Consider the following 111,211-nt stretch of genomic DNA (forward strand, 5'->3'; position numbering starts at 1 on the left):
GGTCCATCATCGCGACCGGTGTGCCCACCAGCAGGTTCTTGGTCGCCGACTCCACCCCGGGATGCGGGTGGGTCGGAGCCATCGCCTCGGCCGCCTTCACCCCCACCGCCATGGCCCGGCGCTCGGCGGCGTTGGTCTCGGCGCGCAGCCGGGTGAACTCGTACCGCTCCTCGCTGCGGGCGTGGGCCGTCACCGCCGCCCGTAGCACCGCCAGGTTCTCCGCGAACCGCGGATCGTCGGTGCCGGCCTTGTCCATCTCCATGAGCAGTTGCTTGGCCTCGTTCTCCTCGGCCAGCCGGTCGTCCACCACCGCGTCACCGTCCTCGATCTTGTGGCGCGCGTACGGGTGGACGATCTCCTCCTCGGCGGTCTCGTGCACCGCCAGCAGCCGCACCAGGCGCTGGAACGCCTCCGGCCGCTCGCTCGGCGAGGCCTTCTTCACCTCGTCGAACAGGTCGCGGATCAACGCGTGCTGGGCCAGCAGCAGATCCACCACATCGTTCTCGCCCATCAGCTCGGGCATCGTCTGATGATCACCCATGTTCTCTCTCCCCTCGTGTCCGGCCTGCCCTACCCTTTTGGCGCGACAAATCCATCCGAGGGGCGTGGGAGAGCGGAAGGCGAACCAATAATTTCCCTACGGATGGTCCTGGCTCGCCCGGGGCGTCACCTCCGCCATCCGCGACCAGCCCTCGCCGGGCACCTCGACATTGATGATCTCCGGCGTCGCCGCCACCACATCGGGCATCCAGTTCATGGCGGTCTTGAAGTGCTCCGATCCCACGTGCGCCGCACCGGCGGCGGACGAGGCGAACGCCTCCAGGAGAACGAACTGGTCGGGTGTGTCGACGCTCCTGGACCATTCGAAGAAGATGTTTCCCGGCTCGTCGCGGGTGGCCCGGGTGAAGTCGTCGACGAGTGCGAGCCACTCGTCGGCTCGCTCGGGACGGACGGTGAACTTGACGGCGATGAAGATCACGAATTGGCCCCTTCGGCTCTGTTTGGGAATCTGTTTCGTTGGAAGTCTGGCCTTGTTTACGTCGAGACGGATGTCGCCGGGGACGACACCCGGCGTCATGGCCAAGATAAGTGGCGGACACCCTCGCCCGGGCACCGCCACCACCAGAGAAGGAGCGGATCATGCAGGCTCCGCCGTCCCCTCACCTGTCCCACCCGGTCATGTACCACCGCTGGTCCGAGATGACCTTCATGCACTGGCGGTACCCACCCGCCGTGATCCAGCGGCTGCTGCCTCCCGGACTCACGGCCGAGACCTTCGACGGCACGGCCTGGGTCGGCCTCACCACCTTTCTGATGGAGGACGTACGGGCACCGGGCGTGCCCGCCCTGCCGTGGCTGTCGCGGTTTCCCGAGACGAACGTGCGCACCTACGTACGGGACGAGCAGGGTCGCGACGGCATCTGGTTCCTCTCGCTGGACGCCGGGCGCCTGCTCGCGGTGCTCGGCGCGCGGGTCGGGTACGGATTGCCGTACTTCTGGTCCCGGATGGCGGTGAGTGCCGTCGGCGAGCGGCGCGGCTACCGCTGCCGGAGACGCCTGCCGGGGCCGGTGGGCGCGCGGTGCGACGCGATCGTGGAGCACGGCCCGCCGTTCACCGAGCCCGAGCGTGACGAACTGGCGCACTTCCTGACCGCCCGCTATCGGCTTTTCACCACGATCGCCGGTAAAACGGTTACCGCCCAGGTCGAGCACCCCGACTGGCCGCTGCGCCACGCCCGGCTGGTCCATCTGGACCAGGACCTGCTCCAGGCGGGCGGTCTCGACGCACCCGATCACGCTCCCGTACTGCACGCCTCTCCCGGGGTGCCGGTACGGATCGGGATGTGGACCCGGTGACGCGCGGGCTCTCCCCTCGGCGGACCCGGTGACGCGGGCCCTCCCGCCCGGACCCGGGGGCGTGGCGTGACCCGGGCCGCGGTGACCTCTGTCTGAGGTGACCTTTGCCTGAGGTGACCCCTGCTTGAGGTGACCCCTGCTTGAGGTGACCCCTGCTTGAGGTGACCTCTGCCGGAGAGGGACGACCGTACCGTCCGTCATCCCTGCCTGACGAGGAGGTGGCGCGGGCCGCGCAGGACCGCGCTCTGCCGGTACGGGGGCGGATCGGCGACGAGCCGGGGGTTCTCCAGGTTGCGTACGAGTTCGGTCAGCGCGATCTGCGTCTCCAGCCGGGCCAGTGGAGCGCCGAAGCACAGGTGGACGCCCCCGCCGAAGCCGAGGTGCTGATTGTCCCGCCGGTCGGGATCGAACCGGTCGGGGTCGCGGAAGCAGGAGGGGTCGCGGTTGCCGGAGGCGAGCACGAGCGTGATCTGCGAGCCCTTCGGGATGACGGTGTCCGCGACGGTGAGGTCGCTGTAGGCGGCCCGCCAGGGGATGAGATGCACCGGAGGCTCGTAGCGCAGCAGTTCCTCAACCGTACGAATGATCATTTCGGGCTCGCGGCGCAGGCGTTCCAGCACGTCGGGGTGGCGCAGCAGCGTCAGCACACCGTTGGTGATCAGGTTGACGGTCGTCTCGTGGCCCGCGATGAGCAGCAGGTTGGCGGTGCTGACGATCTCCTCGTCCGTCATGCGCCCGTCGGGCCCCTCGTCGTTGGCCAGCCGGGAGAGCAGGTCGTCGCCCGGCGGCCGGCCACGACGGCTCTCCAGGAGTTCGGCGAGGTAGGCCCTGAGGTCCTTGCGGGCCTGGATGCCCTCCCGTACGCGTTCCTCGGGGTCCGTCGCGGGGTTGAAGTCGAGCACCGCGACGATCGCCTCGACCCACCCGTGGAACCGCGGCTCGTCCTCGCGGGGTACGCCGAGCAGGTGGCAGATCACGGTGACAGGGAAGGGGTAGGCGAAGTCGTCGACGATGTCGATCTCGTCCTTGCTCACCAGGTTGTCGATCAGGTTCGTGACGACGGCCTTCAGGTCGGGGCGCATGTCGTCCACCAGCCTGGGCGAGTGCGGGGGGCCGAAGTACCGCATCGCGATGCGGCGCAGCCGGTCGTGACGCGGCGGGTCGAGGCCGATGAACGCCGGTGGGTCCTCGCGGCCGCCGGCGGCGGGGCCGGGGTTGTCGAGATTGTCGGTGTCGGAGCTGAGATGCGGGTTGTGAAGCAGCGCGGTGATCTCCCGGTAGGTGCTGACGATGTAGCCACCGTCCTCCTGCCGGGCCACCGGGGTCCTGCGCAACTCGGCGTAGAGCGGGTACGGATCGGCCCGGCTGGAGTGGTCGAGGATGCGCTGGAAGACGCTGGACGAATGGGTGACTGTCATGGCCGCTTCTCCTAGGGTGTCGCCGGTTCCCGCCGCCCCGGCCGGATCGGTTCGAACGGGTCGGTCATCCGGCCGGGCGAGTCGACAGGGGCGGCCTTCCGACCGGGCGGGTCGGCCGGTTCGAACGGGTGAGCCGTCTGACAGGACAGGTCGACGGCCCGGTTCAACGGATCAACCGCCCGGCCGCGCGAACGCCACGCGCCGCTCACTCGGCTCGTAACCGGTGACCACCACCGTCGCCCCGTGGGTGATGATCTCCCGGTCGGGGAAGTGGGCGGGAACGGGCTTCATGTCGACGGGTTGGTCGGGGGTGAGACAGGAGGGCGGGAAGGGGGCCGCGGTCTCGATCAGATGCCGGTAGTGGTCGAGCCACTTGGCGTTGTCGAAGCTGACCGCCGCAGTGACCCGGCCGCGGTAACCGTACGTGGCGATGAAACGGTGCTCCTCCACCGATCCCTGCGTCACGACGACCTCGTCCGACAGGACAGGGACGCCGACGGACTTGATGTTGACGCCGAACTGCGTCGACCAGAACGCCGGCATGGACAGGTGCGGCCAGCGGTCGGTCGGTGAACTCACCATGTTGTGGGCCGCGACCTGGGCCTGTTCCACCGCGTTGGCCCAGTGTTCCAGCGACAGGAAGCGATACTCGTAGACCGGGTGCGGGCAGCGTGCCACGTCCCCGGCGACGAAGACGTCGTCGGTGACGAGGCCGTTGACATCGAACGCACGGCAGCCCGAGTCGCAGGCCACACCCCAGACACCGGCGGCCAGCCCGGAGTCCCGCAGCCACTCGGTGTTGCGCACGCCGCCGAGGGCGACCACCACCACGTCGGCGTCGACCGTGTCGCCGTCGGAGAAGTGGGCGCGGCGCACCCGTCCCCGCTCGTCCCCCTCCAGTCGAGTGACCTTGACGCCGCAGCGCAGGTCGACGCCGTGGGCACGCTGGAGGTTCGCGGCGATCGATCCGACCATGCCTCCCAGGGCTCCCACCAGCGGGGCCTCGGCGCTCTCGGCGACGGTCACCGGTATGTCGAGCCCACGGCACACCGAGGCGATCTCGGAACCGGCGAAACCGGCCCCGACGACGAGCACCCGGCCGGGCCCGGCGGCGAGCCGCTCCCACAGGCGGCCCGAGTTCTCGCGCGTGCGTACCACGAACACGCCGTCCAGGGCGGCCTCGGACTCATCGGCCCAGGGCCTGGCGCGCACACCGGTGGCGATCAGCAACCTGTCGAAGGGGACCTCACGCCCGTCCGCGAGGTCCACCCGCTTGCCCGCGAGATCCAGCCCGGAGGCGGGCACGCCGAGCAGCCAGTGCGCGTCGATCTCACGGCGCCGCGGTAGCGCGGTGCCGTCTGCGGGCACCCAGCCGGTCAGGACCTGCTTGGACAGCGGAGGCCGGTCGTAGGGTTCGCACACCTCGTCCCCGACGAGGGTGAGCGAGCCGGTGAAGCCCTCGTCGCGGAGCGCTTCGGCGGCCCGCAGTCCCGCGAGGGAGGCGCCGACGATGACGATGCGGCCGTCGTGCGGGAACGTCTCCCCGCTCCGCCCGCCGGTCACACCGTTCTCGTTCCGCTCGTCGCGGCCGTCGCCGCGGTCACGGGCGGGATCGCGACGGTGTCCAGCAGGTCGACGAGGATCGCCTGGACCGGGCAGGCGGCCGCCGCGCGCAGGACCGCTTCCCGCTGCGCCTCGTCCGGGCTGGAGTGGAACATGAGCGCCTCCTCGCCCTGCATCCGGAACGTGTCCGGGGCCAGGAAGGCACACTGCGCGTATCCCTGGCACCGCGCCAGATCGACGACAACCCTCATATTGACCATCCCTTCCGAACCTGCGTACGGCTGAGTGAGACGGAGAGAACCGGGAGAACGGGGGTCGACTTCTGAGGTGGGCGGTCTCGGCATCGTTCCGGCGGGGGTTGACCGGGTCGGGTGGGTTTCGCGCGCCGCCGGAGACGCGGTGAACTCCGGAAGGCCGCTCCGGAAGGCCCAGGGGGCCCGGGACGCCGTGGGAGTGGTGTCGGTTTCCTGGTTTCGCTTTCCAGGGGGAGGCCGGTGTTCCGGAAAAGCCCTGCGGGCATCGCGGATGTTTTCTCCGCGAGGTCACCTATTAAGGCGCTGACCTGGCCGGATAATCATATCGCGGGCATTTGTCCGGTACGTCGATCTCCCGCCAGATGACGGTCAAGGATTGCGTACGGAGAAGGGGCGGACCGGGGGCGGCGCGACAGGTGATCCCTTCGCCGCGGCCGCCGGACCGCGAAGACCGTCCCTGAACGGCGTTTCGGAAATTCTCCGGGTTCTTTTGGAACGAGACCGAACTCTTGGAACGAGACCCGGAGCCCCTAGAGCGAGACCTGGAGTTCGTCCTGGCCTGGATCGTCCCGTGCGGGATCGTCCTATGCGGGATCGGAGACACCCCGGCTGGGATCGGCGGCGCTGGAGATGGGGCCGGTCCGTACGTGGTCCATGGTGCTGGGGGTGGAAGTGAACCGCGCGGAGTCGGTGGCGCCGGAGATGGGAGTGGACCGCCCGGAGTCGGTGGCACCGGAGGTGAGGGTGGACCGCGCGGAGTCGGCCGGATCACCGGCCCCGTTGCCCTCCGCCGGAGGGACGAGGCGCATGCGCAGGCGGACGCGTGACCCCTGCTCCGTCTGGTCGATGGCGAACTCGTCGCACAGCTGGTTCATCAGCCACAGGCCGAACCCGCGGACCGTCCCCGTGGGACGTTCGCTGGGAACGAACCGGGTGGTCAGGAGCCCCAGGGTGTCGGTGACGTCGACGGTCAGGTGGGTCTCGTTCTGCCAGATGGCCAGCGTGCCCTTGCCGCCGCCGTGCTCCAGGATGTTGATGACCGCCTCGTTGGTGACGAGGAGGAGGTCGTCCAACCGTTCGCCCCGCATGCCTGCCTGAACGGCGTGATATTGGAGACGCTCCCGCAGACCGCTGAGGTCCTCGTCGATCGGCCAGTGCTGGCCGTGGTCGCCGGTCACGGCACCCCCTTGAGATCGCCTTATCTGGCAGTCACCGGGGGGCGCGCCGACTTGCTCCAGAATCAGGGCGTTGCTGACGAGTTACACGATGCTAGACACCTGCCCGCTCATTGCCAACTTACGACCGCCGGGACCAACAGATGTTCACTCGGTCGTGCTCTCGGTGAGCGGTGGCCGGGCGGGGCCGGGATCGGTTACGACGGCTGACTCGGTCGCAGTGCCTTGAGCGCGTCGGCCACGGTGGGCTGGATGCCGAAGGCCTGGGCGAGGCCGGTCAGGTGGAAGAGCCTCTCCAGGCGGGGATGCAGGTTGGTCAGGACGATGTTGCCGCCGCGGTCCTGGACGGTCTGGCGGGTCTTCAGGAAGCTCTGGATGCCCGTGGAGTCGCAGAAGGTCAGCTCGGTCAGGTCGATGACGAGGTCGCCCCTGCTCTCACCGATGGCGTCCTGCAGGTCGTGGTGGAAGCGCTCGGCGTTGCTGTAGTCCAGTTCGCCGGCCAGCGCGAGGAGAAGTGTCTCCTGCGCGGCGGGGTCGGACACGTCGGTCACGCGGACGGTAGCGCTCACGGATATACCTCTGCAGACGGTCGATGGGAGGAGAGAACGGCCGAGAGACGGCAGCCGGGCGTGATGCCCGTATCGGAATGGGAGAGCATGATCGCCCCGGGAGCCGGGGTAGGGGCCGATCCGGTCACTCTCAGCGTACGATCCTCCGAATTCCTCTAGAGAACCCTTACGGTACAACTGAGGAGCAACCAGGCGTTATCCCACTGTGGTTACGGTGCCAGGACCCGCGGTCGGCACCGCCGTCCGGTCGCACGGTTCGACGACCCGGAGCGCGTGCGACAGAGACCGCCACCGACGAACCCCCGCTCGCGAGATCAATGATCTGCCGTGTCCGTTCGGCTGCTTTCCGCGACGGATCTCCCTTATGGGGAAATTCGGCCTTTCAAGGCGAATGTCCGGTTCTGTTGAGGGTAAGCCGGGGCCGGGAATGAACGCCACGCGGGAACGGCTGACCAAGAGACCGTCGTACGACCGTATGGCGGCCCGGCGAAGGAGGACCCCATGCAGGCGGACGTCAAGCTCTCTCCCGGCGGTGATTCCTTCGTGGCCGAGGTGGACGGCAGGCCGGCCGGACGGCTGGACCTCATCCGGCGCGATGGTGTCATCGTCTATCCCCACACCAAGGTCCAGCCGGAGTACGAGGGCCAGGGGATCGGCGCCGCGCTCGTCCGTACCGCACTGGACGCGGCCCGTGCGGAGAACGCGAAGGTCGTCCCCCTCTGCTGGTTCGTGCGGGAGTGGATCGACCGCCACCCCGACTACGCCGATCTCGTCGAAAACACCTGAACCTCCCCGGGCGTCTCGTCGCCTGTAGCGCCCCATACCGAGCGGGTTTGTGTCATTCGCGCTCCGGGTAATCGGGTCGGAGCGGGTGAACGCGCTGGTCGTGCCCGTGGCGGGCGCCACCATTCCCGGGCGGCCGAGGGCCGGAACCTCCGGGCGGGTAAAGTGGCCGCTTCACCGGGGTTATCGTGAGAACCAGGATGGTTTCGCGACAAGACTCACGGTAGATCGTGATCGTCGGAACGCGTTCCGTACGGCATGATGCTGAAAATCACCCGGTTGGTGTAGATCGGCCCTGAGCCTGTCGTACGGACCGGATCACCGCCCGATCCCTTGCTAGGCTGCAGGGAACCGTTCGAACCGGGCGTTGTCTCACCCCGGCAGGTGAGACTTCTCAAGAAGTGGGGTCACACCGTGAAGAAGTTGCTCGTTCTGGCGCTCGTCGCCCTCGGGGGGCTGCTGGTCTGGCGCAAGGTGCAGGCCGACCGCGCCGAGCTCGACCTGTGGACCGAAGCCACCGGCAGCGAAAACTGACATACGCGGCTACCGATTCGGGTGCTTTCATGGTCCTTGCCCAAGATGGAATAACACCCATCAGGCTTGTCTGCCTGGATCTGGCAGGCACCACGATCGGTGATGTCGCCATGGTCGAGCGGGCGTTCGCCGAGGCGATCGCCACTCAGGGCATCGTGCCCGGGACCGGTGCGTACGCTCGTGCCATGGTGCACGTGCACCGGTCCCGGGGATGTCCCACGATCGATGTCTTCCGAGGCATCTTCCCGGACAACGAAGCCCAGGCCCAGGCGGCCAACCTGACCTTCGAGCGCTCCTACGAGGGCGCCATCGCACGCGCGGGCCTGGCCCCGCTCCCCGGGATCGTCGGGGCACTCGACAGGCTCCGCGGCGCCGACGTCAAGATCTGCCTCACCACCGGCTTCAGCCGCGTCACCCTCAGCCGCGTGCTGAGCGTCCTGAGCTGGTCCGACCGGCTCGACCTCGCCCTGTGCCCGGAAGACGCCGGACGAGGACGCCCCATGCCCGACATGATCCTCAACGCGGTCATGCGCCTCGGCATCGAGGACGTACGCCAGGTCGCCGTCGTCGGCGACTCCGAGAGCGAGATGCTCAGCGGCCGCCGGGCCGGCGCGACGATGGTCGTCGGCATCATGACCGGAGTCCACAGCAGGGAACGCCTCCTCAACGGCGGGGCCACCCACATCCTCGACTCCATCACGTGCCTGCCCGGCCTCCTAGGCGGCGTTCCCGCCGAAGCGCCCTTGGCCGCCGCGTCCCGCTGACGGGAAAGTAGTCCGGCTCGACGGCTGAGAAAACAGGGCCGAACAGAGATCAGCCTTTGACCGCTCCTCCCACGGGCGAATGTGCATCTCCGTGCACTGGCCGTCGCAGTTCATGGCCCAAGGGTGATGCCGAACCGCAGGCTCTTCGTCGTGCTGTTCAGTGTGCTGGGGATTTGGCGAAAAAACTATACGTACAGCAGTTGCTTTGCTGCACAGTGTGACTGCATGATGCTTCTGTGGTCCGGGGCGGAGAGTGATGGCTTGGTGACAAAATCGAACAAATGGCTGCTTGTGTCTATGCGCCGGAGACCTCAATCTTCGGCTGGCTCCCAATCGTCGGGAGATCGCGCAAACGTTCCCAAACCTCGGACGGCGTAGACGACGCCTTCCCCGCGAAGGCGCACCAGCACCTTGCGAGCCGTCGGCCGGGATACGCCGAACTCCTGGACGATCAGGTGTTCGCTGGCGACGGGTTCGTCGACTACGTAAGTGCCGTTACGAATGCGATCCTTGATCACATTGGCGATCTGTACCCATTTCGGCTGGTTTGCGCGCCACACTATCGTCACTTGATCACCGTAGACATCTCTTATTGCCCCGAGATACCCACCGTGAGTAGCTGTAAAGAACTGACGACAATAGATGTTCATACTTCATAGTTGTTAAGGGTAGTGAAGTAAGATCAAAAACGAGCCCGTCCAGCGCTGCAACGACTGAACGGGCCCTTGATCAGGAAGGTAGTCCTGACCCGATGCCTAACCCTAGTGCCCCGGTTCTCGACCGGGCCATGATGAGTGGCTGCGGCTGTTTCGCCGAGGTGCCGCCTATGCCGATGGGGTGTGCGACCTGCGGGCATGCCCCTTACGCGCACGGCTGTCCCGATCGGCCCGCCGATCACGAGTACGTCCAGCCTTCCGGCGACCTGATGGACATCCGGCTGCGGGTTCGTCGTACCGGAGACCGCTCCCTGCCGTGCTTCGAGCCCGCCCTCGTAGCCCCGGCCGGTGCGGTTCCCGCTCAGCGATCCGCCGAGGGGATTTCGCCGATCTCCGAACAGCGCCGTCCTGAGCGGAGTGTGGCCGCCGAACCGCCCGTACCGGCACCGCTTCGGCGGAGGCTCTGTCGCTCGCGTCCGGCGTCGCCGTCAGTGACCGCTCCTACCAGGCTGCCCCGACTCGGGGGTGGACGCCACCTGGTGTCCCGCTTCGGGCGAAGAACCACCTGCGCACCGGACCGCTCAGCGGTCACTCCGTCTTCGTGCCGGTCACCTGGCCGGTACGGCGAACCCCTCCATTTCATGAGGCAGGCCCGCCCCACGCTGCGAACGACCGGGCGGGCCTTTGATCGGATCGAGGTCCAATCAGTGACAGATGGTAGTTCCACCCACCCAGAGCCCACCAGCCCCACGACGACGATTCCCGGCTGGCGGCTGATCCTCAGCGACGCTGGACGGCTGTGGGCCAGCCGCGAACGGCCCTTTTCCGAGGTGGCCACCCACGCCGGGGCCGAGCGAACCGTCGACGCCGACGACCTGGAGGCGTTGCGGGCCGAGACCGACCGGCAGGAGACCTTCGCCCGCGAGGTGGAGGAGGCAGCACACGAACAGGTGGCACGGGAGATACCGGAGCGGGAGCAGGCCGGGCAGGTGATCTCATGATCCGCCACTGTCTGTCCGCCGCCCGAGGCCGCCACCGCGACGGCCAGGCCCTCATCGCGGTCCCGCACTACACCTGGGACCATGAAGCCCGCGCCCAGGCCGCGATGCTGCAGGCCACCCGCCCAGGCTGGTCGGTGCTCTACGGCACCGGCAGCCGTCTGTTCCACGCCATCGCCACCTGGCCCACCCCGGAGCCGCTGATCATCTGCGACCAGACCCTGGAGGGGCTGAAAACCCAGATGTACGAGGCCGAAACGACCGTCCTCCACCGCTGGGCCCTCACCTCCAGCTCGGTCACCATCGGCCACTTCTGACGAACGGGCACGGCGACCCCATCCTTTTCCCGGTCCCAGGGGTCGCCGTGCCGTCCACGACGTACCCGACGCACTGTCTCGCTCCGGCTCAAGCCCATACCGGTCCGCCAGACGGGTTCATGGCCGGTCCCGTGCCCTGGAACCCCACGACTTCCGGTTGTTTCGCTCGGTACGACATGCCGGCGTCCTGCCAATCCAATTGGCGCCGGAGCGGCTCCTGTTGCTACCGTGTACGACTGAAGCAGGTCCCCTCTGAGGTACCCGCTTGGATCTCGGGGCCTTAGCTCAGTTGGCAGAGCGCCTGCTTTGCAAGCAGGATGTCAGGAGTTCGAATCTCCTAGGCTCCACCACCCAAAAAGCCTAGTTCAGGGACTATCTTTCAAGATCCCTCAACCTGGGCTTCCGACGTTCTGAGAGCCATACGGCATGGAAATACAGCAACGGCTACGAATCCAGCCGGTCACCGAGCTTCTTGAGTGTCTGGCGCGTCTTGGTGGACGAGACCTCGCTGTAGATGTTTGTGGTGACCGTGATCTGGTTGTGCCGGAGGATCTGCATTGCCACGCGCGGGTGAACATCGAGCGCGATGAGGAGAGACGCGCAGGTCTTCCGTGGCGCGTGCACGTGGCTCCTGCGAACGCCAGACTTGGCGCAGGCATTGGTGAAGCTCCGCCGGAGGTTCGACGGCTCCACAGGGCGCCCGCTGGCGGTAGTGAACACCAATCCTGTTTCCTGACCCCTTACCTGTGCGTACAGCCGGGTTGTTGAGGGATTAGTTCGTCGACCAGGACGGCGTTCCTGAGAGCCTTGCGGAGCGTATTGGAGGAGGTGGGAGAAGAACTCACTATCAAGCCTGTTCGTAGGGTCAGGTTCACCCCGTCAGAACAAGACGATTCGGGTGAGCAGCACCTGCTGATTCTTCCGGTCGATCCGATACTCCGCGATGCCGAATCCCTTGGGGATGAGGATCTCACGCCAATCGGGATCGGTGCCGACCTGGTCGCTTGCCGTCAGCCACGGGTCCTCGCAAATGGCGACTGTGAGCGCGGCCACGGTCGAGAACACTTCCGCCGAGACCGATGGATCAGCGAGTGTTTCAGCCACGACCTCCGAAGGTACGACCGGCCATAGGTCCTCCTCGCTCACTGAGCGCCACGCGCCTGTCGGCGACGTAGGACTTCCTCCATGGTCGTGGTCGGCAGAGTCCCGGCTTCGGCTGCCGCTCGGATACGGTCACGGTCCGGGTCGGTGTCCAGCATGGCCCGCCCCCACCAGGCGTTGAGCACGCCATCCAGTTCAGCGCCCTGCTGAGCTTCAAGAAGTTCGGCGAAGAACTGCGCACGGCGGCCGCCACGCAGCGCGCTGGAGATGCCGCCGATCGTCCGCGGCACTCTGGCGTGGCCCGGTGTGCCACCGTGGACAGGCTGAGCGCTCATGACACCACCTTTCACGCTGTCAGCTTACGTCTTGATCTCAACTACTCGCAGGAATCCCGCAGGCCCAAGGGGAAGAGTGTGCCGTGATCGCTTACCAGGCGTGTACCGAGCTTGACCGTCCGGCTCGGCATCCATGATCTGGAGACGGTAAACCGTTTCGGTGACCACGGTGTTGGCATGGCCGACCAGCCGGGAGATGTGCTCGATGGGAACGCCGGAGCGAGAACCAGGGAAGGCGCGCTCTACCGGCTCCGACAGGCGAATCACTGAGTGACCAACTGGGTGACAACGCCCCTGGACAAGACCGGACGACGGTGGACCACCGTGGACCGTATGCGCAGGTGGGAGCGGGTGTTACCCATGGTCCCGCCCCCCACCTGGGTTGCTTTGCAAGCAGGAAGTCAGGGGTTCGAATCTCCTAGGCTCCACCAGCTAAAACGCCGCTTTCCCACTCAGGGAAAGCGGTGTTCGTGCCATTAACGTGCCATTAGCTCGTAGGGACCAGCGCGCCGGCCAGGCCGTCATCTTTGTCCTTCCGCTCCGCCTCAACGCGCGCTGAGCGCACGGGCGATCTTCTGGTCTGCGTCGCGTGTGGCGTGCTGGTAGATCAGCGGCCCGGCCGCTGTCGTGTCCCATCCGCGCCTTGAGGTCCGCCAAGCTCGCGCCCGACTGCGCGGCCAGCGTGTTACCCGTGTGCCGAAGATCGTGGAAGTGCAGGCCCTTGATTCCCATCTCCTTGAGCGCCTCAGCCCATTTGGCTTCACGCCGGAAGTCGCCGCCTCGCAGGAAGCCGCCACGGACGCCAAGGAAGACGAACGCATCCTCATTCGCGCCGACGAAGTCGCGAAGGTGATCGGGCTTTTCCCCTCCCTGTTGGCCATCAGGCAGCCCTCCCCTTGCTCGTCATGATGGGCTGCACGATCCCGGCCCGGATGAAGTCCTCCAGCGCGGACTCAGGAATGCGAACCATGCGGCCGATGTGAACGAAGGTGATGCGTCGTTCCTCGATCCGGGTCCGGGTCCGGATCGGGACGGTCAGGGGCGGGGGAGCCAGCGGTGGAGGCGGGTGGTGGCGAAGGCGGTTTTGTGGGTGGTGAGGGTGGTGGAAGGAGGGTCGAAGCGGCCGTTGGGAGGCTGGCCCGGGAGGAAGGTGACTTCGACGCGGGCGACCTTGGCGTGGCCGAATTCGATGTAGCAGGTGCCGGTGCCGTTGTAGGGGACGGCGGTGCGGCGGCGGTGGTGGCGGGCGAGGATGTGGTCGGCGGCGGCGGAGGCCTGGCCTTCGGCGAAGACACCAGCTTTGGGGGTGCCGACGCTGGTGACGTCACCGACGGCGTAGACGTCGGGGTAGGCGGTTTCCAGGGTCGCGGGGTTCACGGGGATCCAGCCGTCGGTGCACAGACCTGAGGCGAGGACCACCTCGGGGGCCCGGTGGACGGGGACGCCCAGGAAGAGGTCGAAGGGGATGGCAGTGCCGTCGGCCAGGACGGCCGCGCGCCGGGACGGGTCCAGAGAGCGGACCAGGGTGTCGGGGTGCCAGGCGATGCCACGTTCGGCGAAGGCGGCGAGGAGGGCCTTGGAGGCGGCAGGCGAAGGGGGGATGGGGGTGCCGAGCGGCATGAGCAGGGAGATCCGGGAGGAGTCACGCAGGCCGCGGGCCACCAGGTAGTCGTGGAGCATCAAGGCGGTTTCGCTGGGGGCGGGCGGACACTTGAAGGGGGTCGAGGTGACACCGATGACGATGTGCCCGCCCTGGAAGGTGGACAGGACGTCGCGGGTCGCGAACGCCCCGGGGACGGTGTAGAACTCATGGCCGGCCTCCACGAGGCCAGGGCTGGCGGCGGGGTCGAGGTCGGCGCCGAGGGCGACGACCATGACGTCCCCCTCGAAGGCCCCCTCGTCGGTTTCGACCCGCCGGTTGACGGGGTCGATGGCGCGGATCGTCGTCTGGACGAACCGCACGCCCGGCTTGACCACCCCGGCGTACCGGTGCACCACCGCCGGTGCGGTGGTGCGACCGAACATCACGTCGAGCTTGGAGAAGCCGAAGACGAATCCGTCGGACTTGTCGATGAGGATGATGTCGGCGTCGTCGCCCAGTTCCTCCGAGAGCCGGGACGACAGCTCCAGGCCGCCGAAGCCGGCGCCCAGGACGAGAACTCGCATGGTCTTCTCCACTCGCTCGGGTGCGGCTTCAGGTCAGTTCGGCTGGGGGACGATCCGGATGTAGGGCTTGGGTTCGGCCCAGGTGCCGAAGATGTTCTTGGCCTGGTCGTTGGAGACCGAGCCGGCGATCACGACGTCGTCGCCCTGCCGCCAGTTCGCCGGGGTGGCGACCTTGTGGTTCGCGGTGAGCTGGAGGGAGTCGATGACCCGCAGGATCTCGTTGAAATTGCGGCCCGTCGTCATCGGGTAGAGCATGATCAGCTTGATCTTCTTGTCGGGGCCGATCACGAAGACGCCGCGGACGGTCTGGTTGTCGGCGGCCGTTCGGTCGGCCGGGTCGCCGCTCACGTCCGCGCCGAGCATCCCGTAGGCCTTGGAGACGGTGAAGTCGGCGTCGCCGATCATCGGGTAGTTCGGGGCGGTGCCCTGGGTCTCCGCGATGTCGGCGGCCCAGGCGTCGTGCTTGTCGACCGGGTCGACCGACAGCGCCATGATCTTCACGCCGCGGCGGTCGAACTCCGGCTTGATCGCGGCCATGTAGCCGAGCTCTGTGGTGCAGATCGGGGTGAAGTCCTTGGGGTGCGAGAAGAGCACCGCCCAGGAGTCGCCGATCCAGTCGTGGAACGAGATCACGCCGTCGGTGGTCAGGGCGCTGAAGTCGGGGGCGGTGTCGCCGATGGTCAGGCTCATCACAGGTCTCCATTCGATAGGCGGACCGGCCCCTCGGGCGGGGTCGGCCTCGCTGTCATGGAAGACGTTAGGAAGAGCGCGTTCCCTGAGCGTTCCTTCGCTCAAGGGCGTCCCGCTGGGCCCTGGCCCGGTCGGCCCAGAAGGTGTGGCCGGCCTTGTCGTAGAGGACGGCCGCCGCCTGGAACCGGTCCCGGGCGGCGGTGTGGTCGCCGTCGGCGACGGCGGCGCTCGCGGCTGTCTCCTCGGCCATCGCGCTCCAGGCCGAGCTGGCGAAGGAACCCGCGAACTGGGCGGCGGCCGTGGCCAGGGCGTGCGCGCCCTCGGCGTCGCCGACCAAGGCGAAGGCCTGCGCGCCGACCGGGTTGAGCAGGGCACTGCAGGTGAGGCAGTCGCCGTAACGGGCGGCGGCCCGCTGGGTGGCGCGGACGGCACGGATGGCGTCCTCCGGTTCGCCCCGCTCCATGGCCGCCAGCGCGGCGGTCGCGTGCAGCCGCGACCAGGCGTGGCGGGCCATCGGGGTGACCGTCGCGATCGCGGCGGCACGCTTGAGGTAGACCCTGGCCTCGTCGTGGGAGCCGCCGCAGGCTGACAGCTCCGCGCGGCGCAGCCACGGCAGCGCGACCGAGCGGCTGCCCAGCGGCTCATACAGCTCGCAGCTGCGTTCCAGGCACGCCGCCGCCTCGTCCCATTCGGCCTGGAGCAGCAGCGATTCGCCGAGCAGGCACCAGGCGAACGCCTGCGCCGGGATGGCGTCGGTCCGTTCAGCGACGGCCAGCGTCTGGCGGGCGTAGTCGCCGACGTCCCCGGCGAACACGTCCCCGTAGAGCTGGTACTGCGACAGGCAGTGGTTGAAGTCGCAGAATCGGGCGACCCGAACGCCCAGCTCGACGCCCGCGAGCCCCTCGATCTGGGCCTGGAGTCCAGGACGCCAGTCGCCTCGGACATGCGAGATGAACGCGAGCGCCTCCAGCGCTGCCGCGACGTCGCCGGTGTCGCCGTACGCGCGAGCGATCTCCTGGGCCTCGTCGGCGAGGCGGCGCGCGGTGGCGAAGTCGCCGCGCTCCCAGGACAGGTTCGCGCCCAGGCAGGCGAGCCGTCCCTGTTCGGCCCGGTCGGGCGCGAGCGCGGACGCGGCCGTCAGATGCGGTTCGGCCTGGTCGGGCAGGTGCTGCATCAGCCACGCGCCGGCGCACTTGCGGTGGATTGGTCCAGCGGCGGCCGAGCCCGCGGCGGAGGCGAGTGCTCGGTCGAACGCCTTAACCGCCCCGGCCGGGTCGCCCGACTGGACGCGCAGGTCGCCGACCCGCTCCCACAGTTCGGTCGTCAGATCCGGCTCGGACGTCTGCTCGCTATTGATCTCGGCGTACTGGCGCTGGGTCTCCGGGCGCGGTTCGGTGCCGAGCTCTTCTTCGAGGATCTCCCGCAGCCGTGTGTACTGGCGCCGCGCCTCGTCGCGCCGTCCGGCCAGTGTGTACAGCCGCATCAGCCAGGCGTGCGCGTCCTCGCGGAGCTGTTCGGCGGCGACGAGCCGCTGCATCGCGCGGGCCGCGCCGTTGAGGTCGCCGCGTGCTTCCAGCAGCCCGGCGTACTCTTCGACGACGGCCAGCCAGTCCAGGCGCAGTTCGTTGCGGGGCGCGGCCGCCCAGTCCTCGTAAAGGTCCTCGGGGAGCAGGCCGTCCCGGTACAGCTCGATCGCCCCGGCGTAGGAGTCGAGCTCGCGGGTCCGGCGGGCGGCCGCGACGAGCGACCAGTAGTCGTCGACGTCCACCGAGACGTCGTCGGTGGGCAGGCACAGCAGATCCCCGGCTGAGAGAATTAGGTTGGTGCCTTTATCGACGAAAAGGCTTCTTCGCGCTGAATGTAATGCTTTGCGCAGATTGGCTCCCGCCGCCTTGGGGTCGAGTTCGGGCCAGAGCACGTCCATCACCTGCTCGCGCCGCAGGCGGCGTCCGGGTGCCAGGGCGAGCAGCTTCACCAGAGCCGCCGGCTTCCGCTGTGACCAGGCCTCCGGTGCTATGGCACGTCCCTGCACCGCGACCCGGAAACCACCGAAGAGTTCAATCCGAAAAGTCACCGTTGCTCGCTTCATTGGCACGTGACAAATAGTGTCATATCTCTACGCATGGGCATCGTGGGCAGCCGCGTCCGGAGGCCGGCACGGTCTGGGCCGTTGTGCCGAATGCCGCCAGGCCAGCCCACGACGCGTGCTCGTCGCCGCCCCTATGCCGACGACGGGCAGGGCGTGTTCTGTGCGGACCAGACCGGCCAGACTCACTCGTCGCCAACCGTCCATGACGGGGTCCTGCACCGGAGTACTCTGCTGCTGATCTGACACGTGGTGGCGTTGCCAGGGCGGGAGCGGCGATGAGCGCCGAAGACCGGCTCGAACGAGCCAAGACGCTTTATGAACGGGCGGTTTTCAGCGGCGACGCCGGCGTGCTGACCAGTGCCGAACGGGACTTGGACGCGGTGGAGGCCGACACCGCGCTGGCCCGTGGGCGGATCCTGCATGCGCGGTTTCTTAACGAGCGCGCCAGCGCCGGCTCGTGACCCGTCGAGGACCCGGCTGAACTGCCGTTATTCGAGTGCGCGATCGAGTTGTACCGGGCGCTGGGCGACACGCGCGGTGAGGCTGAGGCGTTGTTCTGGATCGGCTGTCTACATCAGGTCATCAGGCGTGACAACGTGACCGCGGTTCCCGACCTGGTGCCGGCGGGGGTGTGGTCTTGCCTGGTGGCTCAGGGATGATCTGCCGGACCGTGCATGGCTTGTCCCTGACGGACAAGAGTGTCCACAGTGGTCCGAAGGCGCGGAAGGCAGATCACCGCGGCAATACCCAAAAGGATCAACAGGATGGGCAACCCCGTCTGCTGCCACGGCCACGCCGGGCCTTCCAGTCGCAGGCCGTCGATCGGCAGTTCCATGGTCTCGGCGGTCCAGCGGGCGGTGGCCACGTCCATTGTTCGGGCCAGGTCGCGCACGACGTCGTTGTAGGCGAAGTCCTGTCCGGAATGGACGTACACCGGCTCCAGGCCGTCGGGGACCTGGCCCAGGCGAACGCCTGCTCCGGGGACGAGCAAGCGATCCAGGTCCGGGGCCGCGTCGGCGAGATCGGCGCGGGGCAGGAACGTCAGGCCATGCCGTGACCGGATCGGGCCGCCGTCCGCGCTCACGGCCAACGTCCTTTCTGCGAGCGACTTGTCGTGCGTTTCGAACACCGACGCCAGGTCGATTTCGCCGACGCCCGGCGTCAGCATCACACCGACGGTCGGCGGCGCCCACGTCCAACCCGCATTGACGATCGCGGCCGGGGCGGGCATGGCGATGCCGGTCACGACCGGCGGCGTGTTGCCGTAGTACCGCCAGCCCACGGCCTTGGCCGCGTTCACCGCCACCGTCGAACCGGCCAAGCGCTCGATCATGTGCAGGGTTCCGTCGATGCCGGACAACACGCCCGCGGTCGTGACGACGGTACCGCTGTCGACGAAACGCTTGCCGTGCACCCAGTTCACCGCGGGATAGTCCGACTCGAGCGAGCCGATCCGCATCCAGTGCGCGGTCGCGGGCCGGCCGTCGAGCAGACCCGCCGAGGCGAGGACACCGGCGCCGTTGCACACGCTCAGCAACAGCGTGCCGCGGCTCGCCTGATCACGCAGCCACGCCGTGACCGGACCGGTACTGGGCTCGCCGACATCCGGCATCGCAGGGATGACCGTGAGCGTCGGCGCGGCACCGCCGGTGAGTTCGGCAAGATCCGCGAAGCTCAGATCCGGCACCAGGTCCAGACCGCCGGTCAACGGCAGCGGACGCCTTCGCGACGCGACGGTGTAGACGTTGAACCGGCCCGAGGCGGCCAGGAGCTCGTATGGGGCAAGGGCATCCGACACGACGGCCCCGTTGTCGCCGATCACCACGACCGCGGTCGGTTTGGCGGGGTCGAAAGCCGGGGCAATGGCGGAGGGAATGGGCCGGTCCGGACCGGGGGCGTACTCGGCGTCGAAAGTGGCGAAGGCGGAGATCGCTCCGCCAGCCACCGGAATCAGGATGACCGCGATCACCGCGAGCGCGCCGCGTAGGAAGGTGCGCATCGAAAACCCTCAGTGCCAGTAGTGGTCGCGGCGCCACACCATGGCGGCCAGCATGAGCGGGAACATGATCACGTGCCCGGCCATCATCAACCCCATGGCGGACAGCGCCCCGAGCCAGAACGGCACCAGCAAGACGAGGAACGGCAGGTACATCGCGGCCGCCATCTCACCGATCCGCGCCCACGAATGCCTGCGCAAGGCCATCGCCAGGGTCATCCCGATGGTCATGTTGGTCGCCATGACGAGCGCGTCGACCTCCGGCCGCGCCGACCAGGCGTCCGGCCACAGCGGCGCCAGCGCCAACATCCCGGCGAGCATGGCGATCACCATCTCGACGTAGTGCCAGACGAACCGGCCCAGCTTGCGATTAGTACTCCGGGTGGTTTCCACGGTCCTCATGACGTCCCCTCGGATTCGGCATCGACTGACACCGACAAGAGTCGCCGCGGGCCGCCGTCCTGCCATGTGCCAGAGGTCATGTCCGAGGTCATGCTGTGGTCATGACTCCTGGGCGGAAAGGTCAGAGCAAACCGAGCGACCGTGCGCGTAGTGCGGCTTGGGTGCGGTCGCGGGCGTTCAGTTTCGACAGGACGTTGGTGACGTGGTTTTTCACGGTGCCCTCGGCCAGGTGAAGCGTCGTGGCGATTTCGCGGTTGCTGTGGCCGGTGGCGAGGAGACGGAGGACTTCGATTTCGCGGTCGGACAGCGGCACGACCAATGGCTGCGGTTCCGGGGCGCCGGTCGAGGGCAGGCGGGCGAACTGGGCGACCACCTTCGCGGCGACGGAGGGCTGCAACACCGACTCGCCGCGGGCGGCGGCCAGGACGGCCTCGATCAGCTGGGCCGAGGAGACGTCCTTGAGCAGGTAGCCCAAAGCTCCGGCGCGAAGGGCGGCGAACACGTCCTCGTCGTCGTCGAACGTCGTCAGCGCGATGATGCCGATGCCAGGGTGGTCGGTACGCAAGCGGCGGGTCGCGGCGACGCCGTCCAGGACGGGCATGCGCAGATCCATCAGGACGACGTCCGGGGTGACCTCGGCGGCCCGGCGGATCGCTTCGTCGCCGTTGCCCGCCTCGCCGACGACCTCGATGGCGTCGTGCGTGGCCAGGAGGGTGGCCAGGGCCTCGCGGAACAGAGCCTGGTCGTCGACCAACAGGACGCGGACCGGGCTCATCCGGGAACCTCCATGCTCAAGGTGTAGCCCGCCCCCGGTGCCGACTCGACGCTCAACCATCCGCCCAGGTGCTCGGCGCGTTCCCGGAGCCCGACCAGGCCGAAACCCGACGCAGGCGTCGAAGCGGAACCGGCGCCGTCGTCGCGGACGGCCAGCCGGACGGCGGCGTCAGCATAGTCCAGGACCACGTCGGCACGGTTTGCCTGGGCGTGCTTAAGGACATTGGTCAGACCTTCTTGCGCCACACGGAACAAGGCCTCGCGCGTCTCGTCGGGCAACGGTCGTTGCTCGCCGGATATCGCGACGCTGGTGGTCACGCCCGCGGCGGATGTCAGTTCGGCCAACGCCTGCAAGGCGTCGGGCAGGGGAGGGATTTCGCGTGGTTCGCGCAAGGTGTTGACCGAGCGGCGTACCTCGGCGAGTGCGGCCTCGGCCTGGTCCTGGGCCTTGGCGAGTACCTCGTCGGCCTTGGCGGTGTCGGTCGGCAGGACCGCACGAGCGGCCTTGACCTGCATCTGGACGACGGTGAGTGAGTGCCCGAGTCCATCGTGGATGTCGCGTGCGACCCGGTTGCGTTCCTGCACGGTTGCGAGCCGCTCCGCCTGCGCGGCGTAGTCACGCAACTGTTCGTGGGCCTCAGACAGTTCGACACGGGCGCGTTGTTCGCGTTGCAGCAACTCCGTCACGATCGCGGCGAACACCGCGGCGAGAAGGATTCCGAGTCCTTCCCGCAGCCCTTCGCCCCACGACATGCCGAGGTGGACGAACGGGACCAGCCCGACCACGACCGCCGTCGCGGCGATCGGCAACCGTAGCAGCACGCACTGGCTGACCAGCACGACGAGCAGAAGCGTCGCGGCGACCCCTGCGTTCAGCGAGAACACGACGAACGCGATCGGTAGCTGCACGGCAACGTACCCGAGCGACCAGGCCAGCTCATTACGCGCACGTACCCACGAGAAGCCGGCGGTGGCCAATCCGGTGAACACCGCGCCGAGCACGAGCGACGGCAGGGAATCTCCAGATGCGACGACCCCGATCAGCAACGTGAGCAGCGCGCCGAAGGTCAGCACAGCCAGAGCCCTGTTCATGCGCTCACTGTGGGCCGTCCGGCGGCGCAAGGTCAACTCATGGTAGAAACGCGCGATGATCTCGCGGGTATGGCTTGTCTCTGCCGTACTGCTGCTCGTCGGCGTGTGCGACGGGCCGCGCAAGGTTCACTGCAGCAGGCTACCGAGCTGATCGAAGGAGAGGGCGGGCGTCGGTCTCAAGGCAGGTCAGGTCGCCGGGCAGAGCGTTGTGTACAGCAGCGGAATACAGCAACGTCGGCTTACACGATCATACGTTCCCGACCCTCATCTACCGCTTGACCAGGGATGGGGCCCTCCACGAGGAGACTGGCTCCCGTTTGCAAGCAGGATGTCAGGAGTTCGAATTTCCTAGGCTCCACCAGCAAAAAACACCTCTCAACCGACCTTGGTGTGCGGCGCGCGCCGGGCATGCGGCTTGGGGGCCGGTCCTGGCGCGCGGGCAGGACCCTGGGCCGTCGCCGTACGCCGGCCGCGCCGCCTGGACCATGTGGTCCGCCCATGGTCACGCCGCCGCCCAGACAGGGCTTTACTGCTCAGGAATCAAGTACGGCGGCGACGGCTTCGATTTCAACGAGCTGGCCGTCGTAACCAAGCACGGTGACTCCCATCAAGGTGCTCGGTACGTCATGGGCACCGAACGAGTCCCGGACTACCTGCCAGGCAGCCACCAAATCCTCCCGCCGGGTGGACGCGACGAGAACCCGTGTGCTGATGACGTCCTGCAATGATGCGCCAGAGGCAGTGAGAGCCGCCCGCATGTTCTCGATGGCTTTCGCTGCTTGGCCCGCGTAGTTCCCAATCGCTGCCGTCGAGCCGTCCTCGTTCAGGGGACACGCTCCGGCGAGGAAGATGAGTCGTGACTCGGCAGGCGCCGTGGCTGCGTAAGCGTACTCGGCGATGTCGGACAGAGAAGCAGAGCGGATCAAAGTGATGGCGCTAGGCATGGTCGCTCAGTTCCTTTCATATCGGGCACAGAGCGACCATCCTGACGTGGGCCTCCTACCTGCCGCCTTCTATTTTCACAGGCCAAGCCGCCCGTACCTCGCGGCCCGCCCACGGTCACGCCGCCGCGGTCAAGGGCGGCGCTCCGCGCCGCCTCGCGGCCCGTCGCCCGCTCGGCGGTCGAGCATGCGGCCTGGGCCCGGTCCCGGTGGCTCGGACCGCGCACGCAAGCGTTCCCATGACTTCACCGCAGGTGTGATTGGCTCACTGCCGGGCGTGGCCGCACATCGCTTCGAAGCGCTAACGGTAGGCGTGAACGCGATGAACGTTCCTGCATGCGACTGTGCCCGCCTTCGAGATGGCAACGGATGGGATGAGCGACAACTTTCGAATGGCTGGCGGCGGCTAGCGGAGATGTCGATTTCGACGACTTCAGCAGGAGCAGCCCGGGAGTTCCCTCAGGAGGCTAAAGAAGCGGCGTATTACCCAATTAGCTTGACCATTTCGATGGACTTTGACGTTGATAGTGCAAATCCATCGAGAACTTGCGGGGGGAGCATTCGGAGTGCAATCATCTTCCGCGTCAACAACTGCTCGACATCTTGCGATGGACACAACACGTCTCTTCGAAGCGGCGGGCCCTGTCCGAGCAGAGGTGGTCATTTCCTTCTACTGATCGGGGCCGATGGGAACTCCGCCGACCCCGATCGGGTGTCGCGCACAGGCACTGGTGCGTCGCTGCCGGCCGCGAGCATTTTGTCGCCCTGACGGACGCTATCGGCCGCGCTGGCCGTCGCCTGGTCAGGGCTGTGCCAGCCGACGAACCAGTGCCCACGCACCACGAGGCGCTACATGCCCGTTTCGTAGGTCATGTTCGTTTGGCCCGTTTTCACCTGGCCGGCGATGTGGAGGTTCCCGCTGGAGTCCAGGATCGCGATGATCTTCTTCTGCGACCCGTGGTGGGTCGTGAAGTAAATCTTGTCCGCCTCTTGAGAGCTGGAAAGGTTTGTGTTCACCGAAAGCTCGATGCTCACCGGTGAGCTTATGAGAACGTCCTTCTTCGGAGAGGTCGGGTAGATCTGGTTCTGGCGCAGCTTGATTCGGGCGTGAGTGTCACCTTCATCCCAGTCGGTGGCCACCCCGAGGTCGATATCCGGCATGTCTACTCCCTTCGTTTCTCTCCGTTTGTAAACGATCCTTTTGGATCGCTCCATAGCGAAGGATATGTGGTTCTTAGGAGATTTTCTAGAGTTCTTCCAGGCACTTCCTAAACATGAAAATTGGGACACCTAATATAAATCTGAGGCACTAAATTCCCTTACCTGCTATTTGTCCGAATGTGATGAGTGGGGCAAGGCATCGAGTGTGAAGTCGAGACGCCTCCGGCAGGGGAACTCCGGCTCCGGGATGATCGGGCGGGGAGGTGCGCGCGTTCGCGCTGCAACCTGACGCTCCTCGCTGCTGATAGGTACCGCGATGGAGGTCGGCGCGGGCTGCCAATGAGGTGGTTTCGGAGACGCCTAATACCCTTGGGAGGCTCCTCCTCGCTGGTCAAGTGTCCCGGCCGTACCCGCCGTATCAGCCACCGCGCCCGTTGCGTGCCCGATGGAGTGGTGATCAAGGGGGAGCAGCAGGGACCCAGGGGGATTGCGATCAGTGGTCCCAGCAGCAAAGACGCAGGTCAAACAAGATCGGCATCCGTTTTTGCAAGCAGGATGCCAGGAATACGATGTCGTCGTTGACGAGAGTTGCCCCGTTGCGTGTGCCGGATCAGGATCACTCGCATGGGCTTCTACGAGTACTACCGGGCTGCGGATCGTGAGACGGCGATCATCCAGCCGGAGCATTCCCGGGTGATCGCCGACCCTGAGTACAGCGTCCCCGTGTTCGACGCCGTGGAGACCAAGTGGCTCGACCCGTGGATAACCCTGAACGAACTGGCGGCTCTCATCGGCGACGTCGACCTGCCCACAGGCGTGGACACCACAGTAAGCCTGTACCCCTCCTCGTACCCAGCCCCGACTCCGCAGACCGACGAAGAGTGGGACGCGCTGCCCGAGGACTCGCCCTATCTCAGCGACATTGGTATCGAGGAGCTCTCGGTGAACGTGCGTGACCTGCTCGCCGACGCCGACGACGCGCACCTGCCGAGGGTGGTGGAGCGCTGGGCGAAGAGCGAGCAGTTCTCACACTTCAGCTCGGCCGATCTGAAGTATCTGATGCCCGTAGCCAAGAATCTCATCGGGTTGTCCCGCCGTGCGAAGGAACATGGCCAGCATCTCTACTGCTGGTCGTGCGCCTGATCAGGACGGTCGCCGAGTCTTACGGACTCCGTAGCTGCCAGAGAGCGCCGACGTCGCTCCACGAGGAGGAAACGGACGACGATGAAGCCGATACTCGCGGCAGCCACCGTCCATACGATCGTCTTCCCTATGGTTTCGACCACCTCGTTCCTGCCGGGCGGGAGCACAGCCATTTGTACGGCGGCGCCGATCGGCACGGTCAACCTTGCGAGCAAACCGATCGCTCCCGATCGCTTGACACATGCACCGACGGCGCCCAAGGGCGCTCCGAAGACGACACTGGCGACCCACCACAGGGGCGGTTCGGACTCGTACCAGGGGAACTGCCCGCCGCTACGGATGGTGTCCACGATGCTGTAGGCGGCTGTGGCCGCAAGCAGGGCCAGTGCACCGGCAGCACCGGCTTGCGCCAGTGCTGTGGGACAGCTCTTCCCGGCGCGTGTGACCAGCCACCCCACTGCGACCGCCAAACCCGCCCAGGCCCAGCCGGAGTCGAGCAGCACGCTCATGATTTCCGCGATTGACCACCCGCTGGTGGTGTAGGCGCGGCTTTCAAGGTCGGCGTAGCTGTGGGAGAGAGCGTTCACGAGGGAGATTGCCGCGCCGAATCCCGCTCCGACCGCCAGGGCACTTACCAGGATCTCTACGGGACGGGTCACACGCGAGAAGTCCTGCCATCGACTGCCATGCCGCTGATCGTTGGTCACGACGCCTTCCTATCGGAAAGATCATGATTTGTACGGCGGATGTTCAATGCGATCCAGGGATCAGCCACATTTGGTGGTTGGGGGCATATTTCACGTAGATCACCAGATACAACACCCGTAGGAGGCATCCCACCCTCGGCCACCTCAGCCCGATCGACTACGAGCAGCAGACCCCCGACAAGGTGCTGCTCGCCGCATAACAACCGGTGTTCACACTTCGGGGCGAGCCCCCATCCGCGGCAGTCGGGGGATGACCCGGCAGGACATCGCGCAGCGCATGGGGGTCACCAAGGGGCGCGTTTCGCAGATCGAACAAGACAAGATCTCCGGATAGACGGCCAAGCTCGCCCCGATTGTGCGGCCAGGTGCTACGCCGTGGCACATCACCTCGTTTTCGTATGCTCGTGTGGCTGGATCTCCAAGCCATCCCGTCGGAAGTCTGTAGGCTCTATGAGCAGGGAGAGGAGATTCCAGCATGACCGCACAGCCGCAGGACTTCGTACCTCCTGGCTCACCGATGCCCGAGAAGAACCTGCGGGCTATCCGCTCCGTCCTGGTCGTGCCGCAGGATCGGGAAGCGTTCGACGCGGGGCTCAAAGCAGTGCTCGATGAGGTTCGAGTGAGTTTGGACCTCGCTGCGCTGAACGCCTTCGTCCACCGTTGGTGGATCTCCGCGTGCGACTCGGTGCGTGATCCGGAAGGGCGCCGCCGAATGCATGCCAGAGCCGAGCAGGTGCTTACCGGCGAACCGACCCTCTCGGGAAGGCCGTGGCGTGAGGTTCTCGGCGCTCGTGGGGTCGACCTGTAGGTGTACCAGATCACACTCGATCCCCTCGCCGAGGAGCAGATCGCTGGGATTCCTTCGGAAGCGCTACGTCCACTCGCCGAACTGTTCACACTTCTGGAAGTCGCGCCGTGGAGCGGCCAGCCGTACAACCAGGCCAACCCCAAGGCCAACATGCTCACTCACACGTTCGGCGAGCGAGGGCTCGCGACGTACATGGTTCTGGATGAGCAGCATGAGGTGTACGTCATCCGTGTCGAGTGGCCATGATCCTGTTCGATACGACGGCGATATGGCGACACCCGATGCGTAACGGTGTGGGTCACGAGCAGGAAGGACGTTCTCAGATGAGGCGATGGATCGCTGCGTCGGCCGTCATGCTGGTCGTCCCGATGGTGGCTGGATTCGGTACCACCGCAGGCACCCAGGGAGCTCCAGCCGACCCGATCGACGCTCTCAAGCGCCGGCTCGTCGAGAACCGGGGTGTGAAGATGTCGATGGTCCGCACCGTAACGGAGGAGCAGAAGGACAAGGGCTACGTCTGGACCAAGGCCGTCGCCGAGTTCGGTAAGGGCAAGATCGTAGCCGTCGATATGACACATGACTCCGACCGCATAAAACGGGTCGATCCCGTACGGCAGATCATCTTTGAGGGCCGCCAGTATGTCCAGAACGACTACTTGCCCGACGGCAAAAGCTGGCTCCTCAACGAGGACGACGAGGTCCGGCCGGAATTGGACGCCGGCTGGATCCAGCTCGCCGATCCAGCCATGCTGAAGGCGGTGCTGGCCACTACCAGGGTCAAGCGCCCCGCAGGCGTTTACGAGGGCACAGGTACCACGCTCTACCAGGGCACGATCACCGTTGGTCAGCTTTACAAGGCCTCTTCAGGCTCCCCCTTCGGACTCGTGGTGAAGCCCACCGAAAAGGAAGCAAAGGCCAAGATAGCCTGGAGGCTCTGGCTCGGTGAGGACCAGCTGGTGCGCAGGGCCTGGGGTTCGTGGAGCGAACCGTTTTCCCGGAACGGTGATACCCACGTCTCATACGTCGTTGATGCTCGTCTGACCGGCTGGGGTGCCGAAACCGACATCGCCGCGCCTTCCGCCGATGATGTGATAGACCCCTCGCACTGGTCGATGCCCGAGACTTCCGTCCCCCTGAATCCGGCCGCCGAATAGTAACCGCCGCTCCAAGCGGCCAGGGCGTCCTGATATCCGGTACACACGAGGGCGCTCCAGCCGAAAGGCAACGATTTATGATTGGAGCGCTGATTTTACGTAAGAGGCGCCATCAGGATGGAACTCGTGTCTGGCGAGCAATAGACGTCTCAGGCGGGCCCTGAACGGCAGAAGAAGCAGGTAGGCAATTCCCAATGCCTTCAGCAGGGGCCAGTACGGCAACGGCATAGGAGACTGGATCAATGTGAGAAACAGGATCCAGCCAAGCACGGCGAAGACCACATGCCGTTCAAGGAAAAATCGGCCTTGGATATCGTCTCTGGCCCACCAGCGATATTTCCAGGGCAGTCGCCAGCCGAATGCCCGATAGGGCAGCCAGTGCCACACCGGCGGGTGTTCGCGCAGGCGCAGCATGAGTCCGCCGCGGAGCACGTCCAGGCCGTCGCGCAAGGTCGGGCTGCTCCGCCCCGGTTCGGCCAGATCCATCAGGGTGCTCAGCAGTTCGGCACCGCGGAACTCCCGGAAGCGGGCTGGGTAGGCCAGACGCATCAGCAGTCGGCAGCGACGCTCGTAGGTAGAGGTGACCTCGGGGGGCATCACATCCCCATCCCGGGCTGGAGGCTCAATCGGCGCTGAGCGGTGGCGGCCAAGCGCGTCAGGCGGGCGGTCTCCTCGGACAGCACCTGACGACCGTGGCCGGTGAGATCGTAGTAACGGCGATGACGGCCGGAAACGACCTCCTCCTTGACCACGATCACCAGTCCGTCGCCCGCCAGTCGATCCAGAGCACCGTAAAGAGTGCCCGCGCCAAGGCGTACACGTTCTTCGGACAGTTCCTGCACTGCTTTGATCACCCCGTATCCATGGAGCGGGCCTTGGGACAGGGCCAGCAGGATCAGGTAGCTCTGCTCACGTAGCGCCATAACTGATATATATCGTCATTCGTACTATTGGTTCAAGAGCCACCACTCCTGCCCAGCTCCAGGAGATGACTGACGTTTCTGTCCCGACACATAGACGACAGGTGATCTAGTGGCCCGTCTCCGGACGTTGACCGGGTATCACGACCGGGTGACCGGCTCTCTTCAGGTCTGGTTTCCCCAGCAAGGTTGTGTGACGGCCCACTAGGAAACATGGTCGACCTTGCGGGGGGAGCTCGTCGCGCGTGCTCATCCCGCTCTGAGGAACTGTTCGAAGGCTTCCCGTGCCAGCGCGGATACCCTCTTGCCCTCTTGCTCGGCGCGGGCCTTCGCACGTTCACGCAACTCCTCAGGAACTCTGAAGGAGACCCTTGGGGAATGTGTGCTCTCGCCTGTGAGCTATGGACGATTGGGGCGACCGGTAGGCACGGGTACACGCTCTTCGTCGATCGCGCGATGAACGTCGCTGATCGCGTCCCGTACGTACTCGTCCGTGATCAGATTGCCTTTGGCATCGTGGATCTCTTCGGAGTCGCTGTCGATATCGGAGTCGTGGTCCAAGGTCAGCGCTCGGAATGCTCTCGATCATGCTTCAGGGCAAGGCGTACGGCGAAGTAGACGACCAGGAACTGAACGAGAGCGCCGAGCAGCACGAAGAGCACGCCAGAGACACCAAAATTCATGATCTCTTCCTTATCGGTGTGATCAGGCGGTCCACCCTAGCCTACGCCGTCCACTATTTATCCCATGAAAGGTGTTGTTTTCAAGCCAGTGGTGCGGGCTGATTTCGGCCTCTACCCGTGTGCTCAGCGCGCCGGCGATCTTCTGATCGACATTCCGTGTGGCGTGTGCCAGGGATATCGCTTACCATCGCTCGTCATGACCAATGATGCGAGGCATGTCGGGAACAATTCGTTGCGTACGTCGGACGACACCGCCGTTGGATTTTTCACGTTCCTGAGCCTTGGCTCACTTGCTTTAGTCGCCGCGGCCTACCAGGTCCTCACCTACTCCTCAGAGCGCTACTTCCTCAAGGCGATAGCCCTCGGAATCATCGGTATCGGCTTCATGATGGCCGCCGCCGCTTGGGCGATCTACCGTCAGGCAAACAAACCAGTCTCCGACAGAGGCACTCGGCTCCGGGATGATCGTCCGAACGAACCTATGGAGCCGTAAAAGGTTGAGGTGAGATCAGATCTTCCCGCCTGCCACGTCCCAGGCAAGCCCGACATCACGACTCCTACGGACTGAGACCCTGTTAAGTACGGTGTCCCTGAGTTAGACGTCGTAGAGACAAAATGGCTCGACAAATAGTGAAGACCTGTGGATTGGTTTAGGTGCGTGGTTAAGTGGGGTCGTCGGTCTGCCAGGGGTAGAGGAACTGGTCGGGGCGCAAGTGCCATGCGTCGAGCGTGGTGATCAGTTCCTGTTCGTTGGCGATGGCCGCAGCCCGGATGAGCACGGCTCCGATGTCGTGGTCGAAGCCGGAGATGCGGTCGGCGTCGTAGTCCCAGTGCTGCAGATGGAACGCGCGTGCGTCGTCGGCTCGTTTCCATCCTTCGCGGCGGGCTTGGGTATCGGCCGGTGTGAGGACCGGAGTGATGCCGATGAACGCGCGCCGTTCGGGCCTTGTGGCTGAGACCTCGATGACCAGACGCTGTCCACGCCGTAGAGCGGTGAGCTTGTCGATGGGCCAGGAGCGCTCGCTGCTGTTCGGGCGGGATGAGGTACTCATGCGGTGGCCCTCCCGGTCGGTCGGACGGGGCAGGGACCATGGTAGGCATCGGGCGTGCCTTCCCGACCGACGTTGGCGTGTCGGTCATGCTTAAGATCTCACGTGATCATCGGGAAGGTACACCCCTTCCCGGCAGATCCTCAGGTTTCAAGCATTGCTCGCATTAATCCATTCTGGTCTTATGGTTGAGAGGTTTTCCCGCTAAGCTTCGAGGATGCTTAGTTGGGAAGCTTTCGGCTTAATCGGGGTCCCTGTCGCGTTCTTTTCCTTTCTCGTCTTCGCATGGGTGAAGGCCACTCGGCAAAAGCAGGTGCTCAGATATACGGATCCAATACGTGCGATGGAAATTACAGGGCGGGTCCGTCAGCTCAAGGTTCGGGGGCGAGAGGAGGAGGCCGTCCGCCTCGTTCACGAAGAACTGGCGATGGAAATCGACAAGGCTCGAAGCTGGGTGAAGAGCATCTGACGTTGATGGTAGGCAAACTATGCGGCGGAATATGACGTGATATGGCAGATGGTGCACTGCCACCCTTTTGTGTTTATCTGATCCTATGATCAGGTTCGACATGTCTGCCTCCCGACAAGGAGTGAACCATAGATGGAGGACTGGATCGATGAGCCGATTGTTGATCCGATCGTTTCGGAATCGGATCGGCAGAAGATCATCAGTATTCCCGTCCTCCTGCACGGATCATCTGAGCTTTCCCCGCGAACAAGGCAATTTTTTTACCGTCAGTGGTTCTATCGCTGGAGTGATCGGAGCTTTTCTGGCTGGTGTGGCCATCCAGTCCGATTCCCAGTATGCAGCCTTTGTGGCTGTTCTGCCCCTTATCATAGCTGGCCTCTTTGTCAGCAATGGACGCCCCGGTATCGCCACGCGACTGCAGCATCTCTATGGGGACTGCTACATAGTTCCGGCGGATCTAGATGACAATGCCTTGGGTCTGATCCGTCGTGCGCGGAAAGCGATTGATAGCGTGTCCGCATCCAGAGTAAATCGCTTAGGGATGCTTGACGACATAGCCAACGATGTCGTTCTTCCAGAGAAACTGTGGAGCATCGCCCGCCTTCTCCGAACCCAGGTGGCCTTACGGGCGGAGCAGGACGAGGCGATGAGTGAGGTGGTAACCCCCGAGTTGACGGCGATCCTCGCCCCGCAGCGGGAAGCCCTGAATCGTTCGATAGCCTCAGTCGTCAAACAGGTTGTTGAACTCGAAGATTATGCGAATCGCGTTCAGGAGGCCGACGCGGCACTTCGGGCTCATGAGCTGTTGAAGAGCAACGATAAATACCGAGACCTCTTGGCTCAGACCGACGATGCTCAGGGCCTTCGTAATCTCACTGAACAGGTCAATTTGCTCGGAAGCACGCTCGCCAAAAATTTGCGAGACGCGATTGACGCAGGCCAAACTCTAGCGACCCCGTAGGACATCGACGCAGTATGAATCAAGGCATACGTCCTTCCTTCGTACGGAGGCTTGAGACTTCGTTCCTAACGAAGGTACGGGCGCGTTATTTGGTTCGGTCGATGTGGCTGATGCCCCATGGTGGTCAGACGTTCGCGCAGTTCTGCCGGCAGCTCCATCCGGCATGTCCTTCAGCGGAGTCAACAATCGTCTGGACGAGTGGTTCCGAAATGATCAGCGCAAGGTGCTCTTTCCGGATCCCGGCCCCCCGGTGATCACGATGAAGTGTTCCGGGTCCGGCGACATGGCAGGTGTGGCCCTTCTCGGGTTCATGGGCTCGATGTTCTGGAGAACGGGAACGCCCAGGATCACTGCGTGACGAACGACCTGGATGCTCCGCCCGGCCGCACTGTACGTGAAGCCCGCAACTCGCCGATCGCGTCGGTGGTCACTCCGGGCCGACGTGACGCCCCTGCCCATTGGATGTCTCAGCCCCAATCCAACGGGCTTCGGTGGTGACCGCCGAGCAGAGTGCTGATGTCAGGCAGTCACATCACGTTCGGTGCTCATGTCCGCGGTGGGTAATCCCAGGGCTGCCAGGCCGGATTGGACCGCCTTCGATTCCTGATCGAGCAGACTGCGCGGCCTTGTGTCCTGGTCGGCGGCGATCCGGAAGCCGTCTCCCTCGAAGCGAGGGAGAACATGCAGGTGAAAGTGGAAGACCGTCCGGAACGCCGCTTTCCCGTCCGCGAGGAAAACGTTCACGCCCTCACATCGCAAACCAGAGCGCCGTAGAGCTCGGCCCATCCGATGGCCGATCGTCCATACGTGCGCACTCGTCCCCTCATCAAGGTCCCCCAACCTCACGGCGTGAACGCGTGGAATGACGCGCCGACGGAACCACACCGTTGAGGCGGGTGGCCAGCTCACGGCGGGTAGTGATGCCGAGCTCCGCGTAGATGCGCTGCAGATGGTTGTCGACGGTACGGACCGAGATGCCCAACTGTTCGGCGATGTCCTTTCTGGGCATCCCCTGCGAGACGAGCAGCGCGATCTCCTGCTGTCTCCTGGTGAGCCGGGTAGCGCTGCCCCCTGTGGTGAGGGCGGGAGTCCGAGCCCCCTCGCACCGGGCCGCGAGTAGCTGAGCGCGGAGTGCGGCGGCCTGGGCGCGACGGGAGTCACCGGCCTGCCGCAGGATTCCGGCGGCGACGCAGGCCGCCTCGGCGGCGAGGAGGTCGGCGCCGATGGTCTCCATCTCGTCGGCGGCGGTGAGCAGCCGGTCGGGGCATTCTTCGGCCCAAGCGGCGGCCAGGTGGGCTCGCGCCCGGTGGAATCGGCCGCCGGTCGCCTCGGCGATCTCGGCCAGCCGCTCCGCGGCCTCGCCCGCCCCTCCGAGCCGGACGAGGTCGGTCAGCAGGACGGACTCGAACGCGATCTGCCCGCGTTCCCGGGCATCCTGCGCCGCCGCGGTGAGGACGGCCCGGGCCTGGGAGAGCTCGCCTCGGACGGCGTGCAACCAGGCGACTCCCAACCGCTCCTCGGGTATGTGCACCGCGCACGTCAGCCGGTCGTACTCGGTCAGGGCCGCCTCGGCCGCCTGTAGGTCGCCCTGCAGGGCGGCTGAGGCGGCCAGCCCGGAGAGCGCCAGCGGCAGGAGGATCGCGGTGTAGGGACGTGCCGCTCGGACGAGCTCGGCGTACCAGCGGCGGGCCTGCCCGGGATGGCCCGCGAGCCACGCGGTACGTCCCAGTTGGAAGGCGAGGAGTCTCTGCTCGGGGCTCGGCAGGCCCTGGGCGAGCGTTCGGTAGGCCTGCTCGCCCACCGTCCGGCTCTCGGCCAGGTGACCGCTCTCCGTCAGAGCCAGCATGAGGATGGACTGGTGCGCCGCCTCGTGGGTGGTCATGGAGTACAGCTCGGCGTCGACGGCTGCGCTGACGGAGGTGGCGCGTCGGGCCCAGGTCACCGCCTCCTCACATCGGCCCAGGAACGCCAGCGTCGCCGACGTGGTCGTCACGGCGATCAGCCACGTCATCACATCCGGGCCTGGCCCGGAGTCCAGGGGGAGACGCGAGCACAGGGCGAGGCTGCGCGGGAACTCGCCCAGAGCGAAGCAGCCGGCGGCCTCGGTGGCGGTGAGCACCTGGTGGCCGGAAGGGCTCGCGACCCGGTGACGGGCAGCTTCGATGACCTCGCGGACCGTCCGCTGTGAGACCCCCAGTCCCCAGATGAGGTTCTGTACTCGCAGGCCCGTCACGAACAGCGTCTCCTGCTCGTCGCCGGCCAGCGCGGCCGCCTGCGACAGTACGGTCTCGGCCTGCTCGAACTCGCCCGCCTCGTACAGTGCCTTGCCCAGGAGCAACCGGTATTGAACGCCGTGCCATTCTTCGGGTACGGCGCGCAGGAGGGAGAGCGCATTGGTGTAGGCGCGCGTATGAATGGCCAGGGCCGCGGCCCGCATGAGCAGTGCCGGATCCGCCGTTCCGGTTGCCGCCAGCCGGTAGGTGGCCAGTCGCATCGCGTCCTCGCGCCGCCGGGCCCCACTTCTCTCCAACAGGGAGAGGTGGCGCAGCAGCGTTTTCCGGCCTCGGATCGTGGTGATGTCGGCGCGCAGCACCTCGCCGTAGAGGGGGTGCGCCAGCCGGACGGCGGTGCGCTGCCGTTCCCGGCCGATGACGATCAGTCCCGCCCGTTCGAGCTCGTCGAGTGTCCGGGGCTCGGCGTCGGCGGTGAGCTGAGCCACGGACAGCGGCTCGCACAGTGCCAGGGCCTCCAGCACGTCACGGCCCTCGGACGATGCCGTGGAGAGCCGGGAGCGGAGGAGATCGGTCAGGCGTCGCGTCCCCGGTAGCCGGCCCGGTGCCATCTCCCACAGCTCGCCGTCGCAGCTCAGGATCCCGCCGGTCATCGCTCCGGTCACCAGCTCGCGCAGGTAGAGCGGATTACCGCCGCTGGCGGCGAACATCTGGTTGACCGTGTTGCGGCCCACATATCCTCCGAGGACCTGTTCCAGCAGCTCCTCGACCTGCGAACGCTCGAAATCGACCAGCTTCACCTGTTGCACCGAGTCCCCGCACAACAGCGCCGCCACCGCCGCGCCGGGCGGCTCCGCTGAGCTCACCGAGCCGAGGAGGAAGATCACACCGACGTCCATCAGCTGCCTCAGCAGCACCACCGAGGTCACATCGAGGAGGTGGAGATCGTCCACTACGATCACCAGCGGAGCCGGGTCGGTTCCGGGCCGCGACAGTAGTCGCGCCACCGATGCGAACCCCGTGACCGGATCGGACAGGTCCGCCTCGGCGGGCAGCAGATGAGCGATGGTTCCCAGGGGAATCGAGGCAGCGGCCGCGGTGGCCACCGCACGGCCGATGCGCCGACCGGCTCCCTCCGCCCGTTTCAGGCACTCCTCGATCAGGCGGGATTTTCCTGCTCCCCTTGGCCCCAAGACGATGAAACCTCTGACCCGAGGGTCTTCCAGAGACTCGTCGAACTTGTCCAATTGCGATGCACGCCCCATGAGCGGCCATCGCCTCGGTAAGCCCTCCTGGCCCATCCCGTAGTACCTCCACCAGTCCTGCGTCCAGCGGCCTGGATGAATTCGTCGGTGTGCAGGCTCTGCAACAGGCACCGTTCAGGCGCTATGTCAGAAATATCAGGATATCGAAGGTGTTTCTTGGCCTGTCGCCGACCCGGCCGCAGAAGAATGGGGATATATGCCGACGATCACCTTTATTTTGGATGACCGGAATTTGCCGATATGGGGGAAACGCCGGAGATGGTGCGAGCACCGGCCGGAAATTGAGTAATCGTCACTCATGACTCCTCCCCGGCGACATCCCCATCCTGATGGACGAACCGCCGTCCGCCCGCGTCCTACGGCATGACGTCCACGGACCGGCGGTGAGTCCCGGGCCCACCGTCAGTGTGGACGGCCGCCCTCTTTTTTCGGCCCGGGCGGGAAACCGTCCCACCAATTACCGGAGGAGTCAGGGAAATGCTGTTCCGCCTGCTCGGAAGCGTTCGGATCGAGAACGCGAAAACATCCATCGGTGTCAAGTCGGCGCCGGTCAGGGGAGTGTTCGCGGCCCTCCTCCTGGAGGAGGGGCGATCGGTTTCCACGGAGCGGTTGATGAGGTCCCTTTGGGATGAATCTCCAGATTCGGCTAGAAATAACCTGCGCCTGTACATGGCCCGGCTGCGGAGCCAGTTGACGGCCTCCTCCTTGCAGGAGCGCTTGGTCACCCTGCGGGGCGGCGGCGGAGGATACCGCTTGCTCATCGAGCAGGACGAGGTCGATGTGATCAGGTTCAAGCGGCTCGCCGCCCAGGGCTTCGCCGAGTTGCGCGCCCGATGCACCGGTGCGGCCGAGGCGACGCTCAAGGAGTCGCTCAGCCTGTGGCAGGGGCCCGCCGGGCAGGACTGCGCGGCTTCCGAGCAGATGAGAGCCCGCTTCGCCGCCCTCGACGAACTGCATCTGACAGTACGGGAACGCCTGGTGGAAGCCAGGCTGGGTCTGGGCCGCACGCTCGACCTCGTTCCCGAGATCCTTGACATCCTGGCCGCGGCACCTTTCCGGGAGACCTCATGGGCACACCTGATGCGTGCGCACTATCTCGGCGGCAACGCGGCGGGAGCGATCTCGGCGTGGGCCTCCGCCACGGCGATGCTCAGCGATCATCTCGGCCTGGACCCCTCAGCCGAACTGCGTGAACTCCATCTTTCCGTCCTTCGCCGGGACGACGACGCCATCCGCGGTCCCTTCTTCCGCCACCGGAACGAGGAACCGGGTCCGGCGTACCCCGCCCCCGCGTGGCCGCGCCGGCCACTTTTCATCGACGGGAAGCCCGGCGCGAACTCCGCCGCCCCGGCCATGAGCCGCCACCCTGCCTGACCGGACACCGGCCGGGATCCTCTGCGGACCGGGCGGCGGTTCCGGTGAGCGTCAACCGGGCGCCTCACCGGCTACCTGTCGGCGAGAGGGCGCCGACCACCTTGCCGACCACGTCCGCCACGGGGACGTATCCGAAATGGCGGGAGTCCAGGCTCTGTTCCAGATTGTCACCAAGCAGGACGAGGCACCCGTCGGGGACCGAGGCCTCACCCGCCCGGCGGGGTACCGAAGCGGGGACGGGATCCCCCGGAACGGCGGCGACCCTCTTGACGACCCGGCTGGGGGCGGAGCCGAGAGAGGGTTCCCACGGGGGAACCGCCCCGCGCCGCCTGTCCGTTCCGACCGCGTCAAGACGCGCAGCATGCCGGATCCCGCCGTACGAGGGTGCCGCCACATACCCCGGGACGGCCACGATGTCGGCCACGACGACGTCTCCCGCCCGGATCCGGTCGGCGGGCAGGCGCCGTACCAGCACCTTGTCGCCGGACCGGTGGGTGGGATGCATGCTGGCGCCCGAGATGATCGCCACCAGGAGGTTCCGGCGAGCCCAGAACACCGCCGAGGCGGCACCGGCTGCGAGCGGCATGAGGATCAGGGCGGGCGGAGCGATCATCGACCGGCCTGTCCGGGAAGGACCTCCAGGTAGCCCTCGGCCTGCATGGAGAACAGGTCGGCGTAGGTGCCGCCGCGGGCCACCAGTTCCTCGTGGGTGCCGTGTTCGACGACGGTCCCCTCGTCGAGCACGACCAGCAGGTCGGCATCGCGCACGGTGTTGAGCCGGTGGGAGATCAGCACGTTGGTACGGCCCGTGCGGCGCTGCCGCAGCCTGCGGTGGATCTCGTACTCGGCCTCGGCGTCCAGGCCGGAGCTGGGTTCGTCCAGGATCATCAGGTCGTGTCCGGTACGCAGATGCGCACGGGCCAAGGCCAGCCGCTGCCACTGGCCTCCCGACAGGGTCACGCCGATGGCGCCGGAGGTGTCCTCGGTGCTGTCCTCTCCCTGCAGGAACAGCCGTGACAGCAGGGTGTCGTAGGAACGGGGCAGGCGGCTGACGAACTCGTGGGCTCCGGCGTCGACGGCCGCGGCGGTGACGCGCTCGCGATCGTGCAGGTGCTCCAGATCGCCCAGTCCGATGTTCTCGGCCGCGGTCAGGTCGTACTCCATGTAGTCCTGGAAGACCGCGCCGATGCGGGCACGCAGTTCGGCGGGGTCCAGCTCGCGCAGGTCGACGCCGTCCCACAGGATCGCGCCGCGCTCGGGATCGTACATCCGGCACAGGAGCTTGATCAGGGTGCTCTTGCCCGCGCCGTTCCGGCCGATCAGACCCACCGTCCGGCCGTAGGGGATGGTCAGGTCGAGGCCGCGCAGTGCCCAGGGGTGGTCGGGAGAGTAGCGGAACCAGACGTCGCGGAAGACGATCCCGCGTGCCAGCGGCGCGATCGCCCGGGGAGAGCGGGCGACGGGCAGGTCAGGTTCAGCTGCGACCACCTGCAGGTAGTGGTCGAACAGCAGCAGTTGACGGTGGCACTGGGCGAGGGTGTGCACCAGTGACACACTCGCGCTCTGCACGCCGCCCACCGAGGCGACCAGCAGCGAGATGTCACCGACGCTGATCCGGCCGCCGGCGGCGGCGAGTACCGCCCACAGCAGTGCCCCACCCGACACCGCGGCGCTCCCCAGGCCGATCAGAGCCTGGACGCTGACCTCGCGACGGTCCATGAGGCGGTTCTCCCTGTTGGACAGGCGCCGCTGGGCCGTCATGAGCTCACGCAGGTAGGTGCCGATGGCGAACAGCCGGATCTCCTTGGCTGCCTGGGCACTGGTCAGCAGGTCGCGGAAGAACATCTCCCGGCGTTCGATCGGGCTCAGCCGCCACGACAGACCGGCTCGGCGGCGGGCCATCGACAGCTCCACGGCCAGCATCGGCAGGACCGAGGCGAGGATCACCGCGGGCAGCCAGGGGGCGATGACCGTCAGCGACCCCAGGAAGCCCAGACCGGTGACGACGGAGCGGACGAGCGACAAGACGGCGGAGACCATCACCCCGGGGGTGGTGGCGCCGTGCTGCAGTGCCATCTGCATCCGGTTGAGGAAGACGGGGTCCTCGAAACGAGCCATGCCCACGAAACGCTCGGCCGTGACGAACAGGCGTTCCTGGGCCAGGAGTCCGACGCGGCGTTCGATCTCACGGGAGGCGTACTGGGTGACATGCGGTATCAGACCGGTCACCACGATCGTGACGGCGAGCGCGATACCTTTCCCCGCGATCGTGCCGGGAGAGGCTCCGGCGGTGATGTCGTCCAGCACCAGTTTGGTCAGCCACGCCGTCACGACCGGTGTCGGCGCGGTCGCCAGTGTGAGCGTGACGAAGACCGCGGTGAACAGCGGGCTGGCCTGCCAGCTCAGCCGTACCGCGACGATGATCTTCCGCATGGGTCAGACCGTTTCCAGGGCGGCCGCCGCGTCCTGGATCAGGGTGCCGGAAGCGCGGACGACGCCGCCGGGGTCGACGATCGCCAGTGCCGGATAGGCCCTGACACCGAGCGCCCCGCACACCGGCCCGCCATGGGTCTTCTCCACCACCACGGTGGCCACCGGTTCCAGCAGCGCGGTCTTCTCGGCCGTGCCGTCGGTGCCGACCACGAGGGCGAGTACGCGCTCACGGTCGGCGAAGGCCGGGGCGAATCTGATGAACTCGGGCAGCCGCTCCTCACAGGCGGGGCACCCGGTGGAGAACGCCGCCACGAGGGTCGGGGCATCGGAGAAGAAACCCTCATCGAGAGGCGTACCGTCCGCGGCGGTGGTACGGAAGGCGCCCAGCCGCTCTCCGGCTTCGCGCATGACCGGTGGGAGGCCGCCGGGCAGCGGATAACCGGCCGGGAGCGAAGCGGTCTGACGCGCCAGCAGTTCGCCCTGCGCGCGCAGCCTCCGGGCCACTCCCACGGTGAGAACGATGTCGAACGCGCACAGCACCATGACTGCGCCGACGAGCACCACGACGACATTCAACATGATCATCCTTAGTGGTTCCACGGTTACACGTTCGCCGTCGCCTGTGGTGGTCAGACGAGCGGCCGGAACAGCTCGGTTATGTCGTCGGCGAGCAGCACCAGAGCGGCCCCCGCCAGGCCGGTGACCGCCGCCGCCGCGACACCGGCCGGCTCCAGCGCGACGGACGCGGAGGCGGTGCCGAAGGAGAGCACCACCCCGGTCAGCGAGACGACGAGCAGCGCCCCGTTGTGGACGAGCCGCTCCGGCCCCACCGGCGTGGACGAAGGGCCGAAACAATTGCAGATCACGTGCCGGCGGAGGCGCACGGCCGTCGCGATCGCGATCGTGAACGCGGTCAGCAGCACCACCGCGATCACGAACCCGGCGCCGACCGTGGACGGAACGGCGAGCAGCAGGGCCGTGGCCAGCTCACCCGCGACGACCGCGGGCGGCACGAGTGCTCTCGGCACCAGGGGCAGGCGCGGTGCCAGTTCACCGGCGGCGGCGCGGAAGGAGGCGTAGGCGCCGCGGGTGCGCATCTTGCCCGCCGCCGAGACCACGAAGACCACACCGACCAGAAGCCGGCAGCAGACCAGGACGTATTCCATGGAGACCCCTAATCTGAAGAGGGCGCCGCGACTCTTCGCCAGTCGCGGCACCCGTCCCTCCCTGATGGAGGCGGTCACTCACATGACGGGTCCGGCCGGGGCGGCCCGGATCACCGGACGGCCCGGCTCAGCACACCATGAACGGTGGGCAGGGGGAAGGCGGGCACGGGTGGAGGGGGACGAAGGGCCCGTAAGGTGAGCTGTTCCCACCGCAGATCGGCGTGCCGCACGGCAGCGTCTCCAGTACCTGCGTCACACCGTCGCAGATCTTGACTCTCTTCAGGCCGATCGTGTTGTACGGGACGCCCCCGACGGGGGGGCAGGTGAACTGCTGCCACTGCTCGACGCAGGCCATCGCCTGCGCCTGCGTGCTGGGCACCAGGCTCTCCAACAGTCGGTCGGCGAACGACCGAACGGCTCGAACCATCGATTGACCTTCTTTCTCATGACGGCTCCTCTCTGCGAGGGAGCCGAACGCTGCGATACGGATCAATGTAGGAAGCTCTCGCATGGGAAGCGCATACACGCGGCATGCTCGATGGTCGCTCCCTGTGTATGCGGTAGGGCATGACAGCCGGCGTCACATCCGGGCACGATTCCAGGGATGACGGGGTCGCGTCCACGGGGGTGGTTTACGAGTTTCCCCAGGTAGTGGGGCGTGGCATCGTGAAATGAAGGCGGCCGGCGCGTGATCCTCGCCACGCTGATCGGGGCCGATCAGGGGCCTGCCAGGCGATGCCGGTCAGCGCTGAGCGGCACTACCGGCCGCCCTCCTCCTTGTCGGCCGCGGACATCACGAGCATGTCGTCGACGCACCTGCGCATCAGTTGCTCGAACTGAACGAGGTCCTGGTCGCTCCATTCGGCGAACGCGGAGTCGAGGAGCCTCTGCCGGGCCGCCTCGAGCGCGTCCGTGATGCGACGGCCCGCACTGGTGATCACGGCTTCCCTGACCCGTCGGTCCGCCGGGTTCGGACGCCGCTCGATCAAGCCGAGCTCGGCGAGTTTGGCCACCTGCCGGCTGACGGTGGTGTGGTCGCGTCCTGCCCGTTCGGCGAGTTCGACCACGCCGATCGGCCCGAACCGCCGGATCCCGACGATCAGTTTGAACAACGCGCGGTCGAGATCGATGTTCGCTTCGGCCATGAGGGCCTCGTCGCGTTGCGGCAGGTTCATGAGCGCGATCAGGTCGACGAGCGATTCATGCAGGCGCCGGAACGCGATGTGCCGGCGGTGTTGGGAAGCCATGCTCGCCACCGATGCCTTACGTGCCCTTGCGGACGGACGGGGAGGTGCCAAGGCGAGAATACCGGCAGCCTCCGGCAGGCCGATGGTGCCCGGCGGAGACGCCGCCTTCGCATGGCGCGGACGCTGATGCGGACGGCGAGGCGTGGCGGGGGCCGTGCCGTTCCCGCGATGGGTGATCGGTCACTTCAGGACCGGCGTGGGAACGGATGGCCACGACAATCCCTTCCGTGTAGACATGCTCATAATACACATAATTTTCCATCATCGTGACAGTGTGGTCGCAACACCTGGATCAGAACTTCTTTCATGTGCGGGAGGCCGTAAAAGACCAGCTCAAGACGCTTTTTTTGATAGCCGGAAAGTTGTCGGGGTGGCGTGTCCTTCAGGGGAGAGGGCTTGACGGCCGCCTCGGCTACGGAACATACTCCGTGCTAAATACACATAAATCTGGATCAGGCGGGATGGGCTGCCTGGCCGGTTGTCACCAACGGAGAGGTGAACCGTGGCACGCAACGAAGACCTTGATGTGATCATCTGTGGTTCCGGCGCGGCGGGATTGACCCTCGCCATCGATCTCGCCCGCAGGAACGTCGCCTTTCGGTTGATCGACAAGGCGCCGCACCCCTTCATCGGCTCACGCGGCAAGGGCATCCAGCCGCGCACCGAGGAGGTGTTCGAGGACCTCGGCGTGGTCGACCGGATCGTCGCCTCGGGAGGCGAGTATCCTCCCCTGCGCATCTACACCCACGACGGACCGGTCGACAAACACGCCGGGATCCTGCCGGAGCCGACGCCTGCCGAGCCGTACCAGATCCCGCTGCTCGTTCCGCAGTTCCTCACCGAGCGCCGGCTGCGGGAGCGGCTGACCGAGCTCGGCCACGCCCCGGAGTACGGCTGCGAACTCGTCGGCTTCGATCAGGACGCCGACGGCGTGACCGCGCGGCTCGCCGCCCCCGACGGGGAGCGGACCGTGCGAGCCGCCTACCTGGTCGGCGCCGACGGCGGATCGAGCTTCGTCCGCAAGGCCCTCGGCATCGAGTTCCGCGGGAAGTCCCTCGGCGTGCGGGCGCTCGTGGCCGACGTGCGGGTCGACGGTGCCTCGTCGCGCGTCTGGCACCGCTGGGGCAACGAGAAGCCCGAGCGGAGCGTCTCGCTGTGCCCGCTCCACGGCACCGACATGTTCCAGTACATGGCCCCGGTCCCCCTCGACGTGGACGTCGACCTCTCGGCCGAAGGGCTCACCGCCCTGCTCCATGAGCGCGGCGGTCAAGGCGACATCGTGATCCGCGAGGTGTCCTGGGCATCGGTGTTCACGATGCAGGCCCGGCTGGCCGACGCCTACCGGCATGGGCGCGTGCTCCTGACCGGGGACGCCGCGCACTGCCATCCGCCGACCGGCGGGCAGGGCCTGAACACGAGTATCCAGGACGCCTACAACCTTGGCTGGAAGCTCGCCGCCGTGCTCGACGGCGCGCCGGAGTCGCTGCTGGCGACCTACCAGGAGGAGCGCCGACCGGTCGCCGAGGCGGTCCTCGGCCTGTCCAAGAAGCTGCTCGAAGCGGCCAAGAACCGCGACATGCGCCGGGGGCGCGAGGTGACCCAGCTCGATGTCGGCTACCCGGACTCGCCCTTGTCGCTGACCGGCACGGAGCCCTGCAAGGGCGTGGCGCCCGGCGACCGTGCGCCCGACGCTCCCATCACCGGCGCGGGCGGGCTCGCCACGCGGTTGTTCAGCCTGTTCCAGGGACCGCACTGGACCCTGCTTGGCTATGAGCCCGGTGACGCCCCGGTCCCGGAACCGCGCGGAGGTCTGCGCATTCACGTCATCGGCGGCGACATCCTCGACACCGGAGGCCACGTCCGGAGCGCGTACGGGCTGTCGCCCGAGCAGTGGGCGCTCATCCGGCCGGACGGATACGTCGCGGCCGTGGCCGGCACCGCCGAACTCGGCGCGATCGAGGTCTACCTCGACGGCGTCGGCGTCCGTCCCGTGCGGTGACGCGTTTCCATTCGAACACGACAGGTCCGCGCCCAGACGGCGGAATCGCCGGTTCGGGCGACGCGGACACCGAGCGGTAGTCGCGGATCCCGGTGCCGGAACGACCCGAGTGCTTCACGGAAGCTTCACGATCTCGCTCGCACAAGCCACACGGCACGCCGGTTTCCTAGCGGTCATGGATAGCTCTCACCTCACGCGAAAACTCGTGGTCGCGACCCACGCCGGGCTGGTCGGGTCGCTGGTCGGCGCCACCGCCCTGCACATCGGATGGGGGAAGCAGGTGGACACCGTGCGGCACACGGTCAGCGACTACGCGCTGAGCAAGAACACTGCCGCGGTCTTCGCCGGAACCGTTGCCAGCCTCTCGGCGGGTTCGGCGGCGCTGCTCGCCGGACTCGTGCGGTCCCGGCTGCCGATCGGAGCGCCGGCGACCGCGCTGCTGGGCGTGTGGTGCGGCGGCATGACGCTCACCGGGATCTTCCGGACCGATCCGCAGGGCGGCGTCCCCACGGTCCGCGGGCTGACGCACCGATACGCGGCGGGCGGCGCGATCGCGACCCTCCCGGCCGTCGGGCTCCTGATAGCCCGGCGGCTGCAGGGCATGCCCGGCTGGGAGAGGAAGGCGCGGCCCCTGCGCCGCGTCTCCTGGGCGAGCGCCGTCGGCGGCCTCGCCTTCCTGGTCACGCACATGTCCGCCACGGCCGCCCGGCCCACCCCGGCCATGCGGGCGATCGGCGGCTGGCTGGGCCTGGCCGAGCGGGCGGCCCTGGCCCTGGAGCTGAGCCTGCTGTTCCAACTGGCCGAAGCGGTGCAGGTGAGCCGGGAGGAACGGTGACCTGGCTCGCCATCGGCCTGGCGCTGCTGAACGCGTGCTGCTTCACCGCCGGGACCTGGCTGCAGCACAGTGTCTCGGGGGACGCGCCGTCCCTGATGGCGGCGGCGCGGCGGCCCCGCTGGCTGACCGGCCTGGCGCTGCTGGCGACCGGGGCGATGTTCCAGGTCATCGCGCTGCGGCTGGCCCCGGTGACCGTGGTCGAACCGGCGGGCGTGATCGGGATCGTGGTGGGCGTGCTGCTGGGGCTGCGGGCGCGCAGCGACCGGTTGCGCCGGACTACCGGGTGGGCGCTGGCGGCGATCGTTGTCGGGACGGTGGCGTTCGCGGCGCTCGCCGCGCTGAACACCGTGGTCGTCCCGATCACCACGGGAGCGCTGCTCACAGTCGGTGCGGCGGTCTCCGCCGTGGTGGCCGGCTGCCGGCTTGCCACCCGCCTGCTCAACGGCCGGGCGAGGTTCCTGGTACTGGGAGTGGGCGGGGGTGTCGCCTACGGCTGCACCTCCACGTTCGTGCGGGCCGCCACGGAGCGGTACGCGGCGCACGGCGCCGACGTGGGACTGCTCGGCATCCTCATCGGTCTCGCGGCGGCGGTCCTCGCGGGCTTCTGGCTCGTGCAGCGCGCCCACGCCGACGGGCCGCCCGAGGGCACGGTGGCGAACCTCACCGTCACGGACCCGCTGGTCGCCGTCTTTATCGGCATCGGCGTACTCGGTGAGGCACCCGGCCTGACCTGGCCGATCGCCGGTCTCGGACTGGTCTGCGCCGCCCTTGCGATCGGCGGGGTGATCCGCCTCTCCCGCGATATCCCCACCGGCCCCGACTCACCCCAAGAACCTCCCTCCCGCGGCGCCTTTCACGACAGGAGCATCACATGCCCGGCGGCCACACCCAGCGCATCGTCATCGGCGCGGACACCTACCCTCCCGACGTCAACGGCGCGGCGAACTTCGCGCACCGCCTGGCCGTCGGGCTCGCCGAGCGTGGTCACGACGTCCACGTCATCTGCCCCGCCGCCCAGAACGCCGTATCCGAGCGCGTCATGCGCGGCGGTCCGACGGTCCACCACCTCGCCTCTTACGGCACCCCGTTCCATCCCGGCTTCCGCGTCTGCGTGCCCTGGCGGATCCGCGGAGCGGCCGCCCGGTTGCTGGACCGCCTCGCACCCGACGTGGTTCACGTACAGTCCCATTTCGGCGTAGGCAGGACGCTGACCGCCATCGCGCGGCGCACGGGCGTGCCAGTGCTGGCGACCAACCACTTCATGCCGGAGAACCTCATCGGCTACGCCCCGCTGCCCGGTCGGCTCGCCACCGCGATCGGCAGGCTGGCCTGGCGTGACTTCCTCCGGGTCTTTCGCCGCGCCCGAATCGTCACCGCGCCCACCCCTCGCGCCGTACGGTTGCTGCGCGAGCAGGGCCTGGACGGCACAGTCCTTCCGGTGTCCTGCGGGCTGGATCTGCGTCGCTTCGCGCAGTCTCCGGCGAGGAGGGCGGACGACGGACCGCGCGTGCTGTTCGTGGGCCGGTTGGACGCGGAGAAGAATGTGGACGTCCTCCTGCGCGCCCTGCCGCTGCTGTCCGAGCGGCTTTCGGTCACGGCCGAGATCGTGGGCGACGGCTCCCGCCGCGGCGAACTGGAGAATCTCGCCCGCGCGCTCGGCGTCGCCGACAGCGTCGTCTTCCACGGCCTCGTCGACGACCAGGAGGTCTTGGACGCCTACGCCCGCTGCGACGTGTTCTGCATGCCCGGTACGGCTGAGCTGCAGAGCCTCGCCACCATGGAGGCCATGGCCGCAGGAAAGCCCGTCGTCGCCGCCGACACCATGGCCCTGCCCCACCTGGTGCGCCCGGGAGTCAACGGACTGCTCTTCCCGCCCGGCGACGTCCCGGCGCTGGCCGCGGCCCTCGGCTCTGTGCTGGACGACCCCGTGACCCGGACGCGCATGGGCGACGCCAGCCGCGAGACCGTCGCCCGGCATGACATCGCGGACACCCTGGACACCTTCGAGAACCTCTACCAGGAAGCGGCCGAAACGCCCCGGCCCTTCCGGATCGCCCGGGACGGGGACAGGCATGAGCACCCAGCGCATTCTGGTCGTTGACGACGAGCCCAAGATTCGTATGACGGTACGCGGCTATCTGGAGGCGGACGGTTTCGAGGTCCTGGAGGCCCCGGACGGGCCGTCAGGCCTCGCCTCGGTCGCCCGCGAACAGCCCGATCTGGTGGTACTCGACGTGATGCTGCCCGGGCTCGACGGGTTCGAGGTGCTGCGCCGGATCCGTGTCACGAGTCAGGTGCCGGTGATCCTGCTGACGGCGCGAACGGAGGAGGTGGACCGGGTCATCGGTTTCACGGCGGGCAGTGACGACTACGTCACCAAGCCGTTCAGCGCCAGGGAGCTCGCCCTGCGGGCGCGGGCCATCCTGCGCCGGGCGGACGGCCCTGACCCTGCGCCGGAGGACCGTACCCTGCGTTTCGAGGGGCTGATCATCGATCTCGACGCGCGGATCGTCGTCGCCGAGGCCGGCCGTACGGTGGAGCTGTCCGCGCTCGACTTCGATCTGCTGGTGGTCCTGGCCCGCGCGCCGGGCCGGGTGTTCACCCGCCGGGGGCTGATCGATCACGCATGGGGCCGCGACTTCTTCGGCGACGAACGCGTGGTGGACGTCCACATCCGCACGCTTCGGCGCGCGCTCGGCGACGACGCGAACGCGCCCCGCTTCGTGGGCACGGTGCGGGCCATCGGCTACCGTTTCCTCGCCCGGCCCGCCGGATGAACCGCCGGGGAGTCGTGCGGACCGTGGCGATGCGTATCCCGGTCGGCGGCGCGGCACGGGAGCTGACGTCGGCCGTGCGCGTGGTGCGGTCCAGCGCGGCGATGGCGATCACGGCGCTGTGGTGGCGGCTGCCACCGCTCGTCCGCCGAGTGCCGTCCCGCGCGGCGAAGCCGGTCGTGGCGTTGTGGCGATTGCTGCCGCCGCTGCCGTTGACCGTCCGCCTGACGTTGTCCCATGTGGTGGTGCTGGCTGTGACGCTCATGGCGGTGAACCTCGCCGCCGACGCCTTGGCCGGCTTCGACGACTACGGCGAACTCCACCGGAGATTCTCCAGCCTCGAATCGGCGGTGGTCGAGCTGCTCGCCCGGGGCATTCAGGAGAAGGTCGGCATCGAACTGGTCTGGCCCGCGCTGACCATCGGCCTGGTCACGGCGCTCGTGTTGTCCTTGGGGTTCTCCCGGTTCCTGCTGCGGCCGCTGCGCCAGGTCAGCGCCGCGACCCACCGCCTCACGGAAGGGCACTACGACGACGTCCTCGACGTACCCCGCGAGCCAGGGCTGGCCGCCCTGGTCGAGGACGTCAACCGGCTGGCGGCGGCGCTCGCCGACATGGAGCGCCGCCGCGCCCGCCTCGTCTCGGAGATCGCCCACGAGATGCGCACCCCCCTCACCATCCTCAGCGGTCAGATCGAGGGAATGGCCGACGGCATCTTCGCCCCCGACGACCTCATGTTCGCCTCCCTCGCCGACGACCTCAACCGGCTGCGGCGCCTCACGGACGACCTGTCCAACCTCTCCCGTGTCGAGGAGGGCGCGTTCGTCCTGCACCCCGCGCCCACCGATGTGACCGCGCTGACGGTGAGCACCGCCGAACGGCTGCGGCCCCAGTTCGACGACGGCGGGATCACGCTCAGCACGATCCCGCGTCCACCGGTTGTGGCTCCGCTCGACGCGGGCCGCATCACCCAGGTGCTGGTCAACCTCCTGGGCAACGCCCTGGTCGCCTGCGATCCCGGCGGCCGGGTGACGGTGAGCGTGAACGCCATTCACGACCCGGAGCCGCAGGTCGAGATCCGCGTCCAGGACACCGGCATCGGCATCGCCGCCCACGACCTCACACGGATCTTCACCCGTTTCGAACGCGTCCAGCACCCGGAACGCCCGGCCTCCGCGGGTGGCAGCGGCATCGGCCTGACCATCGCCCGCGGCATCGTCCGCGCCCACGGCGGCAACATCACGGCCACCTCGCGGGGCTTGGGCCTGGGGGCGATCTTCATCGTCCGCCTGCCACTACGTTCGGGCCGGCCCGCCTGATCCCGTTTCTCCGCATCGCGTACGCGCCCGATGCACCGGTGCGGCCGAGGCGACGCTCAAAGAGTCGCTCGGCCTGGACCCCTCCGCCGAACTGCGTGAACTCCATTGGGCCTCGCGTGATCCAGCTCCGGCACGGTGAGACGCGGACGCCCGTCGGCGGCCAGGAACGAGTGGAGTGCCAGCGCAGGCCGGACAGGAAGAGGGAGACGCCCTCAGTGAAGAGACGCTCGCCACTGCCGGCGATGCATGATCCCGGAGATGGCCCCGAGGGTGCAGGATCTCTCCCTCGGTTCCGGTGATCTTCCTGGCGGGCCACTTCCGTCGTCTCGGTGGAGGGGCACGGTGTACTTCCGAAACATAAAACTGGTAGTCCGATTGTTTCAGACACATTGCCGTAAGAATATTGACGCTCAGGTCAGCGGAGCCCTAATGTCCTGGATCAATGACCGGTGTGACATTCCGAAAGTTTCATGTTCAAGAGCGATGTCAGAAGGCTCCGCAGGTGAAGCGGCAGGTCGGCATGGCGGTGCCGAACCTGTCCGGCGCTCGCGATCCGGAGCCTGAAGCGGCGCGGCACCGTCCTACGCGCGGAGGAGGTGCCCGGCGAGCGCGGCGCATCCTCGCGTTGCCGGGCCGCACATCGCATCCCTGACCACAGCAAGCGAAAAGAGGTCGCCGTGAAGTTCCGTAACGTCTCAGCGGTCGTGTTGGCCGCTACCGCGGCCCTCAGCATGGCAGCGTGCTCAGGCTCGTCGTCCGGGACTCCCTCCGGCGAATCGGACGGTTCGTCGTTCGAGTTCTGGTCGTTCACCGGGATCAACCAGAAGGCGTCCGTCACCGAGTACCAGAAGCAGAAGCCGAACGTGCAGGTGAAGCTGACCGAGGTGGGGAACGCGCAGGAGACGGCGCAGGCGCTCACCACCGCGCTCGCCGGCGGCAAGGTGCCCGACCTGGTGCTGATCCAGGGCGACGACCTGCCCAAGTTCGTCCAGCAACCGCAGAACTTCATCGACCTGCGCACACTGGGTGCCGACAAGGTCAAGGGTGACTACCTGGACTGGGTGATCAGCCAGCCCACGGCCAAGGACGGCTCGATCATCGGCATCCCGACCGACGTCGGCGGTATGGCCATCGCCTACCGGACCGATCTGTTCAAGGAGGCCGGGCTGCCGACGGACCGTGAGGAGGTGGGCAAGCTCTGGCCCACCTGGGACGCCTTCATCGAGATCGGCAAGAAGTACAAGGCGGCCACCGGCAAGGCGTTCATCGACAACGCGGGCGGGAGCGTCTACTCGCAGGTGGTCAACCAGGGGCAGGAGAAGTACTACGACCCCGCGGGCAATCTGGTGTACGAACAGAGCCCTCAGGTCAGGGCCGCCTTCGACCAGGCGCTCAAGGCCGTGGCCGCCGGGATCACCGCCAAGCAGAGCTCGTTCACCGAGGGGTGGAGCGCCGCGATGAAGCGGGGGGACTTCGCCGTCGCCGCCGCACCGGTCTGGTTCCTCGGCCAGATCCGCGACAACGCCCCGGACACCAAGGGCAAGTGGGACATCGCCACGATCCCCGGCGGCTCGGGCAACTGGGGCGGCAGTTTCCTCGCGATCCCCAAGAACGCCAAGAACCCGAAGGCCGCCTGGGACTACATCGCGACCACGCAGTCGCCGCAGGGCCAGCTCGACCACTTCGCCGAGGCCAGGTCGCTGCCCGCGACCCCGTCGGTCTACCAGGACCCGAAGCTCACCTCCGCCAAGGACGAGTTCTTCTCCGGCGCACCGATCGGCAAGATCTACACCGACTCGCTGCTCGGCCTCAAGCCGTTCCTCATCGGGCCGGACAGCACCACGATCGGCACGGAGTTCACGAACGCCATCACCAACGTCGAGCAGGGCAAGGGTGATCCCGCGAAGGCGTGGGACGCGGCGGTGACCAACATCAAGACCGCGCTCGGTGGCTAGGCCCCTTCGCGAGCGTCGCCGGCGCGGGCCGTTCCAAGGGGCCCGCGCCGGTGGCGGGGAAGCGAGCAGACCGTGACGACGAGCATCAGCCCCACCAAGGCGGACCTGCCCCCGGCCCCGCCGGTGGAGGCGGCGCGGCGCGGTTTCGCCGAGACCGTTGCCCCCTACGCCTACATCACCCCGTTCTTCGTGCTCTTCGCGGTGTTCGGCCTCATCCCGCTGCTGTTCACCTTCTACGTGGCGCTGTTCGACTGGAACCCGATCGGCGAGCAGGTGTTCGTCGGCCTGGACAACTTCGACCGGCTGCTCGGGGACGTGCGGTTCTGGAACGCGGCGCGCAACACCGTGAGCATCTGGCTGCTGTCCACCGTGCCGCAGTTGCTGGTCGCGCTGCTGCTCGCGCACCTGCTCAACCACGTACGGCTGCGCTTCGCCGTGTTCTTCCGCATGACGATGCTCGTGCCGTACATCACCTCGGTGGCCGCCACCGCCATCGTGTTCGTCCAGATGTTCGACCGCGACTACGGGGTGCTGAACTGGCTGCTCGGCCTGGTGGGAGTCGAGCACATCGACTTCACCCAGTCGGTGGCGGGCAGCCACGTGATGATCGCCGTCATGGTGGCCTGGCGGTGGTTCGGTTACACGACGCTGCTCTACCTGGCCTCCTTGCAGGCCGTTCCCCGAGCGATCTACGAGGCGGCCGCCGTCGACGGAGCCGGAGGTGTGCGGCAGTTCCTGCACATCTCCCTCCCCGCCCTGCGGCCGGTCATCGTGTTCACGATCGTGACCTCGACGATCGGCGGGCTGCAGATCTTCACCGAGCCCCTGCTCGTGAACCGCGGAGCGGCCACCACCTGCGGGCCGATCCGTCAGTGCCAGACGCTCACCCTCTTCCTGTTCGAGCAGGGGTTCACCCAGTTCAAGTTCGGTTACGCCGCGTCGGTCGGCGTGGCGCTGTTCGTGATGGTCGTCGTGCTCGCCGGCCTCAACTACTTCCTGTCCACCCGGATCCGCCCGGTCAAGGGCTGAGGAGGCGATCGTGAGCACGACGAGACCACGCTCCGGCGATCGTGTCCGATGGTGGACCTACGCGCTGCTCGCGCTCGCCGTTTTTTTCTGCCTGTTCCCGCTCTACTGGATGTTCATCGTCGCCACCACCGACACCGCGACGGCGACGAATCTGCCGCCCGAGATCGTGCCGGGCGACAACTTCTTCCACCTCGCGGGCCTGGTGTTCTCGACCGTGCCGTTCGTCCAGTCGATCGTCAACAGCCTGATCGTGGCCGGGTCGATCGGCGTGGGCCAGGCGGTGCTGTGCGCACTGGCGGGCTTCGCGTTCGCCAAACTGCGCTTCCGCGGACGCAATACGCTGTTCCTGGTCGTCGTTCTGACGATGACCGTGCCGACCCAGCTCGCCATCGTCCCGCAATACATGATCATCTCGTCGCTGGGCTGGGTGGACACGCTCCAGGCGCTGATCGTCCCCGGCCTGGCCAACGCCTTCGGCATCTTCTGGATGCGCCAGCACATATCGTCCGCCATCAGCGACGAGATCCTTCAGGCGGCCCGCATCGACGGGGCGTCGACCTGGCAGATCTTCTGGCGGGTCGCGTTCCCGCTGGTACGCCCCGCCGCCTTCGTGCTCGGCCTGCTGGGCTTCGTCACCGCGTGGAACGACTTCCTGTGGCCGTTCGTGGTGCTGAAGTCGCCGGAGATGTACACCGTCCAGATCGCGATCAAGGCGTTGCAGAACAGCTTCAGCATCGACCTCGGGCTCGCGATGTCCGGCTCCTTCCTCGCCACCCTCCCGCTGCTCGTCCTGTTCGTCTTCGTCGGGCGGCGCATGGTGGCCGGGATCATGAACGGCGCCTTCAAGGGCTGAGGCCGCCGCTCACCGGGCCTCGGCGGGTACGAGGATGACGGACGGTAACGGTCCGGGGGATAGGCTGCGTCGGCACGGGCCGTGCGGGTGGTGGGCGTGGTCGCCGGATCGTCTGCTCGGTCGCGCTATTGTCGTGGGTGCGGGACCGTCGAGGTCGACAAAAAAGGGGAGCGGCTTATGCCACTCCCCGCCGTTCAATAATATACTTCAGGCACTGACACCCAGAGAATCAATGATCGACAACAGGTCTATAGCGTAAATCATAAAGGCCCCGGTCACAAGAATGGCGCCGACGGCGTTGAAGGGTCGTCTCATCGCTATTTTTCGCTTTCTTGCTAAAAATTGAAAACATCTTTGGTCTCAAATTTCGGCCAGGACGATGACCCCACTATAGGACATCCAGAACTGGTAGTCATCTCGCAGGGGTCGCGGCATCCTGCGGGGAATATGAGAACAAAAGTGGCGAATTAGCGATAAGGGCGACATGTATGCGTTTGAGCACCCAGTAGGCCCTGAAGATCATACAGCAGGATGGGTCCACCTGCCGCCTGGCAGCTCCCGTCGGCTCTACCTGGCAAGTCTCGCCCGGAGTAGCTCCGCCTCCACCACGCCGAGAGACTCGTAGAGATCGAGCGCCCGTCGCCAGCACTCCTCTGCCCGTGCCCCCTTGCCGGCGTCGGCGAGCGCGGTGCCCATCTCGTCGAGCGTGCGGGCCTCCTGGTGGACGTCCCCGATGGCGTGCGCCACGGCAAGGGCCTTCCCGTAATGGGCCAGGGCGGTGTCGTGGTGATTGGCCCGATGATGAATTCCGCCGATACTGAGAAGGGCTCGGCTTTCCTCGTGACGTTCCGATATCTCGATGGAGATGCGTAATGCCTTCTGGTGATGGACGAGCGCGTCCCCGTCCCTGCCCATGCGCGCGTAACAATTGCCGATGTTGTTGAGGGCGTCCACCTCGTGCCGCCGGTCGCCGATGTCACCGTGAATCCGCAGTGACTTTCTGTAGCATTCGAGAGCGTCGGCGTGCCGGTTCAGGAACTGGTAGACGTTGGCGACGTTGTTGAGCCAGATGGCCTTGTTCTGCGGGCCCATGTCAGGGTAGACGGACTCGGCCTCTTCGTAGTGCCTCAGCGCGGTGTTGTAGTTGCCCAGCCTGAACTCGATCTCGCCGATGTTGTTCAACGCGACCTGCTGCCCGCGCCGGTCGCCGCCCTGCCGGTACAACCCGAGCGCCCCCAGCAGGTGCTCGGTGGCCTTCGGGTAGTCCCCCAGGTGCGAGTGGATGATCCCGATATGGGTGAGGCTGGCGGCCTGACCGTGGCGGTCGGCCAGGGCCCTGCGCAGTCGCAGTGCCTGCTCGAAGCAGTTCAGGGCGACGTCGAACTTGGAACGTTGCCAGTACACCAGGCCGCTGTTGTCGAGCAGGTCGGCGATGGCTCGCTCGTCGTCGAGGGCACGCTGGATCGTCAGCGCCTCGTCGGCCAGCCGGAGCGCCTCCTCATGCCGGCCGGTCTGCCGCCGCACCACGCTGAGGTCGGCCAGCGCGTACGCGGTCCCCGACCGATTCCCCAGTTCGCGCCACGCCTCCACGGCGCGTGTGTGGAGCTCGGCCGCCTCCGCCCAGCGGACCCACACGTCGAGATATCGGCCGAGGACGCGTGGAAGCAGCGCCGCGTGCCTCGTCCACCCGTGATCGGCGGCGTAGCGCGTGACGAGGAGCAGGTTGTCCACTTCGGCGTTCATCCAGGCGAGGGCCTGCTCCTCGGTGGTGATACCTGCTCCGGGACCCGGTGCGTCGAACATTTCGGCCGGGCCGCGGGTGCGGTGCGGGTAGAGCAGCCGGTCGGCGGTGTCTGCCCTGAGAAGGTAGTGATCGAGGACCCGGTGGAGCACCTCGGCTCGCGCGCTCTCCGGCTCCCGGTTCGACAGCAGGCGGGCATACTCGCCGATGAGGTCGTGAAACCTGTATCGACCTCGCCGAGGCTCGGAGATGAGGTGATGGTCGAGGAGATCGTCGAGCAACCTCTCCGCCTCGGCCCGGTCCGATTCCAGCAGCGCCGCCGCGCAGTCCGCGGTGATGTCCGCCCCGGGGTGCAGTCCGAGCCGCCAGAACGCCCGCTGCTGCCATTCGTCCAGGCCGTTGAAGGAAAGCTCGAACGCCGCGATGATCCCGCGGTTCCCCGCCCGGATCTCGCTCAGCCGCCGGTCGTTCCTGCCGAGCAACTCGGCGAGGTCGGCCACGCTCCACGCGGGCCGGTGCCGGAGCCGGCTACCGGCCAACTGGATCGCGAGGGGGAGATGGCCGCAGAGCCGCACGACCCGCGCGACGTCGTCCGCGGGGAGCGCGCGCCGCGAACCCACGACGCGACCGAAGAGGTCGGCTCCCTCCTGAGGTGGCAACACCTCCAGGGAAAGCGAGTGAACGTCGTCCAGCCCCGCCGGCCGCCGACGGCTGGTGATCACGACAAGGCAACCGGGTGCCCCCGGTAGGAGAGGGCTGAGCTGATCATTCCCGATGGCGTTGTCGAGGACCAGGAGCACCTTGCGGCGAGCGAGCGCGGTGCGCCACCTCGCCACCCGCTCGTCCAGGCCGTCAGGGACCGGAATACCGAGAAGGCGCAGGAGACGTTCGAGGGCGGTCGCCGGGTCCATCGACGCGTGCTCTGCGTCGTAGCCCAGCAGGTCGAGATAGAGCACGCCGTCGGGGTAGTCGTCGGCGAGCCGGTGGGCCAGGTGCACGGCCAGTGCCGTCTTCCCGACCCCCGCCATGCCGTCGATCGCGAGAACGGTGACCGCGTCCTGCCGTATCCGCTCATCGATCAGCCGGTTGATCTCGGGCGTCCTGCCGACGAAGGTGTGAACGTCGCGAGGGAGGCTGGTCAGCGGCGTGTTCACCGTGGCCCCGCGCCGGGATTCGGGCAGCAGCGCCGGATCGCCTTGGAGGATGCGCTGGTGCAGTGCCCGTAACCCCGGCCCCGGTTCGGTGCCGAGCTCTCCGACGAGACGCCTGCGCGCCTGACGGTAGGCGCCGAGGGCCTCCGCCTGCCGACCGGCTCGATAGAGCGCCTGCATGAGCAGCTCGACCAGTTTCTCGTCGAATTGAAATCGGTTGACCAGGTCGTACAGTTCCGGCACGAGGTTGGTGTTCGAGCCGTGAAGGAGTTCGAGTTCGACGCGCTCGACGGTGCCGGCCAGCAGGTCGCCTTCGAGCTTTCTACGGGTATTGACGACCCAGGAGCCGGAGAGTCCGGACAGCGGCTCCCCCCGCCACAATCGACCCGCTTCGCCATACAGCCGCAAAGCGCCGTCGACGTCGCCCTTTTCGCTTACCGAACGGGCTTTCGAGCACAGCGCGCGGAAGTGATGGTAGTCGATGTTCTCCGGGTCTGTTTCAAGGGAATACGTCCCCGAACCACCTCTCAGCCGCACGCCCTCTCCGGCGCCGTGCAGGTGGCCCTTCAGCCGGGCGATGGGACTGTACAGGATGCTTCGGGCATTGTCCGGTGGGTTTTCACCCAACACCTTGCGGATGAGCGACTCGGTGGAAACAGGCTTTCCCGGGGTCATCAAAAGGACGGCCAAAATGTGACGTTCCCTGGCCCACCCCAGGTCACGGCGTTGACCTCGGGACCAAAACTCGACCGGTCCGAGAATACGGAATTCCATTCTATTCCCCTTCCCGGCGGGAGCGGTCTTCCGTATGAGGCATTTAACTGGTCAGAGTCGACTGAGCAGTAAGTGATTCGACTAGTTCTATGACCTATTTATCCTCATTCCCCCTGGCTGGCAACAGGATTACCGCAAGGGTTTCCGCAAGTTTCGACGGCGACGCTCTGCGAAGGGCGATGAACCTCTCTACAGAGGACGATGAACCTCGCCCGTCCGCCGGAACAGGTCAGGGGTGATGACAGGAAAATGTCCGACCGCGAATGGAGCAGGGTTCCTATCGGGCTCGACTCTCGCCGATGGGTGACGCGCAGGAACTGCAAAGTGGTGCTGGTGGTCGTCCACACCGTCACATCGGGACAACGCCTGATGGACACCGTACGCCTCGTGGAATCCGACCTGAGAATCCAGGTCGTGTTCACTATCGCCCCGGACGTCTTCAGCAACGGGGTCGCGGATTTCGTCGGTGGACTGGGGGCGGTGGTATTGCCCTGGGAACAGTCCAGAAACCAGCGGTTCGATCTCGCCGTCGCCGCCAGCCTGGGCGCGCTCCACGAGATTCACGCGCCACTGATCGTCATTCCGCACGGCGCCGGCTTCAACAAGCTCGTGGCCGTACGAGACGGTGTGCGTGCCGTGGGCGATCGTGTGGCATACGGGCTCGATCCCCAGCGCCTGTTGTACGACGGCGCCGTACTGCCTTCCGCGGTGGCGCTCTCCCACTCCTCAGAGCTGGGACGGCTGGGCCGGACCTGCCCGCAGGCGCTCCCCGTGGCCACCGTCGTCGGCGACCCCTCCTACGACAGGCTGGTCGCCGCACTGCCGCACCGAGATCTGTACCGCCGCGCGCTGGCCGTCGAGCCGGATCAGAAGCTCGTCGTGGTCAGTTCGACCTGGGGGTCGACATCGCTCTTCGGCCGATGGCCCCGGCTGCTGCACCGCCTGGTCACCGAGTTGCCCCGGCAGGAGTACCGCGTCGTGCTGCTCCTGCACCCCAACGTCTGGTTCGGGCACGGCATCTGGCAGGTGAGAGCCTGGTTCGCCGACTCTCTGCGGCGCGGCCTGAGCCTGGTACCACCGGAGGCGAACTGGCACGCGGTCCTCGCGTCGGCCGACTGGATCATCGGAGACCACGGATCGGCGACCCTGTACGGGGCGGTCACCGGGGCACCGGTCGCGCTGGCCGGCTTTCCCCGGGACGACGTCGACCCCGCGTCCGCCTTCGGCGGGCTCGCCACCGTCGCCCCCAGGCTCTCCCCTCGCGGCTCGCTGCGAGAGCAGCTGGTCAGGATCGCCGAGGAGGTGGGGCCCGGCCACTACCGGGCCGTCGCGGAAGGCATCACCTCCGAGCCAGGCCGTTTCGACCGGAACATGCGCCGGCTCATCTACCGGCTGCTGGAACTGCGGCAACCCGCGACCATCCCGGTGACCGCACCGGCTCCGGCGCCTTTTTTCGTCAGGTAGACCATCCGGATCGGAGAATCAACGTGTTCGGTACGTTCGTGTCAGTTCACCTCTTCCGGCTGGAACACGCGCTCAGGCTGCGCCGGATCCCGCCCCCGTCGGCAGCCCCCGCTCCACCCGGACCCGCCGCTCCACCTGGACCCGCGGCTCCGTCCGGGGTCACCGTCCCGCCGCGGACCCTCACCACGCGCGGAACCGCCACATCGCGGCGGAGTGAACCGGCGATCCTGGTGATCCCTCGCGAGGGTCCGCTCCGCGCCCCGCACCTCGTCATCCTGTCTCCGGAGAGACACCACCGCGGCCTGCCGCCCGGCAGGCGCGTCTTCGACGGCACACACATCGTCGCCACCCTCGACGACCCCCTGAACCGGACCTGGTGCGAGGTCGCCGATGTCCTCGTGAGCCCGAAGATCTCCTGGAACGTTCCCGAGAAAGGCATCTCCGGTCTCCTTGACCGGTATCCCGGTTGCGAGGTCGCGGTCGGCGGCCAGGAGGCCGGAGGCGGCCTCCTGGCGGGGTTTCGAGACGGACGGCTCGCCGCGATCACCGAGGTGGGAGACCTTTCCGGCGGCTCCGCCCCCTGGCCCGCCGTCTACGGGTCGTTCCTTTACGGCTGGCGGGCCGCCGGGATGCCGTTCGAGAGCCTGGGCACCGCCTCGGTGATCGTGGGCCGGTACGTCGACTCCTCGGCGGCCAGGATCGGCACGCTCGAGGTGGCGGGCAGGACGCAGGTCAGCCCCGCCCGCCTCGGGGCGTACGACACCGGAAGGACGTCCGCATGAACCGCGGGATCCTCGTGGCCGGTGCCGTCAGTTTCTACATGTCCGTGGGGGTGAGGGAGTTCCCTGTCCGGTACGCCCCCACGTCGTCGCCACGCTGGTCATGCACCGGCGTGTCAGGGGCCGCGGGCCACATCGCGCGGACCCTGAAGACGCTCGGCGATCACGTGCGTCTGTGCACCGTGGTCGGCCGCGATCTCATCGGCGCGGGTATAACGACCGAACTCGGCCGTGCGGGCCTGCTGGGACCCGGGATCGTCGAGAGCGCCGAATCGTCGTCGGGCGTGACACTCGTCACGCCCGACGGCCGTCGCATGGGTTTCCCGAACCTGGCGCCCGTCAACCGGGTCGCGTATCCACCGGACCTCTTCGAGGCGCAGGCCCGTGGCGCGGACCTTCTGGTCCTGACGAACGCGAAGTTCGTCCGGGATCTGGTTCGGCCCGCGACTCGGCTCGGCATTCCCATCGCCGTGGACGTCCACCTCATCCACGACCTCGGCGACGAGTACAACCGTCCGTGGCTGGAGGCCGCGAGGATCGTCTTCTGCAGCCACGAACGCCTTTCCTGTCCCCCCGAGCAGTGGATGGCGAAGATGTTCCGGCGCTACCCGCGTTGTCAGGTGGTGGGAGTCGGGCTCGGCGAGCGTGGGGCGGTGCTCGGGATGAGAGACGGGCTGCTCGTCAGGGCGGAGGCCGTGACGCCACGGGAGGTCGTGAACACCACCGGAGCCGGTGACGCGCTGTTCGCCACCTTCCTGCACGTCTGGCGGAACACCGGCGATCCGGTGCGAGCCCTGCGGGCGGCGGTAGTGCACGCCGGCTGGAAGGTCGGGTCCCGCACTCCGGTGACGGCGTCGCTGACCTGTGAGGAACTGTCGAGGCTGGGAGCGGCACATACGCCGCATGTCGTGACCGGACGCTGGGATCTCCGTACGTCGTGACCGGACGTCAGGACTCCGATGTTGTGGCTGGACACCGGGCCCCCGCCGCGCGTTGGGACGCTGGGAGGTTAGGAACGTCGGGAGGTTGGGGCGGCCTGACCGCCGGGACCGCCCTGGCATCCCGCCGGGGCGGTCTCGACCGTCGGACACCTCACGACCGTCAGTTTCCCCCCAGGTGGGACAGCCGATCGTCCAGCCTTTCGCTCCTGGCCCCCTGCCGGACGAGGATCCGCCGCGCGTCCTGGTAACGTTCGCGCGCGTCGTCCCGGTGGCCGTTCTCCAGGGCGAGGTCTCCGAGCGCTTCCAGGGCCTGGGCCTCGCCGTTGTCCGAGCCGATCCGCCGCATCTCCTCCAGCGCCCGTCTCAGGAGATCGGCTGCCACCGTGGGTCCTCCGGCCCGTGCGCGGCCGAGCAGGACGAGCACGCGTGCCTGGTTGTAGGGGTCGGGTTCCCGAGCGAGGAGCCGTCGCGCCTCCGTCAGGCATTCGACGGCCTCCGCCTGGCGATCCCTCCTGGTCATCGCGTCGGCGAGGTCGCACAACGTCAGAGCCACCTTGCGTGACCTGCCCATCGCGCGGTAGTCGTCGAGTGCCTCCCCGAAGAGCGCGATGGCCTCGTCGATCCGCCCTCGATCCTTCTCCACCAGGCCCAACCGGCGCAGGCTACCGGCCACCCGCTGCCGGTTTCCTTCGCGACGCCAGATCTCCAACGCTCCTCGGAAGTCGTCGGCGGCCTCGTCCAACCGGCCGAGGGTGCGCAGCGCCAGGCCGGTCCGGTTCAGCATCTTGGCCTCGCCCGGTGAGTTCGAGCAGGCGCGTGCCGCCGCCAGGCCCAGCCTGTCGATCTCCAGCCGTTCCGCGTGATGACCGCGGTACAGGAACAGGGGCCAGATGCCGTCGACCAGTTGCCAGGCCACGTCGAACAGACCTCGCTCGAACGCGGCAAGGGTGGTGGCCCTGAGGTTGGCGAACTCGTCCTCCAGCCAGTCGAGAGCCTGCACCGGACCGGTGAAGACGATGGGTTCGGCGGGCTTGTGGATCACCGCTTCCCGGGAGACACGGCGGTACGGCAGCACGACCTGGCTCGCGCCCCAGGCGGTGTACAGGAACCAGTCAAGCGCCCTTCGCACGGCCTCCTCACGAATCGCCACGGAATCCAGTTGCTCGGCCAGTTCCCGGGCGTGCAGCTGGGTCAGGTCGTGGAAGCGATAGTGCCCGCTGGGCAGGTCATCGAGCAGGTTGGCGTCCGTCAGGACCTCCAGCAGGTGACGGACCTGGACAAGGGGGAGCCCCACCGTTGCGGCCACCGCCCGGCTGTCGAAGGTGGCACCGGGGAAGAGCCCGAGCAGCCGGTAGACACGTCCCGCTTCCTGGGGGGTGAGTCCTTTGTAGGAGAGCGTGAGAGCGGCCCGGATCGTCATGTCGTCCTCCACCGACAGTTCGCTGAGGCGCCGCCGCTCGTGGCTGAGGGCCTCCACCATTTCCGACAGCGGCCAGTGCGGCCTGGTGGCCAGCCGGGCGGCGGCCACGCACAGGGCGAGCGGTAGTCGCGCACACAGTTCCACCAGCTCGCCGGCCGCCTCCGGCTCGCCGTGCACCCGGTCGTCGCCGACGGTCCGTTTCAGCAGCGTCAGCGCGGCGGCCGGACTGAGCCGGCCCAGCTGGACTCCCTTCGCCCCGCGCATCAGCAGTCCCGCGAGCCGCCACCGGCTGGTGACGATCGCGATGCTGTCCGCGGATGCCGGCAGCAGCGGGCTCACCTGGGCCGCCGACAGGGCGTCGTCCAGCACGACGACCAGACGGCGCCCGCTCACCAGCGACTGGTAGAGCGCCGAACGCTCCGCCAGGTCACCGGGGATCCGTTCGGGCGCGATCCCGAAGGCACGGATGAACCGTCCCAGCACCTCCGCCGGTTGCACGGGGGTGTCCATCGCGTGCCCGCGCAGGTCGGCGAAGAGCTGACCGTCAGGGAAGGCGTCACGCTCCCGGTGCGACCAGTGCAACGCCACCGCGGTCTTGCCGATGCCGGCCGGGCCGCTGACCACGGCGACCTTGGGCACCCCCGTCCCTGCCCGGTCGGAGCACACGGCGTCCAGGAGGGCGAGCGTCTCGGCACGATCAACCAGGATGCCGCCGGCCGGCAGCTGGGTCGGTCGCGGCAGAGGGGTGAATGCCTGATGCAGGTGGATCCCGCCGTGGATGTCCCGGGCCTGGACCGCCGACCCCAGCACGGTTCCGTTCAGCTCGTTGACATGATCTTCGGGTCGCTGGTTGCTGGAACTGGAGTCGGCACTCATCGCCCTGCTCGTGTCACGGGTGAGAAACCGCACCCGCGAATAATTGTTGACCGAATCGGTTGTTTCTATGCATGAGAAAATGAACAGCCGCTTCCATGCTCATGCCATTCGACGACTTCGTCAAGACGAAAAGGCGTTCCCCTGCTTTTTCTGTATGGTAAATAAGATCAGATGTGCGCCTTGGGTAGGAGATATATCTCTTTGTGGCACTTGAAAAGATATGGGGCCTGAGCGATGGAAGTAGTGGTGCGAAAGCGCACAGGGATCTCCGTGACAGTCCCCGGTCCTCCCCTGTGGCCGATGCGCATCCTGTCGTCCGAGCCGAAGTACCCCCTCGCTCTTTCATGCGGTTCTTCGAAGGTCGTCTCTTCGAGATCGCCGGTCCCCGATCCGGGACGGGTCGGTGTCTCGAAGGGGGAGGAACCGAACGAAGGACACGCGGGAGACATCGTGGAACGATCCGAACCTCAGGGGTCGGCTGAACTCCTCATGCATTTCCGTCGCCGTGACCTCGCTTCGGCATGGGCGGCCAGGCGACGATCAGGAAGTGGCCTTCGCGGTCCCGTGCGGCGGTGAAATAAATACAGTAACGACGAATCCAGCCGCTCACCGAGCCACTTGAGAGATCGGGATGGAATGTGGACCCAGGGTAAAGTAGACTTCTGGGCCGTTTGAGAGCGGTAGGGCCGACCGTCTCACCGAGCGAGGCGGGCGGCCCTTTCTGCGTCAGGAGAGGGTCATCTTCTCGTTCCAGGTGTAGTAGAGGTAGGTGCTGCCGGGGCCGGTCAGCGTGCCGTAGACCTGCCAGAAGCTGTTGGGAGCGAGCGTGTAGCGGAAGATCTTGTCCCCGGGCCGGTCGTCCACGAACGACGTCTGTGTCCCGTTGTTCCAGATCCGTACCTCGATGGTGAATGTCGAGGTGTCCGGGATGTCAAGGCAGATATCGAACGTGTACGTCAACGAGCCGCCGATGTTGTAGCTGCGGCCGTCTATCGCCCCCCTCTCGAGGTTGGTGGGCACGTAGCTGTTCAGGACCCGGGTGTACTCGCCCGTGGAGCAGTCGACTGCGGAGGTGGCCGCGGATGCGGGGCTGACCCCGGTGAGTGTGGCGCCAAGGGCGACGGCGGCGACGAGAATGGAGATGATGCGCTTCATGCCTCTCCTCATCCGTACAGTGACCCTCCAACCAATTAGTTGAAGGCTGAACTGATTTTGACTCGGTTACCGAATCCGAACAAGCCCGGGCAAGAATTTGTGCGGCTCCGAGTCAGCGGGTCGTGTTTCGCCCTTCATCGATGAACCTGACCTGCGTGTTCTCGTGAAAGCACGGTTCGCGAGGGTGCGGCACCACCTCGCACAGGCACACGAGGTCGAGTCTCGACCAGCTCTGGAGCAGGGCGAGGAGCCCGCCACGTCGCGAAGGGCTCCCGTTGGTGAGCGGGAATTCAGGGGGTGGAATCTTCGCGGCTCCACGGTGACACCATGAAGGCCGATGAGCGTCGACTTACCGCCTCAGCCTGACAGCTGTCGGTGCTCATTCCTTACCAAGGGTGATCGGCGTATCTGTCCGCAGGTCACCGAGGTCGGTGGCCCTTCTTCTTGCGGCCGGTCGGCACGGTCCGGCGACCGGAGCCGTTCTGCGCGGGTTTCTGTGCCTGCCGCTTCGCCGGTTTCTTCGCGGGGGAGGCGGGGGTACGGCCCCGCGAGCTGTTCACCGTCCGGCCGCGGACGATGCCGATGAAGTCCTCCACCAGGTCGGTGGTCGCGTCCGTGGGCCAGACCAGCGCGACCTGAGACTGCGGCGCGTCCGGCACCGGCCGGTAGGTGAGATCCCTGCGGTGGTGGAGGCGTGCCAGCGACAGCGGAACCAGGAGAATCCCGGCGCCGGATGCTGTCAGCTCGACCGCGTCCGCCGTTGTGGCCGGGCGGGTGAACGCGGGCAGCCCGGGCCGGACCGTCCACTCGACGGTGTCGTCCAGAGGGTGGAACACCTCGTCGTCGTCAAGGTCGGCGAGGGCCACCTCGTCGGCGGCGGTCAGCACGTGGTCCTTGGGCACCACGACCACCGTGGTCTCCGTGTAGAGAGGGATCACGCTGAGCCCGTCCCGGTCGACCGGCAGCCTGGCGAATCCGGCGTCGGCGCCGCCGTTCCGCAGGAGTCCCACCACCTCGGCGGCGGGAACCGCGACCAGGGTGATCGGCACATCGGGCATTCGCTCGATCCAGACGTTGACCCATTTCGCGGGTGTCACCCCGGGCACGTACGCCAGTCGAAACGTCCCGCCGGTCTCTCCATCAGTCACTTCCCCAGGGTAGCGATGTCAGGGGAACCTGTTCCGGCTGACTATTCTTGACGTCATGACCTCGCCCAAACCGAAGACCACCCAGACGATGAAGCCCGCGACCGCGGCCAAGAAGCTGGGTGTCCCTTTGTTGGCCACTCCGGCCGAGTTCCAGGCGGGTGTCATCTCCAGGGACGAGCTGAACGAGTTGCAGGCGACGCCACCCGCCTGGCTCGCCGATCTGCGCCGCAACGGCCCGCACACCAAGCAGGTCATGGCCGCGAAGCTCAGGATCTCCGTCGCCGGCCTGCTCAGGGGCGGGATCACCGAACCGCTCACCACCGCTGAGATCGACGCGCTGAAAGCGGAGAACCCGGCGTGGCTGGAGCGCGAGCAGACTCTCCAGGCCGAGGTCCGCAAGGAAGCACTCCGCCTCAAGCAGCGCGACAGCTGAGATCCCGTACGTCTCCGACCCGGGTCGCGCCTCCAGGCCGCCGTGACCGCCGCCGCCGCCTCGCCGAGCGACTATCCGGGTGAACTCGCCGACGACGGCATCGACCTCATGATCTGAAAGTCCTCCGAAGGTGGTTTGCTCACCACCCGGACCTGCTCCCACGTTCCGACGACCGACCCGAGGCCGCCCGGCGTACCGGTCGCGACGAGGATCTTTTGTCCGTTGACGCGCTTGGTGGCCGCATCGCTCAAGACGACCCGGCCGTCCTCGGCACGGTCGACGTCGAACGGCTCCTCCGTCCCTGACAACCGGACGGGAACCCCAGAGATCCGGACACGGCCTGCCCGGCGTCGTTCCGGCCACGGCATCGAACTGTTTCGATCCTGATCAGAACCGAGAGCGGAAGTGCTCGGCGGCGGCGACGTCGGTGACCGGCCGGCGCGTGCGACAAGCCGGGTCAGGATCAGCGGCGGACATTGTCCGGCCATTGTCGAAGTGGCCAGGAAATGTCCGACGTCGGTCCTGGTGATATCCGGTCTGTTTGTCGGGAGACGAACTCACCTAACGGGCGGCTGGGGGCAGGCGGCTTTTTTCGTGCTCCTTCGCTTGCGCGAAAATCGGAGAGGGCCGTGGCATGAATGTTACAGAACAACGCTGGCATGTCCTGATGGCGCACCGGCCGAGGCTGCTGGCCTTGGCGGCGCGCATGGGGGCGGGGGCGGACGCGGAGGACGTCGTCCAGGACGCGCTGCTGCGCACCGCCACCTTCGCCAACCTGATGGAGGAGCGGGCGTGGCCCTTCCTGGCCACCGTCACGGCGCGACTCGTGGTCGACCACCACCGTCGAACAGCTCGTGACCAGCTCTTAAGCCGTCATGCGGCGCTGATGCCGCGCCCCCACGAATTCGAGGAGGCCGTGGCCGACGGGGACGAGGCCCGGCGTGCGGCAACCCTGATCGCGCGGCTCGACCCCGAGATCCGCCACCTGCTCCGCCTGCGGATGGAGGGCGCGACCTGGGGGCAGATCGGGGGCGCGCGCGGTGAGTCGGCCGCCGCCGTCGAGATGCGGTATCGCCGTGCGACGGCCCCCGTGAGGCGGGCCGTAAACCGTGCGGCCGGAAGTCGGAAATAAATTTGTCGAGCTTCCCTTCCAGGGCCGTACTACTAGTGGAAGGTCCATTCACTCAGGCCGATATGCGATTCTTCGCGATCGCGGAAGAGGACGGCAATGAAAAGCCTGCGAAGGCGTATTCCGCTCGTACGACATGCGTTTGTCCTGCTGCTGGTGGCGGCGCTCACCTGCTTGACGCTCGCGCCCGCGGCGGGAGCGGAGAGCACGATGTCCCAGAAGGTCTCGTCGGCGGATCCGGACACCGAACTGGCCACCGTGGAGAACGGCGAGGAGCCGTTGGAGACCGTCTCCACCGAGGACTATCTCGCGAAGCTCGCCCAGAACGAGGTCATGGTCTCCGCGGAGGAGCGGGCCCAGATCATGGCGAGCTCGTGCTGGATCTCGACCGTTTACCGGGGAGGCAAGAACCGTGTCGGCCAGTGGCTCTGGAAGTACTTCCAGAGGATGGACTACTGCCGCGACGGCACCCGGATCACCAGTGCCCACTTCTACACCAGGTGGGCCGAGGTCTACATGGTGGGCTGGTCGTTCAAGGGTCACGAGTCGCTGGTGAGCAACGGTGGCCGGGGATCGACCCAGTGGCGCAAGCGGACCCAGGGCGTCTTCTGCCTTGTCCCGTACTTCCAGTGCATCCAGGAGTCACACCCCTGGGTGGACCTGACCGTCTTCGGTAACGGCGCGACGTCCTCCAGCGGCGGCGGCTGACGCCGAACGCGCGCGAGCGCCGGCCCGGGAAGGTCCCGGGCCGGCGCCCCCGTGTCGTTCACGGCGACCACGGGGGCGACCGCGGGACCAAGCGTCATGATCTTCCCCGGAACCGTGACGGCGAGACCCCGGCCCATGCCACGAACGCCTGCCGTAAGGACTCGGCGGAGGCGAACCCGCACCGCCGGGCGATGGCCGCGACCGGCTCACGGGTCGCGGTGAGCAGTTGGGAGGCCGCTTCGAGGCGCGCGTCGCGGACCACCCGCGAGGGGGTCCGGCCGACGCACTCGACGAACAGCCTGCTCAGATGCCGCTCGCTCACCCCGGCGAGCGCGGCCAGGCGGGCGACGCTGAGGTCCTCGTCGAAGTGGCTGACCACGTAGTCGATGGTCCGCCGGACCAGGACCTGGTCGGAGTGCGGAATCCTGTTGAACAGGCTCACCTGTGCCTGATTCCCGGGGCGTTTCAGGTAGGTGACCATGCCCATGGCCACGCGACGGGCGAGTTCGGACCCGTGGTCCTCCTCGATGAAGGACAGCGTGAGATCCAGAGAAGCCGTGACCCCGCCCGACGTCGCGACCCTGCCGTCCCGGACGAAGATCGGCGCGGGATCGACCCGCACCTGCGGGAAGCGGGTGGCGAGTCGTCCGGCCTCGTACCAGTGCGTGGTGGCCCGGCGGTTGTCGAGCAACCCCGCGGCGGCCAGCACGGTCGCCCCGGTGCACACCGACGCGACCCGCCGCGACAGCCTGGCGAGCCGTACGACCTGGCTGACGAACCGAGGGTTGGCGGCTGCGGTCTCGTGCCCCTGGCCACCGGAGACGATCAGGGTGTCGATCGGACCGTCCATCGTGTCGATCCGGCCCTGCCCGGGCAACTCGAGCCCGGAGTCGCACCGCACGGGCCGACCCATCGGGGTCGCGAACACCACCTGGTACGCCGGGTCGGCCCCCTGCCGGTTGGCGTAGTCGAAACCGGTCGTCACACACGCGACGTCGACAAGCTCGATGCCGTCGAAACCAACGACGACGACCAGCCGCCCCACCATGGCTACACCATAACGTGCATGCTCGTCCCCTCAAGGTCTTCCGGTCCGACGGAGGGGCCGCGCGGAATATCGTGCGGCCCCTCCGGAGTCGGAGGGGCCGCACCTGTTCCCTCGCCGAACGGGTCTCGGGGACGGACCTTCGTCGGTCAGACCACGGTGCAGGCGATGCCGTTGAGGGTGAAGGCGGTCGGTTTGCCGGTGTTGCCGGTGTGGTTGGCCTGGAAGCCGATGTCGATGGTGGCTCCGGGGGCGAGCGTGGCGTTGTGGCTGACGTTGACGGCGCTCACCTGGCCGCTGGAGGGCGAGTAGGTGGCGTTCCAGCCCGAGGTGATGGACTGGCCGGAGGGCAGGGTGAAGACCAGCGTCCAGCCGTTGATCGTCGTGGTTCCGGTGTTGGTGATGCTGATGTTGGCGGTGAAGCCGTTGTTCCAGGAGTTCATCGTGTAGGCGACCCGGGGTCCCGTTCCGCCACCGGGGGTGGGGCTGACGGTGGGGGTGGGCGTGGGCGTGGGGTCGGGGGTGTTGGTCACGCCGGTCACGAAGGTCATCATGCTTCTGGCCGGAAGCGTGACCGTGAGGGAGCCGTTCGACATGGTGGTCGTTCCCTGGGGTGCGACGGTCCTGCTCGCGTCGGTGAGCCAGGAGGAGACGCTGGACGATCCGGTGGTGTTCGACACGGTGAACTGCTGGCTCACCGCCGAGGTGTTCTTGTTGACGACGACGATGACCGTGGAGTTACCGCCCCGGTACGCCGAGACGTAGACGTTCGACGCCGGGTTCGCGGTCGCGTCGACCCGCACGTATCCGGGGCGGACGAACCTGGCGAAGTGCGCCATCATCGCGCCGCGCTTGCTGATCTGGCCGTCCTCCCGCATGGGGCCGTAGCTGCGCCGGATGTACCACCAGATGTACGCCTGGAACTCGGCGTCCACCATGGCGCGGTGGATGTGCTCCCCGACGTCGAGGGCCTGGGGCCAGAGGTCCGCGGAATCGCTGCTGTTGGGGTGGTAGACCTCGGTCATCCAGAGTTCTTTGCCCGCGCCCTTCTGCTTGAAGAGGGGGTAGGGGAAATTGGAGAACTGCGTGCCGTAGAGGTGGGCGCCGAGGATGTCCATGTTGGCGAGCGCGGTGGAGTCGTTGAGGATCGGGTCCGAGATGTTCTTCAGATACTGGAAGGACTCGGGTGCGATCACCTTGGTGTTGATCGAGCCGGCGTTCTCCCGCATGAATTTGAGTATTTCCGCGGGGGTCCACCACGTCCAGTCGTGCGCGTAGTCGGGCTCGTTCTGCACTGATATGGCGTACAGGTTCACGCCGTTGTTCCGCATGTGCGTGTTGAAGTCGTTCAGGTGCTGGGCGTAGGCCGCGTACATGTTGGACCTGAGGCGTTTCGCGTTGGTCTGGCTGCCGCGGACGAAGGTCTCGACCATGTTGGCGGGGGGATTCCACGGCGACGCGATGACGGAGGCGCCGAGTTCGATCGCGCGCTTCGCCGTCGCCACGTCACGGCTCCAGTCCGCCTGGTTCTCGGGGACGGGGATTCTCAGCACGGAGAACCCGAGCCGGCCCTCGCCGGTGCCGAACGCCGTTTCCCGCTGGGCGGCCGTGAGGTCGCCGATCCAGGCCGCGAAGGTCATGCCGCCGAAGCCGCGGATCGTCTGCCGCTGCGCGGACGGGTTGATGACCGCCGTCGCGGCGGTGGCCTCCGTGGCCGCGACGACGGAGGCCGCGCCGAGGACCGGCAGGGCTCCCAGCGTCGTCAAGACGGCCCTGCGGCTCAGCGGGTTTCGCTCGCCGTTCTCGGGCTCGTTGTGGTCCTGTGTCATGTCTCCTCCTCGTGGCTGTGGATGCCGATCCGCGCCTTCTCGGTCCCGTCGGCGCCGGTCTTCGGCGCCGCCGGGATGGTTCCTGGTCGTTTCGGTGTCGATCGGCTCCCACGATTGTTAGCGTTAACATTTCCTCGCGTGGACCGGCACGCGAGTGCGACGGGAATGCGGATCGCTCACGTGGTCGCGCGGAGGAGTGATACTCCGGCGGAGTCTGACCCCGGCCCTCGGCGGGGGGCAAGCACCGCGCAGGCCGGATAACAGTGAACTGTAGAAATGCCTCGCCGAGCATGAAAATTTCAGGTTAAAAAATCTGCGGCCTCGCGTCTGTTCCGCGGTCGAAGATCGTCATATGCTGAGCCCCTCAGGTAAAGCGGATGGCAAGACTCCCCCCCAAAAGTGCTTTCCTGGGTGATCACCCGAGTGGCGAGGCCCCCGGGAGAGGTCGGCCGACGGTGGATCGCCGTGGACCCGCACCTCCACCGGACGGTTCGGAAACCATCCGCATCACATGACCGTGCTGGAGAGCATGTGCCTGTCTTGAGCACCCCTTGGCGGGCGCCGGTCGTCCTGGCGTACGCGACCTTCGTACTGGCCGGGTTGAACGCCGGTGTGGGCGGAGTGCTGCTGCCCACGCTGATCGGTGACTACGGCGTCGACATGACGACGATCGGCATCACCTTCTTCGTCTCCTCCGCCGGGTTCATGCTCGCCGGATCCACCACGGGCCCGCTGCTCGAACGCCTCGGTACGCGCCTCTCCCTCGCCGTCGCCGGCGGCCTGTACGTGATATCCACGCTGTACATGGCGACCCGTCCCCCGTTCGCGGCCTTCGTGGCAGTGCAACTGGTGGTCGGTTACGGCACCGGCGTGCTGGAGTCGGTGCTCAACGCCTATCTGGCGGAGCTGCCCTCGGCCACGACGCTGCTCAACCGCCTGCACGCGTTCTTCGGTGTCGGCGCGCTGCTCGGTCCGTTGCTGGCCGCCTGGACGCTGACCTTCCTGCCGTGGACCGCCGTGTGGCTGGTGCTCGCGTTGGCGTGCCTGCCGCTGCTGGCCGGTTTCCTGGTCGCCTATCCCAGGCGTACCCCCGACGCCCTCGATGCCCCCGATGTCTCCGTGAAACCTGGCGTGCCGGTGCCTCCGGCAGCCCCCGAACCCTCCGTGCAGCCCGGCGCCTCGGCGTCGGAGCCCTCCGCGAAAGAGGGGACCCCGTATCCGGACGCCCCGGTGCCTCCGGCGGGTCCCCTGGGTTCCGAACCGGAGCGGAGCGGTCTGCTCACCTCCGTGCTGCGCACGCCCGCGGTGGTGCTCGCCTCGGTGTTCCTCGCCGTGTACGTCGGCCTGGAGATCAGCGTGGGCAACTGGGGGTTCACCTTCCTGGTGGAGGAGCACGCGCAAACCGGTCTCACCGCCGGCTACATCGCCAGCGGTTACTGGCTCGGGCTGACCCTGGGGCGGTTCCTGATCAGTCCGGCCGCCACCAGGATGGGGCTGACCGCGGTCGGCATGACCTACGTCTGCCTGGTCGGCGTGACGGCGAGCACGGTGCTCACCTGGGTGGCGCCGGGAGTGGTCGTGGCGACCGCCGGTTTCCTCCTGCTCGGCTTCTTCCTCGGGCCCGTTTTCCCGACGGCGATGGCGGTGGTGCCCACCCTGACCACGGCCCGGCTGGTGCCGACGGCCATCGGCATCATGAACGGGGTGTCGGTCATCGGCGGCGCGGCGCTTCCCTGGCTGACCGGCGCCATCGGGCAGAGCGTCGGGATCTGGACCCTGATGCCCGCCGTCGTGCTCCTCGCCCTGCTGCAACTCGCCCTCTGGCGGACGATCGTCACCCGGATGAATCCGGCCTGACCCGGCATCGGACCGAGGTCCGCGCGGACGTTCCCGACGTGAACGGCGTCCACCGGCCTCACACGGTGATAACGATCTTCGATCGTGCGTGCTCCTCGCTGAAGTAGCGCATCGCCTCGGGGAGCTCGCTCAGCGGGTAGGTCTTCTCGACCGCGGGTGTGATCCGCCCGGACTCGATCAGCTCCTTGAGGTCGGCGAGGTTCTCCCGGCTTCGCGTCGCCATGTACGGGCGCAGGTTCTGCCGTACGAACGGCGCCAGCACCAGCGCCCTCAGGAGCCGGCCTATCGGGCCGAGCCACCGCCCGCCTTTCGAGCTGGACAGTACGAGGGTCCCGCCGGGGCTCAACGCCCGCCTGCAGGCGGAGAGCGAGTGGTTTCCCGCCAGGTCGAAGATGAGGTCGTAGCGTCGGCCGCTCCTGGTGAAGTCCTCCCGGGTGTAGTCGACGACATGGTCGGCGCCGAGCGAACGGACCAGCTCCATGTTCCTGGTGCTGCACACCCCGGTCACCTCCGCCCCGAACGACGCGGCGATCTGTACGGCGAAGGTGCCCACGCCGCCCGACGCCCCGTTGATCAGGACCTTCTGCCCGGCCTTTATCCCGCCACGGTCACGGAGACCCTGCAGTGCGGTGTTTCCCGACCAGGGGACGGCGGCCGCCTGCTCGAAGGTGAGGTTGGCCGGCTTCGGGCACAGCAGGTCCTCGGGGACGCGGACGTACTCGGCGAAGCCTCCGCTGTCGACCTCGGCGTACACCTCGTCGCCCGGCCGCAGGCGCGTCACGTTCCTGCCGACGGCCTCGACCTCTCCGGCGATGTCGCGGCCTGGGACCTTCCGCTTCGGCCTGGGCAGCCCGAACACGAGGCGGCCCAGGTACGGCACGCCCGTTATGGTGGCCAGGTCGCCGTGGGTCATCGACGTCGCGCGAACGCGCACCAGGACCTCGTTGTCGCCGGGCACCGGCTTGTCGATCTCATCGAGTCTCAGAACGCCGGAGGAGCCGTACCGCTCCTGGGTGATCGCTTTCATCGTGTCCTTCTTCTGGGTGGTGGGCCTGTTCATGGGGAGTCCTCCTGGCGGGCGACTGGTGGTGAAGCAGGAACCCTCACGGGTGACCGTGGGGAATCCCCTCCCTTCGGGGAGGGGAGGAGGTCATTCGACGGTTCGCAGGATCTGCTCGATCGAGGTCGCGCGCGCTCGCACGTCGGAGAGCTCGTTCGACATCCGCTGCTGGGCGTCCATGGTGTTCTCGGCGAGCTGCTCGTAGCGGCGTACCAGCTGTCGCAGGTCCTCCTGGACGGCGGCGGATATCTTCAGCTTGCGGAACTCGTGCACCGTCGCCGCGGTGCCGATGAGCAGGATCAGGGCGAGGAATGACAGGCCCAGGATCAGGACCGTGCCCGGCCAGGTCGTCGTGTCCATTCAGGACTGCTCCTTGGGTGCGGGACCCTTCTCGGGGTCCGATCGGGTGAGGGTCTGGACCGCCTCGGCCACGGTCGAGGCGGTGAGGTGCAGGTGGAAGTCCGTGACCTCGTAGTACTTCATGGCCTTGCCGTCCTCGGAGAGCTCAAGGCTGCCGACGACCAGCCCGGCCGCCTCCAGCCGCTGCAGGTGCATGTGCAGAAGGGGGCGGCTGATTCCGATGTCGCGGGCCAGATGGCTCACGTAGTCACGCCCGTCGGCGAGCCTCGCGACGATGCGCAGCCGCAGCGGGTTGGCGAGTGCCGCGAGCACCACGACCAGTTCGTCGCCGGTCGGCACGGCCCCTGTCATGATGCTCCTTCACCTGTAATAATTTTCTTACAGGTGAAATATAGCTCATTCATCCCCAATCCGACTAGAGCCGATGGTGTCGACGACCGCGAATCGCTCCGCGAGGACGGCCTCCGCCGACGCGGCGTCGAGACCGAGGCGCCGCCCGTCAGCCGGTCGGCGAGGATGTCGCCCCCGCTTCGCGTTCTCGGCGCGGCGGACGTGCGCGGACGTGCGCGGACGTGCGGGCGGACTGCAGCGGACGTGCGAGGGCGTGCCCAAGGGGGCGGGCACGCCGATCAGCGGCGGGCGGGCACGAGAAGAACGATCAGTGCCCCTTGACGGCCACCACGTTGTACGGGGTCGTCGGGGTGGGGGTCGTGGTGAAGCGGGCGTTGGGGAGATAGAGGCGGTCGCGGAAGGAGGCGACGGTGGTGGGAACGTCGAAGCGTTCGTCGACGAGTTTGCGGATCACCTTCCCTGAGGTGGCGGCGCGGTCCAGGGAGAGGGAGGTGAGGAGGTTCAGGCGGTTCTGTACGACGTGGAGGGTACGGCCTTCCAGCAGCAGGCCGTCCCCGCCTCCCAGGGACTCGGCGCCGATGTCCACCAGGGTGGCGACGCCGGTCGAGGGGTCGACGCGGAACAGCCTGCCGGTGTTGGACTGCACGACGAGCAGGCCCTTGCCGTCGGGGGTCTGGGCGATGCCGTTGGCGTTGTTGCCGGTCGTGTAGACGATGTCCCCGCTCAGCGGCACCTTCGCCGCCTGGGACGGCAGCGCTCCCCCGCGCCCGAACGGCAGCCTGTACAGCACGGGGTTGGCCGAGTCGGTGAAGTACGCCGCGTCGCGGGTGAGCACGACGTCGTTGACGAACGCGGCGCCGGTGGTGAGCCGGTAGCTCGCGAGCACCTTGCCGGTGCGGGTGTCGATCACGCGGGCGTCGCCGCCCGTGCCGCCGGCGACGAACAGCCGCCCGCGCGGGTCGACCTTGAGACCGAGCGACGGGGTGCCGGGTCCCGGATTGATGATCCGGCCTTTCCCGGTGCGCAGGTCGGCCCGGTAGATCGCGCCGGTCCCGCGCGAGCCGAAGTACGCGGACGGCCCCGGGCCGATGGCGATCCCTTCCGGCTGGAAACCGTCGGGAAGGGAGAACTCGGTGGGATAGGCCGGCTTCGCGGAGGAGGCGGAGGCCGGGGATGTGCCGTTCCCGGCTCCGATCTCGGCCGCCACCGAGGGCGGGGCCGCCACGAGTATGGTCAGGACCCCTGCCGCGATAGATATCGCCTTCATCGGGAAACATCCCATCTGTCGCGAATGCGATGGTCTATCGGGATGCCCGGTCGGATGATGGATCTAACGTACGACGCCCGGTTCGCTCCCGTCCTTGGATAGCGTCGAGGTCATGCGGCTTCATGTGGGATGCGCGATGTGGACCCTCAAGTCATGGCAGGGGACTTTCCTGCCCCACCCGCTCCCGCCGGGAGAGCGCCTGCGGGCCTACGCGTCCTGGTGCAACGCGGTGGAGGGCAACACGACGTTCTACGCGACACCGTCGAGGAGCACGGTGGAGTCGTGGGCGCGGCAGACCGCGCCCGACTTCCGGCTGGTGGTGAAGCTGCCCAAGTCGATCACGCACGAGAGGCGCCTCACCGGCGTCGACGAGGAGGTCCGGTCGTTCCTGGAGACGATCGAGCCACTCGGGCCGCGAGCCCACGCCCTCTGGATCCAGCTGCCGGGGTCGTTCGCCCCGACCGACCTCGGCACCCTCGCCGCTTTTCTGCACCGGCTCCCTCGTTCGCACAGGTACGCCGTCGAGGTCCGCCACCGCGCGTTCTTCGACGACGCGCGGTCCGCGCGGCTTCTCGAAGGGGTTCTCGCCGGTGTCGGCGCCGAGTGGGTGCCCTTCGACACCACGACGCTCTTCCGGAGCCCTCCGACCAGCGACACCGAACGGGAGGCGTGGTCGAGGAAGCCCCGGATGCCACTCCGGTCGGTCGCCCTCACCGATCGGCCGATCGTCCGCTACCTCGGCAGGGACGACACCGGGAGCACGATCGAGGGCTGGCAGCACTGGATCGGCACGGTCACCGGCTGGCTGCGCGAGGGCCGCTCGCCGACCGTGTTCGTGCACACCCCCGACAACGCCGACGCGCTCACGCTCGCCCGTCGCTTCCACGACGACGTACGGGCCCTGCTGCCGGAGGTCGAGCCGCTGCCCGAGCCCATGCCCGCCGAGCCGCTCACCCTCTTCTGACCGGCCCGGGTTGCCGCAGCACGACGAGCGCGACGGTGAAGGCGGCGAGGAGCAGGGCGGCGGCGACACCGAAGGCGAGGTGGTAGCCGCCGGTGAGCGCGGAGGCCGTGCTCTCTCCCGCCGAGAGCAGTTCCTCGGTACGCCGGGCGGCCAGCGTGGACAGCACCGCGACGCCGACGGCCATGCCGATCTGCTGGGTGGTGTTGAACAGCCCGGACGCCAGGCCCGCGTCGTCGGCCCCCGCGCCGGACATGCCGAGCGTGGTGAGTGCCGGGAGCACCAGCCCGCCGCCCGCGATGAGCAGCATCACCGGGAGCAGGTCGGTGACGTAGTTCGCGTTCACCGGTACGCGGGTGAGCCAGCACATCGCGCAGAACAGGAGCACCAGGCCCGCGAGCAGGACGGCGCGCTCGCCGAAACGGGTGTTGAGCCGGGCGGAGAGGAACAGGGACACACCGCCGATCGCCACCGCCGCGGGGAGCATCGCGAGGCCGGTGTCGAGGGCGCCGTAGCCGAGGACCCGCTGCATGTAGAGCGCGACGATGATCTGGAAGGCGAACATGGCCGACAGCGCCAGGATCTGGGCGAGGTTCGCGCCCGACACGTTGCGCGAGCGGAGGATCCGCAGCGGCATCAGGGGGGTCCTCGCGGTCGCCTGGCGGACGAGGAACGCGGCGAGCAGGGCGATCGAGACCGCGCCGAGGCCGAGGGTGTGGGTGGCGAGCCAGCCGTACTCCTCGATCTTGACCACGGTGTAGAGGCCTAGCATCAGCCCGCCGGTGACCAGTACGGCGCCGAGGACGTCGGCTCCGGCGGCGAGCCCGATCCCGCGCTCGCCCGGCAGCGCCCGGATCGCGATCGCGATCGTGACCAGCCCGATCGGCAGGTTGACGAAGAAGATCCAGTGCCAGCTGAGCGCGTCGGTGAGGACCCCGCCCAGGACCTGGCCGATCGAGGCTCCGGCGGCGCCGGTGAAGCTGAAGACGCCGATCGCCTTCGCGCGCTCCCCGGGCTCGGTGAACAACGTCACCAGGATGCCCAGCACGACCGCCGAGGCCATCGCGCTGCCGACGCCCTGCAGGAACCGGGCGGTGATCAGCATGCCGGGCCCTGTGGACAGTCCGGCCAGTAGCGACGCGGCGGCGAAGACCGTGTTCCCCGCGAGGAACATGATCTTGCGGCCGATGAGGTCGCCCAGCCGACCGGCGAGGAGGAGCAGCCCGCCGAAGGCGATGAGGTAGGCGTTGACGGTCCAGCTGAGCCCGGCGGGCGAGAAGCCCAGGTCCGCCTGGATGGTCGGCATCGCCACGGTCACGATGCTGCCGTCCAGGATCGTCATCAACATCGCGGCGGACAGCACGGCGAGCGCCGTCCAGCGCGAGGGAGACGTATCGGCGGGGCGTGGGGAAGGTGCGGTACGCGACATGGGGTCGCCTCCTGTTCAGGGGGAACAGGGGAGACCGTAGCAGATAGTTTTGTTGTAGACGATCCTCTATGGATTCACTTTGTGCGCTGCCGTGCCCGCCGGACTCCCTGCGGTGCCTCCACGGGGGTGGCGAGATGTCCGGCCACCAGGCGCTTCATGGCTCGTACGAGCACCTCGCCCTCGTCTCCCGGCAGCGCGGCCAGGGCCGCCCTGTGCACGCCGTCGACGATCTCCTGGCTCTGCCGCGCGACCTGCGCGCCCTTCTCGGTGACCGCGATGATCCGGGCCCGCCGATCCGTGCTCGACGGGCGGCGCTCGGCGAGGCCCGCCTTCTCCAGGGCGTCGACCGTGACCACCATCGTGGTCTTGTCCATGTCGCCGAGCTCGGCGAGCTGGATCTGCGTGCGCTCCTCCTCCAGGGCGTGGACCAGCACGCAGTGCATCCGTGCGGTGAGCCCGATCTCGGCGAGCGCCGCCGCCATCCGGGTCCGCAGGACATGGCCGGCGTGGTCCAGCAGGAAGGAGAGATCCGGCTCGGTACGGGCGGGTGCCATCGCGGTCATGCTCCTCACCATAGCCAACCGGTACCGTTCCGGATTATCCGCAAGCGGACCCACCCGTCGGGCCCCGGCCGACCACGTTCGATCGGCGAAGTCCCGTCGCGGCCCGCAGTCCCGCAGGGGGCCTGCCGGAAACGAGGCGAGAAAGGCACGGCCGGCGGGCGCGAACGGCCCCGGTTTTCCACGCGCGTCGTGATCGACGAGGGGTTGATCCTGACACGGTGGCAGGGCGTAGAACGGAACCATGAGCAGCGACACACTCAACGACCGTCTCGCCCTGGCCGTGGAGCAGGGCCGGGTGCCCGACCTCCACGGCGTGGTCGCCGTCCGCCGCGGCCAGGTGATCCTTGAGCACTACGGCGAGGGCGAGGACTTCAAGCTGAACGAGCCGCTCGGCCGGGTGCGCTTCACGCCCGACACGCTCCACGACCTTCGCTCGATCACCAAGAGCGTCGTCGGACTCCTGTACGGCATCGCCCTGGCCGACGGCGAGGTGCCGGAGCCGCGCGAGCCACTGCTCCGGTACTTCCCCGAATACTCGGACCTCCCGCAGGATCCCCGGCGCGCCGCGCTCACGGTCGAGCATGCCCTCACCATGACGCTCGGCCTGGAGTGGGACGAGAGCGCCCCCTACACGAGCGCGGCGAACAGTGAGATCGCGATGGAGTTGTCCCCCGACCGGTTCCGCTACGTCCTGGAGCAGCGCATCGTGGAGGAGCCGGGCACGAAGTGGTCCTACTGCGGAGGCGCTTCCGCGCTGGTGGCGCGGCTCATCGCGAAGGGCACCGGACGGGCGCTGGAGGACTACGCGCGTACCAGGCTGTTCGAACCGCTGGGGATCACGCGCTTCGAGTGGTCGTCCGGCGAGGACGGGACGGCGATGGCCGCCGCCGGGCTGCGGCTCACCCCCCGCGACCTTCTCGCGATCGGGCGGCTCGTGCTCGAAGGGGGCGGCGACGTCGTTCCCTCGTCCTGGCTGAAGACGGCCCTGCACCCGCACGTGCGGATCGCCGAGGACCTCCACTACGGCTACCACTGGTATTCGGGCGACACGTGGAAGGGAGGGTCGGGCAACGGCGGCCAGGTGATCTACGTGGCGCCCGCGCTGGACCTGGTCGTCGCCATCACCGGAGGGCAGTACAACACGCGCGATCGCTCGATGACCTCGATCGTGCTCGAAGAGGTGATCCTGGAGGGGATCAGGTCCTGAAGACACGCCCGTGGGTGATGTCGATCGCCGGACGCCGCCAGGTGGCCGGGGAGTCGGGGACGTGTTCGACCGTGGGCCCGTCGGCTCGCCGGGGCGTTCTCGTCCGGCCACCGGAGGGTGTGTCGAATGTGCGCGACAGCGTCCTTCCACGCAGGGAAGTGCGTCAGGGATTCTTCGCCCGCGGCCGCTGCGTGATCGTGTTCCTCACGATCCACAGGACGCTCTGGTGGATCGCCACCCCGGCGGAGACGTTGAGCACTCCCAGCGCGGCCGCCGTCATGAGTGACCCGTCGAGCCCGATCGCGTCGCCGGCCAGGAGCACCACGGGCCAGAACACGGCGGCGGCGAGGAGGGAGGCGCGCCACCAGCGCCCGAAGACCAGGCCGAACAGGATCATGGTTGGTATCACGATGCACGCCCTTCGGAATGATCAGCCGACATCCTCATCATCACCTCGGGGCATCGGTTCTAAGCCCCCGAGATCGGCTCGATCGGCGTACAGGCCGGAATTTTCGCGGCGGAACCGGCGCGGGGCGCCCGCACGGCTCGTCGCCAGGCGTCCGCGCGCAGGTGGGGGGCGCACCGCGAGCCGGGCCAGGCCCGCCCGGCTTGTCACAGGCGCCCGCACCCACCCGGCCACGACCTCCCCGCTCCGATGCGCCCGCACGCTCACCGGCGGCCACCGGTGTCACCTCCCGTCCGCCGGCCGGTGGAGCGCCCTGGACGCGAGGATTTCTTGGACGAGCGGTGCGGAGCCTCGACAGGTCGTGCCTTCGGGATTCGCGGGCGCCGCTCCCCGCGAACCCTCATCGCACGTCCGGTGGGAGCCTCCGGGCGGCGGACGTACACCGGAGTCCCCGGCTGAAGGAACCGGTAGAGGTCGAGGGCGTTGTGCAGCGGGACCCGGACGCACCCGTGGGACGCGGGGAAGCGGGGGACGAGGGTGGAACCGTGGATCGCGATGCCGCCGTTGAAGTAGACGGGATAGAACATCGCCCCGAGGATCCCCGTGGACCAGCCGGGGACCCGCACTCCCACCCGGTAGTCGCCGACCGGGGTCGAGGCGAACCCGCAGTGGCCCTTCTCGCAGTACGGCCTGCGGGCGCCGGTGGAGATGTGGGTCACCAGCACGGGTTTCCCGTCTCTCCACGCGACGAGGAGCCGGCGCCGCAGATCGATCTCGGCCCTTTCCCGCTCCCCGTACGTCACCAGGGGCCTGATCCGGCGAGGGCGCAGGAGAGCCTGCCAGGTCGGCAGGTCGATTCTGTCGACGGGTTTCAATCCGTTCGCCTTCTGGAACGCCCATACGGTCATTCGCAGAGCGGAGTCGTACAGAGGGCTGAGATTCCCCGGGGAAAATCCCAGATCCTTGAGTCTTTTCTTCGCGTTGTGCACCTCCGTTCCCCTGCTGCCCGTTCTGAGGACCGTGAATTGATCCGGGAGGGGGAGGTGCCGGGAGTCGGGGGTGGGGTCGGCCACGGCGGGTGCGATGCCGAAGGGGAGGGTTGTGGCCAGGGCGAAGACGGTGCCGGTGATCAGGGAACGTCGAACTGTGCCTCGCATGGTGTGACGTCTATCCGCCGTCAGGCGCGATCAACCCTTTGACATTACTTGCCGGAGAGTGAGACTTGTACATCCGCATGCGATTCACGGGTTATCTCAGATGGATTTTCCCGGGTAAATATTCATATATCCCCCGGTGGCGTTATGTGACGATATCAATTAGATATTTCGGAAAACGCTCACCGGGTGCGCGTGGCAGGCCGTCCGGTCGCGGGTGCGGAAGCCAAGCGTCTCCCATCGCCGTGCGGACATCGGACACCTCTCACCGAGCGGGAGCTCCCGGCGGTCTCCGCTTCCCCTGTGGCCGGGCGGTCATCGGATGTCCTGTCCCGGGAGTGACGTCTCCTGCCCCTCGGGAGCGGGTGCGATCCGCCGAGACCGTCCTGGCCGCCGGGCGAAGCGTATTGATTCACGTGAAACCTTCGCCGACGTCCGGGAAGGTCATCGGTCACGGTCCACCCGTCCGGCCCACCCGTCCTGCCTGCTCGGCAGGCTCCGTTCGGCTCGCCTGCCTGGCTCGCTCGCGCGGGTCCGGCCCGCCACGTCCGAAGCCGAGCGGTCAGCTCAGCCTGATGATCCCCTTGGAGACCTTGATCTTCCTGCGGGCCAACGGCCGCTTGGCGGGGCCTCTGGCCACCGAGCCGTCGGCGATCCTGAATTTGCTGCCGTGGCAGGGGCAGTTGATGGTCCCGCCGCGGATGGTGGCGACGGTGCAGCCCTGATGCGTGCACTTCGCGCTGAAGGCACGGAAGGTGCCCTTCACCGGCTGGGTGACCACCCATGTTCCCTTGATGATCCGGCCGCCGCCGACGGGGATGCCGCTCGTCCTGGCGAGGATGGGACCGGCGGACTCCTCGGACTCCTGGGTCTCCGAGGATGCCTGGGCGGGGCGTACCCATGTGGCGGCCGACGCGATCACGGCGGCGGCGCCGCCCGCGAGACCTCGGAAGATCATCAGTCGACGGGTTGGGGCGGGCATGGTGGGCCTCCTGGGGAGTGAAGGGCGCCGTGATAGATCACCTGAGGGGTTCATATCACAGGAAAACGGGCCTGTAGCCAGGCTTCGCGATCTTTCCCCGCGACGCGCAGACTCCCGCCGTGCCGTACCGCGATGTCCCTCGCGATGGCGAGCCCGAGCCCCGCACCGCCCGCGTCCCTGTCTCTGGCCTCGTCCAGCCGGGTGAAGCGGTCGAAGACCGCCTCGTGGTGCTCGGCGGGAATGCCCGGCCCGTCGTCGCGCACGTCGAGCACCGCCTCGCCGCCGTCCACGGCCAGCCGGACGGTGACCGTGGAACCCGCGTGGCGTACCGCGTTGTCCACCAGATTGGCCACCAGGCGGCGCAGTTGGCCGGCGGAGCCCATGACCACGGTGTCGGCCGCCACCTCCAGCGTGACCTTGACCTCCGGCCTGGGCCTCGACCTGGCCGCCTCCTCGGCGGTCACCTGGCCCAGATCCACCTCCTCGTGACAGGCGGGTTCACCGGCGTCCAGGCGGGCGAGCAGGAGGAGATCGGAGGTGAGCGCCTGGATCCGCTCCACGTCGGTCAGCGCCTCGGCCGCGAGCGGCTCCGGCTGGGCCAGCTCCAGGCGGGTCCGCAGGATGGCGAGCGGGCTGCGCAGCTCGTGGGCCGCGTCGGCGACGAAGCGCTTGTGCCGGCCGACGGCCAGTTCGAGCCGGTCGAGTGTGCTGTTCATGGTCTCGGCGAGGCGGGCGATCTCGTCGCGCGATCTCGGTACGGGGACCCTTCGGTGCAGGTCGTTCGCGGTGATGTCGGCCACCTCGGCGCGGATGGCCGAGACCGGTGCCAGCGCCCGGCCGACGGTGAGCCAGGTCAGGACGGCGACCAGCAGGAGCAGCGCGGGAATGCCGGGAAGCAGCAGGCCGCGCAGGGACCTCAGGGCGTCCATCGTGGGCTCCATCGATGCCCTGGCCTGCACGAACAACGTGCCGTTCGCGGTGTCCACCGGCATCGTGGCGAGGGCGAAGGAGTCACCGGACGCCCATGGCGCCGGCTCGGCGAGTTGGAACGCCGGCGCGCCCGCCACGCTCCGCAGCGCCACCGCCGGGGGTGACACCTTGTTCGCGGTGCCCTTCGCCGCCGCTTCCGAGGGCGACGAGGTGCCCTTCACCGCCGCTTCCGAGGGTGACGGGATGCCTTTCGCCGCCGCTTCCGAGGGTGACGCGGTGCCCTTCACCGCCGCTTCCGGGGGTGACGCCGCGTCCGATGTACCTTTCGCTGCCGCCGCAGGGGGTGACGGCTCGTCCGCCGTGCCCCGGATGGCCACCTCCGGAGGTGGCGTCGAGCCCTTCCTCTCGGACGATGGGCCCGCGACCGCCGGAGCCGGCCATACGGGGTGCGTGAAGATCTTGATGTCGGGATCGAGAAGGGTCGCCTCCGAATGCCGGAGGACCCCGGCCCGCGTTCCGGTGACGGTCACCACGGTGGCCGACGGAGCCTCGGCCGTCGCGGGAACGGCGGCCCGCGTGACGTCGATCGCCGGAACGTCGAGCATCACCGTGCCACCGGCGAGGACGTCGGCGGTCGCGGCGGCGCGGCGGGTGGCCTCGTCGGAGGCGCTGCGTGTGAGGCTCCCCGTCAGCACGCCGACGAGCACCGCCGACGCCACTCCCAGCGCGACCGCGACGATCGCGGTGGCCGCGAGGGTCGCCCGGAGCCGTACGGAGAGACGTGATGCCATCTCAGGCCTCCAACCGGTAGCCGGCGCCGCGCACGGTCACCAGTGACGAGCGGCCGAACGGAGCGTCGATCTTGCGGCGCAGCGCGCTGACGTAGACCTCGATGATGTTCGGGTCACCGTCGTAGGAGAAGTCCCACGCCTGGGCCAGCAGCTCGCTCTTGGAGACGACCTCGCCCTGTCTGCGCGCCAGGCCGTGCAGGACCGCGAACTCCTTGGGCGTGAGGGAGATCTCCGTGTCGCCCCGGCGGCAGCGGAGCCCCGCCGGATCGACGGTCAGGTCGCCGACCACGATGGACACCGGCCGCGCCCCGCCGCCCCTGCGCACCAGCGCGCGCAGCCGGGCCAGCAGCACCACGTAGGAGAACGGTTTGGACAGGAAGTCGTCCGCGCCCGTGTCCAGGGCCTCGGCCTCGTCGTGCACCCCGTCCTTGGCGGTCAGCATCAGGATCGGCGTCCAGTTCTCCGCGTCGCGGAGCTTGGCGCAGACGGCGTAGCCGTTCATCCGGGGCAGCATGACGTCGAGCACGATCACGTCGTACGGGTTCTCGGTCGCCATCCACAGGCCGTCGCGCCCGTCGTACGCGACGTCGACGGCGAACCCTTCGCCTGCCAGCCCTTCCTTCAGGAGATGGGCCAGGCGTTTCTCGTCCTCAACCAGCAGCACGCGCATGCCGCTCAGACTGCCGTACCGCGCCTAAAGCCAACCTGAAGATGACTTCCGGCGCCTTCAGCCTGGGTTCAGGCAGCGGGCGGGAAGCTGTGGTCTCCGGAACCGCGGGCCGGTCCGCTTCCCGATTCGTTCATCGATCCGCCTGACATATCGATCCGTCTGACATCGATCCGTCTGACAAGGAGAACAAACACATGCGTATTCGCATGCTCGCCGCCGCCGTGGTGACCGCGGGGGCTCTGATGGCCACGCTGACCGGGGCCGCCACTGCCGACACCCCCACCCCCGCGCCCCTTCCCAAGGATGGTGTCGCGCGGCTCATCGACTGCGAGGGCGGCGGCAAGATAAGCCTGACGACGCGCACGCTCACCGAGGCCGAGCGCAAGGAACTGGAGAAGGGCGGAGCCGCTCTCGCGGTGCCCGCCGTCCCCGCCCCGCCGCTCGGGGAGACCGGTGAGGCCAGGAAGCCCGAAGCCGGCCGCGTCACGATCACCAAGGACTTCAGAGCGGCGAAGCCGGCCGCGGAGCCCCCCGCCCTGCCCGAGGACGTCACGGTCATGGCCGTGCCCGCCGTTCCCGCAGGGGTACCGGAGTCCGGCGAGGCGGCCACGCTCTCCACGGCCGTGCCCGTCCCCGATGGGGACGCGGTCACCGAGGTGAGGGTGGCGCAGAAGTCCTCGGAGGGCGACGTGCCCACCGTCACCTGCGTCATGAAGGCCGAGGAGAAGTGACCTCGCGGGGACGCCGTGCGAGCGGAGAGGCGTCCCCGTGAAGACCTGCGAACCGGCCGGGGCATCCGTGCGGGAATGGTCCGGCCGGTTCGCAGCCGGTTGCTCGGAGACGATCCGGGAAGCCTGGCAGGTCCGTGGCCACCGAGTCACGGAGCCACCGGGTCACGAAGCCACCGGGCCACAGAACCGCCGGACCGCGGAGCCGCCGGACCGCGGAGCCGCCGGGAACGACCGCGAGCGACAGCAGGACCGGCCCGGGAGTCGCGCCGTACGGGGGACGGTGCGGTTCACCCTCCGGTAAGGTCTTCCATCGCTCGTGCCCTGACTCGGGAAGAACGGGCTTCGAGCGATGGAAGACCTCCCGAAGGGGACGCGGTGTTCAACCTTCGGGGAAGGACGGGTGCGGCCCCAGGGCCCAGTACTCGTACAACCCGTAGCCGATCCGGCCGTCGTACTCGAAGCGGCCGACCGCGTCGACCATGCCCCACATCTTCTGGGCGTCCTCGGGCAGCGTGTGGGTGACGCCCTGGACCACCGGGTGGGAACCCTGGTACATGCCGTGCTTCCAGTCCGATTCCAGGCCATATCCGGTGCCCACCATCAGGTGCACCGGGAGAATCGGGACGCAGTGCAGGTCGAAGGGCTTCCCACCCGGCGGGGAGAAGGAGATCGTCGCCTCGCGCACCTCCCGGGTGCCGTCCAGGTACGTCGGGCGATACTCGGGACGGCCGAGATACTCCTCCTCACCCTCCCGCGCGGACCCGAACCCCCACACGCGCACCGCCTCCTCCAGGACTCGGCGGCCCTTCTCGTCCTCCTGGATGATGCAGAGGATGGCGTGGTCGTCGAACCGGACAGGCGTGTAGAGCCAGTAGAAAGTCCCCGCGTTGCGTGCCTGGATGCCCGGGGGCTCGGGCTCGCCGACGGGGCGGATGCCCCACGAGCGGTCGCGGGTGCCCTGCCAGCGGTCGGGGGTGACCTCGACGCGCTCGTCGCCGATCAGGATGTGCCCGGTCCACCGGCCGGTCTGGGCCATCCGCGAGGAGTCGAACACCACGCGCTCCTGCCAGCGCAGGAAGTGCCGGGGTTCGAGCGTGGCCGGTATGGTGCCCTCCCAGGTGAGGTCGAAGGACAGGCCGTGCTCCGTGGGGTCGAGCACCACCCGCAGCCGTCGCAGTCCCTCGATCACCTCGACCCTGAACGGGCCGACCCTCGTGTCCATCCGGTCGTCGCCGAGCTCCCGGGAGGCCCTGACCACGCGGTGCAGGTTCCGGTGGCGCACGCAGGCGAACGCGTCGGTGACCCCGAGGTTGGGATACTGGCCGAGACCGACGATGAGCATCAGCTCGTCGGATCCGGCGTGGCAGTTGAAGTAGTACCGGTCGTAGAAATTGCGGTCCGACGTCGTGACGTGCCGCATCACCTCGGACGACTGGTGTACGGGATGGTCGTCGAGGGGCGACAGCGTCATCGGTGCTCCTTGGGCCGGGGAACACGTTCTAACAAGTGCTTGGTGATCGGTCAACGGGTCGCCACCCGGAAGTTCGATCAATGGGGTACCGCGCGCAAATACGGCCGACGGGCCGCCACACGAAAGTACGGCCCGCACCTTCGCGGTGCGAGCCGTACTTTCTGCCGACGTCGTACGCCGTGATCGGTTGCGCGCCATGTCCGGGGGCCGAGCGGGAGCCCGGTCATCCGAGAGGCGCGCTCCGTCCCCTAAGGGGTGCTCTTCGGCGTTTGCGACGCGTGTTCGGCCTTGGTGTCGGCAGCCTTGTCGGTGACCTTGGCGCCGACCTCCTCGGCCTTCTTCACGGCGTCGTCCACCGCGCCGGAGGCCTTTCCGGCCACCGCCTCCGTCTTCTGACCCACCCACTGGGACGCGTCGGAGGCGCTCTCCTTCAGAGTGTCCGCCCACTGGTCGGCGTTCTTGCGGTACAGAACGTAGCCCGCCGCAGCGATCGCGATGCCCGTGAACAGCAGGAACATCGGTGTTTTCCTGGACTTCACGGGAGTGGGATCGATCCTCGCGGCGGCCTGGGACAGCGCGGCGCTGAGCTTCGGCGCGAGCTGCTCCTCGATCGAGTGCGCGGCGGCGTCAAGCCTCGGTGCCGCCCACCCACGTGCCACGATGATCTTCTCACTCGCCATGCCGCGGGCCTGGCCGGCCGCTTCACGGGCCTGGCCGGCCATCTCACGGGCTTGACCGGCCACATCGCGAGCCTGAAGGGCTACGTCATGTGCGTGCTGACTTGCCGCGTCACGGGCATGAACGGCCATCGGGCCGACCCGATCCGCGGCTCGGACGGCCTGAGCCTTCACGTGGCGCAGCCGCCTTTCCGGTGCCACGATCTTCATGTGGCGCTTTCCAAACAGTGCTAGAGGCACAACAACCTCCCCATTCGTTGGGGCCCCGTCGCCACCCCTTCCCGCTCGAAGGCGGCTCAATCATGACGGCCCGTGGGAGGATGCTTGGGGATGCGGCCACGGCCGAAATCGTCAAAGTGCCACAAAAGCAATACGTTGCTCAGGTATTGCCTACGACCTGAAGGGGGCAGTCCGATCATGGCTGAGAAGTTGATCGCGAACCTCAACACCAACCGCGGCAGCGTGAAGGTCCAGCTCTTCCCGGATCACGCGCCCAAGACCGTGAGAAACTTCGTCGAGCTCGCCGAGGGCACCCGCGAGTGGGTGCACCCGGAGACCGGCCAGAAGTCCACCGCCAAACTGTACGACGGCACGATCTTCCACCGGGTCATCTCGGGATTCATGATCCAGGGTGGCGACCCGCTGGGTCAGGGCGTCGGCGGCCCGGGTTACAAGTTCGACGACGAGATCCACCCGGACCTCTACTTCAACCGTCCCTACCTGCTCGCCATGGCCAACGCCGGTGTCCAGTTCGGCCGCGGCACCAACGGCTCGCAGTTCTTCATCACGGTCGTGCCCACGCCGCACCTGAACGGCAAGCACACCATCTTCGGTGAGGTGATCGAGGGCCAGGACGTCGTCGACGCCATCGCCAAGACCGACACCGACGCCCGTGACCGTCCCACGGAGCCCGTGGTTCTGGAGTCGGTGACCATCGAGCGCGTCCAGAGCTGATCTCATGCTCGGCGGCCTCCGTCGGAGGCCGCCGTTCGCGTTCCCGCACACCCTCGTCCGGCCCCGCTGGCCCCGTCCTCGGACGCGCCGGTCCCGTGCAGCCTCACCTCGGTCCTCGCCCGGCTCTTTCCGCCCCGTCCTTCGGACCCGCGCCGTCCTTCGAACCCGCATCGTCCCTCGGACCCGCCCCGTCCCTCGGATTCGCTCGTCCGAGACCGTCTCACCTCGACTTGGGCTTCGCCCGGTGCGGCTCAGTCGCCGTTCGCGGGTGCACAGGCGCTCGGGATCGTGAATAGGCTGGCAGTCTGTGGATAACAGCACGCTCGAAGGGGCCAGCCACACACATGACCACCCAGCCGTCCAACGAGCCCAACACCGTTGTCCCCACCTGCTACCGGCACCCGGAACGTGAGACCTACGTTCGCTGCCAGCGCTGCGAACGTCCTATCTGCCCCGACTGCATGCGCGACGCCTCGGTGGGCTTCCAGTGCCCCGAGTGTGTGAACGAGGGCAACAGGGGCATACGGCAGGCGCAGGCGGTCTTCGGCGGCCGGGCGGTCACCACCCCCCGGGTCACCTGGACGCTGCTGATCGTCAACATCCTGGCGTACGCCGTCGAGACCGTGAACACCAACTGGGTGCTCGCGAACTTCACGATGAACGCCTACGAGGTCGGTTATCAGGGCGAGTGGTGGCGCCTCATCACCGGTGCGTTCCTCCACCAGCCGCTGGGTGGCTCAAGCTGGGCACTGACCCACATCCTGTTCAACATGTGGGCGCTCTACGTCATCGGCCCCGAGTTGGAGCGGCGCCTCGGGTCGGCCAGGTTCCTGACGCTGTATCTTCTCTCCGCGCTCGGCGGATCCGTCGCGATCTACCTGTTCGGCATCGCCGCGGTCGGCGCCTCGGGCGCGATCTACGGCATGTTCGGCGCGCTGTTCGTGCTCGCGAGGAGGCTCGGCTACAACGCCCAGGGCGTGCTCTGGCTGATCGGCGTGAACGCCGTGATCACCTTCGTGATCCCCGGCATCAGCTGGCAGGGGCATCTCGGCGGCCTGATCGTCGGCACCCTGGTCGCCGTGATCTTCGCCTTCGCCCCCGCCAAAAACCGCAGCGCGATCCAATGGGGAGGTTGCGCGGTGATGCTGGTCGTCCTGGTCGCGATGGTGTTGGGTCTGCCACCGTTCGCCGTCCAGGCCGAGCTCGGGATCTTCGGTTGATCTCCACACCCTGATGCTTCCCCAGGGTGTGGACAATTCCTGTGGAAAAGCTAGCGCCACCGAGTGGACAGGACCACCCCGAGGATGATGAACGCGAACCCGACCAGCAGATTCCAGTTCTGAAGGTCGCCGAGGAGGGGCGCGGTGGGCGCCACATAGTAGACGGCGATCCACAGGATGCCGACGATCCAGCAGGTCACCATGACCGGCGCCAGCCAGCGCGGGCTGACCTTGATCTGCTGTGACGTCTGCGGCGGGGTGTAGACCGGCTTCTTACGAGTCTTGGGCTTGGGCACTGGGGTTCTTCTCCTGCGTCAACCCTGCGCGATCCGGATCGTGCGCAGGCCGTGTCGGTGAGCGTGGTCGCTAGCGTGTGAAGTTCCGTGTAAGGATAGTCGGCGCAGGTGGGCCGTGGCGATTCCACAGGGCACCATCCTGTGGCAAATGTTATGCCGGGCCCGTGATCCGGCTCGCCGCGGCGGCCTTTCCCGTCACTACCCTGCCCCCATGAGAGCAGCGCTGAGGGCTCTGGGCGACCTCAGCCTCACCGCGGGGCTGGTCGTCCTTCTCTTCTGCGCCTACCTGCTGTGGGGCACCGGCTCCTACACCGCCGAGCAGCAGGCGCTGCTGCGTGAGGAACTCCTGGCGCAAGCCCCACCGGGCGGGAAGGCGGGGGATCGGCGGGACAGGGCGGCCTGGCCGGTCCGGCTGGGCGGTGCGGTGGCGATGCTGACGATCCCCAGGCTCGGTGACGACTACCGGTACGCCATCGTGGAGGGCGTCGACCAGGATCGGCTGAGGATGGGCCCCGGGCACTACCCAGGAACCGCCATGCCAGGAAAAATCGGTAATTTCGTACTTTCGGGCCATCGGACCACCTACGCCGCTCCCTTCAACCGCATCGACGAGCTCCGCAGGGGCGATCTCATCCTGGTCGACACCCGCGCGACCCGCTACACCTACCGCGTCACCGGCAAGCGCGTCGTCGACCCCACCGAGATCGGCGTGATCGCCCCGGTCCCCGACCGGCCGGACCGCGAGCCGGACAGAGCGCTGATCACCCTGTCCACCTGCCACCCGGAGTACTCGGCCGCCCAGCGCCTCATCGTCTCCGGCGAGCTGGAAGGCCGTGAGAACCACCCGGTACGGCCCGGGTAACCAAGATCGGAAAGAAGGCGGGTCTCATGTACGGCTGGATCTGGCGAATGCTTCCCGGCAACCTCGTGACCAGGGTGTTCGCCACCCTGGTGCTGGTCGGGCTGGTCGCCGTCGTACTCTGGTATGTCGTGTTTCCCTGGATCGAACCTCGCATCTCCCTCGACCTGACCACCGTGGGCCGATGAACCGCGCCCTACCGGCCGTCGCGGGCCGACGAACCGCGGGCCGACGAACCGGCGCGGCCCGCCGAACCGGCGTGGACCGTTGAACAGGACCTTCCTGACCGCCCAGGGCTCGACGAACCGGTATGGGCCGTTGAACGGGACCCTCCTGACCGCCCAGGGCCCGACGAACCGCGTCGCCTCGACCGTCGTGGGCCGATGAGCCGGGTCCTCGTCGTCGACAACCACGACAGCTTCGTCCACACCATCGTTCAGTATCTCCGCGAACTCGGTGCCACCTGCGACGTGCGCCCGCGCGACCGGGTCACGGTCGAGGACACCCGTGGCTTCGACGGGGTCCTGATCAGCCCCGGCCCCGGCACCCCGGAGGACGCCGGGGTGAGCGTCCCGCTCGTCGGCCACTGCGAGGCCCACGGCATCCCGCTCCTCGGCGTCTGCCTGGGACACCAGGCCATCGCCGTCGCCCACGGGGCGACCGTGGCGCGGGCCCCCGAACTGGTGCACGGCCGCACCAGCGCGATCGAGCACGACGGACAGGGCGTCTTCGCCGGCCTGCCGTCCCCGGTGACCATGACGCGCTACCACTCGCTGGCGGTCCTGCCAGGGACGCTCCCCGAGGTCCTCACGGTCACCGCGACCACCGAGGACGGTGTGATCATGGGCTTGCGCCACCGTACCGCCCCCGTCGAGGGCGTGCAGTTCCACCCCGAGTCGGTGATCTCGGAACACGGTCGTCAACTGCTCGGAAACTGGCTGGAAAGATTGTTGTAACGCGGAACCCGTCCTGGGCGATTGACCAGTGAGAGCCCTTCCGCCATCGCCCCCGAGTGGCGGAAGGGCTCTTCCCCGTTTCAGGGCTCACCTGTTTTCCAGACCTCCCCGTCCCATGGCCCCCGCCTTCAGGACCTTTCCCGTTCGCGTGTCCCGTGCGCGTGCCTCTCAGCTTCGCGTGCCTCTCAGCGGGAGACCGCGCCGAGTCGGAGGACGGGAGACGACGAAGGCCCCCGCGGTCGCGAGGGCCTCCATCGGATGAAGCCGGTCAGCTGCTCGGATCAGAACTCGTCACTGGGCGCCTCGTCGAAGATCGTGCCCTCGTCGGGATTCGTGGGCGTCTCATCCGGCTGCTCGTCGGGAACGGTCGGCTGCTCATCGGGGAAGGTCGGCTGCTCGGTCGGCTGGGGCGGCGCCCCGCTCGACACGATCAGCGTGATGGTCGTCCCCGGCTGATACTTGCTGCCCGCCTCCGGAGACTGGCTCAGCACGGTGCCCTTGGGCAGGTCGCTCGGCTGCTCGGAGATCTTCGCCTTGAAGCCCGCCTCCTTGAGCGCTCTCGTGGCGTCCTCGACCGTGAGGTTCACCACGGACGGGACCTCCATCGCCTCCTTGGGGACGTAGATCCGGACGGTGCTGCCCTTGTTGGCCTTCTTGCCCGCCTCGGGCACGGTCTCGAAGACGATTCCCTGCTTGCGGCTGGAGGCCTTGGTCTGCACGCTGACCTTGAAGCCGGCATCCTCAAGGGTCTGCTTGGCCTCCTCCGTGGTCATGTTGAGCACGGAGGGCACCTCGACCTTCTCGACGCCCTTGGAGACCTTGAGCGTCACCTCGGTGTCCTTCTCGACCTCGGCGTCGGCCGCGGGATCGGTCTCGATCACCGACCCCTTCGGGATCTCGTCGTTGTACTCCTCGACCGTCTTCACCTTCAGGCCGAGCTCGGTCAGCTTGTTGGTCGCCGCCTCCTTGGTCTGCGAGACCAGCTGCGGGATCGTCACCTTGGCCGAGGCGGTGGGATCACCGGGCGAGCTGAGGAACTTGACGCCGACGCCGATGAAGGCACCGATGATCAACAGCGGGACGATGATCCACGCCGCGGTCTTGACCGCGGTGTTCCCGCCGCTCTGCTGCCGGCGTCGGCCGCCCCCGCCTCCGCCGGTGCGCCCGCCGCCGCCCTCCTCGCCGTACTCGTACGGGGGGACGGCGGTGGTGCGCTGGGTGGCGGGGCCGCCGGGGCCGGGCGGCTGCATCATCGTCCGGGTGGCCGAGCCGTACTCGTTGTTGGCGCTCAGGGCCATCGTCTGGGCGTCCGTCGGAATGCCGGACATCGCCCGCTGGATGTCGGCCCGCATCTCCCCGGCGCTCTGGTAGCGGTGCGCCGGGTCCTTCGCCATCGCCTTGAGCACGATGGCGTCGGCCCACGGCGGGATGTCGGGGTCGATCTGCGACGGCGGGATCGGGTCCTCGCGCACGTGCTGGTAGGCGATCGCGACCGGGGAGTCACCGGTGAACGGCGGCTGCCCGGTCAGCAGCTCGTACAGCACGCAGCCGGTGGAGTAGAGGTCGCTGCGGGCGTCGACCCGCTCGCCCCTCGCCTGCTCCGGTGAGAGGTACTGGGCGGTCCCGATCACCTGGGCGGTCTGCGTCATGGTCGCGGCCGAGTCGGCCATCGCGCGGGCGATGCCGAAGTCCATCACCTTCACGTCGCCGTTGCGAGTGATCATGATGTTCGCGGGCTTGATGTCGCGGTGGACGATGCCGCCGCGGTGGCTGTAGTCCAGCGCCCGCAGGATCCCGTCGACCAGCTCGGCGGCGCGCTCGGGCAGTAGCCGCCGGTCGGCTCGCAGCAGGTCGCGCAGCGTGCGGCCGTCGACGTACTCCATCACGATGTAGGGCACCGGCGCGCCCTCGGAGACGTCCTCGCCGGTGTCGTAGACCGCGACGATGGACGGGTGGTTCAGTGACGCGGCCGACTGCGCCTCCCGGCGGAAGCGCGCCTGGAAGATGTGATCCCTGGCCAGGTCCGCGCGGAGGGTCTTGATGGCGACGATCCGATCCAGCCGGATGTCTCGGGCGCGATAGACCTCGGCCATGCCGCCACGCCCGACGACGCCGTCAAGCTCGTAGCGATCGCCGAGGCGTCGGGGCTGAGTCATTTCCTGCACTGTCCCTTACCGTTCATCTTGGGTGCCGGTGAGCTCTTGGGCCACCGGTGTCCATCATCGACCCGTTCCCGCATCACGTCTCCTCGTTCGGTGGCTCTGTGTCACCGGGTTCAGGAGTCGGGCTCGGTGTGGGGCTCGGTGTCACCGTCGGGCTGGGTGTCGGGCTGGGCGTCGGGCTGGGGCTGGGCGGTGGCGACGTACTCGGCCTTACGGTGGGCGTGGCCGATGTGCTTACCGTAGCCGACGGCGTGACCGAAGGGCGGGCCGAGTTCGTCGGCGAGAGCGGCGGTCTGCTCGTCGGAGACCTGGTTTCCGTCGGTCTGGGGGTCGGAGACCTGGTGGCCGGGCTCGACCGTACGACCGGCTCTCCCGGCTCGTTGTCACCGGGCCGGCTCGTCAGCTCGTGGACCGCGAGGGCGCCCAGCCCGACCGCGGCGGCGCACCCCGCGACCGCTGCGACGATCACCGTCTTCCTGCGCAGGCCGCGGCGCCCGCGCACCGGAGCGGTGCCCGCCCCGTTCGCGCCCGCCCCGTTCGTGCCGGCGCCGTGACCGGGCCCAGGACCGGAACCCCCGCCCTGACCGGCCCCGGAACCCACGCCCGCGCCGAAACCCGCACCCGCACCCGCTCCCGCACCGGCACCCGCTCCCGCACCCGAACCGGGGCCGGACTCGGGCCGGGGAGGGACGGCGAGGGCGGAGGTGACCTCCTGAGGCCACTCGCTCGCGGGCTCCGCGCGCCAGCCCAGCGGGTCGGTGAGCATGCCGAGACCGGTGGAACCGGTGGAGGTCAGCGCGTCGAGCAGCATGTCCGCCCGCTCCGACAGCTCCCTGGCACCGGCAGGCCGCCGCAGCGGGTCCTTGGCCAGGCACGCCATGACCAGCTCGCGAACCGCGGGAGGGACGCTCGACGGCAGTGGCGGCGGTGGCTCGCCGATGTGCATGAGGGCGATCGCCACCTGCGTGTCGGCGCGGAACGGCGGCCGACCGGCCAGGCACTCGTAGGCGACCACCCCGAGCGAGTAGATGTCGGTGGCGGCCGTGAGCGGCTCGCCCGACGCCTGCTCGGGGCTGACGTACTGCGCGGTGCCCATCAGGATGCCGGTCTGGGTGACCGGCACGGCCTCCAGCGCTCGCGCGATGCCGAAGTCTGTGATCTTTATCACGCCCGCCTCGGTCACCAGGAGGTTCCCGGGCTTGATGTCCCTGTGGATGATCCCCGCGCGGTGCGCGGCGTGCAGGCCCATCGCGGTCTGGCGGACCACGTCGAGGGTGATCTCCGGGCTCAGCGCGCCGTCGCGTGCCAGGATGCCGGCGAGGGACTGTCCAGGCACCAGCTCCATCACCAGGTAGGCGACGCCCTCGCCCTCGCCGTAGTCGAAGACCTGCGCGATGCCGGGATCGGACAGCCCGGCCGCGATGCGCGCCTCGGAGCGAAACCGCAGACGGAAGGCCGGATCCTCCGCCACGTGCGGACGCAGCAGCTTCACGGCGACCTCACGGCCGAGGAGCTCGTCCTCGGCCCGCCACACCTCACCCATGCCGCCCGACGCGATCCGCCCCAGCGGGCGGTATCGGCCCCCGAGCAACGCGGTCATCTACCCAGCACCGCTTCCATCACGCTCTTGGCGATCGGGGCGGCGGTCTGACCACCGGAGGCGTCGCTGCCGGCGCTCCCGGACTCGACGATCAGCGCGACGGCGACCTTGGGGTCCTCGGCGGGGGCGAAGGAGATGAACCACGCGTGCGGGTCACGGCCCCTCGCGGTCTCGGCGGTGCCGGTCTTGCCGCCGACCGTCACCCCCGGGATCTGCGCCGCGCTCGCCGTACCCTTGTTGACGACGTTGACCATCATCTCCTGGAGCTTGCGCGCGCTGTCCTCGCTCATCGCGGTGTCCAGCTCGTCGGGGTCGGCGCTCTCGATCTCGCCGCCCTCGGCGTCCGCGATCTTGTCCACCAGGTACGGCTTCATGACCACGCCGTTGTTGGCGATGCCGGCGGCGACCATGGCCATCTGCAGCGGGGTCATCTGGTTGCTGCGCTGGCCGATCGAGGCCTGGGCGAGGGCCGCCTGGTCCTCCTCGGGGCCGATTCCGCTGCCCGCGACCGGTAGCGGGATCTCGATCGGATCGCCGCCGATGCCGAACTTGAGCGCCTGCTCGCGCAGCGCGTCGTAGCCGAGCTCCATCGCGATCTTGCCGAACGGGGTGTTGCAGGACTTCTCCAGCGCGAACGACAGCGTCACCACCCCGGCCCCGCACGCCGCACCGCCGTAGTTGGGCAGGTCGGCGGTGGTGCCGGGCAGATCGAGCCGCTGCGGGGCGTCGACCTGGGTCTCCGGGCCCACCGTGTCGTCGCTCTCCAGGTATGCGGCGGTGGTGACCACCTTGAAGGTCGAGCCGGGCGGGTAGGTGCGCTCGATGGCCCGGTTGACCAGCGGTTTGTCCTCGTCCTTGTCCAGCTTGTTGTAGGCCTTGTTGACGTCTTCCTTGCTGGGCTTGGACAGCAGGTTTGGGTCGTAGGTGGGGATCGAGACCATGGCGAGGATCGCCCCGGTCTTCGGCTCGATCGCGACCAGCGCGCCCTTCTTGCCGCTCTCGCCCAGCGCCTTGTACGCGGCCTCCTGCGCCCTGGGATTGATCGTCAGGTCGACGTTGGCGCCCTTGGTCTGCTTGGCGGTGAACAGGTCGATACTGCGCCGGATCAGCAGGTCGGCGCTGCTCCCGTCGAGCAGGCTGTTCTCCGCCCGCTCCATGTCGCGTTCGCTCTCCGGCGCGAAGAAGCCGGTGATGGGCGCGTAGATCTTGCCCTCGGGATAGCGCCGCTGGAAGCGGAACTCGGAGTCGCCGGTGTCGATCGACTCGGCGAGGATCTTGTCACCCGCGGTGATGCGACCACGCTCGACCTCGTACCGTGCGAAGAAGTTGCGCGTGTTGCGCGAGTCGTCGCGCAAATCCTCCGCCCGTACGGCCTGCAGGTAGTTCACGTTGATCATGAGCAGGCCGAACATGAGCAGGCAGGCAAAGGCGGCGCGCTTGAGGGGACCGTTCATCGCTGGAACACCTGCGTCATTCCTTCGTCCTGGATGGCCTGGGGCGGAGGCTTCCTCGCCGTATCCGACATGCGTACCAGCAGCGCGATAAGGATCCAGTTAGCCAGCAGCGCCGATCCGCCCTGGGACATGAACGGGGTGACCAGGCCGGTCAGCGGGATCAGGTTGGTCACGCCGCCCACGATGATGAAGACCTGCCAGGCGAGGATGAACGACAGGCCGCCGGCCAGCAGCTTGGAGAACGGCTCACGGGCCGCGATCGAGGTGCGCAGACCGCGCTCGACCAGCAGGGCGTAGACCATCAGCAGGGCCATCAGCCCGGTGAGGCCGAGCTCCTCGCCGGCGGCGGTGAAGATGAAGTCGGAGAAGGCGAGCGGGATCAGGTTGGGATGTCCCTGGCCGAGCCCGGTGCCGAGAACGCCGCCCTGCCCCATGGCGAACAGTCCCTGCATGAGCTGGAAGCTGCCGCCGAGCTCGCGGTCGTACAGCGCCGGGTTCTCCGGGTCGAGGAAGACCTCGAAGCGGGCCGCGACGTGGTCGAAGATGAGCCCCGCCAGGACCGCGCCGCCGACGAAGAGCAGGATGCCGATGAGCACCCACGAGGTGCGCTGGGTGGCGATGTAGAGCATCGCGATGAATGTGCCGAAGATCAGCAGCGAGGAGCCGAGGTCCTTCTGCAGGATCAGCACGCCCAGGCTGAGACCCCAGGTGATGAGGACCGGTCCCAGGTCGCGGGCCCGGGGCAGGTCGATGAAGAGCAGTCGCCGCCCGGCCAGGGCGAGCACGTCGCGCTTGGCGACCAGGTAGCCGGCGAAGAAGATGACCAGGGCGAGCTTGGTGAACTCCGCGGGCTGGAGGGTGAAACCGCCGACGCCGATCCAGATGCGCGCGCCGTTGATCTCCTTGCCGATGAACGGCAGCAGCGGTGAGATCAGCAGGGCGAGGCCGAGGGCGCCCATGGTGTAGGTCAGACGCTGCAGCGCGCGGTGGTCGCGCAGCACGATCAGCGTCACGGAGAACATGACGACCCCGACGCCGGTCCACAGCAGCTGGCCGGTGGCCGAGGCACCCGGCATGCCGGAGGCCTCAAGGCGGTAGATGACCACCAGCCCGATGCCGTTGACCAGCGTCACCAGCGGCAGGATCAGCGGATCGGCCCAGGGGGCGAACTTCGCCAGGACCAGGTAGGCGGCGAGCATGAGACCACCCAGGCCGAGGCCGTAGGTGAGCATTCCCGATGGGATCTGGTTGTCGAGGGCCAACCCCACGTTGGCGTACGCCAGCATCACGATGGCGACCGCGAATGCGAGCATCGCCAACTGGGCCACCCGCCGTTTGGCGGGAAGCGGGACCGGCTCGGCGCTAGGGGTGCTCATGTGTCTACTGTGACCTTGTGGGTTCGGGGGCCCTGGCGGGCGCGGAGGACGCGGAGGCGCTCGGGGTCGCGGTCGGCTCTTCCTTCCGATCGGCTTTGGCCGCGGACGACTTCAGCTCTTCGATCTTCTTCAGGCCCGCTTCGACGGTGGGAACGGGGATGCCGTCGCGGACCTGACCCTGCTGGAACGCTCCGAGGGAGGTGATCGATTCCGCGGTGCTCTGGGCCACGTCGAAGAGCTCGAAGGGGCCGAGGTTGGTCTTCACGCCCTGGAAGACCACGATCTCGTTGCCCTTGGCACCCACGAAGTACTGGTCTTCCAGCCATTGGCCGCCGAAATACCAGCCCAGGCCGCCTCCGACGACGACGACGCCGCCCACCACGGCCAGGAGCGGCCACAGCCGGCGGCGTTTGGCGGGCCGGGCCGCGGACCTGATGATCGGCTCGTCGATGTCGTCGTCGTCGGAGATGACGGGCTGCGGCATGGTGACCGCGCTGGCGCGACCCGCGGGGGTGTCCGGCGGCTCCGACCGCGGCATGTTGGAACCCGCGGCGCCGACCACGGCCGCGTCGGTGCGCGGCACGTGGCTCTCGTCCACCTCCAGCACGTCGGCGAGGACGCAGGTGATGTTGTCGGGGCCGCCGCCACGGTTGGCCAGGTCGATGAGGGTGCGGACCACCCCCTCCGGGTCTTCGATCGTGGAGAGCGTGTGGTGCAGTGTCTCGGCGCTCACCACCCCGGACAGGCCGTCGGAGCAGAGCAGGTAGCGGTCGCCGACCTGGGCCTCGCGCAGGGACAGGTCGGGGTCGACCTCACCGCTGCCGTCGAGCGCCCGCAGCAGGATCGACCGCTGTGGATGGGTGGCGGCCTCGTCCTGGGTGATGCGGCCGTCGTCCACCAGTGACTGCACGAGGGTGTGGTCGTGCGTGATCTGGTAGAGCTCCCCGGCACGCAGCAGGTAGGCACGTGAGTCGCCGACGTGGACCAGGGCGACCCTCGTCCCCGACCAGAGCATGGCGGTGAGGGTGGTGCCCATGCCCTTGAGGCTGGGATCGCGCCCCACCATCTCGTGCAGCTTGCGGTTGGCGTCGCGTACCGCGGCCTCGATGGCGCTGAGCAGGTCACCCCCCTGGGCGTCCACGTCGAGCGAGGACATCGCGGCGATGGCGACCGAGCTGGCCACCTCGCCGTGTGCGTGGCCGCCCATGCCGTCCGCGACGGCGAGCAGGCGGCCGCTGGCGTAGGCGGAGTCCTCGTTGCCTTCGCGGAGGAGGCCGACGTCGGAGCGGGCGGCGTAACGGAGTGCGATGGTCATTTGCGCAATTCGATGACGGTCTTACCGATGCGGATCGGAACACCGAGCGGCACCGGAGTCGGACGGGTGACTTTGGAGCGGTCGAGATACGTGCCGTTGGTCGAGCCGAGATCTTCCACGATCCACTGACCGTCCTGGGGAAAGAGCCGGGCGTGCCGGCTGGAGGCGTAGTCGTCGCTGACTACCAGCGTCGCGTCGTTCGCCCGGCCGATGGTGATGGGCGTCTCCGAGAGGGTAATGGTGGTGCCTTGGAGGGGGCCACCGGTAACGATCATCTCCCGTGGCTCCCCCTTCCTGGATTTGGCCGCGGGCTTCACCGGCTTGGGGGCCTTGCGCGCGGGGACGGCGGCGGCCGTGCGTGATCCGAACAAGTCTGTCCGGATCACACCGACCGCGGCAATCACGAAGAACCACAGCACCGCGAGGAAGGCGAGCCGGATCAGCAGCAGCGTGAGCTCGGACATGGACCGTCTGTTTACCTTTAATCGCGCCGGAAAACCAGAGTCGTTCGCCCCAGCGTCACACGAGTGCCGTTCTGGAGCTCGACCCGGCGAACCGGCTGGCCGTTGACGAAGGTGCCGTTCGTGGAGCCGAGGTCGACGAGCGCGACCAGGGGGCCCTCCACTCGCAGCTCGGCGTGGTGCCGGGACACACCCGGGTCGACCAGCCGTAGATCGCAGTCGGTGCCTCTGCCGAGCAGGGTCACCGGTGTTGTCAGGTCGAAGGACCGCTGGCCCTGCGGGTCGTCCTGGGTGGAGACCAGCAGGCGGGGGCGGCCGCCGAAGGCGTGCGACCGTGCGGGGGGCACGTCGCTCACCGGGGTTCGGATCTCGTCCTGCTCGACCGTCGCGCCGCGGATCACGCCCGAACGGATGCGGAACAGGCCGACCGCGAGGTCGTCGGCCGTCTCGAAGCGGACCCTGACCGGTCCCACGAAGGAGTAGCCCTGTTCCTTGGCGTACTCCCTGGCGAGGTTGGCCAGCTCGTGGCTGATGCTGTCGGAGTAAACCTCCAACCGCTCGCTGTCGGTCGTGGACAGTTCGACCACGAAGTCGTTGGGCACGAGAGTGCGGCCCTGGGCGACGATCGCCGCCCGCTCGTCCATTTCCCGTTGGACCGCACTGGCGACCTCTACCGGCTGAAGGTCAGATTTGAACGCCCGCGCAAAGGCTCCCTCGACCAAGCCTTCGAGCCTCCGCTCGAAACGCTGAAGGACTCCCATCGGGTACCTCCCCTCCTCCGTCTATCTGGTCGCGGCCGCTTGGGGGCTCGTTGGCTCGTTCCTCGCTCTCTCGCACCCAGCTGCTCCGCTTCCGCATCTAGGAGGATCGTATCCGGGTTCATGGGTACCGGCTGATTCGTGCTAATGTTTCGACCGCACCCAACAAGGGCGGGTGGCGGAACGGCAGACGCGCACGGTTCAGGTCCGTGTGTCCGAAAGGACGTGAGGGTTCAAATCCCTCCTCGCCCACAAGATCACTACCCCGGTCATGCGAGCATCGCGACCGGGGTCTTGTCGTTTTCCGGGAAACCGCGTATTCATCTGAGCCGTCCGTAAGGTCTCGTGCCGGACCGAGTGGATCATCGATCAAGATAGTCGCTCGCTCCGTTATAGAGAAGTCTCAGGGGTTACGCATGGGTCTTGTGGTTTTTGGCCCACTACGGCATGCCTCACCCTTCTACCCTGCCGTGCTTGCTGATCACTTTCGGATGACTTGCAGGGGTTCGCCGGTGTCCGGATTACGCTGACAGAGAACACGGGCCGGGGAAAGAATCTTTCCCCGGCCCGCGCCGTCTCCCGCCGATCCCGAGATCGGTTCTGCCGGCTCCCGACGGCTCCCGACGGCTCCCGCCGCTCGGCGGGTCGCGAGTCAGGAGGGCCCGCTAGCGGGTCGCGAGCACCCGCACGTCCAGGACCTCGCCGAGCAGGTCCGTGAGGCTCACCATGCCGACCACCTCGCCGCCGTTCTCCGTGACCAGGCCCAGGTGCGCGTGGGCGTCCTGGAGCGTGGAGACCGCGTCGGGGATCGTGGTGGCCTTGTCCAGGCGGGGCACCGGGCGGGCGAGCTCGGCGGGGCTCGCCTCCGGCCGGACGAGGATGTCCCTGACGTGCACCACGCCCAGGACGTCGCCCGGCCTGCCGGAGGTGACCAGCATGCGCAGGTGCCCGTCGCGTGCGGCGACCTGGCGCATCTGCTCGCTCGTCGCGTCGTCGGGCACCGAGGTGGTCTTCTCCAGCGGCAGCATCAGCCGCTCCACCGGCTGCTGATGAACCCGCAGGGCCCGGGTGAGCAGGTCGTGCTCGTCGCGGTCGAGCAGGCCCATCCGGCCCGACTCGCCGACCAGCATCGCCAGCTGGACCGGGGTCCTGGTGGTGGCCAGCTCGTCCTTGGGATCCACCCCGAACAGCCTCAGGATCCCGTTCGTCAGGCCGTTGAGCGTGGCGAGCACCGGCCTCATGAGCCAGGTGAAGCCGCGGAACGGCATGGCCAGCCCCATCGCCGCGGTCTCCGGGTGGGTGAGCGCCCACGACTTGGGGGCCATCTCGCCGATCACCATGTGCAGGAAGGTGACGAACGCCAGCGCGATCACGAGCGAGACCGCGACCCGCAGCGACTCGGGCAGGCCGACCGCGCCGAAGACCGGCTCCAGCAGGTGCTCGATGGCCGGCTCCGTCACCATGCCGAGGCCGAGCGAGCACAGCGTGATGCCCAGCTGGGCTCCGGCCAGCATCAGGGAGAGCTCCCTGCTGCCGCGCACGGCGGCGCGGGCGGCGAGCCGGGTGAACCGGCCACCCTTGCCCGCCATCTCCTCCAGGCGGTGCCTGCGAGCCGAGATCACCGCGAACTCGGCGGCGACGAAGAAGGCGTTGCCGATCAGCAGGGCCACGCCGAGCAGGAGGGCGGAGACGGTGCTCATCGCCGCCTCACCCCGCTCCGCTCGATCATGGGCGGCTCGGGGCCACGCTGGATCATCCGCGGCGCGTTCATCTCCGGCTCTTCCTCGTCCCCGGTCTTCCCGGGTCTCGTCTCCGTGTCCTGGTCGCCATCGGTCTCCCGCGGCGCGTTGAGCGACAGCCGAACCCACTCCGGGACCCTGCGGTGCACGGAGAGCACCGTGAGCACCGCCTCCTCCTCGTCGACGTCGTCGCTCTCCAGCGGATCGTGCCGCGGCGTCAGCGTGACGGTCGCCTCGTCGCCGGGTTCGGTCATCCGGCCGAGGGTGGCGAGCACCAGGCCCGCGACGGTGTCGTAGTCGTCGCTCTCGGGGAGCTGCAGCCCGATGGCCCGCTCGATCTCGTCCAGCCGGAGCGTGCCCGGGAGGTCCCAGGTGCCCTCCTCGCCCACGACGACCCCCGCGGGCTCCGGGTCGTTCTCGTCGATGAGCTCGCCGAAGAGCTCCTCGGCGAGGTCCTCGATGGTGACCACGCCGGCCAGGCCGCCGTACTCGTCGATGACGCACGCCAGGTCGTCGCGGGCGGTGCGCATGCGCTCCAGGACGAGAGGCAGCGGTGACGAGGTGGGCACCAGGAGCGCGGGACGGGTGATCTTCTCCAGCCTGCCGTCGGTCAGCCCCGACTTGAGCAGCTCGCGTACGCCGGTGACGCCGACCACGTCGTCGCCGTTCTGGTCGCAGAGCACCGGGTAGCGGGAGTGACCGTGCCTGCGGACCGCGTCGACCAGGTCGGAGATCGGCCGGTCGTCCCTGAGCAGCACCAGGCGGGGGCGCGGCACCATCACGTCCTCCGCGGTGCGGTCACCGAACTCCAAAGCTCGCTCCAGCAGCTCCGACAGCCTCGGAGGCAGGTCACCCGCCGTGGCGGACTCGGAGATGATCCGCGACAGCTCCTCGGGGCTCGCGCCGTGCTCGATCTCCTCCACCGGCTCCACGCCGACCCGGCGCAGCAGGCCGGTGGCGGCGGAGTCGAACAGCCGGACGACCGGTCCGGCGATCCGCAGGTAGATCAACGTCGAGCGGGCGAGGAACTTCGCCACGGGCTCGGGGCGGGCGATGCCCAGGTTCTTGGGGGCCAGCTCGCCGAAGACCATCTGGATCACCGTGGCGATCGTGACGGCGAGCGCCACGGCGATGCCGGGTACGGCCCCCGACGGCACTCCCGCGTCCTCCAGCCAGGGACGGACGACCGTGGCGATGGCGGGTTCGGAGAGGAAGCCGACGAGCAGGGCGGTCACGGTGATGCCGAGCTGCGCGCCCGACAGCATGAACGACAGCCGTTTCGTCACTTCCAGAGCCCGTACCGCGGCCGCGTCGCCGGAGTCGGCCTGCTCGCGCAGCACACCCCGGTCCGCCGCGACGAAGGCGAACTCCTGTGCGACGAAGTAACCGGTGGCGAAGGTGAGGAGGAGGATGGCCAGAAGGCCCAAAGCCGTGTTCACCGGGCGACTCTCCCGGTTGGTTCAGTGGTGCCCGTGCGTTCGCACGGGCAGATACTCCACGAGTCCGGAGTGGACACGATCATCCTTTCGAGCAGAGGTAGTCCTCTACCGTAACGATCCGGGTGGGGGTCAATGTTTCCGGATCGGCCGACGATCGCATTGTCGGTCGCTAACCACCTGTCTGAGTACTTTTACATAGGGAAACCTTGGCCGTCTCGCGGCAGGTTCCTGAGCCACGACGTAGCGTCGATAATGACGTTTTCACCATGAGATCGAGAAGTGGCGGGACAAGACGTGGCTGACAGGCCCGAAGACGACGATCGCACCCGCGCGTTGCGATCGCCCACGCCGGGGCCCGTGCCGTCGAGAGCGGCCGGGCAGCCCGCCTACCCCTCGCCTGGCGGCCCGGGGACGCCCGTCCGGGGGGCGTCGGCCTCCTCACGGGAGACACCCGTCCGACAGGAGGCGTCCGCGCGCGAGGTGCCGCCCTCCCGGGGAGGCGGGCGGGTGTACGGCAAGGCCAGATCGGGTTCCGGCCCGGTCAGGCCGCTGAACGCCCCCTCGGCCCAGCCGGGGGGTTCGGGCGGAGGCTCCGGCGGCCAGGGCGGCGGGTTCGCGTCGCGCATGCCCGCCTGGCGGCCGAAGCGCCCCGGCAGGCTCGCCGTGCGGATCCTCGCCGGACTGGTCGTCGTGCTGCTCATCCTGGTCGTCGTCGGGTATTTCACGGTCAACTCGCGGCTGACCCGGGTCGAGGCGCTCACCGACTACGAGGGCCGTCCCGCCGACACTCCCGGCACCAACTGGCTGCTGGTCGGCTCCGACAGCCGCGAGGGCCTGACCGCGGCCCAGCGCAAGAAGCTCGCCACGGGCAAGGCGGTGGGCCGCAGGACCGACACGATGATGCTGCTGCACATCCCCGAGGGCGACGACCGCCCGACCCTGGTCAGCCTCCCGCGTGACTCGTACGTGCCGATCGACGGCCACGGCAGCAACAAGCTCAACGCCGCCTACGCCTTCAAGGGCGGCCAGCAGTTGCTTCCCAAGACCGTGGAGCAGGTCACCGGGCTGCGCATCGACCACTACATGGAGATCGGCTTCGGCGGCTTCGTGGGGATCGTGGACGCCATCGGCGGGGTCGAGATCAACGTCAAGCAGGCGATCAAGGATCCCAAGGCGGGGATCGACCTGAAGAAGGGCCTGCAGACCATGGACGGCGGGACGGCCCTCGGCTACGTCCGCACCCGCGCCACCGGCGCGATCCCCGACCTCGACAGGACCCAGCGCCAGCGCCAGTTCTTCTCCGCGGTGGTGAAGAAGGCGGCGAGCCCCGGCGTCCTGATCAACCCCTTCACCTCCGTCCCGCTCGCGCTGAGCGCGGCCGACTCGGTGACCGTCGGCGAGGAGACCGGCGCGTTCGACCTGCTCTCCCTCGGCCTCGCCATGGGCGGCGACCCGATCACCACGGTCGTGCCCATCGGTTCCCTGCCCACCATCGACGGCCAGTCCGTCGTCAAGTGGGACCGGGAGAAGGCCCTGCGCATGTTCGAGGCCCTCGCCCAGGACAAGCCCGTCCCCAAGGACGCCCTCGGCAAGTGACCTCCTCCCCGGCCTTCCGACTCCCCGGCCTTCCGACTCCCCGGCCTTCCGAGGACCTCGGCCCAGCTCGTTTTCGATCTTCGCGACCCGCTCGTCCCGTACCGGACAACGGCGCCGGAGGCCGAACGGAGGCGACCGGGCCGCGTCCTTCGGAGACCGGGGAGTCCCGTCGTGTCACGCGGGAGCGGGGCGAGGCGTCGAGGGGCGGCGGGGTCGAGGCGGTCGGCGTCGTCGTGTCACGCGGGAGCGGGGCGAGGACTTCGCGGTTGTAAGCAGTCCGTAATCGATCGAGGGCGGCGCCGCGGATAGCGTCGGCGTCGAGGCCGGAGGGACATCTCGGCTTTCTCCTCGTGGCCGGAAGCCGCGGGACCCGACGCCGGAGGTATCCCATGAGAGTCAAGAGGTTGCTCCGACACCCCGTCACCTGGGGCGTCCTGGCGTTGGGCGCCGTCGCGCTCGGTGTCGCGCTGTACCTGTTCCAGCCGTGGCGCCTGTTCACCGTCGTCGAGGTGAACGAGGCGCTGCCCGTGGCGACCGCGCCACCCGGAGCCGAGGCCGCCCCGCAGGGTGAGCCTTCCGAGCCCTCGACGTCTTCCGCGTCCTCGGAGCCCTCGGCGCCCTCCGAATCCCCTGCGCCCGCTCGGGAGCCGAAGACCCTGTCCAAGGGCACGTTCGTCTCCCACGAGCACAAGACCGAGGGCAGGGCGAGGGTGCTGGAGCTGCCCGACGGGAGCCGGGTCCTGCGGATCGAGGACCTGAACACCTCCGACGGGCCTGACCTGCGGGTCTGGCTCAGTGACCAGCCCGTCAAGGAGGGCACCGCGGGATGGTTCAACCTGGACGACGGCAAGCACCTCGAACTCGGCGACCTGAAGGGAAACAGGGGCAACGCCAACTACGCCATTCCTGCCGGAGCCGACCTCGACAGCCTGAAGTCCGTCACCATCTGGTGCAAGCGCTTCAGCGTCTCCTTCGGCGCCGCCGCCCTGACCTGACACAATCTCCGACCCATGAGGGTTTCTGAGGAACTGCACGCGATCGGCCGCCCGCTCGTCGAGGCGCAGCTCGCCCACCCGACGGTGGTGGGCATCGCACGGGGAGACCTGCCGGAGCCGGTGTTCCGGTCGTGGCTGGAGCAGGACTACCTGTTCCTGCTCGACTACGTCCGTGTCTTCTCGCGACTCGCCTGGCAGGCTCCGGACGGGCATCTGGGCGACCTGGTGGACCTGGCGCACGCCACCTTCCACGAGGAGTTGAGCCTGCACCGGTCGCTGTCGGCCGAGTTCGACGCCGACCTCGGCGGCGCGAGGAAGGGGCCGGCCTGCGCGGCGTACACCTCCTTCCTGCTCGACTCCGCGGCCGTCTACGCCGACGGTCTGGCCGCGCTCTACCCCTGCATGTGGGGCTACTCCACGCTCGGCCGCGTCCTGGCGGAGAACCCGCCCGAGGAGCCCCGCTACCGCGCCTGGGTGGACACCTACGCGCACCCCGCCTTCGCCGAGCTGACCGAGCGCATCGCGGTGATGATCGACGAGGTGACGCCGGACCCCGGCAGGGCGGGGAGGCTGTTCGCCGAGGGGATGGCTCACGAACTCGCCTTCTGGGACGTGCCCTGAGAGCGGGACGTGGGTGAACGTCTCCGGCGGCCGGGTCCCTCCGCCGGATTATCCGTTCTCCGCGAGGCGCTCCCGGCCGCCCTCGGCGAACGGCTTCCCCGCCCTGCCGGAGACGGATGATCAGGCAGGCCGGATGTCCCTAATTAGCCTGCTATCAGGGGAAATTGAAGGTCCGGATGAGGGCATCCGAGCGGCTTCGTGCCCCATCCGGTGGGGGACGTTGGAACAATGAGCGCATGAGTGTTCCTGAAGTTGAGGTGCAGGCCGTGCCGGAAGACGCGTTCCTGCTCGACGTACGCGAGAACGACGAGTGGCGTGCCGGGCACGCGCCCGGTGCCGTCCACATCCCCCTGGGCGAGCTGCAGGCGCGGGTCGACGAGGTGCCCAAGGACACACCCGTCTACGTGGTCTGCCGGGTCGGCGGCCGTTCCGCGAACGCCGCCGCCTGGCTCAACCACGTCGGCTGGGACGCGATCAACGTCGGCGGCGGCATGCGGTCCTGGGACGGCGCGGGACGCCCGATGGTCGCCGAGAGCGGCCAGGACCCCTTCGTCGCCTGAGCCGTACGCACCGCGCGAGGGGAAGCCCTCGACGGGGCGCGAGCGGAGACTCCGGCCGGGCCGCGAGGAAAGAGCCGTCGGCGAGGTGTGAGGCGAACTTTTGCCGGGCCGCGCCGCGAAAGGAAGCCCTTGGCGAGGCGCGAGGGGACTTCCGCCGGGGAGCGACGCGAGGGGGAGACTTCCGCCGGGGAGCGAGAGGGGGCATGCCGGGACGTGCGGGGAAGGTCTTGCCGGGATGTGAGGGGGAGCCCTTGCTAGGAAAGGAATGAATGGCATAATCGGGGCGAATGTCTACCGCGGGAGCTCGGGCGTAACCGGGCTGAGAGGGCGGAATCACGCAGAGGGTCTCGAACCCTCCGACGCGCCGCCGACCGCATGAACCTGTCCGGGTAATGCCGGCGTAGGGAGTGTGCGTGATGACGTCTGCCGCCGTTGATTCCACCAAGGGCCCCGGCGATCCCGGGGACTCAGGGGCGGTCGAGGCGCCCCTCACGCTCGGCGAGGCTCCTCCCAAGGCCCTCGGCGTGCTCGACCAGGGCGCGCTCTGGGCCAACCTGGGAGTCAGCCTGCTCGGGTTCTCCGGTGCGATCGCCCTGATCAACCCGCTCGGGGACCGGCCGCTGAGCTTCGTGGCCGCGATCCTGGCCGCCGTCGTGGGCAGCGTCATCGGTACCGCGATGGTCGGCCTGGCCGCGATTCCCGGGCAGCGGACCGGTGCTCCGGCGATGGTCCTGCTGCGCGGCCTCTTCGGGGCCAGGCTCTCCTACCTGCCGACCGTGCTGAACATCATCCAGATGCTGGGCTGGGGGGCCTTCGAGCTGTGGGTGATCGCCCAGGGCGCCCAGGCCATCGCCGGGTCCTTCGGTGTCGAGGTGCCCTACGCGGTCTGGGTGATCGTCGCGGGGGTGATCACCACCGCGCTCACCATCCGGCCGCTGGGAGCGGTCCGCCTGCTCCGCAGGTACGTCACCGCCGGTGTGGTGATCTCGATGATCTGGTTCACGATCGCGCTCTTCCAGCGGGGACCGGCGATCGGCGGCGGATCCTGGGAGGCGTTCGCCCCCGCGGTCGACTACGTGATCGCGCTGTCGGTCTCGTGGGTGCCGGTCGCGGCGGACTTCGCCCGCTTCTCCCGCTCCGGCAGGGCCGCGTTCACCGGGGTCGTCGGCGGCTACACGATCGCCCAGGTGGCCTGCCTCGTCCTCGGCATCGCGGCGCTCGCACTGGTCGGCAACGACCCGAACCAGGTCTGGGACCCCTTCGTCGCCGCGGCGCTCGGCCCGCTGTTCTTCGGCATCCTGGTGCTGCGCGAGACCGACCAGTCGTTCGTGAACGTCTACTCCACCGCGATGTCGCTGCAGAACCTGCTGCCCAGGCTGGACCGCCGGATCATCTCCGTCGCCATCGGCGTGCTGGTCACCCTGCTCGCGATCTTCGTCAACGCCGAGACCTACACCGGCTTCCTCGGCCTCATCGGAGCGGTCTTCGTGCCGATGTTCGCGGTGCTCGCCGCGGACTACTTCCTGCTCGGCGGCGCCGATCGCTGGGACACCTCGGAGACCGCGCCCTCGCGCCCGCTCATGGTGGTCGCGTGGGTGCTGGGTTTCGTGACGTGGTGGATGCTCGCCGCACTGCCGACCGCTCCGGAGGTCGCGTGGTGGACCTCGTTCTGGAACGGTGTCCGCGACGCGCTCGGCTTCGTCCCGCAGCCGTGGATGAGCGCGTCCGTCGGCGCGTTCCTCGTCGCGGGCCTCGCCACCCTTGCCCTCGGCGCGCTCCGGCGCCGCTCCTGACCGTGCCGGCCGTACGGTTTCCGGTCGGTGGCATACGAGGGCGTACGGCTTCCTGTCGCACGGGAACGTACGCCTTCGACCGGGCGGGGAGGGACGGGCGAGGCGGTCTACGCGCCGCCGGGCGCGCGGGCCGTGGCGGTGGACTCGATGCGCAGCAGGCGTTCCTTGGCGGCGGACCCTCCGGCGTACCCGCCCAGAACGGCCTCGCTCTCGACGACCCGGTGGCACGGCACGATGACGCACACCGGGTTGCTGCCCAGCGCGTTGCCGACCGCGCGCAGCGCCCGCGGCCTGCCGATCCGCTCGGCGATCTCGCGGTAGGTCGTCACCGTCCCGTACGGCACCGCGAGCATCATCTGCAGGACGGTCCTGGAGAACTGGGTCGCCAGGCGCAGGTCGACCGGTGTGGTGAAGGCGCGGAGCCTGGCGGAGAAGTAGGCGTCCAGCTCCCGGCGGACGGGATCGAGCCGCCGGGCGTCCGGCCCGATGAACGTGCCGACCTCCCTGCTGATCCGTTCGAAGACGACGTTCTCGTCCTCGTAGCTGCAGGCCACCACACCCCTGCCCGTCACCGCGAGGGTGAGACGCCCCAGCGGGCCGTCGAGCGTGCCGAACGCGATGTCGGGATGGCTCGTGCCGACGTAGTCGGGCGAGGTCACCCGTAGCAATGCATCGATGTCGCCGGATGACATGGCCCCACCCTTTCGTATCCAGGTGTGTGGTGACCGCAGAGTATCGGACGGATCGCCCGGCCAGTGGCAACACGTGCGGGACGAAAGTGCCAAGATCAGACCGGTTGAGACGGCACTATGGGTCTGTGGTGGACTACAGGGCCGACAGTGACGGCGGTATCGGCCGTGAGGTCGTCGCCGCTGTGCCCAACGCGATCGTCGCCATCGATCGCGAGCAGACGGTGCTCGCCTGGAATCCCGCCGCCGAGCGCCTTTTCGGCTGGTCGGCGAAGGAGATCGTCGGGCGCCGGGCGCCGGTGGTCCCCGAGGAGCTGACGGCCGAGCACAACGCGGTCCTGGAGAAGGTCCGCACCGGCGGTGAGGTCTCGCTGAGGACCAAGCGGTTTCGCCGCGACGGCAGCCTGATCGACGTACGGGTCGACACCGGCGCGCTGTCCTCGCCGGACGGCGCCCTCCTCGGCTACGTCAGCGTCTACCACCTGGCCCAGGACGACGAGACCGCGAACGAGCGCAGCGTCCGCAGGGCACAGCTCGTCCGCAGGCTCACCGACGTGGTCGCCGACATCAACGCCGAGCTGGAGCTGCCCGCCGTGCTCGACCGGATCGCGGCGAGCCTCGCCGACCTGACCGGGGCCGACGCGGGTGGGTTCGTGCTGATCGAGGGCGACAAACTCAGGCTCGTGGCCTGCCACAACCTTCCCGACTCGATGCGCGACTCCACCGCCGACCTTCGCACCAGCCTGGTCGGCAAGCTGCTGCGCGAGGGCAGGACCGTCCTGCTGGAGACCGGCGACCAGAGTCGCCTGGACGAGCTGATCTGGTCGCGGCTGCCCGGCCTGCACACCATCGCGCTCGGCCTCGCCGCCATGGGCGGGCGGTCGTACGGCGCGCTGTACGCGCTGTTCGCCAGGCGCAAGGTGAGCCACCTGGAGCTGGAACTGCTGGAGCTCCTCGCCGGTCACGCGGGCATCGCCGTGGGCAACGCGATGGCCTACCAGGAGGCCGTACGCCAGCGCGCCCACGAACGGGCGGTGTTCGACGCCAGCGCCGACGGCATCGCGGTCCTCGACGGCGCGGGCAGGGTCGTCCGGTGGAACCCGGCCGCGAGCGAGCTGACCGGTTTCCACGCCACCGAGGTGATCGGCGGGCCGCCGCCGTTCGAGCTGCCGAGGCCCGGGGACAAGCTCGGCATCCAGCTGCCCTCGGGCACCTGGCTGGACGTGCTCTGCGCGGAGATCGTGGAGACGGGCGAGATCGTGGTCGACTTCCGCGACGTCACCCGCGCGAAGGAGCTGGAGGAGGCCAAGGACCTCTTCCTCGCCACCACCAGCCACGAGCTGCGCACGCCGATCACCGTGGTCCGAGGCTTCGCCAGCACGCTCGACAGCCGCTGGGACGGCATGACCGACGTCGAGCGCCGTGCCGCCGTGCACACCATCGCCGAGCGGGCCCGCTCTCTCGGTCAGCTCATGGACCACCTGTTGCTGGGATCGCGCGCCGGGGCCGGCGAGCTCGTGCTCAGGATCGAGAGCTTCGATCTGGCCGAGCTGGTCGGGCGTGCCACGCTGGGTCTGCCGATCCTGTCGGACCTGCACCGCATCGAGGTCGCCGTCCCCGACGACCTGCCCCCGGTGTCCGGTGACGCGCTGGCCACCGACATCCTGCTGGCCCAGTTGCTGGAGAACGCCTTCAAGTACTCACCGGACGGTGGCCTGATCAGGGTCGAGGCATGGGTGGACGGCGACCGGGTGGTGCTGGTCGTGGACGACGAGGGCGTGGGAATCGCCCCCGCCGTGCGGGAGCGCGTCTTCGAACGTTTCGTCCAGGCGGACAGCGGTGACCGCCGCAGATTCGGCGGGGTCGGCCTCGGCCTCTACATCGTGCGGAGCCTCGCGCGGGCCCAGGGAGGGGAGGTCACGGCGCATCCGCGTCCCTCGGGCGGCACCCGGATGAGGTTGGCTCTTCGTATTGCCGACACGCCGAGCGCTCTTACCTGATCGACACGCCGAGGCGGTAACGAGCCGGTAACGGATGTGCTGATCTATTGTCGAATGTGCACAAGCTGTAATTGGTGTGCGGTTTCCAAGACTATCTAACGGGGCATTTCGGTCGTACTGGGGTGAGTTCCTCAGGGGGGAACAGGCATACGGGGAGGTGAGTGCGTCGAGCGTCGTTCTGTTGCCGTATGCACCGTCCAGCGTCGCTGTCGCACGCCAACGCCTCTGCTCTGACCTGCAGGAACGGGGTGTGTACGAGTCCGCCATCGATGATGCGGTGCTCGTGGTCAGCGAGCTGCTGAGCAATGCGCTGCGTCACGCTCACCCCCTGCCATCAGGGCAGATCAGGGTGTCATGGCGCTGGACCGAGGAGCATGTCGAGGTCGCTGTGAGTGACGGTGGCGCCGCCACCGAACCGCGGGCGGGACGCCCGGCGCTCTCCTCCCTGGGAGGGCGAGGACTCGGAATCGTCGAATATCTGGCCTCCACCTGGGGCGTCAGGCACGAGGGAGACATCACCACGGTGTGGGCGTTGGTCGCGGCGGTCGACACGGTAGGTAACGGCCATGTTTCCACCCCCGAACCCGCCCTCAGGGAATGCGGGTAACGCTCCCGACGGTGTCCCGCCCCACCTCACACGTCACGAGGCAGGGCGGGATCCCGATCTCCGCGTGCTCACCCGGGGCCCGCCGGGCGGCGTTGTTCGGTGGGCGGCTACGCGGGCTCTACGCGTAGAGGAACCACTTGTCGTACTGGGGGACGCAGCTGTACGAGGTCCACCAGCCGCTCTGGATGCCGAGGTTTCCGACCCGGTGGCAGTCCCAGTCGTAGTAGTAGACGTTCCTGAGGGTGGCGGCCTGTGCGGGCGCCGCGCCGACGGACAGTGCCAGGCCGGTGGCCAG

At 68.0% G+C, this 111,211-nt stretch carries 112 protein-coding genes, 2 tRNA genes, 2 pseudogenes and 1 riboswitch (2 of these 117 only partly in view); of the genes and pseudogenes, 51 read left to right on the top strand and 65 right to left on the bottom strand.

What is annotated here, in order from left to right; genetic code table 11:
- Window positions 1-541: the 5' portion of a hemerythrin domain-containing protein gene (locus ACFY3D_RS19560; protein WP_389981085.1), read on the bottom strand. Its footprint begins 44 nt before the window's first position; the window shows 541 of its 585 coding nt (coding positions 1-541); the start codon lies at window positions 539-541; its stop codon lies beyond the left edge, outside the window.
- A gap of 96 nt (window positions 542-637) precedes the next feature.
- Window positions 638-979: a putative quinol monooxygenase gene (locus ACFY3D_RS19565; protein WP_389981087.1), complete on the bottom strand. Its 342-nt coding sequence runs from the start codon at window positions 977-979 to the stop codon at window positions 638-640.
- 161 nt (window positions 980-1,140) lie between these two features.
- Here ACFY3D_RS19565 and ACFY3D_RS19570 point away from each other — a divergent pair, with 161 nt between their 5' ends.
- On the top strand, window positions 1,141-1,857 hold the full coding sequence (locus ACFY3D_RS19570; RefSeq protein WP_350941928.1) for a DUF2071 domain-containing protein: 717 nt from the start codon (window positions 1,141-1,143) through the stop codon (window positions 1,855-1,857).
- A gap of 197 nt (window positions 1,858-2,054) precedes the next feature.
- Here the strand turns inward: ACFY3D_RS19570 and ACFY3D_RS19575 are convergent, their stop codons facing one another.
- The 5 genes from ACFY3D_RS19575 to ACFY3D_RS19595 all read right to left on the bottom strand — a co-directional run bounded on the left by ACFY3D_RS19575 (window position 2,055) and on the right by ACFY3D_RS19595 (window position 6,836).
- Entirely contained in the window at window positions 2,055-3,275 is a 1,221-nt protein-coding gene (locus ACFY3D_RS19575) for a cytochrome P450 (RefSeq protein ID WP_389981089.1), read from the bottom strand.
- A 171-nt stretch (window positions 3,276-3,446) separates the two neighbouring features.
- Entirely contained in the window at window positions 3,447-4,838 is a 1,392-nt protein-coding gene (locus tag ACFY3D_RS19580; protein WP_389981091.1) for an NAD(P)/FAD-dependent oxidoreductase, read from the bottom strand.
- On the bottom strand, window positions 4,835-5,089 hold the full coding sequence (locus tag ACFY3D_RS19585; protein ID WP_350941932.1) for a ferredoxin: 255 nt from the start codon (window positions 5,087-5,089) through the stop codon (window positions 4,835-4,837). Before ACFY3D_RS19585 ends, ACFY3D_RS19580 begins: the two co-directional genes overlap by 4 nt.
- A 587-nt stretch (window positions 5,090-5,676) precedes the next feature.
- Window positions 5,677-6,270: an ATP-binding protein gene (locus ACFY3D_RS19590; protein ID WP_389981093.1), complete on the bottom strand. Its 594-nt coding sequence runs from the start codon at window positions 6,268-6,270 to the stop codon at window positions 5,677-5,679.
- A 194-nt stretch (window positions 6,271-6,464) separates the two neighbouring features.
- On the bottom strand, window positions 6,465-6,836 hold the full coding sequence (locus ACFY3D_RS19595) for an STAS domain-containing protein (protein ID WP_350941935.1): 372 nt from the start codon (window positions 6,834-6,836) through the stop codon (window positions 6,465-6,467).
- Between the two features lie 501 nt (window positions 6,837-7,337).
- Here ACFY3D_RS19595 and ACFY3D_RS19600 point away from each other — a divergent pair.
- From ACFY3D_RS19600 to ACFY3D_RS19610, 3 genes are all read left to right on the top strand, one after another.
- A complete protein-coding gene (locus tag ACFY3D_RS19600) occupies window positions 7,338-7,622 on the top strand; it encodes a GNAT family N-acetyltransferase (RefSeq protein ID WP_389981096.1) in 285 nt (94 codons plus the stop codon).
- 411 nt (window positions 7,623-8,033) lie between these two features.
- Window positions 8,034-8,153, top strand: coding sequence for a DLW-39 family protein (locus ACFY3D_RS19605; RefSeq protein ID WP_211264163.1), 120 nt, complete (start codon window positions 8,034-8,036; stop codon window positions 8,151-8,153).
- Between the two features lie 29 nt (window positions 8,154-8,182).
- Window positions 8,183-8,917 (top strand): HAD family hydrolase, encoded by a 735-nt coding sequence (locus tag ACFY3D_RS19610; protein WP_389981098.1) that lies wholly within the window; start codon window positions 8,183-8,185, stop codon window positions 8,915-8,917.
- A 311-nt stretch (window positions 8,918-9,228) separates the two neighbouring features.
- On the opposite strand, the gene ACFY3D_RS19615 is transcribed toward ACFY3D_RS19610, so the two are convergent.
- Window positions 9,229-9,486 (bottom strand): GntR family transcriptional regulator, encoded by a 258-nt coding sequence (locus ACFY3D_RS19615; RefSeq protein WP_389981100.1) that lies wholly within the window; start codon window positions 9,484-9,486, stop codon window positions 9,229-9,231.
- A 794-nt stretch (window positions 9,487-10,280) separates the two neighbouring features.
- Between ACFY3D_RS19615 and ACFY3D_RS19620 the strand changes: the two genes are divergently transcribed.
- The 3 genes from ACFY3D_RS19620 (at window position 10,281) to ACFY3D_RS19630 (ending at window position 11,238) form a co-directional block, all read left to right on the top strand.
- Window positions 10,281-10,574, top strand: a complete 294-nt coding sequence (locus ACFY3D_RS19620) for a hypothetical protein (RefSeq protein ID WP_389981102.1) — start codon at window positions 10,281-10,283, stop codon at window positions 10,572-10,574.
- Window positions 10,571-10,888: a hypothetical protein gene (locus ACFY3D_RS19625; protein WP_389981104.1), complete on the top strand. Its 318-nt coding sequence runs from the start codon at window positions 10,571-10,573 to the stop codon at window positions 10,886-10,888. Before ACFY3D_RS19620 ends, ACFY3D_RS19625 begins: the two co-directional genes overlap by 4 nt.
- Window positions 10,889-11,162: 274 nt before the next feature.
- Window positions 11,163-11,238: transfer RNA gene (locus ACFY3D_RS19630), tRNA-Ala, on the top strand.
- A 94-nt stretch (window positions 11,239-11,332) separates the two neighbouring features.
- On the opposite strand, the gene ACFY3D_RS19635 is transcribed toward ACFY3D_RS19630, so the two are convergent.
- From ACFY3D_RS19635 to ACFY3D_RS19650, 4 genes are all read right to left on the bottom strand, one after another.
- Entirely contained in the window at window positions 11,333-11,644 is a 312-nt protein-coding gene (locus ACFY3D_RS19635) for a tyrosine-type recombinase/integrase (RefSeq protein ID WP_389981434.1), read from the bottom strand.
- Between the two features lie 123 nt (window positions 11,645-11,767).
- Window positions 11,768-11,992, bottom strand: coding sequence for a hypothetical protein (locus ACFY3D_RS19640; RefSeq protein WP_389981106.1), 225 nt, complete (start codon window positions 11,990-11,992; stop codon window positions 11,768-11,770).
- Between the two features lie 38 nt (window positions 11,993-12,030).
- A complete protein-coding gene (locus ACFY3D_RS19645; RefSeq protein ID WP_389981108.1) occupies window positions 12,031-12,324 on the bottom strand; it encodes a hypothetical protein in 294 nt (97 codons plus the stop codon).
- A 432-nt stretch (window positions 12,325-12,756) separates the two neighbouring features.
- Window positions 12,757-13,110 (bottom strand): hypothetical protein, encoded by a 354-nt coding sequence (locus ACFY3D_RS19650; protein WP_389981436.1) that lies wholly within the window; start codon window positions 13,108-13,110, stop codon window positions 12,757-12,759.
- On the opposite strand from ACFY3D_RS19650, the gene ACFY3D_RS19655 reads away from it, so the two are divergent.
- Window positions 13,018-13,233, top strand: a complete 216-nt coding sequence (locus tag ACFY3D_RS19655; RefSeq protein ID WP_389981110.1) for a hypothetical protein — start codon at window positions 13,018-13,020, stop codon at window positions 13,231-13,233. The two genes, ACFY3D_RS19650 and ACFY3D_RS19655, sit on opposite strands and share 93 nt — an antisense overlap.
- A gap of 126 nt (window positions 13,234-13,359) precedes the next feature.
- Here ACFY3D_RS19655 and ACFY3D_RS19660 read toward each other — a convergent pair whose 3' ends face one another.
- The 3 genes from ACFY3D_RS19660 to ACFY3D_RS19670 form a co-directional block, all read right to left on the bottom strand.
- Complete coding sequence (locus ACFY3D_RS19660; protein ID WP_389981112.1) at window positions 13,360-14,490, bottom strand: NAD(P)/FAD-dependent oxidoreductase; 1,131 nt, start codon at window positions 14,488-14,490, stop codon at window positions 13,360-13,362.
- A gap of 33 nt (window positions 14,491-14,523) precedes the next feature.
- On the bottom strand, window positions 14,524-15,180 hold the full coding sequence (locus tag ACFY3D_RS19665; protein ID WP_389981114.1) for a peroxiredoxin: 657 nt from the start codon (window positions 15,178-15,180) through the stop codon (window positions 14,524-14,526).
- Window positions 15,181-15,247: 67 nt separating this feature from the next.
- Entirely contained in the window at window positions 15,248-17,254 is a 2,007-nt protein-coding gene (locus tag ACFY3D_RS19670) for a BTAD domain-containing putative transcriptional regulator (RefSeq protein ID WP_389981116.1), read from the bottom strand.
- Between the two features lie 290 nt (window positions 17,255-17,544).
- Here ACFY3D_RS19670 and ACFY3D_RS19675 point away from each other — a divergent pair, with 290 nt between their 5' ends.
- On the top strand, window positions 17,545-17,730 hold the full coding sequence (locus ACFY3D_RS19675; RefSeq protein WP_389981118.1) for a hypothetical protein: 186 nt from the start codon (window positions 17,545-17,547) through the stop codon (window positions 17,728-17,730).
- Between the two features lie 188 nt (window positions 17,731-17,918).
- Here ACFY3D_RS19675 and ACFY3D_RS19680 read toward each other — a convergent pair whose 3' ends face one another.
- The 6 genes from ACFY3D_RS19680 to ACFY3D_RS19705 all read right to left on the bottom strand — a co-directional run bounded on the left by ACFY3D_RS19680 (window position 17,919) and on the right by ACFY3D_RS19705 (window position 23,635).
- Entirely contained in the window at window positions 17,919-19,268 is a 1,350-nt protein-coding gene (locus tag ACFY3D_RS19680; protein ID WP_389981120.1) for a DJ-1/PfpI family protein, read from the bottom strand.
- Window positions 19,269-19,277: 9 nt separating this feature from the next.
- Window positions 19,278-19,667: a hypothetical protein gene (locus tag ACFY3D_RS19685; RefSeq protein ID WP_389981122.1), complete on the bottom strand. Its 390-nt coding sequence runs from the start codon at window positions 19,665-19,667 to the stop codon at window positions 19,278-19,280.
- Window positions 19,668-19,788: 121 nt separating this feature from the next.
- Window positions 19,789-20,442 (bottom strand): response regulator, encoded by a 654-nt coding sequence (locus ACFY3D_RS19690; RefSeq protein ID WP_389981124.1) that lies wholly within the window; start codon window positions 20,440-20,442, stop codon window positions 19,789-19,791.
- Complete coding sequence (locus ACFY3D_RS19695) at window positions 20,439-21,533, bottom strand: sensor histidine kinase (RefSeq protein ID WP_389981126.1); 1,095 nt, start codon at window positions 21,531-21,533, stop codon at window positions 20,439-20,441. Before ACFY3D_RS19695 ends, ACFY3D_RS19690 begins: the two co-directional genes overlap by 4 nt.
- Before the next feature lie 533 nt (window positions 21,534-22,066).
- Complete coding sequence (locus ACFY3D_RS19700) at window positions 22,067-22,477, bottom strand: RidA family protein (RefSeq protein WP_389981128.1); 411 nt, start codon at window positions 22,475-22,477, stop codon at window positions 22,067-22,069.
- 846 nt (window positions 22,478-23,323) lie between these two features.
- Complete coding sequence (locus ACFY3D_RS19705) at window positions 23,324-23,635, bottom strand: DUF6342 family protein (RefSeq protein ID WP_389981130.1); 312 nt, start codon at window positions 23,633-23,635, stop codon at window positions 23,324-23,326.
- 624 nt (window positions 23,636-24,259) lie between these two features.
- Between ACFY3D_RS19705 and ACFY3D_RS19710 the strand changes: the two genes are divergently transcribed.
- Window positions 24,260-24,778, top strand: a complete 519-nt coding sequence (locus ACFY3D_RS19710) for a hypothetical protein (RefSeq protein WP_389981132.1) — start codon at window positions 24,260-24,262, stop codon at window positions 24,776-24,778.
- Here ACFY3D_RS19710 and ACFY3D_RS19715 read toward each other — a convergent pair.
- Entirely contained in the window at window positions 24,757-25,485 is a 729-nt protein-coding gene (locus ACFY3D_RS19715; protein ID WP_389981134.1) for a hypothetical protein, read from the bottom strand. The two genes, ACFY3D_RS19710 and ACFY3D_RS19715, sit on opposite strands and share 22 nt — an antisense overlap.
- A 98-nt stretch (window positions 25,486-25,583) precedes the next feature.
- On the opposite strand from ACFY3D_RS19715, the gene ACFY3D_RS19720 reads away from it, so the two are divergent.
- From ACFY3D_RS19720 to ACFY3D_RS19740, 5 genes are all read left to right on the top strand, one after another.
- Window positions 25,584-25,685, top strand: coding sequence for an IS3 family transposase (locus ACFY3D_RS19720; RefSeq protein ID WP_389981438.1), 102 nt, complete (start codon window positions 25,584-25,586; stop codon window positions 25,683-25,685).
- A gap of 32 nt (window positions 25,686-25,717) precedes the next feature.
- Entirely contained in the window at window positions 25,718-25,819 is a 102-nt protein-coding gene (locus ACFY3D_RS19725; RefSeq protein WP_389981440.1) for a helix-turn-helix domain-containing protein, read from the top strand.
- Between the two features lie 141 nt (window positions 25,820-25,960).
- On the top strand, window positions 25,961-26,293 hold the full coding sequence (locus ACFY3D_RS19730; protein WP_389981136.1) for a DUF6247 family protein: 333 nt from the start codon (window positions 25,961-25,963) through the stop codon (window positions 26,291-26,293).
- Window positions 26,294-26,539 (top strand): hypothetical protein, encoded by a 246-nt coding sequence (locus ACFY3D_RS19735; RefSeq protein ID WP_389981138.1) that lies wholly within the window; start codon window positions 26,294-26,296, stop codon window positions 26,537-26,539.
- The gene (locus ACFY3D_RS19740; protein WP_389981140.1) at window positions 26,530-27,447 is read left to right on the top strand and encodes a hypothetical protein; all 918 of its coding nucleotides are present in this window, start codon (window positions 26,530-26,532) and stop codon (window positions 27,445-27,447) included. The genes ACFY3D_RS19735 and ACFY3D_RS19740 overlap by 10 nt, the downstream gene beginning before the upstream one ends.
- A gap of 75 nt (window positions 27,448-27,522) precedes the next feature.
- Here ACFY3D_RS19740 and ACFY3D_RS19745 read toward each other — a convergent pair whose 3' ends face one another.
- The 3 genes and pseudogenes from ACFY3D_RS19745 to ACFY3D_RS19755 all read right to left on the bottom strand — a co-directional run.
- Window positions 27,523-28,044, bottom strand: a complete 522-nt coding sequence (locus ACFY3D_RS19745; protein WP_389981142.1) for a hypothetical protein — start codon at window positions 28,042-28,044, stop codon at window positions 27,523-27,525.
- Window positions 28,044-28,370 (bottom strand): helix-turn-helix transcriptional regulator, encoded by a 327-nt coding sequence (locus ACFY3D_RS19750; RefSeq protein WP_362902036.1) that lies wholly within the window; start codon window positions 28,368-28,370, stop codon window positions 28,044-28,046. The genes ACFY3D_RS19745 and ACFY3D_RS19750 overlap by 1 nt, the downstream gene beginning before the upstream one ends.
- A 246-nt stretch (window positions 28,371-28,616) precedes the next feature.
- A pseudogene (locus ACFY3D_RS19755) lies at window positions 28,617-28,736 on the bottom strand (hypothetical protein); the annotation flags it as partial.
- Between the two features lie 378 nt (window positions 28,737-29,114).
- Here ACFY3D_RS19755 and ACFY3D_RS19760 point away from each other — a divergent pair.
- On the top strand, window positions 29,115-29,543 hold the full coding sequence (locus ACFY3D_RS19760) for a hypothetical protein (protein ID WP_389981144.1): 429 nt from the start codon (window positions 29,115-29,117) through the stop codon (window positions 29,541-29,543).
- Between the two features lie 169 nt (window positions 29,544-29,712).
- Here the strand turns inward: ACFY3D_RS19760 and ACFY3D_RS19765 are convergent, their stop codons facing one another.
- Window positions 29,713-30,102 carry a hypothetical protein gene (locus ACFY3D_RS19765; protein ID WP_389981146.1) on the bottom strand — a complete coding sequence of 130 codons (390 nt, stop codon included), beginning with the start codon at window positions 30,100-30,102 and terminating at the stop codon, window positions 29,713-29,715.
- Between the two features lie 214 nt (window positions 30,103-30,316).
- Here ACFY3D_RS19765 and ACFY3D_RS19770 point away from each other — a divergent pair, with 214 nt between their 5' ends.
- Both ACFY3D_RS19770 and ACFY3D_RS19775 read left to right on the top strand, forming a co-directional pair.
- On the top strand, window positions 30,317-30,568 hold the full coding sequence (locus ACFY3D_RS19770) for a hypothetical protein (protein ID WP_389776060.1): 252 nt from the start codon (window positions 30,317-30,319) through the stop codon (window positions 30,566-30,568).
- Between the two features lie 148 nt (window positions 30,569-30,716).
- Window positions 30,717-31,529 (top strand): hypothetical protein, encoded by an 813-nt coding sequence (locus tag ACFY3D_RS19775; protein ID WP_389981148.1) that lies wholly within the window; start codon window positions 30,717-30,719, stop codon window positions 31,527-31,529.
- Window positions 31,530-32,048: 519 nt separating this feature from the next.
- Here ACFY3D_RS19775 and ACFY3D_RS19780 read toward each other — a convergent pair.
- Window positions 32,049-32,438, bottom strand: a complete 390-nt coding sequence (locus tag ACFY3D_RS19780) for an HIT family protein (protein ID WP_389981150.1) — start codon at window positions 32,436-32,438, stop codon at window positions 32,049-32,051.
- Window positions 32,356-35,061, bottom strand: coding sequence for a LuxR C-terminal-related transcriptional regulator (locus ACFY3D_RS19785; RefSeq protein WP_389981151.1), 2,706 nt, complete (start codon window positions 35,059-35,061; stop codon window positions 32,356-32,358). The genes ACFY3D_RS19780 and ACFY3D_RS19785 overlap by 83 nt, the downstream gene beginning before the upstream one ends.
- Before the next feature lie 441 nt (window positions 35,062-35,502).
- Between ACFY3D_RS19785 and ACFY3D_RS19790 the strand changes: the two are divergent.
- Both ACFY3D_RS19790 and ACFY3D_RS19795 read left to right on the top strand, forming a co-directional pair.
- A pseudogene (locus tag ACFY3D_RS19790) lies at window positions 35,503-35,754 on the top strand (winged helix-turn-helix domain-containing protein); the annotation flags it as partial.
- A 24-nt stretch (window positions 35,755-35,778) separates the two neighbouring features.
- Window positions 35,779-36,399: a BTAD domain-containing putative transcriptional regulator gene (locus ACFY3D_RS19795; RefSeq protein WP_389981442.1), complete on the top strand. Its 621-nt coding sequence runs from the start codon at window positions 35,779-35,781 to the stop codon at window positions 36,397-36,399.
- Between the two features lie 64 nt (window positions 36,400-36,463).
- Here the strand turns inward: ACFY3D_RS19795 and ACFY3D_RS19800 are convergent, their stop codons facing one another.
- From ACFY3D_RS19800 to ACFY3D_RS19825, 6 genes are all read right to left on the bottom strand, one after another.
- Window positions 36,464-37,012, bottom strand: coding sequence for a S26 family signal peptidase (locus ACFY3D_RS19800; protein ID WP_389981153.1), 549 nt, complete (start codon window positions 37,010-37,012; stop codon window positions 36,464-36,466).
- On the bottom strand, window positions 37,009-38,832 hold the full coding sequence (locus ACFY3D_RS19805; RefSeq protein ID WP_389981155.1) for an ABC transporter ATP-binding protein: 1,824 nt from the start codon (window positions 38,830-38,832) through the stop codon (window positions 37,009-37,011). Before ACFY3D_RS19805 ends, ACFY3D_RS19800 begins: the two co-directional genes overlap by 4 nt.
- 3 nt (window positions 38,833-38,835) lie before the next feature.
- The gene (locus ACFY3D_RS19810; protein WP_389981157.1) at window positions 38,836-39,411 is read right to left on the bottom strand and encodes a hypothetical protein; all 576 of its coding nucleotides are present in this window, start codon (window positions 39,409-39,411) and stop codon (window positions 38,836-38,838) included.
- 50 nt (window positions 39,412-39,461) lie between these two features.
- Complete coding sequence (locus ACFY3D_RS19815; RefSeq protein ID WP_389981159.1) at window positions 39,462-39,998, bottom strand: MauE/DoxX family redox-associated membrane protein; 537 nt, start codon at window positions 39,996-39,998, stop codon at window positions 39,462-39,464.
- A gap of 127 nt (window positions 39,999-40,125) precedes the next feature.
- Window positions 40,126-40,425 carry a hypothetical protein gene (locus tag ACFY3D_RS19820; protein WP_362513327.1) on the bottom strand — a complete coding sequence of 100 codons (300 nt, stop codon included), beginning with the start codon at window positions 40,423-40,425 and terminating at the stop codon, window positions 40,126-40,128.
- Window positions 40,426-40,756: 331 nt separating this feature from the next.
- Window positions 40,757-41,245, bottom strand: a complete 489-nt coding sequence (locus ACFY3D_RS19825) for a MarR family winged helix-turn-helix transcriptional regulator (RefSeq protein WP_389981162.1) — start codon at window positions 41,243-41,245, stop codon at window positions 40,757-40,759.
- Between the two features lie 502 nt (window positions 41,246-41,747).
- Here ACFY3D_RS19825 and ACFY3D_RS19830 point away from each other — a divergent pair.
- The 8 genes from ACFY3D_RS19830 (at window position 41,748) to ACFY3D_RS19865 (ending at window position 52,006) form a co-directional block, all read left to right on the top strand.
- Window positions 41,748-43,244, top strand: coding sequence for an FAD-dependent oxidoreductase (locus ACFY3D_RS19830; RefSeq protein WP_389981164.1), 1,497 nt, complete (start codon window positions 41,748-41,750; stop codon window positions 43,242-43,244).
- Between the two features lie 175 nt (window positions 43,245-43,419).
- The gene (locus ACFY3D_RS19835) at window positions 43,420-44,079 is read left to right on the top strand and encodes a DUF998 domain-containing protein (RefSeq protein WP_389981166.1); all 660 of its coding nucleotides are present in this window, start codon (window positions 43,420-43,422) and stop codon (window positions 44,077-44,079) included.
- Window positions 44,080-44,950: 871 nt separating this feature from the next.
- Window positions 44,951-46,180, top strand: coding sequence for a glycosyltransferase (locus ACFY3D_RS19840; protein ID WP_389981168.1), 1,230 nt, complete (start codon window positions 44,951-44,953; stop codon window positions 46,178-46,180).
- Window positions 46,152-46,856 carry a response regulator gene (locus ACFY3D_RS19845; RefSeq protein WP_389981170.1) on the top strand — a complete coding sequence of 235 codons (705 nt, stop codon included), beginning with the start codon at window positions 46,152-46,154 and terminating at the stop codon, window positions 46,854-46,856. Before ACFY3D_RS19840 ends, ACFY3D_RS19845 begins: the two co-directional genes overlap by 29 nt.
- 29 nt (window positions 46,857-46,885) lie before the next feature.
- On the top strand, window positions 46,886-48,169 hold the full coding sequence (locus ACFY3D_RS19850; RefSeq protein WP_389981444.1) for a sensor histidine kinase: 1,284 nt from the start codon (window positions 46,886-46,888) through the stop codon (window positions 48,167-48,169).
- A 677-nt stretch (window positions 48,170-48,846) separates the two neighbouring features.
- Window positions 48,847-50,124 carry an extracellular solute-binding protein gene (locus ACFY3D_RS19855; protein WP_389981172.1) on the top strand — a complete coding sequence of 426 codons (1,278 nt, stop codon included), beginning with the start codon at window positions 48,847-48,849 and terminating at the stop codon, window positions 50,122-50,124.
- A gap of 72 nt (window positions 50,125-50,196) precedes the next feature.
- Window positions 50,197-51,153 (top strand): carbohydrate ABC transporter permease, encoded by a 957-nt coding sequence (locus ACFY3D_RS19860; RefSeq protein ID WP_389981174.1) that lies wholly within the window; start codon window positions 50,197-50,199, stop codon window positions 51,151-51,153.
- A 10-nt stretch (window positions 51,154-51,163) separates the two neighbouring features.
- A complete protein-coding gene (locus ACFY3D_RS19865) occupies window positions 51,164-52,006 on the top strand; it encodes a carbohydrate ABC transporter permease (protein WP_362902042.1) in 843 nt (280 codons plus the stop codon).
- A gap of 567 nt (window positions 52,007-52,573) precedes the next feature.
- On the opposite strand, the gene ACFY3D_RS19870 is transcribed toward ACFY3D_RS19865, so the two are convergent.
- Window positions 52,574-55,525 (bottom strand): ATP-binding protein, encoded by a 2,952-nt coding sequence (locus ACFY3D_RS19870; protein WP_389981176.1) that lies wholly within the window; start codon window positions 55,523-55,525, stop codon window positions 52,574-52,576.
- Window positions 55,526-55,921: 396 nt separating this feature from the next.
- Between ACFY3D_RS19870 and ACFY3D_RS19875 the strand changes: the two genes are divergently transcribed.
- The 3 genes from ACFY3D_RS19875 (at window position 55,922) to ACFY3D_RS19885 (ending at window position 58,856) form a co-directional block, all read left to right on the top strand.
- Complete coding sequence (locus ACFY3D_RS19875; protein WP_389981178.1) at window positions 55,922-57,136, top strand: hypothetical protein; 1,215 nt, start codon at window positions 55,922-55,924, stop codon at window positions 57,134-57,136.
- Between the two features lie 230 nt (window positions 57,137-57,366).
- On the top strand, window positions 57,367-57,918 hold the full coding sequence (locus ACFY3D_RS19880) for a hypothetical protein (protein ID WP_389981180.1): 552 nt from the start codon (window positions 57,367-57,369) through the stop codon (window positions 57,916-57,918).
- Entirely contained in the window at window positions 57,915-58,856 is a 942-nt protein-coding gene (locus tag ACFY3D_RS19885; RefSeq protein WP_389981182.1) for a carbohydrate kinase family protein, read from the top strand. The genes ACFY3D_RS19880 and ACFY3D_RS19885 overlap by 4 nt, the downstream gene beginning before the upstream one ends.
- Before the next feature lie 160 nt (window positions 58,857-59,016).
- Here ACFY3D_RS19885 and ACFY3D_RS19890 read toward each other — a convergent pair whose 3' ends face one another.
- The 3 genes from ACFY3D_RS19890 to ACFY3D_RS19900 form a co-directional block, all read right to left on the bottom strand.
- Window positions 59,017-61,185, bottom strand: coding sequence for a tetratricopeptide repeat protein (locus tag ACFY3D_RS19890; protein ID WP_389981184.1), 2,169 nt, complete (start codon window positions 61,183-61,185; stop codon window positions 59,017-59,019).
- A gap of 693 nt (window positions 61,186-61,878) precedes the next feature.
- Window positions 61,879-62,307, bottom strand: coding sequence for a hypothetical protein (locus ACFY3D_RS19895; protein WP_389981186.1), 429 nt, complete (start codon window positions 62,305-62,307; stop codon window positions 61,879-61,881).
- A 419-nt stretch (window positions 62,308-62,726) separates the two neighbouring features.
- Window positions 62,727-63,455: a LysR family substrate-binding domain-containing protein gene (locus ACFY3D_RS19900; RefSeq protein WP_389981188.1), complete on the bottom strand. Its 729-nt coding sequence runs from the start codon at window positions 63,453-63,455 to the stop codon at window positions 62,727-62,729.
- A 55-nt stretch (window positions 63,456-63,510) separates the two neighbouring features.
- Here ACFY3D_RS19900 and ACFY3D_RS19905 point away from each other — a divergent pair, with 55 nt between their 5' ends.
- The 3 genes from ACFY3D_RS19905 to ACFY3D_RS19915 all read left to right on the top strand — a co-directional run bounded on the left by ACFY3D_RS19905 (window position 63,511) and on the right by ACFY3D_RS19915 (window position 65,725).
- Window positions 63,511-63,888 carry a DUF5997 family protein gene (locus tag ACFY3D_RS19905; RefSeq protein WP_389776083.1) on the top strand — a complete coding sequence of 126 codons (378 nt, stop codon included), beginning with the start codon at window positions 63,511-63,513 and terminating at the stop codon, window positions 63,886-63,888.
- A gap of 634 nt (window positions 63,889-64,522) precedes the next feature.
- Window positions 64,523-65,020 carry an RNA polymerase sigma factor gene (locus ACFY3D_RS19910; RefSeq protein ID WP_389981190.1) on the top strand — a complete coding sequence of 166 codons (498 nt, stop codon included), beginning with the start codon at window positions 64,523-64,525 and terminating at the stop codon, window positions 65,018-65,020.
- A gap of 96 nt (window positions 65,021-65,116) precedes the next feature.
- Complete coding sequence (locus tag ACFY3D_RS19915) at window positions 65,117-65,725, top strand: hypothetical protein (protein WP_389981192.1); 609 nt, start codon at window positions 65,117-65,119, stop codon at window positions 65,723-65,725.
- Between the two features lie 94 nt (window positions 65,726-65,819).
- On the opposite strand, the gene ACFY3D_RS19920 is transcribed toward ACFY3D_RS19915, so the two are convergent.
- Window positions 65,820-66,773 carry a GlxA family transcriptional regulator gene (locus ACFY3D_RS19920; protein ID WP_389981194.1) on the bottom strand — a complete coding sequence of 318 codons (954 nt, stop codon included), beginning with the start codon at window positions 66,771-66,773 and terminating at the stop codon, window positions 65,820-65,822.
- A gap of 146 nt (window positions 66,774-66,919) precedes the next feature.
- The gene (locus tag ACFY3D_RS19925) at window positions 66,920-68,599 is read right to left on the bottom strand and encodes a cellulose binding domain-containing protein (protein WP_389981196.1); all 1,680 of its coding nucleotides are present in this window, start codon (window positions 68,597-68,599) and stop codon (window positions 66,920-66,922) included.
- A 540-nt stretch (window positions 68,600-69,139) separates the two neighbouring features.
- On the opposite strand from ACFY3D_RS19925, the gene ACFY3D_RS19930 reads away from it, so the two are divergent.
- Window positions 69,140-70,456, top strand: a complete 1,317-nt coding sequence (locus tag ACFY3D_RS19930) for an MFS transporter (RefSeq protein WP_389981198.1) — start codon at window positions 69,140-69,142, stop codon at window positions 70,454-70,456.
- Between the two features lie 58 nt (window positions 70,457-70,514).
- Here the strand turns inward: ACFY3D_RS19930 and ACFY3D_RS19935 are convergent, their stop codons facing one another.
- The 4 genes from ACFY3D_RS19935 to ACFY3D_RS19950 all read right to left on the bottom strand — a co-directional run bounded on the left by ACFY3D_RS19935 (window position 70,515) and on the right by ACFY3D_RS19950 (window position 73,494).
- Window positions 70,515-71,516: an NAD(P)-dependent alcohol dehydrogenase gene (locus tag ACFY3D_RS19935; RefSeq protein WP_389981200.1), complete on the bottom strand. Its 1,002-nt coding sequence runs from the start codon at window positions 71,514-71,516 to the stop codon at window positions 70,515-70,517.
- A gap of 90 nt (window positions 71,517-71,606) precedes the next feature.
- Window positions 71,607-71,876: a hypothetical protein gene (locus tag ACFY3D_RS19940; protein ID WP_389981202.1), complete on the bottom strand. Its 270-nt coding sequence runs from the start codon at window positions 71,874-71,876 to the stop codon at window positions 71,607-71,609.
- Entirely contained in the window at window positions 71,877-72,227 is a 351-nt protein-coding gene (locus ACFY3D_RS19945; RefSeq protein WP_389981204.1) for an ArsR/SmtB family transcription factor, read from the bottom strand.
- A gap of 307 nt (window positions 72,228-72,534) precedes the next feature.
- Window positions 72,535-73,494 carry a superoxide dismutase gene (locus tag ACFY3D_RS19950; RefSeq protein WP_389981206.1) on the bottom strand — a complete coding sequence of 320 codons (960 nt, stop codon included), beginning with the start codon at window positions 73,492-73,494 and terminating at the stop codon, window positions 72,535-72,537.
- A gap of 112 nt (window positions 73,495-73,606) precedes the next feature.
- Here ACFY3D_RS19950 and ACFY3D_RS19955 point away from each other — a divergent pair, with 112 nt between their 5' ends.
- Entirely contained in the window at window positions 73,607-74,458 is an 852-nt protein-coding gene (locus tag ACFY3D_RS19955; RefSeq protein WP_389981208.1) for a DUF72 domain-containing protein, read from the top strand.
- Here the strand turns inward: ACFY3D_RS19955 and ACFY3D_RS19960 are convergent.
- Entirely contained in the window at window positions 74,445-75,884 is a 1,440-nt protein-coding gene (locus ACFY3D_RS19960; protein WP_389981210.1) for a DHA2 family efflux MFS transporter permease subunit, read from the bottom strand. The two genes, ACFY3D_RS19955 and ACFY3D_RS19960, sit on opposite strands and share 14 nt — an antisense overlap.
- Before the next feature lie 74 nt (window positions 75,885-75,958).
- Complete coding sequence (locus tag ACFY3D_RS19965; RefSeq protein WP_389981212.1) at window positions 75,959-76,447, bottom strand: MarR family winged helix-turn-helix transcriptional regulator; 489 nt, start codon at window positions 76,445-76,447, stop codon at window positions 75,959-75,961.
- Between the two features lie 241 nt (window positions 76,448-76,688).
- On the opposite strand from ACFY3D_RS19965, the gene ACFY3D_RS19970 reads away from it, so the two are divergent.
- Window positions 76,689-77,654, top strand: a complete 966-nt coding sequence (locus ACFY3D_RS19970; RefSeq protein ID WP_389981214.1) for a serine hydrolase domain-containing protein — start codon at window positions 76,689-76,691, stop codon at window positions 77,652-77,654.
- A 163-nt stretch (window positions 77,655-77,817) separates the two neighbouring features.
- Here the strand turns inward: ACFY3D_RS19970 and ACFY3D_RS19975 are convergent, their stop codons facing one another.
- The 5 genes from ACFY3D_RS19975 to ACFY3D_RS19995 all read right to left on the bottom strand — a co-directional run bounded on the left by ACFY3D_RS19975 (window position 77,818) and on the right by ACFY3D_RS19995 (window position 82,587).
- Window positions 77,818-78,063 (bottom strand): hypothetical protein, encoded by a 246-nt coding sequence (locus ACFY3D_RS19975; protein WP_350941987.1) that lies wholly within the window; start codon window positions 78,061-78,063, stop codon window positions 77,818-77,820.
- A 260-nt stretch (window positions 78,064-78,323) separates the two neighbouring features.
- Window positions 78,324-79,217: a L,D-transpeptidase family protein gene (locus ACFY3D_RS19980; RefSeq protein ID WP_389981216.1), complete on the bottom strand. Its 894-nt coding sequence runs from the start codon at window positions 79,215-79,217 to the stop codon at window positions 78,324-78,326.
- Between the two features lie 559 nt (window positions 79,218-79,776).
- Window positions 79,777-80,196: a Rieske (2Fe-2S) protein gene (locus tag ACFY3D_RS19985; RefSeq protein WP_350941990.1), complete on the bottom strand. Its 420-nt coding sequence runs from the start codon at window positions 80,194-80,196 to the stop codon at window positions 79,777-79,779.
- A gap of 50 nt (window positions 80,197-80,246) precedes the next feature.
- Window positions 80,247-81,917 carry an ATP-binding protein gene (locus ACFY3D_RS19990; protein WP_389981218.1) on the bottom strand — a complete coding sequence of 557 codons (1,671 nt, stop codon included), beginning with the start codon at window positions 81,915-81,917 and terminating at the stop codon, window positions 80,247-80,249.
- Between the two features lies 1 nt (window position 81,918).
- Window positions 81,919-82,587, bottom strand: a complete 669-nt coding sequence (locus ACFY3D_RS19995) for a response regulator transcription factor (RefSeq protein ID WP_350941994.1) — start codon at window positions 82,585-82,587, stop codon at window positions 81,919-81,921.
- Window positions 82,588-82,781: 194 nt separating this feature from the next.
- Here ACFY3D_RS19995 and ACFY3D_RS20000 point away from each other — a divergent pair, with 194 nt between their 5' ends.
- Entirely contained in the window at window positions 82,782-83,318 is a 537-nt protein-coding gene (locus tag ACFY3D_RS20000) for a hypothetical protein (RefSeq protein WP_389981220.1), read from the top strand.
- Between the two features lie 379 nt (window positions 83,319-83,697).
- On the opposite strand, the gene ACFY3D_RS20005 is transcribed toward ACFY3D_RS20000, so the two are convergent.
- Window positions 83,698-84,789, bottom strand: a complete 1,092-nt coding sequence (locus ACFY3D_RS20005; RefSeq protein ID WP_389981222.1) for a hypothetical protein — start codon at window positions 84,787-84,789, stop codon at window positions 83,698-83,700.
- 248 nt (window positions 84,790-85,037) lie between these two features.
- Window positions 85,038-85,532, bottom strand: coding sequence for a hypothetical protein (locus tag ACFY3D_RS20010; protein ID WP_389981224.1), 495 nt, complete (start codon window positions 85,530-85,532; stop codon window positions 85,038-85,040).
- Window positions 85,533-85,883: 351 nt separating this feature from the next.
- Between ACFY3D_RS20010 and ACFY3D_RS20015 the strand changes: the two genes are divergently transcribed.
- Both ACFY3D_RS20015 and ACFY3D_RS20020 read left to right on the top strand, forming a co-directional pair.
- Window positions 85,884-86,420, top strand: coding sequence for a peptidylprolyl isomerase (locus ACFY3D_RS20015; protein ID WP_350942001.1), 537 nt, complete (start codon window positions 85,884-85,886; stop codon window positions 86,418-86,420).
- 344 nt (window positions 86,421-86,764) lie between these two features.
- The gene (locus ACFY3D_RS20020; RefSeq protein ID WP_389981226.1) at window positions 86,765-87,640 is read left to right on the top strand and encodes a rhomboid family intramembrane serine protease; all 876 of its coding nucleotides are present in this window, start codon (window positions 86,765-86,767) and stop codon (window positions 87,638-87,640) included.
- Window positions 87,641-87,690: 50 nt separating this feature from the next.
- On the opposite strand, the gene ACFY3D_RS20025 is transcribed toward ACFY3D_RS20020, so the two are convergent.
- Window positions 87,691-87,936 carry a cell division protein CrgA gene (locus ACFY3D_RS20025; protein ID WP_362513423.1) on the bottom strand — a complete coding sequence of 82 codons (246 nt, stop codon included), beginning with the start codon at window positions 87,934-87,936 and terminating at the stop codon, window positions 87,691-87,693.
- A gap of 211 nt (window positions 87,937-88,147) precedes the next feature.
- Here ACFY3D_RS20025 and ACFY3D_RS20030 point away from each other — a divergent pair, with 211 nt between their 5' ends.
- From ACFY3D_RS20030 to ACFY3D_RS20040, 3 genes are all read left to right on the top strand, one after another.
- The gene (locus ACFY3D_RS20030) at window positions 88,148-88,798 is read left to right on the top strand and encodes a class E sortase (protein ID WP_389981228.1); all 651 of its coding nucleotides are present in this window, start codon (window positions 88,148-88,150) and stop codon (window positions 88,796-88,798) included.
- Window positions 88,799-88,824: 26 nt separating this feature from the next.
- The gene (locus tag ACFY3D_RS20035; RefSeq protein ID WP_350942005.1) at window positions 88,825-88,983 is read left to right on the top strand and encodes a hypothetical protein; all 159 of its coding nucleotides are present in this window, start codon (window positions 88,825-88,827) and stop codon (window positions 88,981-88,983) included.
- 195 nt (window positions 88,984-89,178) lie between these two features.
- Entirely contained in the window at window positions 89,179-89,751 is a 573-nt protein-coding gene (locus ACFY3D_RS20040; RefSeq protein ID WP_389981230.1) for an anthranilate synthase component II, read from the top strand.
- A 281-nt stretch (window positions 89,752-90,032) separates the two neighbouring features.
- Here the strand turns inward: ACFY3D_RS20040 and pknB are convergent, their stop codons facing one another.
- From pknB to ACFY3D_RS20075, 7 genes are all read right to left on the bottom strand, one after another.
- Window positions 90,033-91,907, bottom strand: coding sequence for a Stk1 family PASTA domain-containing Ser/Thr kinase (gene pknB, locus ACFY3D_RS20045; RefSeq protein ID WP_389981232.1), 1,875 nt, complete (start codon window positions 91,905-91,907; stop codon window positions 90,033-90,035).
- Window positions 91,908-91,989: 82 nt separating this feature from the next.
- On the bottom strand, window positions 91,990-93,513 hold the full coding sequence (locus tag ACFY3D_RS20050) for a protein kinase (protein ID WP_389981234.1): 1,524 nt from the start codon (window positions 93,511-93,513) through the stop codon (window positions 91,990-91,992).
- The gene (locus ACFY3D_RS20055) at window positions 93,510-94,967 is read right to left on the bottom strand and encodes a peptidoglycan D,D-transpeptidase FtsI family protein (RefSeq protein ID WP_389981236.1); all 1,458 of its coding nucleotides are present in this window, start codon (window positions 94,965-94,967) and stop codon (window positions 93,510-93,512) included. Before ACFY3D_RS20055 ends, ACFY3D_RS20050 begins: the two co-directional genes overlap by 4 nt.
- Window positions 94,964-96,343, bottom strand: a complete 1,380-nt coding sequence (locus tag ACFY3D_RS20060) for an FtsW/RodA/SpoVE family cell cycle protein (protein ID WP_389981238.1) — start codon at window positions 96,341-96,343, stop codon at window positions 94,964-94,966. The genes ACFY3D_RS20055 and ACFY3D_RS20060 overlap by 4 nt, the downstream gene beginning before the upstream one ends.
- Before the next feature lie 4 nt (window positions 96,344-96,347).
- The gene (locus ACFY3D_RS20065; RefSeq protein WP_389981240.1) at window positions 96,348-97,658 is read right to left on the bottom strand and encodes a PP2C family protein-serine/threonine phosphatase; all 1,311 of its coding nucleotides are present in this window, start codon (window positions 97,656-97,658) and stop codon (window positions 96,348-96,350) included.
- Window positions 97,655-98,122 (bottom strand): FHA domain-containing protein, encoded by a 468-nt coding sequence (locus tag ACFY3D_RS20070; RefSeq protein ID WP_350942014.1) that lies wholly within the window; start codon window positions 98,120-98,122, stop codon window positions 97,655-97,657. Before ACFY3D_RS20070 ends, ACFY3D_RS20065 begins: the two co-directional genes overlap by 4 nt.
- Before the next feature lie 17 nt (window positions 98,123-98,139).
- Entirely contained in the window at window positions 98,140-98,880 is a 741-nt protein-coding gene (locus ACFY3D_RS20075) for a DUF3662 and FHA domain-containing protein (protein WP_350942016.1), read from the bottom strand.
- A 166-nt stretch (window positions 98,881-99,046) separates the two neighbouring features.
- Between ACFY3D_RS20075 and ACFY3D_RS20080 the strand changes: the two genes are divergently transcribed.
- Window positions 99,047-99,129: transfer RNA gene (locus ACFY3D_RS20080), tRNA-Leu, on the top strand.
- 413 nt (window positions 99,130-99,542) lie between these two features.
- Here ACFY3D_RS20080 and ACFY3D_RS20085 read toward each other — a convergent pair.
- Window positions 99,543-100,577, bottom strand: a complete 1,035-nt coding sequence (locus ACFY3D_RS20085; RefSeq protein ID WP_350942017.1) for a hemolysin family protein — start codon at window positions 100,575-100,577, stop codon at window positions 99,543-99,545.
- Window positions 100,574-102,055, bottom strand: coding sequence for a hemolysin family protein (locus ACFY3D_RS20090; RefSeq protein ID WP_389981242.1), 1,482 nt, complete (start codon window positions 102,053-102,055; stop codon window positions 100,574-100,576). Before ACFY3D_RS20090 ends, ACFY3D_RS20085 begins: the two co-directional genes overlap by 4 nt.
- A gap of 507 nt (window positions 102,056-102,562) precedes the next feature.
- On the opposite strand from ACFY3D_RS20090, the gene ACFY3D_RS20095 reads away from it, so the two are divergent.
- The 5 genes from ACFY3D_RS20095 (at window position 102,563) to ACFY3D_RS20115 (ending at window position 107,620) form a co-directional block, all read left to right on the top strand.
- The gene (locus ACFY3D_RS20095; protein ID WP_389981244.1) at window positions 102,563-103,651 is read left to right on the top strand and encodes an LCP family protein; all 1,089 of its coding nucleotides are present in this window, start codon (window positions 102,563-102,565) and stop codon (window positions 103,649-103,651) included.
- 389 nt (window positions 103,652-104,040) lie between these two features.
- Entirely contained in the window at window positions 104,041-104,646 is a 606-nt protein-coding gene (locus ACFY3D_RS20100; protein WP_389981246.1) for a DM13 domain-containing protein, read from the top strand.
- Between the two features lie 15 nt (window positions 104,647-104,661).
- Entirely contained in the window at window positions 104,662-105,267 is a 606-nt protein-coding gene (locus ACFY3D_RS20105) for a TenA family protein (RefSeq protein WP_389981248.1), read from the top strand.
- A gap of 236 nt (window positions 105,268-105,503) precedes the next feature.
- Window positions 105,504-105,827, top strand: a complete 324-nt coding sequence (locus tag ACFY3D_RS20110) for a rhodanese-like domain-containing protein (RefSeq protein WP_350942023.1) — start codon at window positions 105,504-105,506, stop codon at window positions 105,825-105,827.
- Window positions 105,828-106,113: 286 nt separating this feature from the next.
- Window positions 106,114-106,252, top strand: a riboswitch (TPP riboswitch).
- On the top strand, window positions 106,244-107,620 hold the full coding sequence (locus ACFY3D_RS20115) for a purine-cytosine permease family protein (RefSeq protein WP_389981250.1): 1,377 nt from the start codon (window positions 106,244-106,246) through the stop codon (window positions 107,618-107,620). (Overlaps the previous riboswitch by 9 nt.)
- Window positions 107,621-107,727: 107 nt before the next feature.
- On the opposite strand, the gene ACFY3D_RS20120 is transcribed toward ACFY3D_RS20115, so the two are convergent.
- Window positions 107,728-108,312, bottom strand: coding sequence for a methylated-DNA--[protein]-cysteine S-methyltransferase (locus ACFY3D_RS20120; protein WP_362902111.1), 585 nt, complete (start codon window positions 108,310-108,312; stop codon window positions 107,728-107,730).
- A 125-nt stretch (window positions 108,313-108,437) separates the two neighbouring features.
- Here ACFY3D_RS20120 and ACFY3D_RS20125 point away from each other — a divergent pair, with 125 nt between their 5' ends.
- Together ACFY3D_RS20125 and ACFY3D_RS20130 are read left to right on the top strand one after the other, a co-directional pair.
- The gene (locus ACFY3D_RS20125; RefSeq protein ID WP_389981252.1) at window positions 108,438-110,309 is read left to right on the top strand and encodes a PAS domain S-box protein; all 1,872 of its coding nucleotides are present in this window, start codon (window positions 108,438-108,440) and stop codon (window positions 110,307-110,309) included.
- A gap of 157 nt (window positions 110,310-110,466) precedes the next feature.
- On the top strand, window positions 110,467-110,916 hold the full coding sequence (locus tag ACFY3D_RS20130) for an ATP-binding protein (protein ID WP_389981253.1): 450 nt from the start codon (window positions 110,467-110,469) through the stop codon (window positions 110,914-110,916).
- Window positions 110,917-111,034: 118 nt separating this feature from the next.
- Here ACFY3D_RS20130 and ACFY3D_RS20135 read toward each other — a convergent pair whose 3' ends face one another.
- On the bottom strand, window positions 111,035-111,211 hold the 3' portion of the coding sequence (locus ACFY3D_RS20135) for a hypothetical protein (RefSeq protein ID WP_362513496.1). The gene runs 36 nt beyond the window's last position; 177 of the gene's 213 nt are visible here — the last part of the coding sequence; its start codon lies beyond the right edge, outside the window — the gene reads right to left on this strand; the stop codon is at window positions 111,035-111,037.

Origin of the sequence: Streptosporangium sp. NPDC000509 (genome assembly GCF_042898365.1) — a bacterium.
Lineage (GTDB): Bacteria > Actinomycetota > Actinomycetes > Streptosporangiales > Streptosporangiaceae > Streptosporangium.

Coding starts and splice junctions, on each gene's coding strand:
- ACFY3D_RS19570 (WP_350941928.1), top strand. CDS start 1,141: ATGCAGGCTCCGCCGTCCCCTCACCTGTCCCACCCGGTCATGTACCAC.
- ACFY3D_RS19575 (WP_389981089.1), bottom strand. CDS start 3,275: ATGACAGTCACCCATTCGTCCAGCGTCTTCCAGCGCATCCTCGACCAC.
- ACFY3D_RS19585 (WP_350941932.1), bottom strand. CDS start 5,089: ATGAGGGTTGTCGTCGATCTGGCGCGGTGCCAGGGATACGCGCAGTGT.
- ACFY3D_RS19600 (WP_389981096.1), top strand. CDS start 7,338: ATGCAGGCGGACGTCAAGCTCTCTCCCGGCGGTGATTCCTTCGTGGCC.
- ACFY3D_RS19610 (WP_389981098.1), top strand. CDS start 8,183: ATGGTCCTTGCCCAAGATGGAATAACACCCATCAGGCTTGTCTGCCTG.
- ACFY3D_RS19625 (WP_389981104.1), top strand. CDS start 10,571: ATGATCCGCCACTGTCTGTCCGCCGCCCGAGGCCGCCACCGCGACGGC.
- ACFY3D_RS19645 (WP_389981108.1), bottom strand. CDS start 12,324: ATGAGCGCTCAGCCTGTCCACGGTGGCACACCGGGCCACGCCAGAGTG.
- ACFY3D_RS19660 (WP_389981112.1), bottom strand. CDS start 14,490: ATGCGAGTTCTCGTCCTGGGCGCCGGCTTCGGCGGCCTGGAGCTGTCG.
- ACFY3D_RS19665 (WP_389981114.1), bottom strand. CDS start 15,180: ATGAGCCTGACCATCGGCGACACCGCCCCCGACTTCAGCGCCCTGACC.
- ACFY3D_RS19675 (WP_389981118.1), top strand. CDS start 17,545: ATGAGCGCCGAAGACCGGCTCGAACGAGCCAAGACGCTTTATGAACGG.
- ACFY3D_RS19680 (WP_389981120.1), bottom strand. CDS start 19,268: ATGCGCACCTTCCTACGCGGCGCGCTCGCGGTGATCGCGGTCATCCTG.
- ACFY3D_RS19685 (WP_389981122.1), bottom strand. CDS start 19,667: ATGAGGACCGTGGAAACCACCCGGAGTACTAATCGCAAGCTGGGCCGG.
- ACFY3D_RS19690 (WP_389981124.1), bottom strand. CDS start 20,442: ATGAGCCCGGTCCGCGTCCTGTTGGTCGACGACCAGGCTCTGTTCCGC.
- ACFY3D_RS19695 (WP_389981126.1), bottom strand. CDS start 21,533: ATGAACAGGGCTCTGGCTGTGCTGACCTTCGGCGCGCTGCTCACGTTG.
- ACFY3D_RS19700 (WP_389981128.1), bottom strand. CDS start 22,477: ATGCCTAGCGCCATCACTTTGATCCGCTCTGCTTCTCTGTCCGACATC.
- ACFY3D_RS19705 (WP_389981130.1), bottom strand. CDS start 23,635: ATGCCGGATATCGACCTCGGGGTGGCCACCGACTGGGATGAAGGTGAC.
- ACFY3D_RS19710 (WP_389981132.1), top strand. CDS start 24,260: ATGGGCTTCTACGAGTACTACCGGGCTGCGGATCGTGAGACGGCGATC.
- ACFY3D_RS19730 (WP_389981136.1), top strand. CDS start 25,961: ATGACCGCACAGCCGCAGGACTTCGTACCTCCTGGCTCACCGATGCCC.
- ACFY3D_RS19745 (WP_389981142.1), bottom strand. CDS start 28,044: ATGCCCCCCGAGGTCACCTCTACCTACGAGCGTCGCTGCCGACTGCTG.
- ACFY3D_RS19750 (WP_362902036.1), bottom strand. CDS start 28,370: ATGGCGCTACGTGAGCAGAGCTACCTGATCCTGCTGGCCCTGTCCCAA.
- ACFY3D_RS19760 (WP_389981144.1), top strand. CDS start 29,115: ATGAAAGGTGTTGTTTTCAAGCCAGTGGTGCGGGCTGATTTCGGCCTC.
- ACFY3D_RS19765 (WP_389981146.1), bottom strand. CDS start 30,102: ATGAGTACCTCATCCCGCCCGAACAGCAGCGAGCGCTCCTGGCCCATC.
- ACFY3D_RS19770 (WP_389776060.1), top strand. CDS start 30,317: ATGCTTAGTTGGGAAGCTTTCGGCTTAATCGGGGTCCCTGTCGCGTTC.
- ACFY3D_RS19775 (WP_389981148.1), top strand. CDS start 30,717: ATGAGCCGATTGTTGATCCGATCGTTTCGGAATCGGATCGGCAGAAGA.
- ACFY3D_RS19785 (WP_389981151.1), bottom strand. CDS start 35,061: ATGGGCCAGGAGGGCTTACCGAGGCGATGGCCGCTCATGGGGCGTGCA.
- ACFY3D_RS19800 (WP_389981153.1), bottom strand. CDS start 37,012: ATGATCGCTCCGCCCGCCCTGATCCTCATGCCGCTCGCAGCCGGTGCC.
- ACFY3D_RS19805 (WP_389981155.1), bottom strand. CDS start 38,832: ATGCGGAAGATCATCGTCGCGGTACGGCTGAGCTGGCAGGCCAGCCCG.
- ACFY3D_RS19810 (WP_389981157.1), bottom strand. CDS start 39,411: ATGTTGAATGTCGTCGTGGTGCTCGTCGGCGCAGTCATGGTGCTGTGC.
- ACFY3D_RS19815 (WP_389981159.1), bottom strand. CDS start 39,998: ATGGAATACGTCCTGGTCTGCTGCCGGCTTCTGGTCGGTGTGGTCTTC.
- ACFY3D_RS19820 (WP_362513327.1), bottom strand. CDS start 40,425: ATGGTTCGAGCCGTTCGGTCGTTCGCCGACCGACTGTTGGAGAGCCTG.
- ACFY3D_RS19825 (WP_389981162.1), bottom strand. CDS start 41,245: ATGGCTTCCCAACACCGCCGGCACATCGCGTTCCGGCGCCTGCATGAA.
- ACFY3D_RS19835 (WP_389981166.1), top strand. CDS start 43,420: ATGGATAGCTCTCACCTCACGCGAAAACTCGTGGTCGCGACCCACGCC.
- ACFY3D_RS19840 (WP_389981168.1), top strand. CDS start 44,951: ATGCCCGGCGGCCACACCCAGCGCATCGTCATCGGCGCGGACACCTAC.
- ACFY3D_RS19845 (WP_389981170.1), top strand. CDS start 46,152: ATGAGCACCCAGCGCATTCTGGTCGTTGACGACGAGCCCAAGATTCGT.
- ACFY3D_RS19850 (WP_389981444.1), top strand. CDS start 46,886: ATGCGTATCCCGGTCGGCGGCGCGGCACGGGAGCTGACGTCGGCCGTG.
- ACFY3D_RS19875 (WP_389981178.1), top strand. CDS start 55,922: ATGTCCGACCGCGAATGGAGCAGGGTTCCTATCGGGCTCGACTCTCGC.
- ACFY3D_RS19885 (WP_389981182.1), top strand. CDS start 57,915: ATGAACCGCGGGATCCTCGTGGCCGGTGCCGTCAGTTTCTACATGTCC.
- ACFY3D_RS19895 (WP_389981186.1), bottom strand. CDS start 62,307: ATGAAGCGCATCATCTCCATTCTCGTCGCCGCCGTCGCCCTTGGCGCC.
- ACFY3D_RS19905 (WP_389776083.1), top strand. CDS start 63,511: ATGACCTCGCCCAAACCGAAGACCACCCAGACGATGAAGCCCGCGACC.
- ACFY3D_RS19910 (WP_389981190.1), top strand. CDS start 64,523: ATGAATGTTACAGAACAACGCTGGCATGTCCTGATGGCGCACCGGCCG.
- ACFY3D_RS19915 (WP_389981192.1), top strand. CDS start 65,117: ATGAAAAGCCTGCGAAGGCGTATTCCGCTCGTACGACATGCGTTTGTC.
- ACFY3D_RS19920 (WP_389981194.1), bottom strand. CDS start 66,773: ATGGTGGGGCGGCTGGTCGTCGTCGTTGGTTTCGACGGCATCGAGCTT.
- ACFY3D_RS19925 (WP_389981196.1), bottom strand. CDS start 68,599: ATGACACAGGACCACAACGAGCCCGAGAACGGCGAGCGAAACCCGCTG.
- ACFY3D_RS19935 (WP_389981200.1), bottom strand. CDS start 71,516: ATGAACAGGCCCACCACCCAGAAGAAGGACACGATGAAAGCGATCACC.
- ACFY3D_RS19940 (WP_389981202.1), bottom strand. CDS start 71,876: ATGGACACGACGACCTGGCCGGGCACGGTCCTGATCCTGGGCCTGTCA.
- ACFY3D_RS19945 (WP_389981204.1), bottom strand. CDS start 72,227: ATGACAGGGGCCGTGCCGACCGGCGACGAACTGGTCGTGGTGCTCGCG.
- ACFY3D_RS19950 (WP_389981206.1), bottom strand. CDS start 73,494: ATGAAGGCGATATCTATCGCGGCAGGGGTCCTGACCATACTCGTGGCG.
- ACFY3D_RS19955 (WP_389981208.1), top strand. CDS start 73,607: ATGCGGCTTCATGTGGGATGCGCGATGTGGACCCTCAAGTCATGGCAG.
- ACFY3D_RS19960 (WP_389981210.1), bottom strand. CDS start 75,884: ATGTCGCGTACCGCACCTTCCCCACGCCCCGCCGATACGTCTCCCTCG.
- ACFY3D_RS19965 (WP_389981212.1), bottom strand. CDS start 76,447: ATGACCGCGATGGCACCCGCCCGTACCGAGCCGGATCTCTCCTTCCTG.
- ACFY3D_RS19970 (WP_389981214.1), top strand. CDS start 76,689: ATGAGCAGCGACACACTCAACGACCGTCTCGCCCTGGCCGTGGAGCAG.
- ACFY3D_RS19980 (WP_389981216.1), bottom strand. CDS start 79,217: ATGCGAGGCACAGTTCGACGTTCCCTGATCACCGGCACCGTCTTCGCC.
- ACFY3D_RS19985 (WP_350941990.1), bottom strand. CDS start 80,196: ATGCCCGCCCCAACCCGTCGACTGATGATCTTCCGAGGTCTCGCGGGC.
- ACFY3D_RS19990 (WP_389981218.1), bottom strand. CDS start 81,917: ATGGCATCACGTCTCTCCGTACGGCTCCGGGCGACCCTCGCGGCCACC.
- ACFY3D_RS19995 (WP_350941994.1), bottom strand. CDS start 82,587: ATGCGCGTGCTGCTGGTTGAGGACGAGAAACGCCTGGCCCATCTCCTG.
- ACFY3D_RS20000 (WP_389981220.1), top strand. CDS start 82,782: ATGCGTATTCGCATGCTCGCCGCCGCCGTGGTGACCGCGGGGGCTCTG.
- ACFY3D_RS20005 (WP_389981222.1), bottom strand. CDS start 84,789: ATGACGCTGTCGCCCCTCGACGACCATCCCGTACACCAGTCGTCCGAG.
- ACFY3D_RS20015 (WP_350942001.1), top strand. CDS start 85,884: ATGGCTGAGAAGTTGATCGCGAACCTCAACACCAACCGCGGCAGCGTG.
- ACFY3D_RS20020 (WP_389981226.1), top strand. CDS start 86,765: ATGACCACCCAGCCGTCCAACGAGCCCAACACCGTTGTCCCCACCTGC.
- ACFY3D_RS20030 (WP_389981228.1), top strand. CDS start 88,148: ATGAGAGCAGCGCTGAGGGCTCTGGGCGACCTCAGCCTCACCGCGGGG.
- ACFY3D_RS20035 (WP_350942005.1), top strand. CDS start 88,825: ATGTACGGCTGGATCTGGCGAATGCTTCCCGGCAACCTCGTGACCAGG.
- ACFY3D_RS20040 (WP_389981230.1), top strand. CDS start 89,179: ATGAGCCGGGTCCTCGTCGTCGACAACCACGACAGCTTCGTCCACACC.
- pknB (WP_389981232.1), bottom strand. CDS start 91,907: ATGACTCAGCCCCGACGCCTCGGCGATCGCTACGAGCTTGACGGCGTC.
- ACFY3D_RS20050 (WP_389981234.1), bottom strand. CDS start 93,513: ATGACCGCGTTGCTCGGGGGCCGATACCGCCCGCTGGGGCGGATCGCG.
- ACFY3D_RS20055 (WP_389981236.1), bottom strand. CDS start 94,967: ATGAACGGTCCCCTCAAGCGCGCCGCCTTTGCCTGCCTGCTCATGTTC.
- ACFY3D_RS20060 (WP_389981238.1), bottom strand. CDS start 96,343: ATGAGCACCCCTAGCGCCGAGCCGGTCCCGCTTCCCGCCAAACGGCGG.
- ACFY3D_RS20065 (WP_389981240.1), bottom strand. CDS start 97,658: ATGACCATCGCACTCCGTTACGCCGCCCGCTCCGACGTCGGCCTCCTC.
- ACFY3D_RS20070 (WP_350942014.1), bottom strand. CDS start 98,122: ATGTCCGAGCTCACGCTGCTGCTGATCCGGCTCGCCTTCCTCGCGGTG.
- ACFY3D_RS20075 (WP_350942016.1), bottom strand. CDS start 98,880: ATGGGAGTCCTTCAGCGTTTCGAGCGGAGGCTCGAAGGCTTGGTCGAG.
- ACFY3D_RS20085 (WP_350942017.1), bottom strand. CDS start 100,577: ATGAGCACCGTCTCCGCCCTCCTGCTCGGCGTGGCCCTGCTGATCGGC.
- ACFY3D_RS20100 (WP_389981246.1), top strand. CDS start 104,041: ATGAGAGTCAAGAGGTTGCTCCGACACCCCGTCACCTGGGGCGTCCTG.
- ACFY3D_RS20105 (WP_389981248.1), top strand. CDS start 104,662: ATGAGGGTTTCTGAGGAACTGCACGCGATCGGCCGCCCGCTCGTCGAG.
- ACFY3D_RS20110 (WP_350942023.1), top strand. CDS start 105,504: ATGAGTGTTCCTGAAGTTGAGGTGCAGGCCGTGCCGGAAGACGCGTTC.
- ACFY3D_RS20115 (WP_389981250.1), top strand. CDS start 106,244: ATGACGTCTGCCGCCGTTGATTCCACCAAGGGCCCCGGCGATCCCGGG.
- ACFY3D_RS20120 (WP_362902111.1), bottom strand. CDS start 108,312: ATGTCATCCGGCGACATCGATGCATTGCTACGGGTGACCTCGCCCGAC.